Genomic DNA, 115,343 nt, shown 5'->3' with positions numbered 1-115,343 from the left:
CCACCGGGTCCGCCGACGTCCCCGCCGAACTGCTCACCGCCCCGCTGCCCCCGCTGGACCCGCCGCCGTCCTACGACGCGGAGGTGCTGCAGGCCTGGTTCGCCTCCCTCGACCCCGTCCGCCGGGCGGTGCGCGCCCCCTCGACCTGGCGGGCCTACGCCGTCGACCTGGCCCACTTCGGCCAGTGGTGCGCGGTCGAGCAGCGGGAACCGCTGCCCGCCGAGCCGCAGACCGTCGGGGACTACCTCCGGGCCCACGTCGAGTCGCTGTCCATCGCCACCCTGCAGCGGCGGCTGGCCGCGATCGCCGTGGGGCACGCCCTCATCGGCGTCCCCTCCCCCACCGACGGCGAGCACGTCTCCCTGGTGTGGCGGGGCCTGCGCCGCGTCCACGCACCGGACCGGCCGCGCCGCCGCGTCGACGCCCTGGAGACGCGCGGGCTGGCCGACCTCGTCGCCCCGCTCGTCGACTCCGCCATGGACCACCGGGACCGGGCCCTGCTCGTCCTGGGGTTCGCCGGCGCCCTGCGCCGCTCCGAGCTCAGCGCCCTCGACGTCGGTGACGTCGTCGACGGGACCGAACGGCTGCTCGTCACGGTCCGCGCCGCCGGCGCCCGCGACGAGCGGGTGGTCGAGCTCCCCTGGGGCCACCGGGCGCAGACCTGCCCGGTGCGCTCCTGGCGCACCTGGGTCCGGGTCGCCCGCCTCACCGACGGGCCCGCGTTCCTGCGGATGACCAAGGGCGGCAAGTCGTTGCGCCTCGAGCGCCTGGGCGACCGGGGGGTCGCCGAGGTCGTCAAGCGGCGCGCCCTCGACGCCGGCCTGGACCCCAGCCTGTTCTCCGGGCACAGCCTGCGCGCCGGGTTCGTCACGTCCGCGACCCGCGCGGGCGTCCCCGGTGTCTCGATCGCGCGCCAGACCGGGCACCGTTCGGCGGCGGCGCTGGCCGCCTGTGTGCGCGAGGACCGCCCCTTCCCCGGGAACCCGGCCGCGCACGTCGGCCTGTGAGGGTCAGCCGGGCGGCCGCCCGCCCCGGCTCCCCGGCTCGCCCCCGACGGCCGCGACCCGCTCGGCGGGACTGCCCTGCCGCTCCAGCGCGGCCCGCAGCCGCCGGGCACCACCGGGGGCGGCGGACGCGACGGCCGGCGCGACGGCGCCGGTGAGCCGCTGCAGCGTCCGGGCGGTCGCCTCCAGCACGGCCAGGACGTCCGGCCGGGTCAGCGCGGGCAGCGACCCGGCCGGGCCGTCCAGGGCCAGGCAGCCCGTGACGGCCGAGCGCGACCCGGAGTCGTCCACGAGGGGGACGGCCACCACGACGGGGTACTTGCCGCGGACCCGGGCGATCTCGGCCTCGCTGAGCCCCTGCGGGTCCCCGGCGCCCTCCGCGGCGGCGACGTCGCGGGCGACGACGGCGCCGGAGGCGACGCACTCGCCGATGACGCCCTTGCCCGGGGCCCACGCGACGCCGGAGGCACCGGGGCGGCGCCGCGCCCGGACGCGGTGCACCCGCTCCAGCGTCGCGGCCCGCCACCGGGGACGGCGGACCCGGTAGGCGGCCAGGGCCAGGTCGCGCGGGTCGAGCCCGGAGGCGTCCGCGAGCGCCCACAGGGCACCGGAGAGGACGTCCTCGTGCAGCTCGCGGAGCGCGGCGGTGCGCCGGCCCCGGACCTCGGCGACCGCCCGCAGCACGGCGGGCACGATCGCGAGCAGGGCCGTGGCGAGGATGAGGACGGCGACCACGGTGCTGGAGGTGTCCCACAGCTCGGCCCGTTCCAGGGCGAGGCCGGCCCCGACGAGCGCGGCGAGGACGACGAGGGCGACGTCGAGCACGAGGCGGGGCGGCACCCGGTCGGTGGTCACGGCAGCCACCGTAGGGGCCCGCTGCGACACCTCCGCTGACCCCTCCGCTGACCCCTCCGCCGACCCCTCCGCCGGCACGTCCGCCCGCGGCGGTGGGCCCCGACGGACCAGCGCCGGTTTCCCGGATGCTCCGACCGTCAACTAGCCTGCACCCGCTCACGCCACCGACGAAAGACGATCAGCAGCCCGTGCACCCGCCCCTGCCGTCCACGTCCCGCCGACGCACCACCGCTCGTTCCCGCACCTCCTCGACCGTGGGGCTGGCCGCTCTGCTGCTCGTCCTCGCGGCGCCGCAGGCGGTCGCGACGACCGCTCCGGCCCCGGTCCCGGTCCCGGCCACCGGGGCGGCTCCCGGCTCGCGCGAGGCGCTGACGGACCTGGCGGCGCGGGCCGCCGCCGCGCTGGAGACCTACCAGCAGGCGCTGCAGGCCCAGCAGGGCGCCGAGGCCGCCGCCGCGGCGGCGCAGGCCGACCTGGCGGCGGCGCAGGCCGCCGTGGAGGCCAGCCGCGACGAGCTCGGCACGTGGGCGGCCCAGGCGTACCGCGGGACCGGTGGGGTGCGGGACCTGTCGAGCGTGGCGGTGCTGCTGGACCCGCGCGCGGCGGGGGACGTCAGCTGGACGCTGGCCGCGGTCGACCGCGTCGGCGGCGGGTACGGCCGGGCGGTGGAGACCGCCGACCGGGCCCGCGCCGTGCAGGCCGAGGCCGCCGCGACGGCGGAGCAGGCGGTGGCCGCCGCCCGCGCCAGCGCCGGCGCGGCCCTGGCGGCCAAGGCCGCCGCCGACGGCCTCGTGCAGGAGCAGCTGGTGGCGTACTCGGCCCAGCAGCGGACCGCGGCGGGGCTGGACCCGCTGGCGCCGGACGCGGCCGTCGTGGACCGGGCCCGGGCGTTCCTGTCCAGCACGGCCACCTGCGCCGGCGGGGTCCTGACCGGGTTCGCCAACGGCGAGCTGCCCGTGGACGCGTTGTGCCCCCTGTACGGCGCGCCCGGCATGGTGCTGCGCGGCGACGCCGCGCACGCCTTCGAGGCGCTGTCCCAGGCGTTCCAGGCCGAGTTCGGCACGCCGCTGGCCGTCACCGACGCCTACCGCTCGCTGGCCGAGCAGGTCGACGTCAAGGCCCGCAAGCCCGGGCTGGCCGCCGTGCCCGGCACCTCCCGGCACGGCCTGGGGCTCGCCGTGGACCTCGGCGGCGGGGTCCAGGACGCCGGGTCCGTGCAGCACCAGTGGATGGACCGCAACGCGGCCCTGTTCGGGTTCATCAACCCGGCGTGGGCGCAGGGGAACCCCGGTCCGTTCGAGCCGTGGCACTGGGAGTTCGTCGCCGCCTGAGCCGCCTGGGCCGCGCCTGCCGGCCGCCCGGCCCGGGTCGCCCCGGGCCGGTCCGCCGCCGCGGGTGGTCGCGCTCAGTCCACCGCCCAGGCGTCCCAGCGGTGCTGCGTCCACCGCGCCGCGCGGAGCTCGTCGCGGACCCGGTCGACGTTGCGGCCGATCTCCCGCGGCAGCCGGTCGCCGAACCGGGCGAAGTAGGCCTGGAGCTCGTCGAGCTCAGCCGACCAGGCCGCCGGGTCGACGGCGAACAGCTCCGCGAGGTCGGCCGCGGGCACGTCCAGGCCGTCCAGGTCCAGGCTCCCCGGCGCGGGGACCAGGCCCACCGGGGTGTGCTCGGCGGGGACGGCCCCCTCCAGGCGGCGGCAGATCCACTCCACGACCCGGGAGTTCTCCCCGAAACCGGGCCACAGGAAGCGGCCGTCGTCACCGCGGCGGAACCAGTTCACGCCGAACACCTGCGGCAGGTGCTCCACGCGGTCGGCCATCGAGAGCCAGTGCCCGAAGTAGTCGGCCATGTTGTACCCCGAGAACGGCAGCATCGCGAAGGGGTCGTGGCGCAGCGCGCCGACGGTGCCCTCGGCGGCCGCGGTCTGCTCGCTGGAGATGGAGGCGCCGAGGAAGACCCCGGCCGACCAGTCGACGGCCTGCGTCACCAGGGGCACGTTCGAGCGGCGGCGGCCCCCGAACAGGATCGCGTCGATCGCCACGCCCTCGGGGGCCTCGAACTCGTCGGCCAGCGAGGGGCAGCGGGTGGCCGCGACGGTGAACCGGGCGTTGGGGTGCGCGGCCGTGCGGCCGGTCTGGGCGCCGATCTGCGGCGTCCAGTCCTCGCCGCGCCAGTCCACCAGGTGCTCGGGGGTCTCGTCGGTCATGCCCTCCCACCACACGTCGCCGTCGTCGGTGAGGGCGACGTTCGTGAAGATGACGTCCCGGGACAGCATCTCCATGGCGGTCGGGTTCGTCGACCAGCCCGTGCCGGGCGCGACCCCGAAGAACCCCGCCTCGGGGTTGATGGCCCGCAGCCGGCCGTCGGGGCCGGGCCGCATCCACGCGATGTCGTCGCCGATCGTCTCGACCCGCCAGCCCGGGACGGTGGGCCGCAGCATGGCGAGGTTCGTCTTCCCGCACGCCGAGGGGAACGCCGCCGCGAGGTGGAACACCCGCTCCTGCGGGGAGGTGACCTTCAGCACGAGCATGTGCTCGGCCAGCCAGCCCTCGTCGCGGGCCATGGCCGAGGCGATGCGCAGCGCGAAGCACTTCTTGCCCAGCAGGGCGTTGCCGCCGTAGCCGGACCCGAAGGACCAGATCTCCCGGGTCTCGGGGAAGTGCGCGATGTACTTCAGGTCGTTGCAGGGCCACGGCACGTCGGCGCGCGCGCGGCCGATGGCGTCGACGAGCGGGAAGCCCACGCTGTGGACGGCCGGGACCCACGGCAGGCCCTCGTCGATGGCGGCCAGCGCCTGGGCGCCCATCCGGGTCATGATCCGCATGGAGACCACCGCGTACGGGGAGTCGGTGACCTGGACCCCCAGCTGGGAGATCGGCCCGCCGACCGGGCCCATGGAGAACGGCACCACGTACATGGTCCGGCCGCGCATGCAGCCGGCGAACACCCCGTCGAGCTCCTCGCGCAGGGCGCCCGGTTCGCGCCAGTTGTTCGTCGGGCCGGCGTCCTCGCGGCGGTGCGAGGCGATGAAGGTCCGCGACTCGACCCGCGCGACGTCGGTCGGCGCCGACCGGGCCAGGAAGGACCCGGGGCGCAGTTCGGGGTTCAGCGGGATCAGGGTCCCCGCGGCGACCATCTGCGCCGTCAGCCGGTCGTGCTCGGCCTGCGACCCGTCGCACCACACGACCTCGTCCGGCTGGGTCAGCCGCGCGATGTCGCGCACCCAGGCCAGCAGGGCGGGGTCCCCCGTCGGGGCGCTCACCTCCAGGCCGGGCGCCCGCAGGCTGCCCGGGGTCTGCCCCGGACCGGTGACGGGGCGCTGCGTCGTCGTGGTGGCGTCGAGCTGGATGGTCATGGAGTTCCTCCCCGGTGAGTCGGATCCTCACCATCCGCCACCGGGGAAGGGCTCGTGGAGCCCCTGGGGCCGGGAAGATCCGTGATTCTTCACGGGGGTGGAACTCGGGCGGGCTGGCGCCCGGTCCGGGGGACGGCTGCCCCGGCGGACGGGGCGCGCGGACCGGCGCCCCCTCCGCCGTGCGGCCCCCCGGGAGTCCTCGTACGGTCGCGTCATGGCACACGACCTGTACACCGCCAGCGTCTCGGCCACCGCGGGCGCGGTCCGGTCCGACGACGGCGCCCTCGCGCTCGACGTCCGGGAGGCGACCTCCTCCCAGGACGGGTCGGCCACCAACCCCGAGCAGCTCATGGCCGCCGCCCTCGGCAGCTGCCTGCTGGAATCGCTGAAGATCGCCACGAGCACCACCGGCGGCAACGGCGACGACGTGCAGGTGCAGACGCAGGTGACCCTGTCCGAGGCCGAGGGGGCCGGGTACTCGGCCCGCTACGAGCTGTCCGTCACCCTGCCCGACGCCGGGACCGACCCCGAGGCGGTGCTGCAGCAGGCGCTGTCGCTGTGCCCGTTCACCAAGACGATCAACGCCGACAGCCTCGACGTGCACCTCGCCTGAGCGGCCGGCCGCCGTGGCGTCGCTCCCGCCCACGCCGGCGGAGGTGCTGCGCTCGGCGGCCGCCGTCGCCGCGGAGGACGAGGAGCGCGCCGGGGTGGCGATGTTCCTCGGGCTGCACCCGCCGCCCTCCCCCGCCGGTCCCGCGGACCCCGTCCACCCCGCCCACCCCGTCGACGCCGAGCTCGGCCACCGGCTGGGGGTCGTGTGGGACGTCCTGGCCGCGCACGACCCCGACGTCACCGTCCAGGACGCCCTCGCGGTGCTGGCCGACCTGGAGTTCCGCGCCGGTCCTCCCCGGCCGTCCGCGCCCCGCCCCCCGGACCGGCTGGCCGCCTGGCGCCCGGCCGGGTGGCGCACCCCGCCGCGGGCGCAGCGGGACGCCGAGGTCGCCCGGGTCCGCGACGCGCTCGTCGGCGGTCGCCTGCTGCGCGTCGTGAACTTCCACGACACCCCGCTCTCGCGCCGGGAGGAGTTCCGCGCGCAGCTGCACGGCTACGCCGCCCGCTTCGACCCCGTCACCGCCGCCGACGTGCTGGGGTTCTTCGCCACCGGCCGCTGGAGCACGCCGCGGCCGGGGATCGTCCCGGCGTTCTTCGACGGCTTCGCCAGCGCCGTCCACTGCGCCGCACCGCTGCTGGCCGAGACCGGCCTGGTCGGCTGGTTCTACCCGCCGACGGAGTTCCTGGACGTCGCCCCGGCCGAGCAGCGGGCCTTCGCGCGGGCCCACGACTACGGCGTGCTGGAGCACCCCGAGGGCCGGCTGGCGATGACGTGGGACGACCTGGCGGACCTGGCCCGGGCGCACGAGGTCTGCGGCCACACCGCCACCCACGCGGCCGCACCGGACGTGCGCACCGACGACGACGTGACCCGGCAGGTGCGCGAACCGGTGCGGCGGCTCACCGAGGTCTGCGGCCGGGTGCCCGCGGCGTGGGCGTGGCTGGGCGGTTCCCCGTTCGACCCCGCCTCCCCCGGCGACCGGGCCGTGGTGGCGGAGGGGATCGCGCTGCTCACGTCCAACGCGGTCCTGGAACGGCTCCCGGTCCCCTGAGGCGCCCGCGAGACGCCCCCGAGGCGCCCGTGGGGCCGCTCCCCCGCCGGGCACCCGCCCTCACAGGACCAGGTACCCGACGAAGGCCAGAGCGAAGCCGACGAGGCCGATGAGGGTCTCCATCACCGTCCACGTGCGCAGCGTCGTCGGCACGTCCATCCCCAGGAACCGGCCGACGAGCCAGAACCCGGAGTCGTTGACGTGGCTGAGCGCGGTCGCCCCGGCGGCGATGGCGATGACGATGAACGCCGGGTCCAGGCTGGACAGGCCCGCGGTCGCCTCCACGGTGGGCGCCATCAGCCCCGCGGTGGTGGTCAGCGCCACCGTCGCCGAGCCCTGCGCCACCCGCAGGCCCAGGGAGATGATGAACGCGGCCACGATGACGGGCAGGCCCGTGGCGGCCAGGGTGTCGGCCAGGGCGTCGCCGATGCCGCTGGCGCGCAGCACCCCGCCGAACATGCCCCCGGCGCCGGTGATGAGGATGACGGAGCAGACCGGCCCCAGGGAGCCGTTGGCCAGGTCCTCGACCTTCCCGCGCGAGAGGCGGCCGCGGCCCAGGACGACCATGGTGACCAGCACGGCGACGAGCAGCGCGATGGGCGTCTGCCCCAGCAGGCGCAGCGCCTGCACCCAGGTCGCGTCGCCGTCGACGGCACCGGCGGTGGCCAGCGTGTTCAGGCCGGTGTTCAGGAAGATCAGGACCAGCGGGAGCAGCAGCACGGCCAGCACCGTCGCGAACCGCGGCGGGGGGCCGGGCTGCTCGACCACCGAGACGGGGGCGTCCTGGGTGTCGACGCGGCGGCCGTCACCGGTGCCGCCGGAGGGTTCCCCGCCGGGACCGGAGGGGCCGCCCGTCCCGAAGCCGTTCCCGGCCGCGCGCCCGGCCCACTCCGACGGCAGCGGGACGTCGCTGCGGCGCCCGGCCCACACCCCGAAGAGGTAGCTGGCGGTGAACCAGGTGGGCAGCGCGAGCACGACGCCGACCAGGACGAGGACGCCGATGTCGGCGCCGAGGAGTTCCCCGGCCGCGACCGGCCCGGGGTGCGGCGGCACGAAGGCGTGCATCACCGCGAACGCCCCCGCGGACGGCAGGGCGTAGACCAGGACCGGGCCGCCGAACCGCCGGGCCACCGCGAAGAGGATCGGCAGGAAGACGACGAACCCGGCGTCGAAGAAGATGGGGAACCCGAAGATCAGGGACGCGATCCCCAGGGCCAGCGGGGCGCGCGCGGCCCCGAAGCGGGCCACGAGGGTGTCGGCGAGGACCTGCGCCCCACCGGTCACCTCCAGCAGGCGGCCGATGATGACGCCGAAGCCGACGAGCAGGGCGACGCTGGCCAGCGTGCTGCCGAACCCGGCGGTGAGGACGTCGACGATGCCGAGCAGGTCACCCGTGGGTGCGGTGGTCACCACGGCGGTCAGGGCGCTGATGAGGACCAGCGCGACGAAGGCGTGCAGCTTGACCCGCACGATGAGGAAGAGCAGCAGCGCGACGGCGGCGGCGGCGATGAGCAGCAGCGTGCCCGTGCCGTAGGCGGGGGTGACGGTCTCCATCGTTCCTCCAGAAACGGCGTTGTTCCGTGCGTCGAGGCTAGCCCACCGGGCGATCCCCGCCCGGGCAGCGCGCCGCGACCCGCGGGCACCGCCGCCGGCCGCGGCGGGCCCGGCTCACTTCAGGCCGCTGCGGGCGATCCCGGCGACGAACTGCCGCTGGGCGAGTCCGAACAGCACCAGCACCGGCAGCACCGAGACCAGCGCGCCGGCCATGAGGGCCGGGTAGTCCGTCGTGTACTGGCCCTGCAGGAACGACAACCCCACCGGCAGCGTGTACAGCGCCGGGTCGCGCAGGGCCACCAGCGGCCAGGCGAACTCGTTCCAGCGGTAGGTGAAGGTCATGACCACCAGCACCGCGACCAGCGGCCGGGCCAGCGGCAGCACGACCGACCACAGCGTCCGCAGCTGACCGGCGCCGTCGAGCTGGGCCGCCTCCAGCAGCTCGTCGGGCAGCGACAGGAAGTACTGCCGGGCCAGGAACACCCCGAACGCCTCGGCCGAGCGCGGCACGATGACCGCCCAGTACGAGTTGATCCAGCCCAGGTCGTTGACGAGGTCGAACTGCGGCACCAGCAGCGTCTGGACGGGGATCATCAGCGTGGCGATGACGAGGAAGAACACCACCGCCCGGCCCGGGAACCGGTGCTTGGCCAGGACGTACCCGGCGGTCACGTCCACGACGACGGTGAGGACGACGGCCACCACCGCGATGGCGAAGGAGTTCTGCACCCACTGCAGCACGGGGAAGTCCGTCAGCGCCCGCCGGAAGCCGCCGAGGTCGACGGAGGTGGGCAGCAGCGAGACGCGGCCGGCGACCAGGTCGGACCGCGACGACAGCGCGGTGACGACCATCCAGTACAGCGGGAACACCCACACCACGGCCAGGACGAGCACCACGAGGAACCGGGACCAGCGGGTGCGGTGGGGGCGCCGGCGCGTGCGGGTCGCGCGCGGCGGCTGCCCCGTGGCGGCACCCGCGCGGGTGGTGGTGGTCACGACTCCTCCTCGGACCGGCGCTGCAGGCGCCACCAGAACACGGTCGCCACCAGGATCACCAGGAACACCACGACCCCGATGGCCGACCCGTACCCCTGGCGGCGGGCCTGGAACCCCTGGGTGTAGGCGTAGGTGACGAGGATGTCGGTCGCCCCCGCGGGACCACCGCCGGTCATGACGCGGATGACGTCGAAGACCTGGAACACCTCGATGACCATCAGGACGGTCACGAAGAACGTCGTGGGCCGCAGCAGCGGCCAGCTGACGAACCGCACCCGCTGCCACCGGGAGGCGCCGTCCAGTTCCGCGGCCTCCAGGAGGTCGCCGTCGATGCCCTGCAGCGCGCTGAGGTACAGCACCACGACCAGGCCGGTGCGGGCCCAGAACAGCACGACGAACACCGACACCGCCGCGGCCGTCCCGCCGGACTGCCAGTCCGGGGCCGGCAGCCCGAACCCGGACAGGGTGCGGTCGACGATCCCGACGTTCTCGTCGAAGATCCAGCGGCCGGCCATGGCGACCACGACGCCGGAGATGACGTACGGGGCCAGGAACAGCGCCCGGAACAGCCCCCGGGCCGGCAGCCGGTCCCGCAGGAGCAGGGCCAGCCCGAAACCGGCCCCGATGCTCGCCGGGACCGACACGACCGCCAGCAGCCCGGTGTTGCCCGCCGCCCGCCAGAAGGAGGGGTCGCGCACCATCCGCGCGTAGTTGTCCAGGCCCACGAAGTCGGCGGTGCCGATGCCGGTGGCGTCGGTCAGCGAGATCCGCACCGCCTGCACGAGCGGCCACAGCACGAACAGCCCGAACAGCCCCAGGGCCGGGGCCAGCAGCGCGTACGACGTCGCCCAGCGGCGGGCCGCGGCGGTCCGCGCCCCGCGCGGAGCCCGGGCGAGGGGGGCGGTCGCGGTCACGGGGTGAGCACGGACCGCACCCCGGCGACGATCTGCGCCAGGGCGGCCGGGTCGTCGTCACCGCTGAGGAAGGCGGCGTCGAGCCGGTCGGCGAGCTGCCCGTTGACGGCGCTGAAGTCGGGGACGACGACCTGCTCCACGAGCTCGGTGCGGATGGCGCGGGCCTGCTCGACGAACAGCGGCATCAGGTCCGGGCGCACGGCGTAGTCGAGGTCCGCGGGGTCGACGTCGGTGCGGGTGGGCAGGACGGTCGCGGCCGCGCAGAAGGCGCCCATCTGCTCGGCGCCGGCGCAGAACTCCAGGAAGTCCAGCGCCGCCTCCTTCCGGGACCCGGCCTCGACCGCGACGAGCGCGTTGCCGCCCAGGTCGGCCGAGGCGTTGACGTCCCGGGGCAGGAACGTGGCCTGGTACTCGAACCCGGCGCCGTCGATCTCCTGCAGCAGGAAGTCCCCGGCGAACACCATGGCCACGGTCTGGTTCACGAACAGGTCGCTGGCCGGCTGCCCGCGCGAGGACGACGCCTGCGGCACCAGGCCGCGGCGGAAGAAGTCGCGGGTGAAGGTCAGGGCCTCCAGCAGCCCGGGGTCGTCCTCGGCGACGTCGTCCAGGCCCGGCGTCAGCAGGCGGCCCCCGGCCTGGTCGACGAAGTTCAGCCACCGGAACGCACCGGCGTTCTGCCAGTTCACGGCGAACGGGTAGGTGTCGGCCCGCGAGGGCCGCACCCGGCCCGCGGCGTCGAGGAACTGCTCCCACGTCCACGCCGCGTCCAGCGTGGCGGGCAGCGCGCCCAGCCCCGCCGAGGCCACCGCGCCCGTGTTGACCAGCACCATCGAGGTGTCGGTGTGGTGCGGGACGCCGAAGGTGCCCTCGTCGTCGGTGACCGCCCCCCAGAACGCCGGCAGGAACGAGCTCTCCAGCGACCCCGGGTCGGGCAGGTTCGCCAGCACCCCCTGGGCGCGGTAGGCCGCGACGTCGGTGTAGCTGACGCGGAACAGGTCCGGCGGGGAGTCGGTCCGCAGGGCGGTGTCGACGGCCGTCAGGACCTCCGAGTACGGCACGACCTGCAGCTCGACCCGCGGGCCGCCCTGGGCGGCGAACGCGTCGGCGAGCGCCCGGAAGGCGGTGAGCTCGGCGTCGCCGGCCCAGGTGATCATGGTGAGGGTGTCGTCGTCGCGGGTGGTGCCGCTGTCGGGGTCGGTGGAGAACCCGCCGCAGGCGCTGAGCGCGAGGGTCCCGGTGAGGGTGCCGGCGCCGGCGGTCAGGAGGGTGCGGCGCGTGGGGTGGGTGGGCATGGGGTCTCCGGTGGTCCGCGCAGGGGCCGGGGCACCTGCTGGGTGGTGCAGCGGGTGGGTCGGGGTCTGGTCACGGTAGCCGGGGTGGTGGGGGGTGGCGCGGCGGGGAACGCGGCGGGGAACGGGGCGCGGGGTGGGGTGCGGTGGTTGCGGGGGTGGCGGACCGGGTACGTGCAGGGCGTGGAGGATCACGTGGACGATCACGAGCGGTCGCGGTACCTGGCGGTGTACCTGAACGACCACCTGGCCGGGGCGACGGCGGGCCGGGCGCGGTTCGCGCGGTCGGCGCGGGCGCACCGCGGGTCGGTGGTGGGTGAGGTGCTGGAGCGCATCGGTGGGGAGGTCGCGCAGGACCGGCGGGTGCTGCTGCGGTGGATGCGGGTGCTGGGGGTGCAGCCGCGGTGGGCGCTGGTGGGCGCGGCGCGGGTGGGTGAGGCGGTGGGGGCGCTGAAGCCGAACGGGCGGCTGGTGCGGTCCTCGCCGTTGCGGACCGTGGTGGAGCTGGAGGCCCTGGTGCTGGGGGTGCAGGGCAAGGCGGCGTTGTGGGGGGCGTTGCTGGAGCTGGGGTCGCGGGGGGCGCCGTTGCCGTTGGCGGAGGTGGAGGCGCTGCTGGTGCGGGCGCAGCGGCAGGCGGTGGAGCTGGAGGAGTTGCGGCGCGAGGCGGTGCGCGACGTCCTCGCGCCGGGGGGTCCCCCGGGCCCGCGGTGAGGCCCGGGGGTTCCCGGGGGGTCAGGGCAGCAGGTTCTTCACGACGCCGGCGGCGATCTGGCGGGGCTTCTGCTGCTCGCCCTGCTGGGAGGTCAGGACGAGCAGGACGCCGGTGAGGGCGGGGATGGTCCACTGCAGGACCTTGAGGCGGCGCTGGGCGGAGGCGGCGCTGTCGTCGGTGCCGCCGGCCGGTTCGGTGGCGCCGGCGGCCGGGGTGGGGGTCTCCTTGCCGAGGCGGGCGCCCTCGGCGCCGGACCAGAAGGTGACGCCGAGGGCGGCGACGGTGAGGGTGGTCTTGACGACGGTGTTGGCGCCGGCGCCCTGCTGGGCGACGACGCGTCCGGAGTTGCGGACGAGGAGGGCGACGTCGCCGACGAGGTGGGCGGCCAGGGCCACGCCCTGGACGGGGGCCCACTTGGCCCAGCCGGCCGCGGCGACGCGGGCGCGGTCGTGGGGGTCGCGGACGGCGGCGGCGGCGCCGTTGAGGCCGACGGCGCCCATGAGGGAGCCGCCGAACCAGGCGGCGAGGCCGATGTCGTGCAGGCTGCGGGTGAGGAGCTGTCGTCCGGCCACGGGTGGGTCTCCTGATCGGTGGGTGCGGGTCGGGTGCCGGTGCGCTGGGGCGCCGGGGCGACCTCGACGGGTGTCGGGCCCACTGTGGCCCGGTGGGGGGCGGGGCGCACGCGGAGAGCCGGGGCCGTGCGGTGGGGCGGGTCAGCGCACCGCTTCGTAGAGCCGCTCGGGGCGCCCGGCTCCGTAGCGCAGCCGCACCCGCGCACCGCCCTGGTCGGCGAAGTGCTCGAGGTAGCGGCGCACCGCGACCCGGGACAGCCCGAGGCGGGCGGCGACCTCGCTGGCCGACACGGCGGCGTCGGCGGTCCGCAGCGCCTCGGCCACGAGCGCGGCGGTCTCCACGCTCAGCCCCTTGGGCAGCGGGCCCGGGCGCGCGCCGGCGGCGGCCGGCGCCTGGACGCCGAGGGCGCGGTCGACGTCGGCCTGGCGCAGCACGCCGGTGGTGAGGGTGCGGCGAGCGCCGCGCACGTGGTGCAGCCGTTCGGTGAGCTGCTCGGCGCCGAAGGGTTTGATGAGGTAGCCGGCGACTCCCCCGCGCAGGGCGGCCCGCACGGTGTCGGCTTCGCGGGCGGCGCTGATGACGACGACGTCGACGTCGGCGCCGCTGGCGCGCAGGCGGCGCAGGACCTCCAGGCCCGAGAGGTCCGGCAGGTACAGGTCGAGCAGCACCACGTCGGGGTGGACCTGCTGGACGAGGTCGAGCGCCTGGGTCCCGGTGGCGGCGGTGCCGACGAGCCGGCAGCCGGGTGCGGCGTGCACGAAGCCGGCGTGGACGGAGGCGACCATGGGGTCGTCGTCGACGACCAGCACGCGCAGGGCGTCCTCAGGCACGGGGGGCCGTCCGGGGTCGGGCGGGGAGGGTGGCGGTGAAGGTGGCGCCGCCCCGGTCCCCGCGCTGCAGCTGCAGCTGCCCGCCGCGGCGGTGGCACACCAGTTGCACGAGGGCCAGGCCCACGCCGTGCCCGCCGGGGGACGGGTCGTGCTTGGTGGTGGTGCCGCGCCGCACCAGCTCGGTCAGCAGGCCGGGGTCGACGCCCGGTCCGTCGTCGCGGACGCGGACCACCGCGCCGCCGGCGCCGTCGTCGCGCACGTCGACCTCGACGGTGCCGCCGCCGGTGCCGGCGGCGGCGTCGACGGCGTTGTCGACGAGGTTGCCCACCACGGTCACCAGGTCGTCGGAGAGGTCGTCGGGGACGGCGGGCAGGTGGGCGCCGGGGGCGAGGACGAGTTCGACGTCGCGCTCGTCGGCGACGCTGGTGCCGGCCAGGAGCAGCGCGGCCAGGGCGGGGTCGTCGACCTGGGCGGCGATCTGCTCGCCGAGTTCGGCGTGGCCGCGGCTGACGCGGTCGATGAAGCCGACGACGTCGTCGTAGCGGCCCAGCTGCACGAGCCCGGAGATGGTGTGCAGGCGGTTGGCGAACTCGTGGGTCTGGGCGCGCAGGGCCTGCGTGGCGGTGCGGCTGAGGCCGAGCTGGTGCTGCAGGGCGGCCAGTTCGGTGCGGTCGCGCATCGTGGTGACGGTGCCGACCGCTTCCCCGCCGGTGGTGCCGCTGCGGTGCAGCACGGTCCGGTTGAGCACCAGCAGCCGTTCGCCGGCGACGACGGGGCGGTCGCTGGGCGCCGGGCCGCCGGTCAGCAGGTCGACGACCTCGGGGGGCAGGGCCAGGGTCCGGACCTGCCGGCCCACCGAGCCGGCGGGCAGGTCGAGCAGGTCGCGGGCGGCGTCGTTGGCGACGGTGACGACCCCGTCGGGGTCCAGGGCGATGACGCCTTCGCGGATGCCGCGCAGGACCGCTTCGCGGTGGGTCGCCAGGGAGGCGATCTCCTGCGGTTCCAGCCCGAGGGTCTGGCTCTTGACGCGCCGGGCCAGCAGCCAGGCGCCCAGGACCCCGACCAGCGCGGACATGCCGAGGTAGGTGCCCAGGTCGGGCAGGGCGGTGCGCAGCTGCGCGCTCCAGGGCACCGCGTCCTGCCCCACGAGCACGGCCCCGACCACGTCCCCGGCTGCCCTGCCGACTGCCCCGCCGGCTGCCCCGCCGGCTGTCCCGCCGTCCTCGTCGGCGAGCACCGGCACCCGCGCCGCGGTGCTGGTGCCCTCGCCGAGGCGGACCTGTCCCAGCCAGGAGGGGTCGTCGGCGGGGCCGCCGGGGGCGGCGGGCAGGGTGGTGCCCTGCAGGCGGGGGTCGGCGGGGGAGGCGACGACGCGGCCGTCGGGGGTGGCCAGCAGCAGGACGGCGACGTCGGAGGTGGTGCGCAGCTGCTCGGCGGTGACGGTCAGCGCGGTGGCGGCGGTGCGTCCCCCGGTGGTGTCGGCGAGCTGGCGGCGGACCAGGGGCAGGGAGGCGACGTACTCGGCGACCTGCCGCACGCGCCGTTCCTGGGCGTCGAGGGAGGCCTGGCGGGTCTGGGTGACGGACACGGCGCCGACGCCGACGAGGACGACGGCGAACAGCAGGACCTGCACGACGAGGATCTGCCCGGCCAGGCTGCTGCGGGGTCGGGGTCTGCGCACCGGTGCACCTCCTCGTGTCGGTCCCGGGGGTCCGTCCGCCCGGGTGGGCAGAACCCTACGGCCGCGCCGGGCGGGGACGGGGCCGTCGGGGGCGGGTCGGGTGGGACCACAAGGACCGCAAGGACCATTGCCACCGCAAGGGTGACGCGGGGGGCGGCCGGGAGCAGCATCCTGGGCGACGGGTGAGCAGCGGCTGCCCGTCCGCGCGGGCTGACCGGCCCGGGCGCAGGCCGTCGACGAGGACGCCATGACCGACACCCGCAGTGACCCCCGTGCCCCGCGCGCTCCCGGTGCCCCCCGCGGCCCCCACGTCCCCGGTGGTGGCGGGGCCGCCCGTCCCGGCCGCCGGGCCCTGCTCGCCGCGCTGGCCGCCGCGCCCGTGCTCGGCGCCGCCGGGTGCGGGGTGACCCGGCGCGCGGCCGCCACCGGCGGCGGCGCCCTGGACCGGCTGCAGCTGCTGGTCCCCAACTCCCCCGGCGGGGGGTACGACACGACGGGCCGTTCGGCGGTGCGGGTGATGGAGGAGGTCGGCGCGGCCGAGGGGGTGGAGGTCACCAACCTCTCCGGCGCCGGCGGCACCGTGGGCCTGGCGCGCTGCGTCAGCGAGAGCGGCAACCCGCAGTTCCTGATGTCGATGGGGCTGGGCGTGGTCGGCGCCTCCTACACCAACGACGTGGACGTGACGCTGGAGCAGACCACCCCGGTGGCCCAGCTCATCGAGGAGGCCGGGGTGGTGCTCGTCCCGGCCGCCTCCCCCTTCGCGACGCTGGCGGACCTGGTGGGGGCCTGGCGCGCCGACGCCGGGGCGCTGGCCGTGGGCGGCGGGTCCTCCCCCGGCGGGCCGGACTTCCTGCTGCCCATGCAGCTGGCCGACGCCGTCGGCGTGGACCCCACCGACGTGAACTACGTGGTGTACGACGGCGGCGGGGACCTGCTGCCGGCGCTGCTGGGCGGGCAGATCGCGTTCGCCACCAGCGGGTACGGCGAACTGCTGGACCAGATCACCACGGGCGCGGTGCGGGCGCTGGCCGTCTCCAGCCGGGAACGGGTCCCGGTCCTGGACGTGCCCACGCTGCGCGAGCAGGACGTGGACCTGACCTTCACCAACTGGCGCGGGCTGGTCGCCCCGCCCGACCTGGACGAGACGGAGGTGGGGCGGCTCGTGGACGCCGTGACCCGCATGCACGACTCCCCGCAGTGGCGGCAGGTGCTCACCGACAACGCCTGGACCGACGCCTTCACCACCGGTGAGGCGTTCGGAGCGTTCCTGGACGAGCAGGCCGGGCGGGTCCGCGACGTCCTGGCCCGGCTGGGGCTGGTGTGAGCGCGCACGCGGCCGACGCCGCGCCCGCGCCGGGGTCGCAGGGGTCGCAGGGGTCGGCCCCGGCGCCGCGGCGGCGGGACCTGTCCCAGCTGGGCGTGTGCGCGCTGCTGCTGGGCCTGGGCGCGGTGGTGCTGGCCGACGCGGCGACGCTGTCGCAGGGGCTGGTCGACGAGGGCGTCATCGGCCCGCGGCCGGTGCCGTACGTCGTGGCCGCCGGTCTGGTGCTGACCGCCGTCGCCCTGGCCGTGGACGTGCTGCGCGGGGGGCGCGGTCAGGCCGAGGAGGGCGAGGACGTCGACGCCTCCGCCGGCACCGACTGGGTGCGCCTGGGTGGGCTGGGGCTGGGTTTCGTCGCCAACGTCCTGCTGCTGGAACGGCTCGGCTGGGTGGTGTGCGCCGCGGTGTTCTTCGGCGTCACCGCCAAGGTCCTCGGCGGGCGCAGCGTGCTGCGCGGGATCGCCGTCGGCGCCGTGCTGTCGCTGACCACCTTCTACTTCTTCTGGGTGGTGCTGGGGATCCAGCTGCCGCCCGGCCTCCTGGACGGGATCCTGTGATGGGCGACCTGGCTCTGCTGCTCGGCGGGTTCGGCGACGCGCTGACCCCGGCCAACCTGGCCTTCGCGGCCGTCGGTGTCGTCCTCGGCACCGCCGTCGGCGTGCTGCCCGGCATCGGCCCGGCGATGACGGTGGCGCTGCTGCTGCCGCTGACGTACGCGCTGGAACCCACCAGCGCCCTCATCATGTTCGCCGGCATCTACTACGGCGGGATGTACGGCGGGTCCACCACCGCGATCCTGCTGAACACCCCCGGGGAGTCGTCCTCGGTGGTGACCGCGCTGGAGGGCAACAAGATGGCGAGGAGGGGACGGGCCGCGCAGGCGCTGTCCACCGCCGCCATCGGGTCCTTCGTGGCCGGCACCATCGGCTCGGTGCTGCTGGTGGCCGCCGCGCCCCTCATGGTGGGTCTGGCGGTGAACCTCAGCGAGGGCGACTACTTCGCGCTGATGGTCCTGGCGCTGCTGGCCGTCACCGCGGTGCTGGGTTCCTCGCGGGTGCGGGGTTTCGCCTCGCTGTTCACCGGGCTGGCCATCGGCCTGGTGGGTCTGGACGCCATCAGCGGTCAGGCGCGGCTGACGTTCGGGGTGCTGCAACTGGTCGACGGCATCGACATCGTCGTCATCGCGGTCGCGATCTTCGCCGTCGGGGAGGCGTTGTGGGTGGCCTCGCGGATGCGCCGCTCCGCGGTGGAGGTCATCCCCGTGGGCCGGCCCTGGATGGGGCGGGCGGACTGGAAGCGGTCGTGGAAACCGTGGCTGCGGGGCACCGCGCTCGGGTTCCCGTTCGGGGCGGTCCCCGCCGGTGGGGCCGAACTGCCGACGTTCCTGTCGTACGTGACCGAGCGCAAGCTGTCCAAGCACCCCGAGGAGTTCGGGCACGGGGCCATCGAGGGTGTCGCCGGGCCCGAGGCCGCCAACAACGCCTCCGCCGCCGGGACCCTGGTCCCGACCCTGGCCCTGGGGATCCCCACCAACGCCACCGCCGCGGTCCTGCTCGCCGCGCTGATCTCCTACGGCTTCCAGCCCGGCCCGCTGCTGTTCGAGCGCGAACCGGACCTGGTGTGGGCGCTCATCGCCAGCCTGTTCGTCGGCAACGCCCTGCTGCTGGTCCTGAACCTGCCGCTGGCGCCGGTGTGGGCCAAGCTCCTGCGGATCCCCCGCCCGTACCTGTACGCCGGGATCCTGTTCTTCGCGACGCTGGGCGCCTACGCCGCCAACCTGCAGACGTTCGACCTGTGGCTGCTGCTGGCCTTCGGGGTGCTGGGGTTCGTCATGCGCCGCTTCGGGCTGCCGGTGCTGCCGCTGATCATCGGGGTGATCATCGGGCCGCTGGCCGAGGAACGGCTGCGCACCGCGCTGACCATCTCCCGGGGCAGCTGGACCGGGCTGGTCGCCGACCCGTTCTCCGTGGCCGTGTACGTCGTGGTCGCCCTGGTCGTGGCGTTCCCGCTGTACCGGCGCCTGCTGCCGGGTCGGTGGGGCGCCCGCCGCACCGCCGACGTCCGGGGGACCCCGCCGGGAACCCCGTCCGGAACCCCGTCCCAGTCCCAGTCCCAGTCCGAGGAGGCCCACCGGTGACCGTCGTCGTCGCCTACGCACCCACCCCCGAGGGCGAGGCCGCCCTGCGCGCCGGGGTCGAGGAGGCCCAGCGCCGCGGGGAGGACCTGTTCGTCCTCAACGCCCCCGCCGGGACCGCGCTCGCCGAACGTACCTACGCCTCCCCGCAGCAGCTGGACCGGGTCCGGGCCGACCTGGCCGGCAGCGCGGTCCGGGCCCGGGTGGAGCAGCGCACCGGGCAGGGCGACACCGCCGAGGTCGTCGTGGAGGCCCTGCACGAGCTGGGCGCCTCCGCCGTCGTCGTCGGCCACCGCCGCCGCACCCCGGTCGGCAAGCTGCTCATGGGCAGCGCCGCGCAGCGCATCATCCTCGACGCGCCGTGCCCGGTGATCACCGTGAAACCCGCGCCGCACGACTGATCCTGGGCGCGCCCCCGCGGACCCCCACGAGCGGATCCCTACGCGCGGCTCCCGGTGGTGGCCGCGGCGTCCACCGGGACCGGCCGCCGGTGGGTGTCCGCGGGCGTGCGCGCGTCGACCGACCGCGGCAGCAGCAGCGTGCCGCCGGTGGCGCGCTCGGCCTCCACGGCCTCCAGGACGGGGCGCCAGCTCGACCAGTCCAGGTGGGTGCCGGGCAGGTGCTCGTTGTAGCCGGTGCGGTAGTAGACGTGCGTCCACGTCGGGGTGGCCAGCGTGCCGACGACCTGCGGCTTGTCGTCGACGAGCACGTCGCCGGTGACGAGCGTCTTGTCGCGCGTGACGACCATCCGCTCGGTCCAGTGCAGGCCCAGGTGCTCCTCGACCCACTCGTACTTCTCCCGCACGCAGTGGCGGTACGCCCGCACGGGAGCGGTGCAGATCCGCACGTCGTGCCCCGCGTCGAGCATCCCCTCCAGCGCCTCGCGAGCGCCGGGCAGGGGTCGCAGGCCGCGGAAGAACCCCTCGCGGGTGCAGATGGCGCGGATGCGCTCGTGCCAGTCCGGGGGGTAGCTGTCCTCGATCCAGTAGGACGTGGCCGCCGAGCGCGGGGCCAGGGGGGCGCCGGGGTGGGTGGCGCTGAAGAGGCGGTCGAAGCCGTCGCCGAAGTCCGCCAGGACCTGGTCCTGGTCCACGAGGACGAGCATGGCCGCGGGCCCTCCTGCCGGTGCGCGGTCTGTGGTCCGTTCACCTCCTCATCGGCACCGGGTCACCGGAGGTGAAGCGCCGGCGACCACCGGGGGGTCGAGCGGTCGGGGCCGCCCGAACGGCGGATCGGGTGAGCGCGGCGGGGTGTCGAACGATAGGGGGAACGGGCAGCCCACCGGGGGCTGTGACCGTCGGCCCCGAAGGACCCACCGTGCCGCACCCCTCGCGACCCCCCGTCGCCCCACCGGCCACCGCCGCGGAGATCAGCGCCCTGGCCCGGACGCTGGTGCGCCGCCCGGAGCTGAGCCACCTGGACGACGAGTCGCTGCTGCTGCGGCTGGCGCGGACCACCGCCGTGGGGCACCTGCTGCGCTCGCGGGTGGTGGCGGCGGCCCCGGACGCGGAGCGGTTGCTGGACGCGATGCTGGTGGACGGGCGGGCCGTGGTGCTCGACGTCTCCGACCCCGGCCCCGCCGAGGGCGTCCTGGCGGTGCGGCGGCCCGCGAGCGCCCGGGACCTGCCGCGGGCGCGGGACATGGCGCGGGCGCTGGCGCCGTTGCTGGCCGGTCGCTGAGAGCGGGCCGGGCCGCGCGGCCCGGGGACGAGGAGGGGCCCTGACCGGTGACGCCGGTCGGGGCCCCTCGTCGTCGTGGTGCCGCCGGCCCCCGGGGGTGGTCAGGAGGGCGGCGCGGCGGGCGGCGCGGGCCGGTCTCAGCCGCGCGCGCCCAGCAGCGCGAGGAGGTCGTCGGCGGCGCGCGGCGGGGAGAACAGGTACCCCTGCGCGGTACGCACGCCCAGGTCCCGCAGCGCCCGGGCCTGCCCGGCGGTCTCGACGCCCTCGGCGACGACCTCGCAGCCCAGCTGCAGACCCAGGTCGATCAGCGAGCCGGTCAGCAGGTCGTCGCGCCCGGACCGGCCCAGGGCGGCGACGAAGCAGCGGTCGATCTTCACCACGTCGGGCTGGAAGCGCTGCAGGTAGGCGTGGCTGGCGTACCCGGTGCCGAAGTCGTCCAGCGCCAGGCGCACCCCCGCCTCCCGGACGCGCGCCAGGGCGGAGTCGACCTGCGCGCCGGTGCCGGCCAGGGAGGTCTCGGTCAGCTCCAGGGTCAGCGCCTGCGCGGGCAGGCCGCTGACGACCAGCGCGTCGGTGACGACGTCGACCACGTCCGGTTCGCTCAGCTGGCGCCCGGACAGGTTCACCGCGACGTGCAGGTCCGCCGCCGCACCGCCGCCGGCGGTCGCGGGCGGGGCGGCGCGCCACAGCGCCACCTGCGTGCACGCCAGCGTCAGCACCTCCCGGCCCAGCGGCACGACCAGCCCGCTGGCCTCGGCCACCGGCAGGAACGCTCCCGGGGCCAGCAGGCCGCGCCGGGGGTGGTCCCAGCGCACCAGCGCCTCCACCCCCCGCCAGTCCCCCGACGCCAGGTCCACCACCGGCTGGTAGTGCACCACCAGCTGCCCGGCGTCGATGCCGGCCCGCAGCTCGTGGCTCTCGGCGAGCACCTGGCGGGGGGCCAGGCCCGCGGCGGCGTCCAGGCGGCGCAGCTCCAGCAGCTCGGCCACGCTGGTGGCCAGCTCGCCCAGGGCCTGCACCCCGGCCGCCGCGAACTGCCGGGCGTGGCGGTCCACGACGCACAACGCCCCCAGCGGCAGCCCGTCGCGCCCGATGATCGGGGCCCCCGCGTACGCGCGGACGTGCTCGGGGCCGGTGACCAGCGCGTTGTCGGCGAACCGCGAGTCGGCGCTCGCGTCCGGCACCACCAGCGCCTGCTCGGTAGCCACCGCCCAGGCGCAGAAGGACGCCTCCCGCGACGTCTGGCGGGTCTGGTACCCGAAGACCGACTCCAGGCCGCTGGCCGAGGCGAACCACTGCCGGTCCTCGTCCAGCAGCGCGACCAGGGCGGCGGGAGCGCCCAGCAGCCGCGCCGCGGCCCCGGTCAGCGCGTCCAGCGCGGCGTCGGGGCCGGTGTCGAGCACCTGGTAGCTGCGCAGGGAGGCCAACCGGTCCCCCTCGCGGGGGTGGTGCGGTGCTGCGGTCACGATCGCCTCCTCCTGGACCCCGGGCACACCCGCTGCGGCCCGCCACGGTGCCGCCGCGGCCGGGAGCAGCGCTCCAGCCCGGCCCGCGACGGCCGGCCGGCACCCCGGGGCGGGGTTCCGGCCACAGCAGGGCATCGGCCCCCGGCGCCGTGACCGCGATCCTCTGAGCGGGTGACGCGGGAGGGTGCCGGCCGAGGGCCCCGAGCGCCCCGGGCACCCCTGGCCCGGCACCTCGTCGGCAGCCCGCCGGCGACTCGCAGCACCGGGGCAGGAGCACCCCCCGGTGGCCGAGTTCATCCCGCCCCGTGCGGTGCGGTGGCGGCGGTGTGCGTCACGGCGGCGCCCGGTGTCCCGCCCCGCTCCCCCGTGCCCGCGGGCGAGCACGGTCACCGCGGGTGGAGCCGGGACCAGCGGGCTAGCGTGACGGCGTGGCCCACGACGTGGACATCGTGCTGTTCGGCGCCTCCGGTTTCGTCGGGCGGCTGACCGCGGCGCACCTGGCCGCGCACGCCCCCGCCGGGACGCGGATCGCCCTGGCCGGTCGTTCGCGCGAGCGGCTGGCGGCCGTGGCCCGCGACCTGGGGCCCGTCGCCGCGGACTGGCCGCTCGTGGCGGCCGACGCCGCCGACACCGCGTCGCTGCGGACGCTCGCGGAGTCGACGCGGGTGGTGGTCTCGACCGTCGGCCCGTACCTGCGGCACGGGCTGCCGCTGGTGCAGGCGTGCGCCCGCGCCGGCACCCACTACGCCGACCTCACCGGTGAGGTCCTGTTCGTGCGCGCCAGCATCGACGCCGCCGACGAGGCGGCGCGCGCGAGCGGCGCGCGGATCGTGCACTCCTGCGGCTTCGACTCGGTGCCCTCGGACCTGGCCGTGCTGCTCGCGCACGAGTGGGCGCAGGCGCACGACGCCGGTCCGCTGGCGAGCGCCACGCTGGAGGTCCTGTCCGCGCGCGGCGGGTTCAGCGGCGGCACGGTCGACTCGCTGCGCCTGCAGCTGGACACCGCGCGCCGCGACCCGGGGGCGCGGCGCCTGGTCGCCGACCCGTACGCCCTGAGCCCGGACCGGGCGGGTGAGCCGGACCTGGGGCGCCAGCGCGACGTGTTCGGCCCGCACCGGCGCGCAGCGACCGGCGACTGGGTGGCGCCCTTCGTCATGGCCCCGTACAACACGCGGGTGGTGCGGCGCAGCAACGCCCTGCTCGACCACGCCTACGGGCCGCGGCTGCGGTACGCGGAGGTCATGGCGTTCTCCGGGCGCACCGCGGCCCTGCGGGCGGGTGCCGTCACCGGGGTGCTGGCCGGGCTCACGGGTCTGCTGGCCGTCCGGCCCCTGCGGCCGCTGCTGGACCGCCTGCTGCCCGCGCCCGGCACGGGCCCGGGTGAGCGCACCCGCCGCACGGGACACTTCCGGCTGCGGCTGGACGCGCGCACGGACTCCGGCCGCCGCGCCGCGGTGACCGTCGCCGCGCAGGGCGACCCCGGGTACGCCGCGACCGCGGTCATGCTCGGGGAGAGCGCCCTGGCGCTCGCCCTCGACGGCGACCGCCTGCCCGCCCGCGCGGGGGTCCTGACCCCGGCCACGGGCCTCGGGGCGCCGCTCGTGGACCGTCTGCGCCGCCGGGGGTTCACCCTCGACGTCGCCGCCTGACGTCCCGGGGGCGCCGACGGCTCACGGGAGGCCGGCGGGTCGGGCCCGCTGGGGGTGGAACGTCTCCCCCCGCGCCAGCATCGCCACGAACTCGGCGATCTTGCGCCGGCGGGTCTCCTCCCGCTTCACCGACCCCAGCCGGTGGATCAGCGCGTACCGGTTCGTCGCGGTCAGCACCTCGAACATCGCCGCCGCCGCCGGGTCGGCCGCGATGGCCTGCGCCAGGTCCGCCGGGACCTGCGCCTGGGCCTGCCCCGCGTACGCCGCCTGCCACCGCCCGTCCGCCTGCGCCGCCTGCACCGCCGCCAGCCCCGCCGGCAGCATCAGCCCGGCCTCCGACAGCCGGGCCACGTTCGCCACGTTGCGCTGCGACCACGTGCTGCGCCGCGTGCGCGGGGTGAAGCGGATCGAGGAGGTCTGCGCGTCGCGGGCGCGGGCCTGCCCGTCGATCCAGCCCACGCACAGCGCCTCGTCCACCGCCTGCTGCCACGTCAGCGACGTGACCGTCCCGCCCTTGCGGGTCAGCACCAGCCACACCCCCGGTGAGGAGGCGTGGTGCTCCCCCAGCCAGGCCCGCAACCGCCCGGCGTCGGCCACCACCAGCTCGTCCAGCTCCACCGCTCCCACCCCCGGGACGCTAGCCCCGACCTCCGACTCACGCGGCTGGTTCCCGCCGCCCTCACCGCGTCCGCGCCCGGCGGTAGCGTGTGGCGACCCGCGCACCGCGCGGTGAGGACGAGGAGCTTTCGTGACCACGATCATGGACGTCGCTGCGGCCGCCGGGGTGTCGACCAGCACCGTCTCCTACGTCCTCAGCGGCAAGCGGACGATCTCGCCGGCCACCCGGGCGCGGGTGCAGCGCGCCATCGAGGACCTGGGGTACCGCCCGCACGCCGGGGCGCGGGCCCTGGCCTCCAACCGGACCGCCGTGGTCGGCCTGGTCGCACCGCTGCACGAGGACGTCGACCTGAACGTGATCATGCAGTTCGTGCGGTCGGTGACGACGACCGCGCGCACCCACGACCTGGACGTCCTGCTGCTGACCAAGGAGGAGGACACCGGTCTGCGCCGGGTCAGCGAGGGGTCGCTGGTGGACGGGCTGCTGGTGCTGGACATCGAGGCCGACGACCCGCGCATCGACGTGCTCACCGCCCTGGACCGGCCCACCGTCCTGATCGGCGTGCCGCGCGACCCGCGCGGTCTGAGCTGCGTCGACTTCGACTTCGCCCGCGCGGCGCGCGACGCGGTGGCGCACCTGAGCGCGCTGGGGCACCGGCGGATCGCGTTCCTGGCCTCCACCCCGCGCGCCCTGGACCGGCACGCCGGGTACGCCGAGCGGGTGCGCGACGGGTTCCTCGACGCGGTCCGGGCCCGGGGCGCGGAGGCGGTGCACCAGCCGTCGGAACCGGGACCGTCGGGGGTGCGGCGCGCCCTGGACGCGGTGCGCTCGCGGCTGCCGGGCGTGAGCGCGCTGGTGGTCCACAACGAGGCGGCCCTGCCGGCGCTGCTGGCGCTGCTGACCGAGGAGGGGCTGTCGGTGCCCGGTGACGTGTCCATCGTCACCATCGCCGCCAGTCCCGGCGACGAGCTGCCGCGGCCGCTGACCTCCCTGACCGTGCCCATCGCCGACATCGGGCGGATCGCGGTGGAGATGCTGGTGGCCCGGATCGGCGGCGAGCGCACCGCGGAGACGCGCCTGCTGGCCGCGCACCTGGAGGACCGCGGCAGCACGGCGGCGCCCCGGGGGTGAACCGGGGGGTGAACCGGGGGGTGAGCCGGCGAGCGCCGCCGCGCGCCGGTCAGCCCCGGGCGGCGGGGTCCCGCTCGTCGGGGCGGGGCCGGGGGGCGCCGATGCGCACCGGTCCGCCCACCGGACCCGCGTCGGGATCGGCGTCGGGGTCGGGCACGACCACCAGGCGCCAGTCGCGGGAGGACCCGGAGACGAGGTCGGCCGTGGTGCGGCCCCCGTGGGTGCGGACCTCGAACACGGCCCACTCCGCGCCGGCGGGGGCCGGGACGCGGACGCGGCGCACGTCACCCTCGGACGGGGCGAACACCCGCAGTTCCACGCCGTCGTTCCAGGCGTACTCCGGTCCGTCCTCGCCCGCCCCGACCGGGACGACGGCCCCCGGGCGCACCAGCAGCGGCACCGCGTCGACCGGCACGTGCCGGCGGACCCAGCGTCCCCCGCGCACCGTCCGGCCCGTGGCGAACTCCGTCCAGCGCCCCTCGGGCAGGTAGTAGACGGCCTCGCCGTCGGCGGAGAACACCGGCGCCACGAGCAGGTCCGGGCCCAGTAGGTACTGCCGGTCGCACACGACGGCCGCCGGGTCGTCGGGGAACTCCAGCACCATCGGGCGCATGATCGGCACGCCGGTGGTGGCGGCCTCCTCCGCCGCGGCGAGCAGGTACGGCACCAGGCGCATCTTCAGGCGGGTGAAGGCGCGCACGACGTCCACGGACTCGGCGTCGATCAGCCACGGCACGCGGTAGGACCCGGAGCCGTGCAGGCGCGAGTGCGAGGACAGCAGCCCGAACGCCGCCCACCGCTTGAAGACCTCCGGGTCCGGGGACCCCTCGAAACCGCCGATGTCGTGGCTCCAGTGCGCGAACCCGGACAGGGCCAGGGACAGGCCGCCGCGCAGGGACTCCGCCATCGCCGGGAACGTGGACTCGCAGTCGCCGCCCCAGTGCACGGGGAACTGCTGCCCGCCCGCGGTGGCGGCGCGGGCGAACACGACGGCCTCCCCCTCCCCGCGGTGGCGGCGCAGCAGCTCGAAGACGGCGGCGTTGTAGAGCTGGGCGTACTGGTTGTGCATGAACTCCGGGTCGGAGCCGTCGTGCCAGACGACGTCGGTGGGGATGCGCTCGCCGAAGTCGGTCTTGAACGCGTCGACGCCCGCGTCGAGCAGCACCTGCAGCTTGGACTGGAACCAGACGGTCGCGGCGGGGCTGGTGAAGTCGACCAGGGCCATGCCCGCCTGCCACATGTCCCACTGCCACACGCTGCCGTCGGGGCGGCGCACCAGGTGCCCCAGCCGCGCCCCCTCGTCGAACAGGTGCGAGCGCTGGGCGATGTAGGGGTTGATCCACAGGCTGGTGCGCAGGCCCCGTCCGCGCAGCCGGGCCAGCATGCCCCCGGGGTCGGGGAAGGTGGCGGGGTCCCAGACGAAGTCGCACCAGTGGTGGGCGCGCATCCAGAAGCAGTCGAAGTGGAACACCGACAGCGGGACGTCCCGCTCGGCCATGCCCTGCACGAAGGACGTGACGGTGGCCTCGTCGTAGTCGGTGGTGAACGAGGTGGACAGCCACAGCCCCAGCGACCACGCCGGGACGCGGGGGGCGCGGCCGGTGAGGGCGGTGTAGCGGCGCAGGACGTCCTTGGGGCCCGGCCCGTGGATCACGTAGTAGGTGAGCCGCTGGCCCTCGACGGAGAACTGGTTGCGCGAGACCGCCTCGGACCCCATCTCGAACGACACCAGGCCGGGGTGGTCGACGAAGACGCCGTAGCCGGCGTCGGTGAGGTAGAAGGGCACGTTCTTGTAGGCCTGCTCGCTGCTGGTGCCGCCGTCGGCGTTCCACACGTCGACGGACTGCCCGTTCTTGACGAAGGCGCCGAACCGCTCCCCCAGGCCGAAGGAGTGCTCCCCGATCGCCTGGTCGAGCTGCTCGTGGACGAACGTGCGTCCCTGGTCGTCGGTGACGACGCCGACGCTGCGCTCACCCGACCCCGTCAGGCGGCGGCCGCCGGCGAGGAAGTCCAGGGCCCAGGGCCCCTCGCGGCGCACCCGCGCCGTCAGGCCCCCGGAGGTGAGGGTGGCCTCCTGCTCGTCGACGACGGTGACGACGTCGGTGGGTTCGTGCGTCAGGGCGAACCGCGGCCCGCGCTCGGTGCCGCCGCGGAAGTGCTCGATCGTCACGCCGATGACGTCGGGGGCCGGGGAGGTGAGGGTGACGGTGATGAGCGCCTGGTTCAGGGTGTCGCCGCGCCCGGCGCCGGGCCGGGTCCGGGCGAACACGCGCAGCGCGTCGCCGAGGTCGTCGACGTCGTCGACGGCGCGCGGGCGCAGGGCCTGCAACCCCGGTCGCAGCATCCAGTACCCGTCGGTGAACTTCACGTGCTCTCCTCCACGAGGACGGCGCCCGCACGGGGCGCCAGGACGGTCGGGCCGGCGAGCGTCTGCCCGCCGACGAGGTCACGGCGGGCGGTGGCGCCCAGGTCGACGCTCACCGGCCCGCCGGTGTGGTTGAGGACGAACAGGGCCGGTCCGCGGCGCACGACCTCCACGCCGGCGGGGACGGCGGGCAGGTCCCCCGCCAGGCCGGCCTCGGCCAGGCAGCGGGCCAGGACCCGGTCCAGGACGTCCGGTGGCAGCAGGGCCGAGCAGTACCAGGCGCTGCCGCCGCCGACGGCGTTGCGGGTGACGACCGGCACCCCGTCGAGGTCGCCGCCGGCGTGCGCGGCCAAGACCCGCGCGCCGTCGCTGCGGACGCGTTCGGCGTAGTCGGCGACGAGGAACTCCCCCAGATCCCCCGTGCACGCCGAGGGCGCCACCAGCGGGGCGTGCTCCTCGCCGGAGGCGGCGAGCAGGTCGCGCAGCCGCACCGGGAACCGGCCGGGTTCCACGGCGCCGTGGCGGTCGACGAACCCGGTGCCGGGGCCGACCAGCAGCGTGCCGCCGGCGTGCACCCACTGCGCCAGGCGCTGCGCGGGCCCTGGTTCGAGCAGGTGCAGGGCGGGCACCACGATGAGCCGGTACGGTTCCAGCGGGTCCTGCGGGCCGATGACGTCGGTGGTGACGCCGCGGGCGAACAACGGTTCGTAGTGGGCCAGCAGCTGGTCCTCGACGCGCAGCCGGTCGGTGGGGCGCGCCGGTCCCTGCGAGGCCCACCAGCTGCTCCAGTCGTGCACGAGGGCGGCGCGGGCCGGCACCCGGGTGCCGGCGACCGCGTCGAGCCGCTGCAGCAGGGAGCCGAGCTCGCGGACCTCCCGGTGCCGGTCGGTGTCGGGCCCGGCGTGGGGCAGCATCGCGGAGTGGAACTGCTCGCTGCCCGCCCGCGAGGCCCGCCACTGGAAGAAGCAGACGGCGTCGGCGCCGCGGGCCACGGCCTGCAGGGAGTCGGTGAGCAACCGCCCCGGGGGTTTGGTCGGGTTGTGCGGGCGCCAGTTCACCGCCCCGGTGGCCTGTTCCATGAGCAGCCACGGGGCCCCGCCCCCCAGCGAGCGCACGAGGTCGTGGGTCAGGGCGGCGAGCACGTGCGAGCGGGGGTCGGCGGGGTCGACGTAGTGGTCGTTGGCGACGACGTCGACCTCGGCGCCGAAGGCGCGCCCGTCCACCACCGGGGAGAAGCCCATGAGGTTGGTGGTGACCGGGGCGTCGGAGTGCTCGCGCAGGACGTCGCGCTCGGCGCGGTAGAGCTCCAGCAGGGTGTCGGAGGAGAACCGGCGGAAGTCCAGCAGGTGGGCGGGGTTGTGCAGGTAGGGCGCGGCCCGGGGCGGGACGACCTCGTCCCAGTCGCCGTAGCGCTGGGACCAGAAGGCGGTGCCCCAGGCGGCGTTGAGGCCGTCGAGGTCGCCGTGCCGGGCGGCCAGCCAGGTCCGGAACCGCACCGCGGTCTGCTCGCACCAGCAGAACTGCCCGAGCTCGTTGCCCACGTGCCACAGCTGCACCGCCGGGTGCCGGCCGTAGCGGCGGGCCAGGTCGCCGGTGATGCTCAGGGCGGCGTCGCGGTACTCCGGGGAGGAGGGGCAGAACTGGTTGCGCGACCCCCAGTGCAGGACGGTGCCGGTGGCGTCCACGGGCAGGGTCTGCGGGTGGCGGTGCCCCAGCCAGGGCGGCGGTGAGGCCGTCGGGGTGGCGAGGTCCACCCCGATGCCGTGGGTGTGCAGGAGGTCCAGGACGGTGTCCAGCCAGCCGAAGTCCCGCTCCCCCGGGCGCGGTTCCAGCGTCGCCCAGCTGAACACCCCGACGGTGACCAGGTCGACCCCGGCGCGGCGCATGAGGTCGACGTCCTCGCGCCACGTCGCCTCGTGCCACTGCTCGGGGTTGTAGTCCCCGCCGAAGCGCAGGGTCGGGGGGCGGGGCACCGCGCGGTCGGTCACTGGTCTCCTCGGGTGGCGCCCCGGGGCGGGGCGAGGTGGGGGGTGAGGTGGGTCAGCCCTTGACGGCGCCGATCATCACCCCGGAGCTGAAGTGCCTCTGCACGAACGGGTACACCAGCAGCACCGGCACGATGGCGATGACGACGACGGCCATCTGCACGGCCAGGCTCGCCACCTGCCCCGAGCCGACGTCGACGGCACCGGGCACGTCCACGCCCTGCAGCACGAAGGACCGCAGGACGACCTGCAGCGGCTGCTTGGTGGAGTCGTTGATGTACAGCGTCGCCTGGAAGAAGGCGTTCCAGTAGCCGACGGCGTAGAACAGCGCGATGACCGCGGTCACGGCCTTGGACATCGGCAGCACGATCCGGGTGAGGATCCGCCAGTCCCCGGCGCCGTCGATGCGCGCGGAGTCGATGAGCGAGGCGTCGATGCCGGTGAAGAACCCCCGCAGGAGCAGGACGTTGAACGCCGACACGGCCGTGGGCAGGATCAGCGACCAGTAGCTGTCGATGAGCCCGAGGCTGCTGACCAGCAGGTAGGTCGGGATCATCCCGGCGCCGAAGAACATGGTGATGAGCAGGGTGAACAGGATGGTGCGGTGCCCGTAGGACCCCGGCCGCGACAGCCCGTAGGCGCCCAGCACCGAGACGACCATGCTCACCGCGGTGCCCACCGTGGTGATGCCGACGCTGACCAGGACGGCGCGGGTGACGACCCCGCCGCCGAGGACCTGGCGGTAGGCGTCCAGCGTGACCTCACCGGGCACGAGGACCAGCCCGCCGGCGCGGGTGATCGTGTCCTGGGTGGACAGGCTGGTCAGCAGGATCGTGTACAGCGGCACCAGCACGGCGGCGCAGATGAGCACCAGGGCCAGGCCCTTGAGGCCCTGGCCGACGGCCGTGGGTTCCTCGTCCCACGGCGGGCGGGTGGAGGTGCGCGCGCGCAGCCTCTCCTGCGGGACCGGTGCGGCCCCGTTGACGTCCTCGGTGACGCTCATCGCTTCGAGTACACCCCCTGCTCGCCGAACACGTGCGCGACCTTGTTGGCGGCCAGCACCAGCAGCAGGCTGACGACGCCCTTGACCAGGCCCGCGGCCGCCGCGTAGCTCCAGTCGCCGTTGCGGACACCGCGGTAGTAGACGAACGTGTCCAGGACCTCCGCCACGCCCTGCCCCACGGCGTCGCGCTGCAGGATGAGCTGCTCGAAGCCGACGGTGAGGGAGTCGCCCAGGCGCAGGATGAGCAGCAGCACGATGACGGGTTTCAGCGCCGGCAGCGTGATGTGCCACATGCGCCGCCACCGGTTCGCGCCGTCCATCGCCGCGGCCTCGTACAGGGCGGGGTCCACCGCGGCCAGGGCCGCCAGGAACACGATGATCCCCCAGCCGGCGTCCTTCCACACGGCCTGGGAGGTGATGAGGAACAGGAACGTGTCGGGGTTGGTGACGATGTCCACCCCGGAGAACCCCGCGGCCTCCAGGACGCGGTTGAGCAGCCCGGCCCCGCCCAGGACCTGCTGGAAGATCGAGACCACCAGCACCCAGGAGAAGAAGTGCGGCAGGTACACGATCGACTGGACGGTGACCCGGACCCGGCTGCTGAGCACGCTGTTCAGCAGCAGCGCCAGCGCGATGGGCACGGGGAAGAAGAACACCAGCTGGAACGCGGTGATGGTGAGCGTGTTGCGCACCGCGGCCCAGAACGAGGGGTCGGAGAACACCCGCTCGAAGTTCGCCCAGCCCACGAAGGGGCTGGCCCGCACGCCGGTGAAGGGCGAGTAGTCCTGCCAGGCCACGACGTTGCCGGCCATCGGGACGTAGGCGAAGACCACCAGCAGCCCCACCATGGGCAGGCACATCAGCAGCAGCGAGCGGTCCCGGCGCAACCGCGCCAGGTGCCCCAGCCGGTTGCGCGGCGTGCGCGCCGGTGGGCGCCCGGGCACCACGCCCACCTGCTCCTCGCGCGTGCGCTGCACGCGGGTGGACGCCACGGTCAGAGCTCCTCGTCGCCGGTGAGGAACTTCTCCCGGTAGGCGCGCAGCTCGTCGCCGCCGGAGTTGCGCCAGTCCTTCACGGCCGCGTCGAGGGCCGAGACGTCCTGACGGCCCCGGATGATGTCCTTGGCGAGGTCCTCGAACGGCTTGCCCAGCGAGCTGTACCGGCTGGGGTCCTGGATCTGCTGGCCGTAGAAGACCGGTTCGGTGACGTGCGGGGCCTGGCGGGCCATCCAGTCGCAGAAGTCGCGCACGTACTGCGGGAACTGGACCTTGGCGTTGACGATGGGCGGGCTGACCAGGAAGCCGTAGGTGGAGGTCACCTCGGTGCCGCCGCGCTCGTTGAGGGCCGGGGCGCCCGACGCGTCGCGCTCGAAGGTGACGCCCTCGACGCCGTAGTTGACGAGCTGGAACTCCTCGGACCCGAACGGGGCGGCGATGAAGTTCGCCAGCGCCAGCATCTCCTCGATCGCGGCGGTGTCGTCGGTCTTCTTGAGGAAGCTGAAGATGCTGACCGGCTGCCCCTTGTAGAGGGTCGGTGCGCCGCCATCGGGGGCGAACCAGTCCATCGGCTGCTGGTCGTAGGCGGGGTTGGAGGGCAGCACGCGGGCCAGCGCCTCGTGCCAGCCGCCGAGACCGTCGGCGGCGATGACGGTCTGCCCGGACTCGAAGCGGTCCTTGGCCTGCTGGGTGTTGCCGGCGACGGCGTCGGGGTGCACGGCCCCGGAGGCGAACAGCTCGCGCATGAACTCGATCGCCTCGCGGTAGTTCTCGTTCTCGAACCGGCTGAGGAGCTTGCCGTCCCGCACCGTCCAGTCCGTGCAGCCGAACATCAGCTGCGCGCCGTCCCAGATGTCCTCGCAGCCCCAGCGGCGGGCGGCGGGGTCGGTGGCGTCCTTGGCGACCTGCAGCAGCTCGTCGGCGCTGGTGGGGGCGGCCAGGCCGAGCCGGCCGAAGACGTCGCGCCGGTAGAACAGCGCGTTGCCGACGAGCTCACCGGGGTAGGGCAGGGCGTGGAGGCGGCCGTTGAAGACGCAGTACTTCCACGCGTCGGTGGGCAGGTTCGCCAGGTTCGGGTACTTCAGCACCTTGTCGCCGGCGAGGTGGTCGGTGAGGTCGGCGAACAGCGCGCTGACGCCCTGCTCGAAGCGCGGGGGGACGTTCCAGGTGGGGATGACGACCCAGTCCGGGACGTTCTTGGGCGAGGCCAGCACCGCCTGCAGCTTGTCGGCGTAGGTGTTGCCGTCGCTGACCTGGAACTCGACGGTGGCGCCGAGGGCCTCGTTGACGGCCTGGTAGTAGGCGTTGTCCTCGATGCCGGGCGGGCTGGTCCACCAGGCCGGGCTCATCGCCGTGTACTCCCCGCCGGACCCGGGGACGCCCTGCACGGACTTCACCAGGGCGGTGGGCACGGTGGTGTACCCGGGGGTCGAGCCGTCGACGCCGGGGATGTCCGGCTCGGCGAGGGTCAGGGCCTTGTAGGTGGGCAGCACCGCGGCCAGGTCGGCCTCCGACAGCGGTCCCTCCTGGCGGGAGGCGGCCTGCTCCTGGGAGGTGCACGCCCCGAGCGCGCCGGGCACGGCCACCAGCGCGGCGCCGGCGGCGACCGAGCCGAGCACCGAGCGCCGGGCTGGTCCGCGGCGCTCGGGGGCGGGCCGGGTCGCGGGTCGGGTGGGCTTCTCCATCGTGTCCACACTCCTTCATGTCGGACGTCGATCGACGCGACGGCGGTGCCGCATCATCGCGCCAGGCGTCGTTGCCGGTCGAAGCGATTCGATGACTCACCGTAGGCAGGTGTCGCCCGGATGGCAAGAACCGGGACCGGAAATCGTCAGACGACTCAGGATCGAGGCATGGAGGGCGCCCTGCGCCGCTCCCGTCGTTCAAGCGCTTCGACGAACGGGGAGCGCCGACGGACCCGCCCGACCCACTCCGGGGACGCCCCACCCACCCCCCGCAGCGCGGGGGCGGTCCGCGGGGGCGGGTGCAGCGCTCGCCGGCCGCGGACCGTCGTCGGTCCGATCGGGTTCGCGCGCGGCACCCCGGGGGTTGTTCAACGATCCACCTGCGCCCGAGTGAGGACGGCTCACCGGTGGGCAGCGAGCAACTGCCGCTCCGCCCGGTCGAGGTAGGCGGCGAGCAACCGCCCGGCACGGCCGCGCTCACCCGCTTCGAGGTGGTCGGCGATGCGTCCGTTGTCCTCCAGGTACGGCTCGTGGAACGGGCGCGGATCGGTCACGACGACGAACGCCAGCCGCAGCTCGGCCAGCAGGTGGCGCATGCTGTCGTCCATGCGGGGGCTGCCCGCGAGCGCGACGACCGCGGAGTGGAAGTGGTTGTTCGCGGTGCCCACGCCCTCCCAGTCGCCGGCCCGCAGCGACGCCCGGCCCTCCTCGACGGCCTCGCGGGCCCGGTGCAGCGCAGAGGGTTCGTGCGGCCCGTCGATGGCGGCGAACTCCAGCACGCGCCGGAACCGGTACACGTCGGCGACGTCCGCGGCGGTCAGCGACCGCACGAAGACGCCGCGGTGCAGCTCGTGGCGCAGCAGGCCCTCGCGGACCAGGAGCCGGAACGCCTCGCGCAGCGTGTTGCGCGAGACCCCCAGGGACGCGCTCGTCGCGTCCTCCGGCAGCCGCGTCCCCGGCACCAGCGCACCGTCGGCGACCAGGTCGCGCAGAGCCTCGGCGACCCGGTCCGCGCCCCCGCCGGCGACCAGGGCGCGCCCGGCGGAGCTCAGCCGTTCCGGCAGTCGCGCGTCGCCGTCCGACGCGGGGGGGTGCATCCGCGAAACGTAGTCGAAACAGCAGGACCATTGCCAGGTCGTTCAACAACTCGCTAGCGTCACGGCCACCTGCTCGTCCCCCCACCTGGTGAGGTCACCGTGGCCCTTCTCCCCCGTCCCTCCCGCACCGGCTGGCGCACCGCCGTCCTGGGCGCCTCGGCCACCGCGCTCGTGGTCGGTGGTGCCGCGGCACCCTCCGCCGCGCAGACCGCCCCCGCCCCGGCGCCCGCGTGCGCCGCGCCGTCCACCGTGCTCACCGTCGAGGAGTCCCGCCTCGGCCAGCCGCTGGTGCCCGGCGGGGAACCCGCCTCCCGGCAGTTCCTGCGCGCCGCCGGCTTCGACGGCCTCGTCGAGGACTTCTCCTCCCGCCTGTGCGCGGCGACCACCTTGGAGGAAGCGCAGGACCTCGTCCGCAGCAGCGGCCAGGGGTTGTGGGACACCGCCGTCGCCCGCGCCCAGGGCCGCCTGCAGAGCGGCACGATCGACCGCTACGACGACCGGCCGCTGTACTGGGCGCGCACCTCGATGAGCGCGGCGCTGCGCTCGCTGGACGCCGCGTACCTGGAGAGCCCGTTGCAGCGCCAGGGCCTGCTGCACCTGCTCGACCGCACCAGCCGCGGGATCTCCTCGGTGACCTGGTCGCCGGAGGAACCCGACGCGACCCGCGTCGTCATCAGCGGGTTCGACACCTACAGCCTCGACGCGAGCCTGCGGAACTCCAACCCCTCCGGGGCCAGCGCCCTGCAGCTGGACGGGCGGACGGTGCAGACCCCGCAGGGTCCGGTCACCGTGGAGGCCGTCGTCCTGCCGGTCAACTACACCGACTTCGACCAGGGCGTCGTCGAGGACGCGTTCGGGCCGGTGCTGGCCACCGGCGAGAACCGCACCGACATGATCATGACGATCAGCCAGACCGGCCGCGGCCGGATGGACGTCGAGCAGTGGGCCGCCAACGCCCGCGGCGGGTCCCCCGACAACAACCGCAACCAGCAGTTCGGCCCGGTCTCCCGGCCCTCGCACTGGCCGCAGCCGTACGACTCCCCGGAGTGGATCGAGACGACGCTGCCGTACGAGGCGATGATCGCCGCCGGGACCGGCCCGTGGCCCGTGCAGCTCAACGACGGCATCTGCGAGTGGCCGGCCGGGACGTGGCCGGAGCCCACGGCCCTGCGGTGCGGGGACGACCCGACGCCCGGCAGCCGGGCCGGGTCGGGCCCGGGGGGCAGTTACCTCTCGAACGAGAGCATGTACCGCTCCAACCGGTTGCGGATCGGCATGCAGGCCTGGGACGTCCCCGGCGGGCACCTGCACGTCTCCGCGCTGGAGTACCCGGGCGACCCGTCGGTGCTCACGGACCCGGCGTTCGAGGCCGACCGGCAGGCCGTCGTCGACCAGACCGTGGCCCTGGTCACCGCCGCCGGCGCCGCGGTCCGCGGTTCGCGCCCCGACGCCACGTCCTGAGCCCCGGGAACCAGCAGCACCGACAGGACCGGGTGACCGGTTCAACCGTCTGACGGTGCTGCGCCGACGTCGTCGACCGGCGCAGCACCGTCACCGCTCCCGTCCGAGCGCAGCGCTCCCTCCCTGCTCGAACTCACCGGCGGCGTGGGCGTCCGCGGTGTCGACGCAGTTCCCGTCGGCGTTCGAGCAGCTCCGGAAGACCTCGCGGAACCTGCGGCGACCAGTCCCAGCGCCCTGCACCGGAGGTCGTCGTCGCCCGGGCCGACGGGCCCACCACCAGGCCCGATCGACCGAGCACGCGGTACGAGGCCGTCTCCGTGGATGCCTGCGGGTGGATGGACCAGTCCGTCTGCCCGACGTCGACCGGAGGCGGTCGTGCCCGTGAGCAGTGGACCTGTCCACGCTCGAGACGCGGGTCGCCGACCGTCCGCCCGGCGGGGATCCACCACCCGCGACCGCGTCCTCGGGGTGATCACCGCCGAGTTCGCGGCCCGCGGTTTCACCCCGTGGAAGTTGCGGGTCGCGAACCTTTGGCGTTCGTACCAGGCGCGCACGTCGCGCACACCTGGAGCGGCGGTCATGCGGGTCTGCAACTGCCAGTTCGTGAGGCGCCAGCCCTCGCCGCCGCCGATGTTGAACACCTGCCCCCACACCTGCTCAGGGACGTCGGACTCGCACAGGTTCACCAGCAGTCGGGCGGCGTCCTCGACCGAGACCCACTCCATGACCCCCGCGAAGGGTGAGTGGGTCGTGATCGCGTCGCGGATGCCGAGGATGCCGGGATGGAAGATGCCGGTCTGGCGCAGCCACGTCCAGCGCGGCAGGCCGGAGTCGACGAGGACCTTCTCGGCGATGATCTTGCTTTGCCCGTACTCGTCGTAGTGCGAGACCGCCAGCGGATCACCGACCCGGCCCCACTGCACCGGCGGGTTGCGGTCACCGGTCCGAGCGACAGAGCCGATGCCGACCACGCTCACCGCCGAAGGGTCGGGCAGGGCCCGTACGGCGTCAACGATGTGGCGGATGCTGCCCACGTTGACCCGGTGCGTCAGCTCGGGGCGGTCATCGGCGAAGGGTGAGACCACCGCACCGACGTGCAGGACGATGTCGCAGGCCGCCACGCACCGCTGTACCAGCGCGGCGTCGAGCCAGTTCGGCCAGGACGTGGCGACCCCAGTTGCCGGAGGCGCCGGTGAGGAAGACGGTGCGCCGGGGCGCGCTCACGCCGGCGTCCGGCTCAAGGCCATGAGCTGCTCCAGCGCTTCGGGCGGGAAGATGTCCCCGGTGAAGGCCAGGAACTGCTGCATCGGCATGGACTCGACCATCTTCAGCTGCTCGGGGTTGTCCTGCGCCTGCTGGGCTTGTTCAGGGGTCATGGCAGAAGCCATGCCCTGCTGCAAGGCCGGGCCGACCAGCGGGTGGGTGAACCACTCTCCCACGCTGGATGCCAGAGTCAGTTCGCGTACGAGTCGATCGCCTTCTAGGTTGATGGACTGCGCGGCGACGACGGTGTCGGCGTCGGTGCCCACCTGCACGGTGTACTCCCCCGCCGGCACCACCCACTGGTGCAGTTCGACGTCCCAGTACGCGAACGCACGCCGGTCCAGCTCCAGAGTGAGCACCTCGGACTCTCCAGGCTGCAGCTCAACCTTGGCGAAAGCGCGCAGCTCCCGCACCGCGCGGCGCACCGGGCCGGCGGTGGTGGCCACGTAGACCTGCACGACGTGCTTGCCGGCGCGCTCACCGGTGTTGGTGACGCTGACCGTCACCTGCGCGGTGTCTTCGCCGGTGACCTCGACCCCGAGGCCGTCGGTGCGGAAGGTGGTGTAGGACAACCCGTACCCGAAGGGGTAACGGACCGGCACCTGGGCGGAGGTGTGGTAGCGGTAGCCGACCATGACGCCCTCGCCGTAGCGCACGTGCCCCTGCTCACCGGGGAAGTTCAGGTAGCTGGCCGTGTCCTGCAGGCGCAACGGGATGCTTTCGGCGAGGTGCCCGGAAGGGTTGACCACCCCGAGCAGGACATCGGCGATCGCCCCGCCCCCGGCCTGACCCAGCAGAGTCGCATCGACGATCCCTTCGACCCGGTCGTGCCACCCTTCCAAGGTCACCACGCCGCCGTGGGAGAGCACCACCACAGTGCGCGCGGCAGTGGCCGCGACCGCCTGCACGACGGCCATCTGGTCGGCGGGCAGGTGCAGGCTCTCGCGGTCGAAGCCTTCGGACTCCTCGCGATCGGTCAAGCCGACGAAGACGACGGCGAGGTCGACACCGGCGGCCAACTGCACCGCCTCGTCCAGCAAGGCGATGCTGTTGGTCCTGGGATCAGACGAGTACCCGCCAGCGTGCTCGAGGCTCAGCCCGTGTTCGCCCGCCACGGCGGCGAGAGCCTCCAGGGGGTGCTCCACGCGAGTGGGAGTGATGTGCGAGCTCCCGCCACCCTGGTACCGCAGCGCCGCGGCCAGCTCCCCGATCACGGCGATCCGCTGTCCACGACGCAACGGCAGCACGTCGTGCTCGTTGCGCAGCAGGGTGATGCAGTCCGCGGCCAGCCGACGCGCTTCGACGTGGTGGGCCTCGACGTCGATGTCCCCGCTGGGGGCCTGGAACCGCTGCGCGGTCAAGGTCAGCACCCGGCGCACCGCGGTGTCCACCTGCTCCAGGCTCAGACGTCCCTCACGCACCGCGGCGACGACCTGCGCGTCGGTGCCTCCCCCGCTGCCGGGCATCTCGAGGTCCATCCCCGCCGCGACGCCCGCGACGCGGTCGCTGACCGCGCCCCAGTCCGAGACCACCGCGCCGGTGAACCCCCACTGCTCACGCAGCAGCTCCGTCAACAGCCACGGGTTGTGCGAGGCGTAGGTGCCGTTGACCTTGTTGTACGAGCACATCACCGTCGCCGGAGCCGCTTCGGTGACGACCCGCTCGAAGGCGGGCAGGTAGATCTCACGCAGGGTGCGCTCATCGACCTCGGCGGAGACGCGCATCCGCTCGGTCTCCTGGTTGTTGGCCGCGAAGTGCTTCACCGACGCCCCCGGCCCCTGCTCCTGCAGGGCGCTGACGTGCGAGGCGCCCAGGACGCCGGACAGCAACGGGTCCTCGGAGTAGTACTCGAAGTTGCGTCCGCACAGCGGCGAACGCTTGATGTTCACACCCGGCCCCAGCACAACATGCACCCCCAGAGCCCGTGCTTCACGCCCGACCGCGGCACCCACCGCCGCCGCGATGGCGGGATCCCAGCTCGCACCGACGGCCACCGCCGGAGGGAAGCAGGTGGAGGGCAACGCCTCGTTGATGCCGAGGTGGTCGGCTGCTCCGGCCTGCCGGCGCACCCCGTGCGGGCCATCGGTCAAGACGAGCGACGGCACCCCCACCTGCGCCAACGCCTTCGTGCTCCAGAAGTCCCCACCCGAGAGCAACGACGCCTTGTCCTCCAAGCTCAGCGAAGCGAGGAGCGCATCGAGGTCATCGATGCGCGATGCGGGCCTCGCCTCGCCGGAGCCGGGGCCAGGGCTGGCACTGCTGTCGTGGGTGGCGCTGCGGGTGCCGTCGACGGTGGTCATGCCACGTCCTCTCATGGTGGTGCGTCGGTGAAGCTGCGTCGTACCGGGCGATCCGCGCCTCGTGCGCTGCTGAGCGAGCCGGTGAGGATGGTGGGGATCGCGGGCGTGGCCGCCGAAGGCGGCGAGCGTGGGGAGGACCGCTGAGGGTGGCTCTGCGAACGCGATGGGTCAGTAGTGCGTTCCGCCGTCGATGCGTACCTCGGTGCCGGTGATGAAGGCGCCGTCGTCGCTAGCGAGCATGGCGACCACCGAGGCGACCTTGTCCGGGCCGGCCATGCCCTCACCGATCGCCGGGGCCAGCTTGATGAACAGGCTCATGTCCGCATCGGCCGGCAGGCCCGGACCGCGGCCGGTGGTCATGTCGCTCTGGATGGATCCTGGGGCCACGGCCACCGCTCGCATGCCCTTCTTGGAGTACTCCGAGGCGATGGCGTGGGTGAAGGACTGGATGCCGCCCTTGGTCGCGGCGTAAGCGGCCATGTACGGGTGGGCGAAGCTGGCGGAGGTGGAAGAGAAGTTGATCACCACCCCGCGCCCGCACTCGATCAACGCCGGCAACGCCGCCCGCGTCACGAGGAACGTGCCGGTGAGGTTCACGGCGATCAGCCGGTTCCACAGGTCTAGGGTCATCTCGTGGGTGTGCGCCGAGCGCAGGATGCCGGCGGCGTTGACCAGGACGTCGAGGCCGCCCAGACCCCGCACTGCCTCCCCCACGCCGTGCTGCACCTGCGTCTCGTCGCTGATGTCGAGCACCACGGTGCGCAGGCGCTGCTCCTGCCCGGCGTGGGCGGACTGCTCAGCTGTCTGCTTCAGCCCGTCCTCGGCGACGTCGAGCCCGACGACCGTGCCGCCCTCCTGCAGGATGCGGTGAACGCACGCGCGGCCGATGCCTGAGCCGGCGCCCGTGATGATCACCTTGCGTCCTTCGAACCTGTCCACCATCACTCCTCTGCTCGGGGGTTGTCGCTCATCGAGAGGTGCCCTCGCCGTCCGCTGCGGCTTCGGGCCCGCACCGCAGGGTGCCGTCAGCCGGCGGTGGCGGTCGCGGCTTCGGCTGTCGGTGTCGCCACGCGCTCGCCGCTGTCCGCGACGAGGTCGTCTTCGGGAGCGGCGGTTCCTAGGGCGGCGACCAGGTCCGCGCGAAGCTGGGGGGAGCCGCCGGGGATGAAACCGAGGATCGCTTCCAACGACACCCCCGCCGCCTCGGGGGAGGAGCCGTCGATGGGAATGCCCGGCAGGTGCTTCTCGAACACCGCGCTGATGGCCGGCCAGGCGGCCGGGTCGGCGGCGAGCACCCCTAGCGGGGTGTCCATGGAGTACTCGGGACGTTCACCGTGCCCAGCCGGCAAGGCGTACTCCCAGACGTGCTCACCGGGCCCGGCCTCCTCGATCGCTGCGTCGGGGTGAAGCGGCAGGTGCACCGTGCCGCTGGTGCCTCCGGGCAGCAGCGCGGACAAGCGGACGCGCCCGTCCCGCACGGACCAGGTGACCTCGAAGCGGCCGTGGACGCTGACGTAGCCCACGCGCGCACTGGTCAAGCTGCCGCCCGGCTGCGGGGCGATGCGCACCCGGCGGTAGCCCGGCTCGAGGGCTTCCAGCCCGCCGACGACGCGGTGCAGCCAGTCAGCGACCGCGCCGAGGGCGTAGTGGTTCAGCGACGTCATGCCCGAGGGGTTGAGGCTGCCGTCGGGGCGGATGGCGTCCCAACGCTCCCAGATGGTGGTGGCGCCCATGGTGACCGGGTACAGGAAGGAGGGGCAGCTGGTCTGCTGCAGCATCAGGTACGCCTGTTCCAGGTGCCCGGTGCGCGAGAGAGCGTCGGTGACCAGCGGCGTGCCGGCGAAGCCGGTGGAGATCGTGTATCCCGCCTTGGCCACCAACGCCGCCAGGCGATCCCCGGCATGGCGCTGCTGTGCCGGTTCCAGCAGGTCGAAGCAGATGGCCAGGGAGTAGGCGGTCACGGTATCGCCCAGCACCAACCCGGACGGGGTGACGTACTCGGTGCGGAAGGCGTCGCGCACCCGGGTGGCCAGCGCCTCGTAGCGTGCCGCGTCGACCTGCTCTCCCAGGATGCGTGCGGTGGCGGCCATGCGGGCGGTCACGGCCGCGAAGTAGGCCGCAGCGACCAGGTGGCGGTCGGTCTTGCCGCCGGCGGGGTTGTCCACCGGCGCGTCCGGGTCCAGCCAGTCGCCGAATTGGAAGCCACTGCTCCACAGCCCGTTCTCGTCCAGGAGGGACTCGACCTGGTCGACGAAGGCGGTCATCGAGGGGTAGGCGCGGCGCAGGACGTCGTCCTGGCCGTACTGCTGGTGCAGCACCCACGGCAGGCTGACCGCGACGTCGCTCCACAGCGCCGTCGGGGAGGAGGGGTGGGACTGCACGTCGGGAACCACCCAGGGCACGAAGCCCTTGGCGATCTGCTCGGCGGCCAGATCGCCCAGCCAGGAGCCCAGCACCCCGCGCACGTCAAACAGGAAAGCGGCGGTCGGGGCGAAGGCGTTGATGTCGCCGGTCCAGCCCATCCGCTCATCGCGCTGGGGGCAGTCGGTGGGAACCCCGACGAAGTTGCCGCGCATCGACCACACCACGTTGCGGTGCAGCTGGTTGATCAGCTCATCGGAGCACTCGAACCAGCCGGTACGGGTCATGTCGCTGTGCACGACCACTGCGGTCAGGTCGCCGTCCTGCAGCTGCCCGGGCCAGCCGTCGACCTCCACGTAGCGAAAGCCGTGGAAGGTGAAGCGCGGTTCCCACACCACTGGGACCTCAGTCGCTCCAGTCGCCGGGTGTGCGGGGGTGTAGCGGTCGATGGACTGGGCCGAGCGCAGCGTGGTCGGGTCGATCTCCCCGTCGCGCACGAGCTCGGCGTGGCGCAGGGTGATCGTCTGGTGGGCGGCGGCGGGCACGCGCAGGCGCACCCAGCCGGTGAGGATCTGCCCGAAGTCCAGGACCGTCTTGCCGCTGGGGCTGGTGCGCACGCTCACCGGCGCCAGCTCCTGGGTACGCCGAATCGGTTCGGCGGTCGGTGACATCGGCGGCAACGCTGGCGGCGACGTCAGCGGCGAGGTGGCCGAACCGTCGTCTGCCTCAGTGGGGTCGATGAGCGCGTCGAGGTTCCAGTCGAAGGCAGCCGGCTGAGTCCAGGTGGAGTCGTCGAAGCCGGGACGATCCCAGCCGACCGGTTCCAGTCGGGCGTCGAACTCCTCACCGTCGTAGAGGCTGTTGGCGCGTACCCCGCCGGTGCTCAGGCGCCAGGTGCCGTCGGCGGCCGAAGCCACAACCTCACTGCGGTCGTCGTAGTGCAGCTCCAGCTGGGCGAACAGCGCCGGTCGGTCGCTGTAGTGCTGGCTGCGGTTCTCCCAACCAATGCGTCCCACAGCCCATCCCTGCCCCAGCACCGCGCCCAGCGCGTTCGTCCCGGGCTGCAGCAGTGCTGTGACGTCGTGCGCGGCCACCCGCAGTCGGTGCTGGTAGGAGGTCCATCCCGGGACCAACACCTCATCACCCAGCGAGGTGCCGTTGACGTGGGCATCCACCAGACCGATCGCGCTGACCTTCAGCACCGCCTGCCGCAGGTCGCGGTCGACGGAGAACTCCCGTCGCAGGTAGGGGGCCGGGTCGGTCTCGCCTGCCGCGTCGGCGGAGCTGATGAAACGGGCCTGCCAGGTGTGGGACACGTCGGGATCCTTGGATTCGGGGGAGTTGGAGGGGACTGTCGTCTGGGTTCTCAGCGCACGGATTTGATGCGCAGTACGACCGCGCCGCCGGCGAGGGTGAAAGCAGCCGCGACCACGTACAGCAGCGGGTAGTTCTTCTCCCCACCCGAGACGCCGATCCCGAGGAAGATCGGGGCGATCAGGGGGGCGACGGCCTGAGCGATGGAGACCGCCAGGCCGATGATGCCCATGTAACGGGCCGCGTCGGTACCGCGCTCGGGCAGCACGTCCAACAGCAGGGCTTGGTCGACGGCGGCGAACATGCCGATGCCTACTGCCCCCATCAGCGAGCCGAACATGAGCAGCGGCAGCGAAGCGGAGAAGGCCATGACGAGCGCACCGGCGGCGAAGATCGCGCCGGAGCTCAAGACGAAGATCCGCCGGCGACGCAGGCGGTCGGAGAGGAACCCACCGCCGATGGCACCGATGGTGGTGGCCACGATGCCCCCCAGGGAGAGCAGAGCGATGGTGCCGGCAACCTCCGTGACACTCACGCCGAGCTTGGCGGCGAAGAAGAAGGCGGTGAACGTCGTGTTCAGGGTCAGACCGAAGTAGAAGAGGAAACGCCCCAGCCAGTTCCAGGCGTAGTCGGGGTGGCGGCGGGGACTGAAGGTGTACTTGCTCAACACCGCGCCGAACGCAAGGCGCTCGGGGAAGACCGCACCGCGACTATCGGGTTCGTGGACGAAGCAGATGAACAGCGCCAGCAGCAGCAGCCCCAGCCCACCGGGCACCAGGAAGAGCAGCAGGTTGTCGGTGGCGAACGCGCTGGCGACGCTGACCCCGAGCACGGGAGCGACTTGGGTGGCGAAGCCGACGAGGCCGGCGACCTTGCCGCGCTGGTGCTCGGGCAGGCGGTCGGCCTGGGAGGTCTGCAGCGCGGCCAGCGCCTGGCCCCACGTCAGCTGCGCCAGGACCCAACCCAGTCCGAGCAGCAGGACGGAAGGGGCGGTGGCCATGACGGTCAGGGCACCGATACCGAGCAGACCACCGACGATCATGAAGGGGCGGCGGCGGCCGAGGCGGGTGCGGGTGCGGTCGCTGAGCACGCCCAGCAGGGGGTTGGTCAGCACCACGGCGGCGGCACCGGCGCCGGTGATGTAGCCCAGGTACTCCTCGCGGCCCGGGGCCAGGGTGCTCAGGCGGATGGACAGCGAGATCGCCAAAGGGGTGATGAAGGCGACGAAGACGCCGAACTGGGCCAGCACCATCAGCCAGATGTAGCGCGAGCTGACCGGCTCCTGCGGGGAGGCGCCTGCTGCAGTGGCCAAGGGGGTCTCGTCGACGGATCCGGGCAGGGGGAAGGCGGGCACGGTGCTGTTGGGCGGCTGATCGCCGGCGTGCAGGCTCATGAGGGACTCCGTCGTCGATGGTGAGCTCGTACGATCACCAGCCCGCACTAAAGCGGGTTAGCAGCGGCACCGTAAGCCCTGCCCACTAACACGCGCAAGCACCTCGACCGCATCGAGGCGGGCCCGGTCGGAGACGCTGTTACGGTGAAAGCAGCCCGCAGCACGCAAGGTCGCCGCGCAGGATGCTGGAAGGACTTCGAGGTGAGCAGCACCGCAGCCAACTCCACGACCAGCCGCGCGATCAGCCCTGCCCCCCTCCCACGTCGGCGGGCCACGGCGGTCGACATCGCCCGCGCCGCCGGGGTTTCGCGCGCCACGGTCAGCTTCGTGCTCAACGACACTCCTGGGCAGACCATCTCCGAACCCACCCGGCGTCGGGTGCTGGAGGCTGCTGAGCAGCTGGGCTACCGTCCGCACCGCGCAGCCCAGGCACTGGGACGCGGGCGGAGCAAGGTGGTGCTGATGGCGTTGCCCGACTGGCCGGTGGAGCACTCCATGCGCCAGAACATGGAAGAAGCCGCGTCCGTGCTCGATGAAGCCGGCTACTCCCTGGCCACCTGCACCCTGCACGCCGCCGGTCACGCCCAGCCCCTGTGGGAGCTGCTGGACCCCGACGTGGTGCTAGGCATCGCGCCCTTCACCGAGCAGGACGTCGCCTCCATGCGACGCAGCGGGGTGGCCCAGATCGTGCCCGACCCGGCCGAAGCGGCCAACTGGATCACGTCCCCCGCCGTGACCATCGGCCCGCGCTTGCAGGTGGATCACCTGCACGCTGCCGGTCACCGGCAGTTGGGGTTCGCAGCCCCCCTCGACCCACGCCTTCAACTGCTGGCCGAAGCCCGACTCCTGGCGGTGCGTGAACGCGCCACCGAGCTGGGCCTGCCGGAGATCGACGTCCGCGTCGCAGGCCTGCACGACCATTCCGCTGAAGCCGCGGTGCGCGCGTGGAAAGCCCACGGCGTCAGCGCCGTGGCCGCCTACAACGACGAGCTCGCCGCAGCCGTCGCGGGCGCTGCCCTGCGCCACGGGCTCAGCGTACCCGGGGAGCTGGCCATCATCGGGCACGATGACAGTCCCTTGGCGCAACTGTTCGTCCCCTCGCTCTCCAGCGTGCGTCTGGACAACGCCGGACTGGGCCGGTACCTGGCCGAACTGGCACTGCACGCCGCCGACGGACGACCCCTGGCTATGGAGCCACCGGACGCAGGGGCATGCGTCGTGGCCCGCGAATCCACTCAGGCCACCTCCGGCTGAGAGGCACACCGCTCTGTTGTAGGGGCATCGTGAGGGCTGTGCTCTCACGGCTTGATGCGCTCGCGAGACGGGTTCGGCAAGAGGCAGGTTTCCACGAGCGCGGAGTGCGGCACGTTGGTGCACTGGGCCGGCTCTGGCACCATCGGTGAACTGGACCTGGGCTGCGGATCGCCTCGATTGATCGTCAGCGGCGTTGCTGGTGGAGGTCACCGGCTGGCCGGCCGTCGGGTCAGCGCCTCGTGGGATCCGGGAACCACCGGCTCAGGATTCTGCGGCGTGGCAGGCGGCGATCGAGGCGTACACCAGTCCCTGCCCGATGGTGGCGCCCGCTCCGGGGTAAGACCGGCCGAAGACGTTGGCGGCGGCGTTGCCGATCGCGTAGAACCCCTCGATGGGTGAGCCGTCGGCGCGCAGAACCCGGCCGAGTTCGTCTGCGCGCACTCCCCCGCAGGTCCCCAGGTCGCTGAGCACCACCCGCACCGCGTGCAGGTGCCCTTCAAGCAGCGGGCGCATCGTCGGGTTGGGGGTGACGGTCGGGTCGCCGTAGTAGCGGTCGTACGCGCCCGCTCCACGACCGAAGTCGTCATCGATGCCGGCAGCAGCCAGCTGACCGAAGCGCTGGAAGGTCTCAGCGAAGGCCCGCTCAGGAAGTCCTGCCGCGCGGGCCAGCGCCTGCGGGGTACGCGCCCGGTGCGCGATGCCCTGGTCGTACCACGCTCTCGGCAGCGGCTGGAAGGGCATCAGTGAGCCCGCGAGGACGTAGCTGTTGCGGTAGCGCCGATCGAAGACGAGCCACATCTCGCTCACCGGTTCACCGTCGCGCTCACGCTGCAGGATCCGCTGTCCGAAGCTCATGTAGTCACACGCCTCGTTGACGAAGCGGCGTCCGGATTGGTCGACCATGAACGAGCCAGGCAGCGACCGCTCGGCGAGCAGCACCTGGGGCGCGGCGCCCCGCAACGGCGCCACCGCCGGGAACCACCACGCCTGGTCCATCAGCGCTGTGTCGGCGCCGACGTCGTGGGCGAGGCGTAGCCCGTCACCGGTGTTGCCTTCGGCCCCCAGGCTCCACCCTGGCTGCAGCAGCGACGACTGGTGCTGGTGCCGCAGCGCCGTGTCGTGGTCGAATCCGCCGCTGGACAGGACCACACCAGCGCGTGCGCGTACCTGCACCCGGCGACCGTCCTGCTCGAGCAGGGCGCCCACCACGCGCTGGCCTGGCCTGCCTTCGGATGCGACGGACTCGGTGGGGTCAGTGAGCAGGTGAAGCGCCGTGGTGCGAGTCCACACCGGGATGCGGGCTCGCAGGACTCCGGCGTACAAGCCCGCAGCCAGCGCCTGCCCACCGGCCAGGTACTCCCGCCCCAGCGCCATGCCACCCACGCCCTGGGCCACGCGGGCCAGGAGGCGCGGAACCGCCTTGTCCGGGCGCCGGGTCGCCAGGTTCAGCCAGCGGTAGTCCGCCCCGGTCACCGGCACCGGGAGCGGGAGCTCCATCACCCCACCCCGCAACCGGGCGCGCTCAGAACCGAGCACGGATGCGTCGAACGGACGGCTTTCACAACTGCGGCCGGCGGCGCTGCCTCCGGGGTGCTCCGCGTGGTAGTCGGAGTACCCGCGCGCCCAGCAGAAGCGCAGTGGCGTGGTGCGCTCCAGAAGCCGAACGGTGTCCGGACCGTGGCGCAGGAAGGCCCGCCACCGCGGCTCGGGCGCACCGTCAGCGACGACCGAACGCAGGTACTGCTCGGCGCGCTCCAGGGTGTCGGCGGCACCGGCACGCTCGAGCACGGGGTTGGCTGGGATCCAGAACGCCCCACCCGAACGGGCTGTGGAGCCTCCCACCCAGGCGGTCTTCTCCACCACCAACACCCGCAGCCCACGGTCGTGGGCGGCAAGTGCAGCCGCCAAACCGACACCGGACCCGATGACGAGCAGGTCGACGTCGGTGTCGTGGGCTGGGATCGGCTCCAGTTCGGATGTCACAGCCATGAGGTCCTCCGCGGTGTTGACTGCTGTCAGGGTGCGCTCGACGTCGAGTGCATGCCCGAAGTGGCAGATTCTGACAGTGACGGTAGTGTCTGGTCCTGTGGAGATCAACATCCCCGCCGCACCGGATCGCCCAGCGGGTTCACCCCGCGCTGATCTGGCCCGCATGACGTTGAGCCGCGCAGCGATGAGCATCTTCGTGGACGACGGCGACGCGTCGGCGACGGTGGAGCGGATCTGCGCGGTGGCCGGAGTCTCGCCACGAACCTTCCACCGGCATTTCCCGGTCAAGGAGGACGTCGTCCTGCCGGTCCTGCGGGCAGGCACTACGGCGGCAGCGATGGCCGTACGCCACGCTGGTGTCGGGCGCGACCTGATCGACACCCTCGCCGATGCTCTTCTGGTGGAGGTGCACGGCGGCGCACTGGAGGAGCGCGAACGGGCGTTCTTGACGATCATGGCCACCACCCCGCAGTACCGCACGCGGTGGCTGAGCATGGACGCCGAACTGCTGGCCGCGGTTGCCGACCTGCTGCAGCACCACTTGCCCCCTACCCCTGACCCGCTGGTTACCCGGCTGGCGCCGGAGCTGGTTGTCACCGCCACGCGCGCTGCACTGGATCACTGGGTCACCGCTCAGCCGTGCGAGAGCGTGGGAACCTTGCTGCGCCGCGGTCTGCGCGTGGCCCTCAACGGCGTTCTGCACCTCGACGATCACTTTGACGATCACGTCGACGGCACAACTGGTCTTCAGTGATCCGCCGCGCCTGTGCCGGGTTCCGGTGGCGGAGCACTGTGCCGCGGCCCTCACGACCGATGACGACGACCCGAACCGGCTGACCGCACCGCCGGAAGCTCGGAAGGACGACGATGACGAACACGACCGGTTGTCCCTACACCGCTCCCGTGGAAGACCTTCCACGAGAGCGGTGCCCCTTCGACCCCGATCCGCGTTTCGAGCAGCTGCGCGATGAACGGCCAGTGACCCGCGTGAGCACGCCCTCAGGTTTGGACGTGTGGCTGGTCAGCCGTTACGAGGACGCCCGGGCGGTGCTGGCCGACGGCGACAGCTTCAGCAACGGCGACTCCAGCTCCTCGCACCTGATCGGTGACCCCGCCGGACTGGGCGGGCCGGCGCAGTCGGGGGTGCTGCTGCGCCTGGACGGTGAGGCCCACTCCTCCCTGCGACTGCGGCTGGCGCGGGAGTTCACGCCCAAGGCCATCGCCCGTCTCGAACCGTTCGTGCAGCGGCTGGTCGATGAGCACCTGCAGCGACTGCGAGCCACGCAAGGGCCGGTGGACCTGTACCGGGCGTTCGCCCTGCCGATTCCGTCGCTGGTCATCAGCGAGATGCTGGGTGTGCCTGAAGCCGAGCGGGAGAGCTTCTCCGGGATCACTGCCCGCCTCATCGACTTCAGCGTTCCCGCTGAGGAGCGCGACGCGGCCGCAGGAGAGTTGTTCGCCTTCCTGGGCCGGCTCGTGCAGTCCAAGTTCGATGCCCCCGGCGACGACTTGCTGGGCCGCTTGATCACCGACCCCCGCAACCACCCGGTCGACTTCGAAGAACTGGTGGGACTGTCGATCCTGTTGCTGACCGCTGGTCACGACACGACCGCGAACATGATCACTCTCGGTACGTTGCGGCTGCTGCAGGAACCGGAGCTCGCCGCCCGAGTGCGCGATGAGGACGCAGTACTGGGCACCGGAATCGACGAACTGGTGCGCTACCTGACCATCGTGCACCTGGGTGTCCTGCGCCGGGCGGTGCGGAACGTCGAGGTCGGCGGAGAGCTGGTGCACGCTGGCGAGTACGTGGCCGTCGCCTTGGAGTCGGCCAACCGCGACCCGCGTTCCATCGAAGATCCCGACCGCCTGGATCTGGACCGCCGCTCCGCGCACGTCGGGTTCGGCTACGGAGTGCACCAGTGCCTGGGCCAGCACCTGGCACGGCTCGAACTGCGCCTGACCTTGCCTGCGCTGCTGCGGGGTTTGCCCGGACTGCGGACGGTGCAGTCGTTGGAGAACATCCCCTACAAGAACGAGATGGTGGTGTACGGCGTGAAGGAACTGCTCGTCACGTGGGACCGCGACGGAGCCGCGACGGCGACCACGACCGGGACCACGGTGGGCGCGCAGGACAGCACACCGTCCGACCTGGATCTCGAAGCCGAACGCCAGGTCGTGGAGGGAACCCGCTGATGCGCGTACACGTCGAAACGCAGTACTGTGTCGCGGCCGGGGTGTGCGTCCTGGCTGCGCCCGACGTCTTCGACCAGGACGATGACGAAGGCCTGGTCGTCGTCCTCGACGAAGCACCAGCGGAGGGCCAGCGTGCTGCAGTGGAAGAAGCCGCTGCCCGGTGCCCCGCACGAGTGATCCGGGTCGTGAACGAGGCGTGAGCACGCCCGCTCACCGAGCCCCTCAGGATGGCACGACCACGGCAGCCGCCAGCCACCGTGAGGGCGGCCGGGACGGGGATGGTCCACGCGAGAACGGCCGCAGCGACGGCAGGCACGGTGGGGACCTGCGGTCAGTCGACAGCTCAGCGTGCAGCGAGGCCACCCAGAGCCGCGTCGTCGTGGTGGGGGCATCAGCGGCGGGTCTGTCGACGGTGGAGGCGCTGCGACAGCAGGGTCACCGCGGGCCGGTGACGCTGGTGGGTGCCGAGCCGTGGGCTCCCTACGACCGTCCGCCGCTGTCCAAGCACCTGCTGACCCTGGTAGCGACGGCACAGGGTGCTCGACACCCCGGTACAGATGCGGACAGCCCCTCAGCCCGCACGAAGTCGTTGGACGGGGCCTGGAAGCAGGTCCGTCTTCGCAGCGGAGAGGAGTTGACCGAGCTGGGTGTGCAGGTCCGCCTGGGCTCTCCGGCGGTCGGGCTGGAGGTTGCCGCCCGTCGCGTGCACCTCGCCGACGGTGAGCACCTCGACGCCGACCACGTGGTGATCGCCACAGGGGTGGCGGCGTGTGGGCTGCCGGGGACGCCGCAGCGGCCGGGAACACCGCCGCTGCGGGGCGTGCACCGCTTGCGGACCCTCGAGGACGCCGTGGAGTTGGGGGCGCAATTGCGCCAGGGGGCGCGCCTGGTGGTCGTTGGCGGCGGACTGGTGGGCAGTGAGGCCGCCGCGGTCGCGGCGACGCTGGGGATGCAGGTCCATCTCGTGCACCGGGGTGAGCAGCTACTGGGTCATGGTCTGGGTGCGTCAGTGACCGACTTCGTGCGCCGCCTGCACCTCGAGCACGGTGTTGACGTGCGTCTTCGGACTGCGGTCGCCAACATCGAGGCGCACGCCGGAGGTGTGCGGGCGGTGGTTTTGAGTGATGGGACACGCCTGCCGGCCGACGCGGTGCTCATGGCGGTGGGTTCTCGCCCGGTGGTCGACTGGCTCAGCGGCAGCGGTCTCGACCTGAGTGACGGGGTCAGCTGCGATGCGACGCTGAGCGCCGCTGAGGGCGTCTACGCCGCAGGAGACGTGTGCCGATGGCCGCACCCGCGCACCGGTCGCCCGGCCCGCGTTGAACACCGCGCCAACGCCACCGAACAGGGCATCCATGTCGCAGGACGCATCCTGGGGTTGCACGCCGATCCCTTCGCGGCGCTGCCCTACTACTGGAGTGAGCAGTACGCGGCCTCCTTGCAGGTGCACGGTTGGCCCCAGGGACACGACGAAGCCGAGGTGGTGCACGGCTCCCCCGAAGAGAGGCGCTTCGTGGTGGCCTACCGTCAAGGCCCGCGCCTGACGGCAGTGCTCGCGGTGCGCAGCGTGAAGGCGGCCCGCCCATGGCGGGCCGCCTTGGCCGACGGAGCTTCGTGGCACCAGGCCTACGGCGAACTCGCTGCCTGACCCCTCCCCTGCCTCGTGTGGCGCATCAGTCCTGGTGCCTGACCTGCCAGGGCGAACTGGATGGCCAGAGCCGACGCCTGATGGGCGCACCGAAGAGGAAGGACCGACGAGCAGGGGTGACGAACAGGGGTGACGAACAGGGGTGACGAACAGGGGTGACGAACAGGGGTGACGAACAGGGGTGACGAGCCAGAGCTCGCCACCCCTCCTCGGTGGGTCACGATCGGGAGCGTTCCCCCGTACCGGCGTTCTCACCGGCACGCGGCCGCATCAGAGTGCTTCCTCCCGCTGCCTGGCCGCCGCTACTGGCGTCCACAGCCGTTCGCGCACGTCCTGTGGCGTTCTCCAGAGCCAGCCCTTCGGTGTCCAGGTGCGGTAGGACGCGCTCCAGCCAGCGCGGCATCCACCACGCCGCACGCCCCAGCAGGGCCAGAGCGGCCGGGACGAGGACCATCCGGACGACGAAGGCGTCGGCGACCACCCCCACCGCCAGACCGAGGGCGATGGACGCCACCAGGGAGGAGTGGCTGAGGGCGAAACCCCCGAAGACGGCGGCCATGATGGACGCCGCAGCGACCACGACCGGGGCCGAGCGCGTGAAACCGTCGATGACGGCTCGGCGCGGGGACGCACCGCGCACGTGCGCCTCGTGCATGCGGGAGACGAGGAACACCTGGTAGTCCATCGCCAGCCCGAACAGGATGCCGGTGAGGATGATGGGCAGCAGGCTCAGCAGCGGGTTGCCCTGCGGGGCAGGGATGACGGCGTCCAGCCAGCCCCACTGGAACACCGCGACCGCCGCGCCGATCCCGGCGCCCAGGGAGAGCAGGAACCCCAACGTGGCGATGACCGGAACCAGGATCGAACGGAACATCACGATGAGCAGGACCAGGGCCAGACCGACGACGACGACCAGGTAGAGCGACAGTGCATCGCGCAGCTGCCCATCCGAATCCAGCCCCAGCGCGGTGGCCCCGGTGACCGACAACTGCACCCCGGGCACGTCGGTGGCGTGCTCGCGCAGGCTCACGATGAGGTCACGGGTGCGTTCGTCCAGCGGGCCGGTGGTGGCGACCACCTGCAGCAGGGCCGCGGCGCCGTCGGCACTGGGAAGCGCCGGCGTCACCGAGGCAACCCCGTCGACGCTGGCGATGAGTTCCTGCACCTGCGGCAGCGCCGGGACGAGGGTCGCCGCATCGCCTTCGGCCAGCACCACCAGCGGGTCCTGAGAACCGGCGCCGAACTCCTCGGCGATCAGGTCGTAGGCGGCGCGCTGGGTGCTGTCCGGGTCCTCCCCGCCGGGGTTGTTCAAGGTGGTGCTCAGCGACAGCACCGGCACCGCAGCCACCAGCAGCACCGCGGTCGCGGACAGGGCCGAGACGACCGGGCGGCGGGTGACCAGCAGCACCCAGCGCTGCAGGAACCCCGGCGTGGGGGCACGGTGCGCGGCTGCGTGCGAGTCGTCGTGCGTCGGCTCGTCCTGCTCGGCCGGGCGCAGGCCGGCCTGGTGACGGCGGCGATCACGTCGGCTCAGCGCGCGGTGGCCCGTGGCGGCCAGCAGGCCCGGCAGGAAGGTGAGGGTCATCAGCACCGCGACCAGGACGGCGAAGGCGGCGGCCAACCCCATCTCGGTGATGAAGGAGATCCCCACCAGGCTCAACCCGGCCAGAGCGATGATCACCGTGGCGGCGGCGAAGACGACCGAGGAACCGGCGGTGCCGGTGGCGCGCCCGACGGCGTCGAGGACCTCGCGCCCGGCCAGCAGTTCCGAGCGGAAGCGGGCGATGACGAACAGGCAGTAGTCGATGCCGACCGCCAGCCCGAGCATGACGGCCAGGATGGGGGTGGTGCTGCCGATGGGGTGGACCACCGAGGCGGCCAGCACCCCGAGGATCCCGACGCCGACGCCGAGCAGCGCACCGGCCATGTTGGCCCCGGCCGCGACCAGGGAGCCGAAGGTGAGCACGAGGACACCGAAGGCCAGCAGCGCGCCGACGATCTCGGTGGGGCCCAGGATCTGCGGGATCGGGTTGGCCAGGGTTCCCCCGACCTCGGCGTCGAACTCGTTCGCGCGCAGGGTGTCCGCCACGTCGACGACGCTCCGGTGCACCCGGTCGGCCTCGTCCTCGGAGACCGCCTCCACCGTCACGGTGGCCACGACGGTGCTCCCGTCACCGGACACGGAGGGGTTCGCCGGGTCCAGCGGGTCGCTGACCGACGTCACGCGCGGGAGGTCCCGGAGCTGCTGCAACGCCGTCTGCAGCTCCTGGGCGTTGGCCGGGTCGCTGATCGCGCCCGACTCGGCACGGGCCACCAGCTGCAGGGAGGGGTCGCCCGGCCCGCTGGGGAAGTCCTCCTGCACCGTGGACAGCGCCCGGCTGGACTCCGTGCCCGGGACGTCGAAGGAGCCGTCGCTGAAGCGCATGCCGGTCAGCGCGGTGACGACCAGGACGCCCAGGGCCAGCAGCCAGCCGACGAGGAAGGCGGTGCGGTGCCGGGCGCTGAAGGTGCCCAGCCGGTAGAGCAGACGAGCCACGAGGAACCTCTCCGAGGGCGCAGCACCGGACCGGCGAGGTGGCCGGGTGGTCGGTGAGCGCGGGAACTCTGACTCCACCACGTTCGCCGTCGGGGCGGGGTCGTGTCGTCGTCCGACCGGAGCGCGCCGGTCCTCGCCGGGGAGTACTCCCACGGGAGTACGCGGGACGCCGGTGGGCGCACCGGGACGGGGTGGGACGGTGCGCCGCTCAGCGCGGCGGGTCGGCGATCCCGACGCGGTAGGCGATGGCGACCAGCTGGGCACGGTCCCGCACCCGCAGCTTGGTCATGGCCCGCGAGACGTGCGTCTTGACCGTCAGGGGGGAGATGAAGAGGTCCTGACCGATGCGGGTGTTGTCCCAGCCGCGGGCGACGGCGGCGACGACGTCGCGCTCGCGGGCGGTGAGCAGCTCCGCCCGGGCGCGCAGCTGAGCGACCTCCGCCGCCCCCTCGCCCTCCCCTGCTGGGGTCTGGGCGCGGTCGTCGGCGGGGGCGGGGGTGGGCGCGGGGGTGGGCAGGCCCGCGACGACGGCCCGCAGGGCGCGCTGGGACAGGGCGATGTCGCCGGAGGCCACGCTCGTGATGGCCTGCAGGATGTCGTCGGGGTCGCTGGCCTTGCTGAGGAAGCCGTCGGCGCCGGCGGCCATGGCCTGCACGACCTCGGCGTCGCCGTCGAAGGTCGTCAGCACCACGACCCGGACGGCGGCGAAACGTTCCTGGGCCCGCAGGCGGCGCAGGACCTCCACGCCGCCGAGCACCGGCATCCGCAGGTCCAGCAGGACGACGTCGGGCTCGAGCCCCTCCACGAGCTCCAGCGCCTGCTGGCCGTCGGCGGTCTCCCCCACCACCTGCACCTGCGCGGAACCGGCGAGGATGCCGCTGATCCCCGACCGCGCCAGCGGCTGGTCGTCGACGACCAGGACCCGCAGCGCGGCTGCCCGCCCGGTCACGGCCGCACCGCCGAGGCACCGCGCAGCGGCAGTACCGCCTGCACCTCGAAGGTGCGGCCGGACGGACCGGCGATCAGCGTCCCCCCGAGCACGGAGGCCCGCTCGCGCATCCCCATCAGGCCGAACCCTCCGCTGATCACCTCGGTGGGCTGCGCACCGGTCCGGCCGGGCGGTGGGACGAACGCATTGCTGACCTGCAGCACCACGTCGTCCCCGACGGTGCTGAGCTCCACGCTGACCGGCCCGGTGCCGTGGCGGCGGGCGTTGGTGACCGCCTCCTGGGCGATGCGGACCAGGGCCACGGCGGTGGAGGCGGGCAGGGCGGAGACGTCTAGGTCAGGCGCCACGGTCACCGCTCCCCCCTCCACGCTCGTCTGGGCCAGCAGCGAAGCCAGGGCCGGGGCCGGGGCAGCGGCCGCAGGGTCCTGGTCGCGCAGGACGCCGAGGATCTGCTGCAGCTCCACGAGGGACTCCCGGCTCGCGGTGCGGATGGCGACCAACGCGGCGGCGGCGTCCTGCGGGCGCTGAGCCAGGGCCCGTTCGGCGGCACCGGCCTGCAGGGAGATGCCGGAGATGGTGTGCGCGACGGAGTCGTGCAGGTCCCGGGCGATGCGCAACCGCTCGGCGGTCAGGTGCTGCTCGATCTCACCGTCACGCACGGCCAGGGCGGCGGCGGCCCTGTCCACCAGCGCCTGCACCGTCTCGTGCTGGGCCCGCAAGGCCGTGGCCGCGCCCGCCACGGCGGCGGTCCACAGCAGCACGGCCAGCGCGGTGGGGTCGATCGGGGGGATGCGGTAGGCGCCGACGGTGACGACGTACAGGCCCGCGGCGAGCACGGCGGCCACCGTCAGCGACCACCGCCGCCGGCAGCGCAGGGGAACGGCGAACAGCGCGACCTGGGCGGTGACCCACAGCCCCACGGGGGAAGCCGGGTGCCACCACGGCACGGTGACCGACGCCAGCACCAGGAGCAGCACCGCGCCACGCGGCGCGCGGCGACGGGCGGCGGCGACGACAGCACCACCGCAGGTGGCGGCCACCTCCAGCACGTCCGCACGCTCGACGAGGAAACGGGCGACGACGACGACGAGTGCGGCGATCAGGACCACGTCCAGGCTGCGCTCCCACACCCGCGCGGTGGGCCACAGCTCGCCTCGGGGCAGCCGTTCCAGCTCGCCGGCGACGGACCGCGTCTGCCGCGGTCGGTCGGAGGTCTCAGCCTGCTGACGCACCTTCGAGAGGGTAGTCGCGCTGACCGGCGGCTCGAGTTCCCACCTCGGACAGGTCTACGGACGGGCAGGGCTCGATGCGGTCCACGACTCGGTCGGTGACCGCGCCGCGGTGGGGACCCCCGACGGTGCGACCTGCGCAATGCGACGACGACACCGTCGGAACCACCGAGGACGTCCTGCGGAGTCGGATCGACGCCTGGATCCGTGGGACCTGCCGTCGTCGTGTCGACTCGGCACCCGGCCCTTCGGCCGAGGCTCGACCTCCTTCCTCCGGACACCGACCTGAGGTGGTGACGTCGCCCGGAGAGGGATCTCCATGATGCCCGGACCCCACCCGCCGGAGTTCCGTCAGCGCGTCGTGGAACTGTCGCGGCTGCGTGAGCAGCCTCTGGGCAGGATCGCCGCTGACCTCGGGACCCCCGTGAGTCCTGCCCGCGCCGCCGGGTCCGCCCGCCCGACGGCAGCAGTGGTGCTCGCCCCGGTGGACGCAGGTGCAGGCGGTGGACATCGACGTCCTCGAACGCGCCAGCGCCCACTCCACCCGCGAGTCGCTGCCAACTCCGAGGATCCCCCCGCCGGTCCGTGACCTCGCCGATGACGCGCTGCCCGTCGCGGTGACCTGCCGGGTGCTGGGGGTGTCCCGTTCGAGCCACTGCGCGTGGCGTGACCTCCCCGCGTCAGAACACTCCGCAGCCGATGCCGCGCTGACGCAGACCATCACGGAAGGGCATGCCTCCTCACGAGCCACCTGCGGTGCTCCTCGGGTTCACGCCGAACTGCCCTCGGGGCGAGGCGCCGCTCGTGGACGTGAGCGGGTCGCCCGGCCGGTGCGCGCTGCCGGCTTGGTCGGGGTCTGCCGTCGCCGTGAGCGGCCCGGATCCGAGCCGCTGCCGGCTCCCCGAGAAGACCTGGTGCGGCATCGCTCCCTCGCCGATGAGCCAGACCGCCTGTGGGTCTCGGACATCACCGGGCAGCCGCCAGCGAAGGTGCGGTGCACTGCGCCGCAGTGGTGGACGTCGTCAGCCGCACGGTCGTGGGCTGGTCCGCCGCCGATCGTCCGCCGCGAGCAGGTGGCCCCCTCCACGCCGAACTCGTCGTCCACGCCCTCGACACGGCTCGCTGGCGGTGTCGTCCGCAGCCGGGAACCATCGTCCGCGCCGCCCCCTCATCCCGGTTCACCTCGTGGAGACCCGGAGATCGGCTGCGGGTCGCTGGGTCAGATGAGCCGGGTCGCCCCAGCGTCGACGACGGGTTGAGGGAAAGTTCTGGGTCCACGGCGCAGCGCGAACGAGCTGGACCGCCGCACCTGGTCCACGAGAGCCGAGCTGGAGTCGGCGATGTTCGATGGTGGCACCTCCCACGAAGCGGGGGAGGGATCGAGGCGTTCTGCCAACCCCGTCGACGTCACTCCGGCATCGGCTACCTCAGCCCCGTCGAACACGAAGTCCTTCACACCGCGGCGATCGCTGCGGCATGATCAGGTCATCCACCTGTCCGGGAAACCGGGTCGAGCTCCCCCACCGCTGCCTGATCCTGGACATCGCCCGGCTGGACGGACGCTGCGGTCGTGGCGGACCGAAGTGCTGGCCTGCTTCGACGACTACCGCACCCGCATCCTGCTCGCCGCTGACGACACCCGCCCCTGGGTGAGCCCGTGGCGCGGACCACGGCGAGCTACCCACCCATGGGTCCGAAGAGCCTGGTTCTTCCAGGCAGCTCGCTGGAGCTGGACGTGGAGGGGGCCGGGGTGTTCGGGAACCGCACCTGGCAGGTCGAGTTCACTGGATCGACGCGCTTGCGCTCGTCGTGTGGTCTGACGGGCAGCAGTGCCCACGCAGGTTCCTGCCCGACTGCGCTGTCGCACCCGCCGCTGACCGGTCGAGCGTCGCCCCGGCTGGTGAGCTCACTGGTCGGCCGAGTCGTCCGCCGGCTGCGCCGGGGTCCAGCGCGCTCCCGGCGGCAGTGCCGAACCCTCTCGCGCTGCGGCGTGCACGGCGCGGGCGAAGCGGGCCGCCGGGCGCGACAGGGGGCGGCTGCGGTGGTGCACCACGCAGATCGAGCGCTCGACGACCGGGTCGTGCAGCGGGACGGCCACCAGCCCGGCGAAGGCCACCATCGGCAGCACCAGCGCCGGTGCGGCGCTCACGCCCAGACCCGCGGCGGCCAGCCCCGCCACCGCGCCGACGTTGCGCGCCCGGGTCAGCGGACCCAGCCGCACCCCCGCGGAGGCCAGCGCGCGCTCCACGTGCTCACTGATGCTGCTGGTGTCGCCGAAGGCGATGAAGTCCTCCCCGGCCAGGTCCGCCCAGGTGGCGTGCGCGCGCCCGGCCAGGCGGTGGTCCGGACGCACGAGGGCGCAGAAGGCGTCCACGGCGATCTCGCGCACCACCAGCTCCTGCTCGGCGCGCCCGTGGGGGTCGTCGCGCGCGCCGGGGGCGACCGTCACGGCGAGGTCGGCCGTGCCGGCGTGCAGCCGCGTGAGGATCTCCGCGGACATGCTGTCCTCCACGTGCAGGCGGATGCTGGGCGCCTGGGCGCGGAAGGCGCGCGCCACGGGTGGCAGCAGCACCGCCGCCAGCGAGGGCAGCGTGGCCAGCGAGACGCTGCCGCGGTTGCCGGCGAGGTACCCGGCGAAGTGCTGCAGGCCCCCGTCGACGTCGTCGAGCAGGCGCCGGGCCAGGGCGGTGAACTCCTCGCCCTCCGGCGTCAGCAGCACCGCTCGCCCTGTGCGCTCGAACAAGGGCACTCCCAGGCGGGCCTCGACCTCTGAGACGGTGCGGCTCAGGCTGCTCTGCGCGACGTGCTGGTGCGCGGCGGCGGAGGTGAACCCGCCGTGCTCGGCGACGGCCAGCACCGCCCGCATCTGACGCAGGGACACCTCCGGCGTCGTCCTCGGCGCCGTCCTCGGCGTCGTCCTCGGTGTCGCTCCCGCGTCCACGTCGTCCTCCCCGTCGCCGACCGGTTCCCCCGCGGGCCGGTGCACCCGGCCGGCGGCCACCGTAGCGTTGCACTCAGCGCATGGGTGGATGAGGAACCGGTGTTGGACGTGCATGGCCGGAGGACGGGAAGGTGGGGCCGGCGCACGCCGACGTGCGCGCTGGGTCCGTGCCGGAGGTCGATGATGCTCGCCGCAACAGGTTTCCTCGCCGTCGCCGTCTTCCTGGCCGCTGTGCTCTCGCGGCGCGTGTCGGTGCTGCTGGCCCTGACGATCGTGCCCGTCGTCGCGGCGGTCGTGGCCGGTCAGGGCACCCGGCTCTCCGAGCTGATCACCGGCGGGCTGGAGACGGTCGCGCCGGTGGCCATCATGATCACCTTCGCGGTCCTGTACTTCTGCCTGATGATCGACTCGGGCCTGTTCGACCCGCTCGTGCGCCGCGTGGTGCGCTTCGCCGGCGGCGACCCGGTGCGCATCTGCGTGGGCACCGCCGTGCTCACCGTGCTCGTCGCCCTCGACGGTGACGGCACCTCCACGTTCCTGATCACCGTGACGGCCATGCTGCCGGTCTTCCGCCGCCTGGGGATGCGCCCGGTGGTCCTGGCCGGGATCGTCGGCCTGGGTGCGGGCGTGATGAACATGGTCCCCTGGGGCGGGCCCACGGCCCGGGCCATGGCCGCCCTGGACCTGACCTCCGGGCAGGTGTTCACCCCGCTGCTGCCGGCGATGGCCGCCGGGATCGCCTGGGTGCTGCTGGCCTCCTGGCTGATCGGCCGCTCCGAACGCCGCCGCCTGGGTGGCGTGCAGCTCCCGGGCGTCGCGGGTGGCGCCGCGTCCACGGGAGCCCGGAGCCCCGGGGACACCGGTGGGACCGGTGGCGCGGGTGGGCAGGGGCTGAACCCCGGGGGCACCGCAGTGGGCACCGGGCCCGTGGCAGGCCGGGTGCAGACGGTGCCGGTCAGCGCGCCGGTGGTGGCGGGGCGCGCACAGCGCTGGCGCCTGGTCGCCAACACCGTGCTCACCCTGGTCCTGGTCGTGGTGCTGCTGCTGCAGCTGGCCGAGCTGCCGGTGGTGTTCATCAGCGCGTTCGTGCTGGCGCTGCTGGTCAACCGCCCTCGCTGGAGCCAGCAGCAGGAGCTGCTGCAGCAGCACGGGCACAACGTCGTGATGGTCACCACCATGATCTTCGCGGCGGGGGTGTTCACCGGCGTGCTCGGCGGCACCGGGATGATCGAGGCCATGGCGCGCGCGCTCGTCGGCGTGGTGCCCGGCAGCGCCGGTGGCCTGCTGCCGGTCCTCGTGGCGGTGACCAGCATGCCGCTGAGCCTGGTGTTCACCCCCGACGCCTACTACTTCGGGGTGCTGCCGGTCCTGGCCGAGACCAGCGCCGCGCTGGGCGGGGACCCCGCGGAGATCGCGCGGGCGGCGGTGCTGGGGCAGATGACCACCGGGTTCCCGCTGAGCCCGCTGACCGCCGCCACGTTCGTCCTGATCGGGTTGACCGGCGTCGACCTCGGCGCGCACCAGCGGTTCCTGTTCCGCTGGGCGTTGGGCACCACGCTGGTGATGACCGCGGTGGCCCTGCTGACCGGGGCGCTGAGCTGGTGACGGGCGCAGCGGGAGCGGCCGCGGCACACGGGGTTCACCACGGGGACGTGGAACACGGGGAGGGTGTCCGGTGAGGGTGCGGATCGGCAGCGGGGCGGGGTTCTCCGGGGACAGGGTGGAACCGGCCGTGGACCTGGCCGAGCGCGCAGGGCTCGACGACCTGGTCCTGGAGTGCCTGGCCGAACGCACCACTGCGCTGGGCCAGCAACGACGTCTGGCCGATCCGGCCACCGGTTACGACCCGCGCTTGAGCGCCCGGCTGGGCGCCCTGCTCCCTGCCGCGCTGCGCGCCGGGGTGCGCATCGTCACCAACATGGGTGCGGCGAACCCCGCCGCCGCCGGGGTGCTGGTGCGCGACCTGCTCGACCGGGCAGGCTCCAGCGCACCGGTGGCCGTGGTCACCGGTGACGACGTGCTCACCGCCATCGACCTGGACGCCCCGGCGAGCGAGGACGGGGTGCCGTTGCGCGCGCACGGCGAGGTGGTCTCGGCCAACGCCTACCTGGGCGCCGACGCCGTGCTGCCCGCCCTGGAGCACGACCCGGCCGTCGTCATCACCGGTCGTGTGGCCGACCCGGCCCTGTTCCTGGCCCCGCTGGCGCACCGATTCGGCTGGGACCTGCACGACCGCAGCAGCACCGGCCTGGACGTCGTCGCCGCCGGCACGTTGGTGGGGCACCTGCTGGAGTGCGCCGGGCAGCTGACCGGTGGGTACTTCGCCGACCCCGGCTCCACGGACGTGCCGCGCCTGGCCGAACTGGGTTTCCCCTTCGCCGACGTCGGCCGCGACGGCAGCGCCGAGTACGCCAAGCTGCCCGGCACCGGTGGGCGCCTGGACCGGCACACCGTGCGCGAGCAACTGCTGTACGAGGTGACCGACCCCACCGGGTACCTCACCCCCGACGTCGTGCTGGACCTGCGCGGGGTGCGGGTGCGGCACGTGGGCGCCGACCGCGTGCGGGTGGACGGCGCGCGCGGCCGGCCCCGCCCGGACCGCTTGAAGGTCACCGTCGGGTACCGCGCCGGGCACCGCACCGAGGCGGAGATCTCCTACGCCGGCCCCAACGCCCTGGCCCGGGCCCGGCTCGCCGCCGACGTCCTGGCCCGGCGAGTGCGCGCCCTGCCGCTGCGCCCGCGCATCGAGGTCCTGGGTCTGGCCGACGCCGCCGGCGACGCCGAGTGCCGGGTGCGCGTCGCCGCCCGCCACGCCCACCCGGACCTGCTGGACGCACTGGCGTGGGAGGTGGAGTCGCTGTACACCAACGGCCCCGCCGGTGGGGGCGGTGTGCGCGTGCACACCGCCGAGCTGATCGGGGCGGTGTCCACCACGGTGCCGCGCGCCGCCGTGCGCCCCGCCGTCACCGTCCTGGGGGCCACCCGTGCGCTTGCATGACCTGGCCCACTGCCGCGCCGGCGACAAGGGCACCGTGGCCACCCTGTCCGTGGTGCCCCACGACGACGAGCACTACTCCCTGCTCGTGGAGAAGCTCACGGCGCAACGGGTGCGCGAGCACCTCGCCCCCTGGGTCGCCGGTGAGGTCACGCGCTACGAACTGCCGCTCGTCAGCTGCCTGCAGTTCGTGTGCACCGACGTCGGCGACGGCGGGGTCACCACCTCCCTGGCGCTGGACACGCACGGCAAGTCCCTCAGTTCCCGCCTGCTGGCCTGCCGGCTGGACGACTGAGGACGCCACCGACCCGACCGATCACGAGGAGGACCCGTGCAACACGACGACGTGGACACCGGACCGGCGCCCCGGGCGGCCCGGCCCGGACGACGGCCCCGCACCCTCGCGCTGGTGGTCGCGGCCACCGTCCTGGCCGGCACGGTCACCGGTGCCGCGCCGGTGGCGGCCGAGCAGCCCACCGCACCCGACCTGGACCCGGCGGTCACCGGCGACCCGTTCTTCTCCTACGACCGGCCCGCCGAGCACGGCGTCGCTGTCGAGGAAGCCGTGCGCGTCCCGCTGCGCGACGGGGCCTTCGTGGTCTGCGACGTCTCCCGGCCCGCCGGCGCCGACGGCTCCCCCGCACCGGGGCGCTTCCCCGGCATCGTCAACGACTACACCGCCTACGGTCGCGCCAGCGGGCCGGACTGGCTGGTCACCCGCGGCTACGTCGTGCTCAACTGCGACCCCAGGGGCTCGGGGGACTCACCGGGCTCGCTGGACCCCTTCAGCGCGCAGGAGCAGCGCGACAACGCCGACGTCGTCGACTGGCTGGGAACGCGGGAGTACTCCACCGGCGAGGTGGGGCAGTTCGGCACCAGCTACGGCGCCCACATCGCGCTGCTGACCGCCACGCAGCAGCCCGAGCACCTGACGACCGTCGTGCCCGTCAACGGCATCTCCGACTGGTACGAGAACACCGTCTACCACGGCGGCGTGGAGACCCCCCGCATCAACGCCTGGCAGGCGTCCACCGCACCGGAGACGCTGGTGACCTACCGCCAGCACCCCCTGTACGACGACTACTGGCGCGAGCGGAGCGTGAAGGCGGACTGGGACCGCCTGGACGTGCCCGTGCTGCAGGTCAACGGCTGGTACGACCGCTACCGCGACGGCATGGTCGAGAACCTGGTGGCGCGCCCGCAGAACGTGTGGATGGTCTCCGGTCCCTGGGAGCACGCGCGGACCGACGGGCTGTCCACCGGCGCCTACCTGGCCTGGTTCGACCACTGGCTCAAGGACCTGCCCGGCGCCCCGCTGCCCGCCGCCCGCATCACCTCCTACGAGGGCCCCCGCCCCGGAGCCGGCACCGGCTGGACGCAGTTCGCGACCTGGCCCGCGCCGGGGGTGCGCAGCCAGCAGGTGCGCTTCACCCGCGACGGGCGCCTGGCCACCGCCGGCGGGCGCCCGGGGACGTCGACGTACCCGGTGAACCCCTCGGACGGGCAGAACCCGGACGAGGCGGCCGCGGACGCCACGCGCCTGACGTGGACCACCGACCCGTTGGAGGAGGACCTGGTGCTGGCCGGGTCGGTGCACGTCGCCCTGCAGGCGGCGTTCTCCGCCTCCGACGGCAACATCGCGGTGCGTCTGCACGACGTGGCTCCCGACGGGACGGTGACACGCGTCTCCGCCGGGTGGCTGAAGGCCAGCCACCGTCAGGGCCACACCGCGGAGGTACCCGTGGAGCCCGGGCGCACCTACGAGCTGGGCGTGGACGTGTGGCCGACCCACTACCGCTTCCCCGCCGGGCACTCCCTGCGCCTGGCCGTCACCAGCGGCGACTGGCCCGACATGGGCGCCGACGCCCCCGCCGGCACGGTGTCGGTGCGCGTGGGTGCCGGGGGCTCGACCGCTGCCCTGCCCCTGCTGGACACCCCGGCCGGCTGAGGCACCGGGACCCTCCCCACTCGTCGCCCGTGCCCCTCCGCGCGGCGCCACCCCGCACGAGTGCCGCCTCCGGCACCGCCACCGCGAGCCCGCGCCACCTCGAGACCAGCGTCGGACGCACCCCACCTGCGGGCGCCCCTCGCCCTGCGGGTCACCGCGACGGGCACGCAGGCGGAGTCCACGTGAGAGGCGTACCCCTGAGTCCTGCGATCCAGGCCCTGACCTGTCGCGAGGACGCCGAACGGGGGGGCGGATGGCAGCTACCCCTCCGAGGACCGTCCGAGCGGGTCGGCGGGGACCTGCGCCCAGGTGCGACCGGTGATCAGAACGTGGACGACACCAGCCGGGACGGCCCGGCCGTCGCGAGCCGGGCGCCCGGGGTGGCGGTGCCGCCGTGGTGGGTGAGGCCGCGCGGCGGCTGCCGCACCCCGTGGGAGTGTCAGCTCCCGCAACAGCCCGGGGTCCCGTCCTCGGCCGTGCGCTCCAGGCCGCGGTGGCCCCAGCGTGCCCGCACGTCACCGTGAGAGGGGTCGTCGGTCGCCCGTGCTCGGTCCTCGGTTCGCCCACTGCGGCGTCCGGCTACTTCAAGCCGGAGCTGGCCAGACCGTCGATGACCCGTCGTTGCAGGACCACGAACAGCACCAGCACGGGCGCCATCGCCATCAGGCTGGCGGCCATGACGACGGGGTAATCGGTCGTGCGGTCGCTGATCAGGGTCGCCAGGCCCGCCGACAGGGGCATGCGTTCGCTGTAGGTGGACACGACCAGCGGCCACAGCAGTTCGTTCCAGGACCACAGCGTCGACGTGATGGCCAGGACGCTGATCGTCGGCCGACTCAGCGGGAGCATGACCCGCCAGAAGACCTGCCAGGGGTTCGCCCCGTCGAGACGGGCCGCCTCCTCCAGCTCGTCGGGCAGCCCGAGGAACGCCGTGCGCATCAGGAAGGTGCCGAAGGCGCTGAACAACCCGGGCAGCACCAGGCCACCGAGGCTGTCGAGCAGGCCGAGGTCGGTGATGATCTGGTACTGCGAGAGCAGGTAGACCTGCGAGGGCACCATGAGGATGGACAGCACTGCGGCGAGCAGCAGGTTCCGTCCGCGGAAGCGCATGCGGGCGAAGGCGTACCCGGCGAGGGTGCAGAAGAGGATCTGCGCCAGGACCCGCACGACCGTGATGACGACCGAGGTCCGGAACTGCTGGAGGAAGGGCAGCCGCTCGAACACCGTCGCGTAGTTCCCCCACTGCAGGGATTCCGGCCAGAACGTCGGGGTGACGCTCTGCACCTCGGCGTTGGTGGACAGCGACATGACGATCTGCCACAGGAACGGGAAGGCCATCGCGAGAGCCCCCAGGCCCAGCACGAGGTGGGCCACCGCGTGGGACCCGTGACGACGACGCTGGGCTCGCGCACGGGTCCGGCGTTCCCCCGCCGGGCTGCGCGGGGGACGCGTCAACTGTTCAACCACCATGGACCCACCGCTTCTGGAGCCGGAACTGCGCGAGGGTGGCCAGGGCCACCAGGACGAGGATCACCATGGCGGTCGCGGCCGCGAGACCCTTCTCGTTGTCGACGAAGCCGGCGCGGTAGAAGTAGTAGACCAGCGACATGCTGCGCGGCAGCGCCGGGTTGGTCGTGCCCAGGATGGCGTAGAGCAGGTCGAAGAGCTGGAACCCGGCGATGACGGTGACGACGGCGAGGAAGGAGATGCTGGGGGTCAGCAGCGGGACCGTGACCGAGCGGAACTGCCGCCACCGGCTGGCCCCGTCCAGTTCCGCCGCCTCGTACAACTCCGGCGGAACGTTCTTCAGTCCCGCGGACAGGACGATGAGGGAGAAACCCAGCGAGGACCACAGCCCGACGACGGCGACGGCGACGATCGCCGCGCCCGGGGTGCTGATCCAGTACGGCCCGTCGATGCCGACGAGACCGAGGACGTGGTTGAGGATGCCGAAGTCACCGTTGAAGATGATGCGCCAGACCATGGCCACCGCGGTCGGCATGGCGACGTAGGGCAGGAAGTACAGCACCCGGTAGAGCGAGGCGAACCGCAGGCCGGGGAGGTTGAGCAGGCTCGCCAGGTACACCGCGATCGGGATGTTCAGCAGGACGATCGCGGTGTAGAGCAGGGTGTTCCCCAGGGACCGGTACAGCGTCGGGTCGGTCAGCAGTTCGCGGTAGTTGTCCACGCCGGAGAACGTCGCGCCGCCGAAGACGCCGAACGTGGTCAGGGAGTACCACGCCGTCTGGGCGATGGGCCACAGGTAGAACACCGCGATGCCCAGCGTCAGCGGAGCGACGAAGAGCCACGGCCACCACCCGTCCCGCCGGATCCGCCGGGACGGGCGGGAGGCCAGCGCCTCACTCATCGGCGAGGACCTCGTCCATCTTCGCGGCCAGTTCGGTCGCCACCTCGCCGACGGGGCGTGCCCCGGAGAACGCGTCGGGCAGGAGCTCGGTCTCCAGCGCGTTCCACGCCGCGGTGTTGGCGCTGACCGGCAGCGGCTTGGAGTAGTCCACCGCGTCGAGGAACAGCTGCAGGTCGGCCCCGGGCATGGAGGCGGCGAAGGCGTCCTGGGTCCCGGTGAAGGCGGGGATGACCGCACCGGCCGCGCCCAGCTGACGCTGGGCCTCCTCGCCGGCGAGGTACACCTGCAGGGCCTGGGCGGCTTGCTGGTTCTTCGACGACGCGGCGACGACGTTGGCGACCCCGTGGATGACGGTGACCTGCTGCACGCCCATGGGCAGGGGCAGGACCTGCACACCGGTCGCGAGGTCGGTGTCGGTGAGCGCGGAGCGGAACCAGCTGCCTCCCCAGTACATCGCGAGCTTCCCGGAGGTGAACCACTGGTCCGCGGTGGTGTCGGTGAGCTGCTGGATGCTGGGGGAACCGCCGCGGGCGATGAGGTCGGTCCAGAACGTCAGCCCCTCCTGGCTCTCCGTGCTCGCGTAGCCGGACTCACCCCCCTCGACGACCTCCCCGCCGGCCTCGAAGATGGTGTTGTAGTACGTCGTCTGCCCGTCCATGCCGCCGGCCGCGCCGAAGATGCCGTCGGCGGCCAGCGCCTGGGAGATGCGGACGGCGGTGTCCTGGAACTCGGCCCAGGTCCACTCAGCGGTGGGGAGCTCGACACCGGCGCGCTGGAAGAGCGCGGTGTTGCACCAGACGCCGATGGTGTCGAAGTCCTTGGGCACCCCGTAGCGCACGTCGTCGAAGGTGTAGAGGTCGACGAGAGCCTCCGGGTAGTTCGCGGGGTCGATGTCGCCCGCGTCGACGGCGCCGGTGATGGGGGCGATCTGCTCGTTGGTGGCGTAGAGCTGGAAGTTCGGGCCGTTCATCCAGAACACGTCCGGCAGGGTGCCGCTGCTGGCCTGGGTCTGCAGCTTCGTCCAGTACTCCGAGTACGGGGTGACGTTGAGGGCCACCTCGACGTTGGGGTACTTCTGGTTGAAGGCGTCGATGTTCGCCTGCAGGCCCGCGACCTGGTTCTTGTCCCAGAGCCCGTAGGTGATCTTCGCGCTCAGGTCGGTCGCGGGAGCCGAGTACTCGGCGCTGCCCGGGGCCTCCTGGCCATCACCGCCGCAGGCGGCCGCCGTGAACAGGGCACCGAGACCGGTCGCCGCGCCGGCCAGGGTGGTGCGTCGGGTGGGGCTGAAGGTGGGGGTGCTCATCGGGGAACCCTTTCGGTAGCGAGCCGGGAGAAGTGCTGGACGACGTGGGGAGGCAGATCGGGAACGGTGCGGGGCACGGATCCCGATCGCAGCGAGTCCGTGGCCAGGGCGCCGACGGCCACCGCTTCGCGGGCCGCGACCGGGGAGACGAGGGTTGACGCGCCGTCGGCCACGTGGGCGAGGAATTCGATCATGGTGGCGACGTCGGCGTCCTCGTGCCCGCTCACGACACCGTCGACGGGGTACTCACGGTCGCCCGTGGCGGCGTACTCGTGGCGGCGGTTCCACACCTTCACGGCCCCACCGGCGGTGTCGCCGAAGTTCTCCAGCCGTCCCTCGGTGCCGATGACGGTGTAGTTGCGCCAGTAGTCGGGGGTGAAGTGGCACTGCTGGTAGCTGGCCTGCACGCCGTTGTCGAGGGTCATCAGCAGCATCGACACGTCCTCGACGTCGACGACGGGGTTCAAGCCGGTCTGAGCGGCCGGGGGCCAGTTGTCCATGGAGAACCAGTCCGGCATGCTCTCACCGCTGCGGTCGCGGCGGTCGCTGACGGCGCCGTACACCACGAGGTCGCCCATCCCGACGACGCGGCGCGCGTAGCCGCCGGCGAGGTGGTGGATGACGTCGATGTCGTGGCTGCCCTTCTGCAGCAGCAGCGAGCCCGTCCGGCGGCGGTCGGCGTGCCAGTCCTTGAAGTAGTAGTCCCCCCCGTGCCCGACGAAGTGGCGGACCCAGATCGACTTGACCTCGCCGATCTCCCCGCGCTCGATGATCCCGCGCATGGTCCGGACGACGGCGGCGTGGCGGAAGTTGTGCCCGACGTAGAGGGGGGTGCCGGTCTCGGCCGCGGTGAGCAGGACGCGGTCGGCGTCGGGCAGGGTCGTGGCCAGGGGCTTCTCGAGGTAGACCGCGATCCCGGCGCGCAGGAGGTCGACGGCGATGTCGGCGTGGGTGTGGTCCGGGGTGGTGACGATGGCGGCATCCACCCCGCCGGCGGCGATCAGCGCGCGGTGACCGGGGTGGACCGTGGCGCCGGGGAAGACGTCAGCGGCGTGCGCCCGCCCCTCGGGAGCGGTGTCGGCGACCGCGCTCACGCGGGCACCCGGGCGTGCGGTCGGGACGTGCAGCCCGATGACCGAACGGGCCCCGGTCCCGATCACCGCGACGCGGAGGTCCGACGTGATCATCGATTCTCGCCGTTGAGCGAACTTGTCACTTGTGGCTGCCAAAAAAGCATGAAGTGACAGTAGCTGCCTCGTCAGGGTTCGCCTAGGGGTTGCCGCCGACGAAACACGCTCGCAACAACGGAAGCCGCCACGGCGGGGTGTGGCGGGGGACGGTCGGTCGGGTCAGGCGACGACGACGTCGACACCGGCAGCGGCGAGCTCCGCGGCGAGTTCCGGGGCGGGGGCGACGTCGGTCACCAGGACGTCGATGCGTTCCAGGGGGCAGATCCGGGCGAAGGTCGTGCGCCCGAGCTTCGTCGCGTCGGTGGCCACGACGACCCGACCGGCCACCGCGGCGATCTGCCGGCTCGCCTCGGCTTCCCCTTCGTGCACCGTCGTCGCCCCGAAGCGGGCGGTGAGACCGTCGACCCCGAGGACGGCGAGGTCGAGACTGAAGTCGCGCAGGGACGATCCGACGAGAGGGCCGACGAGTTCGTAGGACTGGCTGCGCGGCACTCCACCGGTCACGACGATCTTCACGTGTTCGCGCACCGACAGCTCGTAGGCGATGTTCAGAGCGTTCGTCACGATGGTGACACCCGCTGCGGCACCCGTGGATCCGAGCCGTTCGCTGGATCCCAGCGTACGGGCGACCTCCGTCGTCGTCGTCCCGCCGTTGAGGCCCACCGAGTCGCCGGGCGCCACGAGGTCGGCCACGGCGCGGGCGATGGCCTGCTTGGCGTCGGCCTGGCGGACGATCTTGTACTGCAGCGGCAGTTCGTAGCCCGTGCCGAGCACCGCCGCGCCGCCGTGGGTGCGGGTCACCAGGCGCTGCTCGGCGAGCAGGTTCAGGTCCCGGCGCGCGGTGGCGGTGGAGACGCCCAGGACCTGGGAGACCTCGGCGATGGCGACGTTGCCGCGCTCGATGACGAGCTCGAGCACCTGGTTGAGGCGTTGCTGGGCGGTCACGTCCGGGCCTCCTTCGCTGGGGGACCAGCATCGCACGCCGGGCATTGACGTCGCTGCTCAATCCTGCTCAGATTGAGGATGTATCACTCAAGAACGGTCAGGCACTCGCGCACTCAGCGCGGTAGCGGGCCGCCAGCGGGAAGAGACCGATGCCCTCCACGTTCGTCGACGCCGAGATCGCCTCCCAGCCGGACGTCTGGCGGCGCGCCGCCGCCCTGGCCACCACTGCCGCCGACTCCCTCCCCCGCCCCGGCGAACGCGTCGCCGTCGTCGGCTGCGGCACCAGCTGGTTCATCGCCATGAGCTACGCCGTCCTGCGCGAGCAGGCCGGCCAGGGCCTCACCGACGCCTTCGCCGGTTCCGAGTTCCCTCCCGGCCGCGACTACGACCGCGTCGTCGCCATCTCCCGCTCCGGCACCACCACCGAGGTCATCGACCTGCTCGCCGCCCTCCGGACCCCCGCCACGCTGGTGACCGCGGTCGTCGACAGCCCCGCGGCCCAGGTCGCCACCGCCGTCGTCGGCCTGCCCTTCGCCGAGGAGGAGTCGGTCGTCCAGACCCGCTTCGCCACCACCGCCCTGACCCTGCTGCGCGCCGGGCTCGCCCTCACCGACCCCGCCCTGCTCGACGTCGACGCGCTGGTCGCCGACGGCGTCGCCGCGCTGGACGTCGACCTCGGCGACCTGCTCTCCGCTGAGCAGTGCACCTTCCTCGGCCGCGGCTGGACCGTGGGCCTGGCCCACGAGGCGGCGCTGAAGACCCGCGAAGCGGCGCAGTTCTGGGCCGAGGCCTACCCCGCGATGGACTACCGCCACGGCCCCATCGCCATCGCCGAACCGGGCCGCCTGGTGTGGTCCTTCGGAGTCGCGCCCGCCGGTCTCGACGACGACGTCGCCGCCACCGGCGCCCGTTCCGTGCAGCACGACCTCGACCCGCAAGCCGCCCTCGTCGTCGCCCAGCGCTTCGCCGTGGCGATGGCCACCCGCCGCGGGCTCGACCCCGACCGTCCCCGGTCGCTGACCCGCTCGGTCATCCTCGCGTGAGTTCCGCGGTCCTCTCCCCCGGAGGGGGCTTCGGGATCGACGTCGGCGGCACGACCATCAAGGGTCTGCGCCTGGCCGGTGACGGCACGGTGCTGCACGAGCACCGCACCTCCACCCCCGTCCCCGACCCCACGGGAACCGGAGTGGTCGCCGCCGTCGCCGACGTCGCCGCCCGCCTGGGCCACCAGGCGGGGCAGCCGCTGGGAGTCGCCCTGCCCGGCATCGTCGACGAGGCCCGCGGCACGGCGGTCCACGCGGTCAACCTCGCCTGGCGCGACCTGCCGATGGGCCCGCTGCTGCGCGGAGCGCTCGGCCCCGCCGTGGTGCTGAGCCACGACGTGCGCGCCGGCGCCGTGGCCGAAGCCAGGACCGGCGCGGCGCGCGACGCCGCGGGAGTCGTGGCGTTCGTCGCCATCGGCACCGGCATCTCCGCCGCCGTCCTCATCGACGGCGCTCCCCTCCTCGCCGGCGGCTGGGCCGGTGAGATCGGCCAACTCGTCCTCGCCGACGGCCCCTTCCAGGGTCTGCGCGTCGAGGAGGTCGCCTCCGCCTCCGCCACCGCCCGGCGAGCCGGACGCGCCGGAGCCCGTGAGACGGCCGCCGCCGCGGCCGCCGGTGACGCAGCCGCCCAGCGGGTGTGGCGGGAGACCGTCGACGTGCTCGCCCAGGCCCTCGCCGGCCTCGTCGCCACCGCGGCGCCGAGCACCCTCGTGCTCGGCGGTGGGCTGGCCCTGTCCGGCGACCTGCTGCTGGTCCCGCTGCGCCAGGCCCTGGCGGCCCGCGTCCCCGGTCTGCGCCGACCGCGCCTCGTCCCCGCCCTGCACGGCGACACCGCGGCCGCCCGGGGCGCTGCGATGCTCGCCGCGGACCACGTCGCGGCCGGTACCTCGTGAGCTGCCTGGTCGCCGCGCGCCGCCTGGTGTGCGGTGACGGGTTCGACGGACCCGGGTGGCTGCACGTCGACGGCCCGCGCGTTCTCGAGCGTGGCCGCGGGGAGGCCCCCCGCCCCGCGGACCTCGTCCTCGACACGGTGATCCCCGGCTGCCTCGATCCCCACGTGCATGGAGCGGTCGGAGTGGACTTCGCGACGCCGGGCACGGACCCCGGACCCGCCCTGCAGCACCACCACCGCGCGGGGAGCACCACGCTGCTGGCCTCCCTGGCCACGGCCCCGCTGAACGACACCCTGCGGCGCCTGGCCGAACTCGCACCGGTGGTCGCCGCGGGCGACCTGGCGGGCCTCCACCTCGAAGGACCCTGGCTGGCACCCGCGCAGCGCGGAGCCCACCACCCCGCGCTGCTCCGCCACCCGCGCCGCCGCGATGCCGAAGCGCTGCTCAGCGCCGGTTCCGGAACCGTGCGGATGGTGACGCTGGCCCCGGAACTTCCCGGAGCCCCCGACGTGGTCGCCCACCTCGTCGACGCCGGCGTGGTCGTGGCGATCGGTCACACCGGCGCCGACACCGACACCGTGCGGCGGTGCCTGGACGCCGGCGCCCGGGTCGCCACCCACCTCTTCAACGGCATGCCGCCGCTGCACCACCGCCGTCCCGGACCCGTGGGGGTCGCTCTCGACGACCAGCGGGTCAGCGTGGAACTCATCGCCGACGGCCACCACCTGCACGACACCGTCCTCGACCTCGCGCTGGGCAGCACCCGCGGCCGGGCCTGCCTCGTCTCCGACGCCATGGCCGCCACCGGCCTCGGCGACGGCGACCACGTGCTCGCCGGGTCCGCCGTCCGGGTCCGCGACGGCGTCGCCGAACTGGCCGACGGCTCCTCACTGGCCGGGAGCACCACACCGCTGGCTCTCGCCGCGCTCCGCCTGCTGCGCCGGGGAACCCCGGTGCCCGACGTCGTGAGCCTCACCAGCACCGTCGCGGCGCGCACGCTCGGACTGCCCGTCCCCCACCTGCAGGCCGGGGAACCCGCCGACCTCGTGGAGTTCCGCCTCTCCGGGGGCGCCGGGGAGGCGACGCTCGGCCGCACCGCCCGGAGGGGTTCATGGCTCGGGTGACGGTGGTGACGCCCGACCCCGCCGTCGACACCACCTACCAGGTGCCGCGGCAGCGGATGGGGGCAAAGGCCTCAACGTCGCCCGGGTCCTGCGCACGCTCGGGACCGACGTCGTCGCCGTGCACCCCCTGGGCGGGGCTGCGGGACGCTGGATCACCCAGGTGCTGGCCGCGGAGGGCATCCCCGCCCACATCGTCGAGATCGCCGAGGAGACCCGCAGCACCGTCATACTCGTCGACGACGAGCACCCCACCGTGCTCGCTGAAGCCGGACCGCACCTCTCCCGCCAGGCGTGGGCGCAGCTGCACGAGCGGGTGGCGCAGAGCTGCGAGGACGGCGGCGTCCTCGTCGTCTCGGGATCACCGCCCCCCCGGCGCCACCCCCGCGCACGTCACCGAGCTCATCGGCGCGGGTCGACACGCGGGGGCCCGCGGGGCGGGGCACCGCTGCCCGTGGTGCTGCGCTGAGCGAGCCTGCTCGGCGGGAGAGGTCGAGCCGAACGACCTCGCCGCCCTCGACGCACGCCTCCCCGGCCTTCCCGCAGCCCCGCGTCTCTCCTCGTCCCCGCACGCGGCGACGACACCCACCCCGCCCGACCCCTTCCCCGGCTGAGAACGGAGCCCCCGTGTCGACCCTCCTCGACTCCCCCGTCGTCGCTGCCCTGGAGCACGCCCGCAGCGGACGCAGCGGCATCGGCGCCTTCAACGTCGTCCTGCTCGAGCACGCGGAGGCCATCGTCGACGGCGCCGAGCGGGCCGGCGTCCCGGTCGTCCTGCAGATCAGCCAGAACTGCATCGCCTACCACGGCGCGCTGGAACCGCTGACGGCTGCGACTCTCGCCCTCGCCCGGCGGTCCCCGGTGCCGGCGATCGTCCACCTCGACCACGCCGACGACGTCGACCTCGTCCACCGGGCGGTGGCCCTCGGGGTGGACAGCGTCATGTTCGACGGTTCCCACCTGCCCTACGAGGACAACGTCCGCGTCACCCGCGACGTCGTCCAGCACTGCCACGCGCACGGCGTCCCCGTCGAAGCGGAGCTCGGGGAGGTCGGCGGCAAGGACGGTGTGCACGCTCCCGGAGCGCGCACCGACCCCGCCCAGGCCGCGTCGTTCGTGACGGCCACCGGGGTCGACAGCCTGGCCGTGGCTGTCGGCAGCTCGCACGCCATGACCGAGCGGGTCGCCACCCTCGACCTGGAGCTGGTGGCCGCGCTCGCGGCGGTGGTCCCCGTCCCCCTCGTCCTGCACGGCTCCTCGGGCGTCGACGACGACCAGTTGTCGGCGGCCGTGCGGGCGGGCATGACCAAGGTGAACATCTCGAACCACCTCAACGGCCTGTTCACCCGGGTCGTGCGCGAGGTGCTCGACGCCGACCCCGCGCTCGTCGATCCCCGCGAGTACGTCGCACCCGCCCGTGCGGTGGTGGCCCGGGAGGTGCAGCGGCTGCTGCGCCTGCTGGACGAGGCGTGAACGGCGCGGACACCGACCCCGGCGCCGACCCCGACCCCGAGGTCCTGCGGGAGGCGCCGAGGGCCGACCGACCTCCGGCCGCCCCGGCCCTGGGGGTCGAGCGGTTCGCCCGGTCCCTCGACCTCCTGCGCCCGGGAGTGTTCGCGCGGTTCGCCGCACCGGGGCGCGTTCCTGTCCGCGGCGGTCGACGCCTCCCCGGACCGGGCCGTGGTCCCGTTCGGCGGGGAACCGCGTCCGTGCACGTCGCAGTTGCTCGATCCCCCGCTGCGCGCGGTGCTGGGCCCGAGCAGCGGCACCGTCCCCTCCGCCGCCAGGTTCGCGGCGGATCCGAGAGGAGGCAGGCGGGGAACGACGGACGGGTCGGGGAGGGAGGACGCGGACCAGGCGGTGGCGAGGTCCGTCGTCCGCCGCACCGCGAGCCGAACACCGCGGGCGACGCCGGCTGAGGCCCTGGTTCCCTCGCCGCAGCCCCGATCGACCCGTCCGCCGCGCGACGCAGGGACACCAGCCGCGGTGACCACGCCCGCCAGGTGGCGGGTCGGCCGGGGCCTGCGGTGGGGAGCGCGACGAGGGGTGGGGGGTGCGTGAGCGGCTCACCTCCTGCGCGCGACAACCACTCGGCTGATCGGGTCGCCCTGCGGTGGTGACTGCTTCCCCCGACGTTCCCCCGACCGGACCGCACCCCGCGTCCGGCGGGCGATCTGCCCACCTGCTCGCGATCCTGTCCCTGTCGGACGAGCACGGCGTCGTTCGCCTGCAGCAACCGGTCCGTGGGCTGAGCGTTTCCGAGGCCACCGTCCATCGCGATCTGGTCGACCCGAGGAGCAGGGGATGCCGACGCCCGCCCACGGCGGTGCCCGGAGGTCGGCTCCGGCGGCGGAACTCCCGATGCGCCTGCGCACTGGTCGGTCGCGCCACGTCGAGCAGCTCATCGCCCGTCGGGCGGCGACGTTCCTGCCCCAGGGGCTCCTGCGCCACCGCCCTCGGCGGGGGAACGACGGCCGCCGGCGTCGCACGCGAGTTGCCGTGACGCGGCGCTCTGACGATCACCACGAACTCGCGGACCACAGCCGCTGAGCTGCTCCTACGACCGAACCCTCGCGCCTTGATGACGGGCGGGACAGTGCGGCCGCACTCCCTCGAACTGGTCGGCTCGTCGGCCGGGAGTGCCTTCGCCTCCGTCAACGTGGACGTGACCATCCCGGGGGCAGACGACGTCAGCGCCGGGGTGGAGCCACAACGCGTGAAGGGAGGGGGCCCGCATCAACGCGGTCATGACCCATCGCTCTCAGCGGGCCGCCGTGGTGACCGGTTCTCCGAAGACCCGCCGCAGCACGTGAGCCAGAGCCACCGGGGTCAGTGACACCGGAGACCTCGCGACCGACGGCAGGCCTCCCGCGAGGAACTGCAACGGGTCCGCGCGCTGGGCACACGAGTGCACGTGGTGGGAACTCGTGGACCAGCGCACCTCCAGTGAGCAGAACGCCGTGTGCACTCACCAGCACGCGGTTCGCGCCGAACCCTGCGCGCCGACCCGCACACTGCCGACCACCAGGCCAAGTGGGCGCCGAATCCCCCCGTTCGCAACCGCTGTCGCCGGGCGAGGCTGCACCAGCGGACCCGTCATGCCGAGGCGTCAGCTTCCGGGTGGGACAGCCGGCGCTCCCGTGCCCGGCGCGGTCTCTGAGTCGCTGTCCACTCATCCGCAGTGAGCGTTTTCGCCCCACACCTGTGATCCACGGCACACCTGAACCAATACTCTCCGGCATGGCCGACACCCCTCCCACCATCGACCGCCCCCTGCGAGGTCCTCGCCTGCGCACTGCCACCGCCGTGACGCTCGGTCTCCTCCTCGTCCCCTCCGCCAGCGCCACGGCCGGCACGGGGACGGGTCCCGGGCACAGGCACTCGAACACCGTCACCTACCAGCCGAGCGACGAGACCATCGCCAACCCGCAGCGAGGTTTCTACCGCCACACCGAGACCCACTACCGCGCCGACGGTTCGGGGTACACGCCCCTGGATGCCGCGACGTTGCGCAGCTACCGGGACGACGGGGTCACCCAGATCCTGCGCGTCTTCTACCTGGAGAAGTTCGCCGCCACGCCGACGCTCGATCCGCGATGGTTGTCGAAGGTGGAGGCCGACCTGGCGAGCGCTCGTGAGGCCGGCGTCTCCGTCATCGTCCGCTTCGCCTACGCCCAGGGTGACGCCTGGCCCTACTCACCCCCTTACGGCGACGCGACGCTCGACGTCGTCCTCTCCCACATCGAGCAGCTCGGGCCGCTGCTGCGCGCGAACGCCGACGTCATCGCCACTGTCCAGTCAGGCTTCGTGGGCTTGTGGGGGGAGGGGTACTACACCGACCACTTCGCCGCTGACCCGGCCAACCCTGGTGTCGTCACGGAGGAGGACTGGGCGAAGAGGGCTGCCGTTGTGCAGGCTCTCCTGGATGAGCTGCCCGACGACCGGACTCTGCAAGTGCGCACGATGTACATGAAGCAGACTGTTCTGGGCGTCCCCACCGGTGAGGAGGGGGCACTGACCCCTGGTCAGGCCTACGACGGAACGGACCTGGCGCGCGTGGGACACCACAACGACTGCTTCCTCGCCAGCCCGGACGATTTCGGCACCTTCCTGTCCAGCCCGCTCGCGCTGGACGAGGACTACCTCGCAGCGGATACCCGGTACGTCCCCATGGGGGGTGAGACCTGCACCGTGAACCCCCCGAAGTCGGAGTGGGGAAGCGCCTCGACGCTGATGGCTCGCTACCACTTCAGCTACCTCAACCGGGACTACAACCAGGACGTCCTGAACTCGTGGGGTCAGGCCGGCATCGAGGAGACCGCCAAGCGGCTCGGCTACCGGTTCGTGCTCGAAGACAGCACCGTCACCGCGGGGCTTCCCCGCGAGCGCAGCTCAGCCACCGTCGAAGTCGAGGTCCGCAACGAGGGATGGGCCGCCCCGTACAACGAGCGCCCCGCACGTCTAGTCCTGCGGAACGACAAGGGCGCCTGGGCGGTCCCGTTCACGGGCGGCGAGGGCTCGACCTCACCCGCTGATGCCCGGGACTGGGCCCCCGGCACCACCACGGTCATCACCGCCGAACCCTGCGGTGTGCCCAAGGGGAAGTACGACGCCTACCTGGAGCTCCCCTCGCCGGACGCCTCCGTCCAGAGCGATCCCGACTTCTCGATCCGCACGGCGAACACAGGCACCTGGATGGCTGAGACCGGCTGGAACGACCTGGGTCAGAGCGTGACCGTGCGAGCTGCGCGCCCAACCCGCCAGGGATGCGGTGAACTGGGAGCCGTCCGGCTGGGCCACGCCGCCGAGCGCACAGCGCCAGCGGCGATCACCACCGCATCGAGCGGCTCGTGAGCTCGTGCCAGGAGCAGCAGCGAGAGGAACGCCTCCATCACGGCTTTGTCGGCGCACGTGCCCACCCGGCCCACCGCCCATGGTGCCTGAACTGTGCGGAGCTCGCGGACGTAGCGGTTCGAGCGGACTCGGCTGCCCGTGTCCGAGTGCACCCTCACCTCCGGGTGTCCTGACCACTGAGGCTGGTGACCCGCGAGGCGGGCGGTAGCCCGCCGAGGGCGGTGTGGTGCCGGTGGTGGTTGTCGATGTGCAGCCAGGTCGGCGAGGCGCGGCGACGAGCGGCTTCGGAGGAGTGAGGCCGGACGTAGGCCCACTCCGTCGCCGGAGTCCGGTGGAGGCGTTCGACCTTGCCGTCGGTCTGCGGCCGGTGGGGCCGGGTGCGCTGGTGGGCGGTGCCGGTCGCGGCCAGCGCGGCGGCGAAGTCGCCGGAGCGGTGGTTGGAGCCGTTGTCGCTCAGGCAGCGCGCGATGCTGGTGCCGCGATGACGTCCCCTGCAGTGGTGTAGCTCCTCGCGCGTGAAGCGCTGCGGATCCGGACTCTGCCGTGACCGCGGTGGCCGTGTCGAGCGTGGTGGTCGTGTCGTCGTCCGCGCGCAGCGCGGGCGCCGGCCAGACGGTCGGTGCCGACGGGATCGGCAACGCTGATCGACGCTTGAGAGGTAGCGCCGTTCCCCGCTCCGCCACTCATCGTGGGCCTCGATCAGGGCGTACGTCGACAGCCGCAGCAGCACCTGAGCGTTGGGGAGGATGCCCACGACGTGGGTACGACGCTCGACCTCCCGGTTCAGGCGTTCACGCGGGTTGTTCGACATCGAGCGAGTCGGCCACGACGGGGAACTTGCTGCGCAGGTTGTCGGCGACGACGCGGACCTGCTCGCCGACAGCGGCGGCCGAGGGCTGGGCGAAGATGGCCCCGACCATCGCCGCGACCGCATCGGACTGCTCCTTGGCGACCTCCACCAGCACGTTGCGCATGAGGTGGACGCGGCATCCTTGCCAGCTCGCGCCCGCCGTGGACTGCTCGATCGCCGACACCAGACCGCGATGCTGGTCGGGGATCACCAACTGGACCCCGTGCAGGCCGCGGTCACGCAGGGACGTCGGGTACTGCTTCCAGAAGTCCAGCGTCTCCGCATCACCCACGGTGCAGCCCGGTACTTCCCGATGACCGTCCGCGGTGACACTGGTGGCGATCACCACAACCTGGGACGCGACCCGGCCGCGGACACGGACCTTGCAGCACGTCGCGTCCAAGACCACGTACGGGGTGGCCTGGCCGTCCAAGGCACGGGTCCGGAATGCCTCGACCTCGGCGTCCGAGTCGGCGCAGATCCGCGACACCTCGCTCTTGGAGACCCCGGAGTCGACGCCCAGAGCTTCGACGAGGTCGTCGACCTCGAGAGTCGAGACACCGTGGACGTATGCCTCCGTGACGACGGCGTGCAGGGCCCGGTCGATGCGCCGGCGCGGGTGCAGCCGCGTCGGGGAGAACGACCCGGTGCGGGTCTTGCGGATCTCGATGTCGAGGTCGCCGCCAGCGGCGATCCGAAGGCGTCGACAGCCAGGTGCAGCGTGGACATCAGCCCTCCGCGGGCGCGTCCGAGGCATTCTCCCTCGACGGCCCGGTCTCCGAAGTCCTGCAGGTTCCACACGATGGCGTTGAGGGCCTGGCTGATCCCGCCAGCGCCCGACTCGTTGCACCACCGGTGGCAGCAGCGGCTCCCTCTGCGCCCACGCCTGTCAGTAGCCTCACCACGGCCTCCTCCACCCACTGGATCCTGATCACGCAGCTGCGAGATCCGCGGGACACGCCCTAGTCGGTCGACCTGTGCGCCGCCGTCCCCGACCAGAGGGGCGGGCCCGCTTCGATCTGCACCACGTGCGCTCCTCCACCGCTCCCGGGCCCTTCCAGGACGCTGTCGTCCGACGCCGTGGGACGACAGCGTCCTCGTTCTGCTGCGGGAGGGTCTTCCCCGGCAAGGAAGTTCATTTCCCCGAAACAGGATCCTTATCGCTATTGACTCCGATAACTGAAATTCTGATGTTCTTGCTCGAGAACCGCACCTCACAGCACCGTGTCGTCCTGAGGGCCGGACCCTGCGTCTCCTCCGCGACGGGCGTGCACGAGGTGCGCACCGGCACCTTCCGACCACTCCGCCCGCCATCAGCTCCACGGCGGGGAAGGGCTGGTCGCTCGGCGGGGCCCGGGGCCCACCGCAGGTGCGCGCGAACCCCGGCGTCCCCGGGCGACCGCGGGACGTGGACGCCGTCTCGAACCCGGCCGTCCCCACGGACGTGGGCAGACGGGGTCGAACGACGAAAAAGGCCCCGACCTGCACGAATGCCGGTCAGAGCCTGTCTCGTCGCTGTCTCAACGAGTGTCCGAGGGGGGACTTGAACCCCCACCCACTATACGTGGACTAGCACCTCAAGCTAGCGCGTCTGCCTATTCCGCCACCCGGACGAGTGGTGCCCGCTCGGGTGTTTCTCCCCGTGCGAACGAGGAAAACCCTAGCACGGCAGGCAGGTCGTCCTCGCCACTGCTCCGCCCGGGGGACCGGTCGTCCGGTGGGCCGGGCGGGGTGCCGATGCGGACCGGGTGAGCCGCGCCGTGACCGACCCGCACCCCGCCGCCGACCCCTGCGCCCGGGCGCGGGCCCTGGTCGACGGGGTCGAGCGGGTCGTGCGGGGCCGGCGGGGTGCGGTGGAGCTGCTCGTGACGGCGGTGCTGGCGCGCGGGCACGTCCTGGTCGAGGACGTGCCCGGCAGCGGGAAGACGACGCTGGCGACGGCGTTCGCGGCGTCGCTGGGCGCGGAGTGCGGGCGGGTGCAGGCCACGGCCGACCTGCTGCCGGCGGACGTGACGGGGTCCGGGGTGTGGGACCCGGCGACGGGCGGGTTCCGGTTCGTGCCGGGGCCGGTCTTCGCCCCGGTCGTGCTGGTCGACGAGCTGAACCGGACCTCCCCGCGCACGCAGTCGGCGTTCCTGGAGGCCATGGAGGAACGGGTCGTCACCGTCGACGGGGTGCGCCACCGGCTCCCGGACCCGTTCGTGCTGGTCGCCACGCAGAACCCCGTCGAGCAGCACGGCACGTACCCGCTGCCGGAGGGTCAGCTGGACCGGTTCGCGGTCCGGGTGGTGCTCGGGCCGCTGGACGAGGACGTCGAGCGGCAGGTGGTGCGCGAGCAGCTGGGCGGGAACCGCCCCGAGCACCTGTCCCCCGTCCTGGACCTGGCCGGCCTGCTGGACCTGCAGCGGGCGACCGCGGCGGTGCACGTGGCCGACGCCGTCCTCGACCTCGCCGTGCGGCTGTGCCGGGCCACCCGCACCGACCCGCGGGTCCAGCTGGGGGCGGGGACGCGGGCGGCGGTGACGCTGGTCCGCTGCGCGCAGGGCCGTGCGCTGCTCGCCGGCCGCGACCACGTCGTGCCCGAGGACGTGCAGGCGCTGGTGGTGCCCGTGCTGGCGCACCGGCTCGTGCCCGGCGACGGGCACACCCTCCTCGCCGAGGACGGCACGGCCGCCCGCACGCTCACGCAGGAGCGGCTGGCCGCCGGTCTCGCGGGCTCGGTGCCGGTGGACCTGCGGCGGTGAGCGCGGCCCCCGGCCCCGCGCACGACCCCGCGCCCGAGCGCCTCCTGGACCAGCACCCCGCCCGGCCGCGGGTGCGGGTGCGGCCCATCGCGCTGGCCACGGCCGGTCCGGCGCTGCTCGTGCTGTCCCTCGGCGTCGGCAACCGGTGGCTGGCGCTGGTGGCGTGCCTGCTGCTGGCGGTGACGGCGCTGTCGGTGCTGACCGCGCCGCCGGTGACGGCGCTGGCGGTGTCGGTGCGGGTCCCGCCGCGGGCGCGGGCCGGTCAGGACGTCGAGCACGTCGTGCGGGTGCGCAACACCTCCTCCCGCCCCTGCCCGGCCGTCGTGCTGCACCTGGGCGGTGACGGCTTCGCGCCGGCGCACGCCGGGGTGCCGGACCTGGCCGCCGGGCAGGCCGTGGAGCTGCGGCTGCCGCGGGCGGCGCGCTCGCGCGGGGTCAGCGCCGGCCCGGTCGTCCTGGTCGAGGCCGCCGACGTGCTCGGCGTGCACCTGCAGCGCCGGTGGGCGGCGGCGCCGGCCGTGGTGGCCGTGCACCCCGCGCCGACGACGGTGCCGGCGCTGCCGGTCCCGGCGCCGCGCGCGGGCGCCGACGACCTGGCCGCGCTCCGGCCCTTCCGCACCGGGGACCGGGCCTCGGCCGTGCACCGGCGGACCAGCGCCCGCCGCGGCGGTGGGCCCGGTGGCCCGGCGCTGGTCGTCGTCGAGCGCGAAGCGGCCCCCGAGGGGCTGCTCGTGGTGGTGCTGCCGACGTCCCCGGCGGGTTTCGAGGACGTCCTGGGGCAGGTGGCGGCGCTGCTGGAGGCCGAGCGACGCGCCGGCCGGCGCGTCGCGGTCCTCGACGGTGCCGCGCCGTCGCCGCGGGCGGCCGAGGGGGCCGCCGCGCTGGACGTGCTCGCCGCCGCCCAGCCCTCCCCCACCCCGCCGGCCGTCGCGTCGGCGCTGGACCGCGCGCGGCGGGCAGCGGGCCCCCACGGCCGCGTCGTCGTGGCCGGCGCCGACGGCTGGCGGTCGGCGTGAACGGCCCCCGGTCCAGCCCCGGCACCGTCCCCGGGGACGTCCCCGACCTGCTGGCCTCCCACGTCCCGCCCGCGGCGGCGCTGCGCTGCGCGGGCGTCGCGCTCGTCGCGGCGGTCCTGGGCCTGGTCGTCGCCGGGGGCGTCCCGGCCGCGGCGGTGCTGACCACGGCGGCGGCGGTCGTCGTGGCCTCGCTGCTGCGCGGGCACCGCGTCGGCGCCCAGCTCGCCGGGGTCGGCGGCGCCCTCGCGAGCGCCGCGTGGCTGCCCCCGGTGGTGGCCGACGGGGGTGCGGCGGCGGTGTGGCCGGTGGTGGCGTGCGCGGTGGGGGTGCGGCAGTTCGCGACCGTGCGGACGGTGCGGGAGCTGCGGCTGGTGCTGGCGCTGGCGGTGCTCGTGTCGGTGGCGGCGGCGGGGTCCCCGGTGGAGCGTTCCGGCGCGCTGGCCGGTCCGCTGGTGCTGGTGTGGGGGTCGGTGCTGGCGGCGACGGCCTGCTCGGTGCCGCACCGGCCGGTGCGGGCGGTGGTGGTGCGGCGGGCGGCGCGGGCGGCGGCCGCGGCGACGGTCGCGGGGCTGGTGCTGTTCCTGCTGGTGCCGGTGCCCTCCGGCGGTGGGTGGGCCGGGTCCCCGGGGGCGGGGTCGCAGGGGTCGCAGGGGTCGGTGGCCCGGTCGGCGCAGGCGTACGCGGGCGGGACGCTGGACCTGTCGGCGCGCGGGGAGCTGCCGGGGACGCGGCTGCTGTCGGTGCCGGCGGGCTCGCCGTCGCTGTGGCGGGCGGGGGTGCTGGACGTGTACGACGGGCGGTCGTGGTCGTCGTCGGGCAACCCGGTGGCGTGGACGGTCGGCGCCTCCGGGGCCGGCGGCACCGAGTACTCCGCGGTGCCGGAGGACGGGGCGTCGGAGACCGGGCGGGTGGACGACGTCGTGGTGCTGGGGCGGTACCCGGCGGTGGTCAGCGCCGGGTCGCCGGTGGCGCTGACGTCGCCGGACCGCGTGCTGGACAGCGGGTCCGGGCTGGTGGTGGCCGGCGCGGGCGCGCCGTACCGGGTCGCGTCGCGGGTGGTGACCTCCCTCGACGACCCGCTGGACGGACCTCCCGACGGCGCCCTCGACGGCGCGCCGGGGGGCGCGGGCGCGCCGGTGGAGGCGGGGCGGTGGCTGGCGCTGCCGGCGTCGGTGCCGACGCGGGTGCGGGACCTGGGGCGGGAGCTGACCGCGGGCCGGGACGCGGTGTCGGCGGCGCGGGCGGTCTCGGCGCACCTGCGGTCGGTGGCGCGGTACTCCCTGGACGCGCCGGTGCCGGGCGCCGGGGTGGACGCGGTGGACGCGTTCCTGTTCACCGACCGGGTCGGGTTCTGCGAACAGTTCGCGAGCGCGCAGGTGGTGCTGCTGCGGGCCGCGGGGTACCCGGCGCGGCTGGTCACCGGCTTCTCCGGCGGGCAGGTCGAGGGGTCGCGGCGGGTGCTGCGGTCCGCGGACGCGCACGCGTGGGTGGAGGTGTGGGTGCCGGGGACGGGGTGGGTGTCCTCGGACCCGACGGCGGGGGCGCCGCTGGTGGCGGCCGGCGGCGGGGGTGCGTGGTCGTGGCTGCGGGAGCGGGTGGCGCAGCTGCTGGCGGACCCGGCGGCGCGGGTGGTGGCGGCCGCCGCCCTGGCCGGGACGGCCGGGGCGGTGTGGTGGCTGCTGCGGCGGGCCGGGCGCCGGTCGCGGCACGGGGCGGTCCCGCCGGCCGTCGCGGTGGCGGCCCGGTCCGGGGTGCGCCGCGGCGACCCGGCGGTGCGGGCGCTGCTGCTGGCGTGGGAGGGGTTCGAGACGGCCTGCCCCGGGCCGTGGCGGCGGGGCCCGGCGGAGGGGCTGGAGGACTGGTGGCGGCGGGTGGCGGCCCCCGGTCGCGGACCGGACCTCACACCGGGGGCCGCCGGGGCGTTGGTGGAGGTGTGGGACGGGGTGTCGGACGAGGTGGGCCGGGCGGTCGCGGTGGTGCAGCGGGCGTGCTTCGCGCGGGTGGCGCCGTCGCGGGCGGAACTGGCGGGGGCCCGCGAGGCGTTGGAGCGTGCGTCGTCCGCCGTGCTGGCGGCGCGGGCCGCGGCGGGTCGCGGCGGGGGCACGGGTGGTCGGGGGTGACCTCGGCGAGCGCCGCGGGCAGCGGCGGTTAACCTGAGTTCCCGCCGCGCGGGTGGCCCTGCCGCTCGCTGGTGGACGGTGGATCCGGCACGGTGAGCCACCGCCGCGCGGCCGACGACCAGATCGGGGAAGCCCTTGTTCGACCCTTCCAGCTCCGAGACCGCCTCCGCGCACCGCGTGGGTTCGCCGTTCCAGGGGAATTCGACGTTCGCGCCGGCGAACGCGGCGTTGCTGTCGATCTCGCACGTCGAGGCGCCGGTGGTGGTGCCGTCGTCGCACTTCGACGACGTGCTGGCCCCCACCCTGGAGCGTCTGCGCCTGCGGCCCGGGCTGCTGCAGAAGGTCGCCGGCGTGCAGGAGCGCCGCTGGTGGGCGCCGGGTCAGCGGGCCTCGGACGTGGCCGCCGAGTGCGGCGCGAAGGCGCTGTCGGAGGCCGGGGTGGACGCCTCGGAGGTCGGGATGGTCATCTCCACGACCGTGACGCGCCCGCACCTGGAGCCGGCGGTCGCCACGAGCGTGCACCACGGGATGGACCTGCCGACGTCGGCGCTGAACTTCGACATCGCGAACGCCTGCCTGGCGTGGGTGAACGGCGTGCAGGTGGCCTCGGCGATGATCGACGCGGGGATGATCCGGTACGCGGTGGTGCTGGGCGCCGAGGACGTGCGCTCGATGCACGAGGGCACGGTGTCCCGTCTGCTGCGCGAGGGCATCACCCGCAAGGACTTCCTCAACGAGTTCGCGACGATGACGCTGGGCTGCGGGGCGGCCGCGGCGGTCATCGGGCGGGCCGACGAGCACCCCGAGGGCCACCGCATCGTCGGTGGGGTCTCGCGGGCGGGCACCGCGCACCACGAGCTGTGCATCGGGGACATGAACCACATGCGGACCGACGCGAAGCTCATGCTGACCGAGGGCATCGAGATCGTCGTGGACGCCTTCGAGGCCGGGGACGCGCTGTGGGGGTGGCGGGACGCGAAGAAGTTCGTCATCCACCAGATCTCGAAGGTGCACACCGAGACGCTGGTGGAGCGGATCGGGGTGGAGCCGGCGAAGGTGCCGATGACGTTCCCGACGTGGGGGAACGTGGGCCCGATCTCGTTGCCGATGACGCTGGCGGCGTCGGCGCCGGAGTTCTCCGCCGGTGACAAGGTCATCGCGATGGGCGTGGGGTCGGGCCTGAACACGGCGATGCTCGAGATCGCCTGGTGAGCACGCTCGAACTGCCCGCGGTGATCCCGCCGGCGGGGCTGCCGGGCTGGGACGCCCTCTGGTCGCGGCTGGTGCAGGCGCCGGACCACTCCGGGACGACCCGGACCTGGCACGTGCTGGACACCGCCCCCGACGCGTCCGGGGGCGACGTCGTGGGGACCCTGCTGTGCGTGCACGGCAACCCGACGTGGTCGTACCTGTGGCGCGGGCTGGCCGCGGCCGCCTCGGCGGTGCACCTGGGCTGGCGCGTGGTGGCGGTCGACCAGCTGGAGATGGGCTTCTCCGAGCGCACGGGCACGACGCGGCGGCTGGCGGAGCGGATCGAGGACCTGGCCGGTCTGGTCGGGGCGCTGGAGCTGAGCGGCCCGGTGGTGGCGGTCGGTCACGACTGGGGCGGGATCGTCGCCTCGGGCTGGGCGGCGGCGGAGCTGGGCCGGCGCGGGGGCCGCCACGGCGGCGGGTCCCGGGTCGAGCTGGCGGGCCTGGTCGTGGCGAACACCGCGGCGAGCTGGCCGGCCGAGGCGGGCGCGCCGGGGGTGCTGAAGGCGGTCCTGGCGCCGGGGGTCCGGTCGCTGGCGACGCGGCGGTCGGAGGCGTTCCTGCGCACGACGCTGGCGCTGCCGCGGCCGGCGCTGAGCCCGGCGGTGAAGGCCGCCTACCGCAGCCCGTACGGCACCGCCGCCGAGCGCGCGGGGATCGACGCGTTCGTGGCGGACGTTCCCGTGGGGCCGGACCACCCGAGCCGGCCGGCGCTGGAGGACGTGAGCGCGGGCGTGGCGCGGCTGGCGGCGGCGCGGGTGCCGACGCTGGTGACGTGGGGCCCGCGGGACCCGGTCTTCACGCAGTGGTTCCTGCGGGACTGGCGCGAGCGCGTCCCGCACGCCGACGTGCACCGGTTCGCCACCGCCTCGCACTTGACCCCGGAGGACCCGGCGTTCGCGCGGGTCGTGCTGCGCTGGCTGGACCAGCGGGTGCTGACCCCCGGTGCGGACTCCGGGCCGGGGACCCCGCAGGAGGCTCCGCAGGACGCTCCGGCCGGGCAGGAGCCGCGGTTGTGGGCGGCGCTGGAGGAGCGCTCGGGCGAGGCGTCGGTCGCGGGCTCGCCCGCGGTGGTGGAGATGCGCCCCGACGGCACCTCCCGGGCGGTGTCGTGGGAGCTGCTGGGGCGGCGCACGCGGGAGCTGGCGGCCGGTTTCGCCGCGCGCGGTGTGCGGCCGGGGCAGCGGGTCTCGCTGCTGGTGCCGCCGGGGGCGGACCTGACGGCGTCGCTGTACGCGCTGCTGCGCATCGGCGCGGTCGCGGTCGTCGCCGACGCCGGGCTGGGCGTACGGGGCCTGTCGCGGGCGGTGACCGGCGCCGGGGTGGACTGGGTCGTGGGCGTCCCGAAGGCTCTGCTGGCCGCGCGGGCGCTGCGCTGGCCCGGGCAGCGGATCGCGGTGGCCGAGCTGCCGCAGGTCGCGCAGGCCGGCGCGCACCGGCTGGCGGCCGGGTTCACGCTGCCCGCCGAGCCGGCGGCGCAGGCGCAGGCCGCGGTGCTGTTCACCTCCGGGTCCACCGGCCCGGCCAAGGGCGTCGTCTACACCCACGCGCAGCTGTCGCAGCTGGCGCGGGCCATGGGTGCGGTCATCCGCATCGGGCCGGGTCAGCCGCTGGTGTCGGCGTTCGCGCCGTTCGCGCTGTTCGGGCCCGCGCTGGGCGCCACCTGCGTCGTCCCGGCCATGGACGTGACGCGGCCGGCGACGCTGACGGCGGCCGCACTGGCCGACGCCGTCGCCGCCGCGGGGGCCACCTCGGCGTTCCTGTCCCCCGCCGCCGTCGTGAACGTCCTGGCCACCGCCGGTGCCCTCGACGACGCGCAGCGGCAGGCGCTGGGGCGGGTCTCGACGCTGCTGTCGGCCGGTGCGCCGGTCCCGACGGCGCTGCTGCAGCGGGTGCGCGAGCTCATGCCGCTGGCGGACCCGCGCACGCCCTACGGGGCGACCGAGGTGCTGCCGGCCACCGACGTGGGCCTGTCGGACATCCTCGAGGCCGGTGCGGGCGAGGGCATCTGCGTGGGCCGCCCGATCGAGGGCGTCACGGTGGCGGTCGCCCCGCTGGACGCCGACGGCGCCGCCGGGACCGACCTGGTCACCACCCCCGGCGTCGTGGGCGAGGTCGTCGTGGGCGGCGAGCACGTCAAGGACCACTACGACCAGCTGTGGGCCACCCACGCCGCCAGCGTCGACGTGCGGCCCTCCCCGACCCTGCTGGGGGCCGTGCGGCCCGGGCGCTGGCACCGCACCGGCGACGTGGGTCACCTGGACGAGCGGGGCCGGGTGTGGGTCGAGGGCCGGCTCGCGCACGTCGTGGTCACCGCCGACGAGGTCGTGACCCCGGTGGGCGTGGAGCAGCGCGCCGAGCAGGTGCCCGGCATCGCCCGGGCCGCGTTCGTGGGGATCGGGCCGCGCGCCGCGCGCCAGCTCGTCGTGGTCGCCGAGGCCACCGCGCCGGTGCGGCGGACCACGGTGGCCGACCCGGTGCTGTCGCAGGCGGTGCGGGAGGCCACCGGCCGCAACCTCGCCGCGGTGCTGCTGGTGCCGGCGCTGCCCACGGACGTGCGGCACAACTCCAAGATCGACCGGGCCCGGGTCACGGCGTGGGCCGAGCGGGTCCTGGCGGGCGAGCGGGCGGGGAGGCTGGCGTGAAGGTCCTGGTGACCGGGGCGAGCGGGATGCTCGGCCGGGAGACGGCCCGCGCGTTCGCCGCGCGCGGGGACGGCGTGCGGGTGCTGCAGCGCCGTCCGGCGGGCCTGGAGGGTTTCGAGGAGGTCCTGGGCTCGGTGACCGACCCCGACGCGTGCGCGCGGGCGGTCGCCGGGGTCGACGCCGTCGTGCACCTGGCGGCGAAGGTGTCGGTGACCGGCCCGCACCCGGAGTACGTCGCCACGAACGTCGACGGCACCGCGAACCTGCTGGAGGCGGCCCGCGCGGCCGGGGTGGGCCGGTTCGTCATGGTCTCCTCCCCCTCGGTGGCGCACGCCGGGTCCGCGCTCGTGGGCGTGGGCACCACCCCGGCCGACCCGGCCGCCGCACACGGGTCGTACGCGCGGACGAAGGCGCAGGCCGAGCTGCTGGCGCTGGCCGCCGACGCGCCCGGGTTCGCCGTCGTCGCGGTCCGCCCGCACATCGTGCTCGGCCCCGGGGACACCCAGCTGGTGCAGCGCATCGCCGAGCGCGCCGCGGCGGGCCGGTTGCCGCTGCTGGACGACGGCACCGCGCTCATCGACACCACCTACGTCGACAACGCCGTGGACGCGCTCGTCGCGGCCCTGGACCGCGCGCCGGACGACGGCGTGCACGGGGAGGCGTTCGTCGTCACCAACGGCGAACCGCGCACGGTGGCGGAGGTGTTCGGGCGGATCTGCGCCGCCGCGGGGGTGCCGGCGCCGACGCGGCGGGTCCCGGCGTCGGCCGCGAAGGTCGCCGGGAGCCTCGTGGAGCGGGTGTGGACGCGGTTCGCGCTGCCCGACGAGCCGCCCATGACGCGGTTCCTGGCCGAGCAGCTGTCGACGGCGCACTGGTTCGACATCTCCCGCACCCGGCAGCGGCTGCGCTGGGAACCGCGGGTCCCGCTGGACGAGGGCTTCGACCGCCTCGCCGCCGGGTTCGACCCCCGTTAGGGTCGGTCGGGTGATCAACGGGCCCGCTCTGACCCGCTCCCAGCGCCGGGCGCGTCGCGTGCAGGAAGCGCGGCGCGACCTGGAGGACCTGCGCGGGGACCTCACCCCGCGCCCCGGTGAGCACGGCCTGCACCGGGCCGCGCGCATCGAGGACGCCGTCAAGGGGCTGGCGGGCGCGCGGCTGCGGCGCCGCGGCTACCACGCGCGGGCGCTGGCCTACCCCGGCTACGGCGGCCCCGGCTGGGTGCGCGTCTTCGGGCGGGTGCTGCTGGGGCGCGAGGACACCCCCGGCGAGGGCCAGCGCGAGGACCTCCGCAAGGTCCGGGGGTGGCGCAACTTCCTCACCGTCCCCGTCGCCGACGCCGTCGTGACGGTCCGCATCGGCGGGCACGAGCGGGTGGTGCGCACCAACCGCGAGGGCTACCTGGACGAGCGGGTCGAGATCGACCTGCCGCCGGGCGTGCACGAGGTCGTCCTGACCGTGGGCCCGGAGTCCGGCGGCGCGGACGCGCTGCCGCCGGACGTGGAGCTCGTCGAGGACGACACCGAGGGCGGCGCGGAGACGCTGCCGCCGGCGGCGCTGCCGCACAGCGGGACCGCCCGCGTCGTGGTGGTCGGGCCCGAGCCGGTCACCGGGTTGCTGTCCGACATCGACGACACGGTGGTCGTGACCCGCCTGCCGCGCCCGCTGGTCGCGGCGTGGAACTCCTTCGTCCTGGACGAGCGGGCCCGGGTGCCGGTCAACGGGATGGCCGAGCTGTACCGGCAGGTCGTCGCGGAGAACCCCGGTGCGCCCGTGCTGTACCTGTCCACCGGCGCGTGGAACGTCGCCCCCACCCTGGCACGGTTCCTGGACCGCTCCGGGTACCCGCCGGGCCCGCTGCTGCTGACCGACTGGGGACCGACGAACACCGGCTGGTTCCGCGACGGCAGCGCCCACAAGCGCGAGACGCTGGCCCGGCTGGCGCGCGAGCTGCCGCAGGTCACGTGGCTGCTGGTCGGCGACGACGGCCAGCACGACCCGACGCTGTACGCCGAGTTCCTCTCCGCCGCCCCCGAGCGGGTCGCCGGGGTGGGGATCCGGCGGCTGACCCCGGCCGAGCAGCTGCTGGCGGGCGGTCGGCCGCTGGCCTCCGACGCCACCCCCGAGCACTCCCCCGTGCCCTGGGTCACCGGCGACAACGGCTACGAGATCCTGCACCACTGGTACCGGGCGGGCGTGCTGCGCAGCCCCTGACCTGCAGCGACACGGGCGGCACCCAGAACGACGCAGGCCGGTCCCCCCGTCGGGGGGACCGGCCTGCGTGGTGCGGCGTGGGTCAGAGCTGGGTGCGGCGCGGGTTCGCGACGGTGGTCAGCTCGATCTCACGCACGTCGACGACGATGTTCTCGGTGGTGTTCTCGTCCATGTCGGACCTCCTGTGGGTTCGGACGGTGCGTGTACTTCGAACCGCAGACGACGCTGTCCTCACCGATCGGTGGCGGGTCGCGTTCAGGTTAACGACACCCGCTCGTGACCGAATCCCCGGCGACCCCTTCCGGGTGAGTGACCTTGGTCACGTCCGGGTGAGTCCGTCACGCGGGGTGGAGGCCCTCAGGCCACCCGCCAGCACGACCGCCCGGCGGCCTTGGCCCGGTACATCGCGTGGTCGGCGTCGCGCATCAGCTCCGCGGCGCTCACCGTCCCGGTGGTGCGGGCCGCCCCGACGCTGGCGGTGACGGTGACGGTGCGCTGCCCCAGGTCGACGGGGATGGTGATCCGCTCGCAGACCCGGTCGGCGATGGCGGCCAGCGCCTGCGCGTCGGCGACGTCCTCGCAGACCAGGACGAACTCGTCGCCGCCGAGGCGGGCGGCCGTGTCCCCGGCGCGCAGCAGGCCGCGCAGCCGGTCGGCGACGTCGCGCAGCAGGTCGTCGCCGGCGGCGTGCCCGAGGCTGTCGTTGACGTCCTTGAAGTGGTCGAGGTCGACGAACAGGACGGCGCAGCCGCCGCCGAGGCGCTGGGTGCGGGCCAGCGCGGTCCGCAGCCGGTCCTCGACCTTGGCCCGGTTGGGCAGACCGGTCAGCGGGTCGTGCAGGGCGGCGTGCTCGAGCTGCTCGGCCTCGCGCTTGCGGGCGGTGATGTCCTCCACGAAGGCCAGGAAGGCCGGTTCGCCGGTGCTGGAGGACGTCAGCGACAGCGTGACCTGGGCCCACGCCGCCCGGCCGTCGGGCAGCTCGTAGCGGTGCTCGCGGTGCACGACCTCGGCGGTCCCGGCCAGCAGCGCCTCCTGCTGGGCGGCCAGCGGGGCGGCTCCCTCGCGCGGGCCGGCCGGGTCCGGGCCGTCGGGGTCGAGCAGCTCGGCGGCGGGCGCGCCGACGAGCTCGGCGGCGTCGCGGCCCAGGAAGGTGCACAGGGCCTCGTTGACCTCGCTGATCCAGCCCTCGAGGCTGAACAGCAGCATCCCGACCGGGCCGCGGGCGAACACCTCGTGGAAGCGGCGCTCGGACCCGGCGAGGGCGTCCATGGTGGTGATGGTCTCGGTGAGGTCCTGGGCGATGCCGACGACCTGCTCGGCGCGGCCGTGCCGGTCGCGGTCGGTGACGGTGGAGCGGGTGTGGACCCAGCGCTCGGCGGCGCCGGTCACGACGCGGTAGGTGCACTCGACGATCTCGCCGGGGGCGGCCTCGCGCAGGGACCGCACGGCGCGCTCGACGCCGGGGCGGTCGTCGGGGTGGACGACGTCCAGCCCGACGGCGTCGTGCGCCGAGGGCAGGCCCAGCAGTGACGCGCCCCCGGTGTTGGTCCACTCCACGCGGCCGCGGCCGAGGTGGATGCGGTAGATCGTGTCCGGGGAGGCGTCGACCACGGCGGCCAGCTGCGCCAGGCGGGTGCGCAGCGCGGCGAGCTCGGCGGCCTCGGCGCGCTCGGCGCCGACGTCGCGCAGGTGCAGGAGCGCGCCGCCGCCGGGGACGGCGCTGGCCCGCACCCGCAGGGTGCGGGGGGTGCCGTCGGCCCGGACGGTCTCGACGTCCAGGTCGAGGTCGCCGGCGGCGTCCCCGGCGGCGAGGGAGCGCAGCGCGTCCGCGGCGGGCAGGTCGGTGGCCCCGGGGCCCAGGAGGCGGGTGAAGCCGGGGCCGGCGTGCACGAGGGCGCCGTCGGCGTCGAGCAGCGCGATCGCCTCGGCTGTCTCGACGGCTGCGCCGGGCCGGTCGGTGGCCCGGGGGCGGGGGGCAGTCCCGGACGGTCGCGCGGACGGCAGCGCCGTCATGGTCCACCTCCACGTCACCCTCGGGTCACCCTCGGCCCGGGGCGTGCGAGCGGCACGCCCCACCGGTGGTCTCGGTCGGGTCGGGACCGACCTTGAGGGGTGGGGCCGCGTGGAGTGGGGGCTACTGGGCGCCGGCGCGCCGGACGATGCCCTGGAGGGCGGAGATGGCCTCCTCGGAGGCGGTGGCGGCGGCGATGTTGGCCTCGCGGACCGCCTCGTACACCTCCTGCCGGTGGACCTGCACGTCCCGGGGGGCGTCGATGCCGACCCGGACCACGTCCCCGCGAACTTCCAGGACGCGCACCACGACCTCGTCGCCGATGACGACGGATTCCCCGGCCTTGCGGGTCAGGACCAGCATGCGACCAGTGTAGGTGACGAACCGTGTTCGGCCATGTCCTTGCTGTTACGGATCCGGGCGTGGCGGGTCCGGACGCGCCACCGCCCGCCCCCGCCGGAGCGGGGACGGGCGGGGTGCGGGACGAGTGCGCGGGACGGGTGCGCGGGTGGGTCAGCGGTCGCTGCGGCGGCGGCCCAGGAGCTCGTCGGCCTCGGCCGGCTCGGGCACGGCCTGCTCGGCCTGCGCCTGGTAGCCGCGCACGATCGAGCGCACGACCTGGGCGGCGACGGAGGTGACGACCAGCGACAGGACCAGGTGCAGCAGGGCCGTGTCGACCTCGCCGGTGCCGCGGACCACGCCCAGGATGGCGGGGGCGGCCAGCAGCAGGCTGACGGCCAGCACGATCGCGGTCATCGGTCTCCTCCTCGGCGGTGCTTGATCTGGGTCTGCATGACGTAGCGGCGCAGCCGGTCGGCGGCGGCCACCGGCTCGGCGAAGGCGAGGACCACCTCGACCCGCCCGGGGTCGAGGGAGTCCAGCGACCGGACGACCTGCCCGACCTGGTCCACCGGGTCGCCCTCGAGGTCGAAGGAGATCCGCGCGAGCCGGCCCAGCCGCAGCCAGGTGCCGACCGGGACCGAGACCGCCGACCCGCCCTCGGACAGGTCGATCAGGCGCCCGTCGACGACGGGTTCGTCCTGCCCGTCCTCCGGGTCCGGCTCGGCCCGCAGGGGGTCGCCGGCCACCGGGGAGACCAGGGCGGTCCCGGCGGCCGGGACCCGGGCGAAGCGGCGGCGCTGCTCGACGACGACGTCGCCGCTGGGGGCCAGGTCCCACGCGGGGACCCGGTGGCGGACGATCTCGGCCAGCAGGAAGTCCTGGCGGCTCTGCCCGCGCTGCCCGGCCCAGCAGACCGAGACGGCCAGGCCGGGGGCCACGACGTGCAGGTCACCGCGGAAGCTGGGGGCGGCGACCACCAGGCTGGTGTCGGTGCTGTCCTCGACCCGGGTGGGGATGCGGATGGTCTCCCCGCCGAGGGAGTCGGGCAGGTGCACCTCGACCCACACGCGGTCGTTCAGTCCGGGCCACTGCCCGGGAGCGGAGCGCGCCAGCTGCGCTCCCGAGGCGGCACGTCGGGCCATGGGAGTCGGTCTCCGGGATCGGGTCGGGAGGGCGGGGCTGCCGGGACGCGGGAGCGTCGGGGTCAGCGCAGGCCCTGGTCGCCGGCGGCGTCCAGGAGCAGACCGGCCCACGCGCCGGAGGTGGCGGGGCGGCCGTCGAGGAACCCGACGGGGACGTCGAGGGACAGGACGTCCAGCGGGTCCGGGCTCTCGGCGGCGCGGTGCACGGCCAGGCGGCGGGCGGGCAGGCCGACCCCGTCCAGGGCGCGCAGGAGGCTGGCGACGGCGTGGCTGCGGCGGGTGGCGTCGACGCAGACCACGACGGACGCGGCGCCGATCTCGGCGGCCATCCGGGCGGCGCGCTCGGCGTCGGCCCCGGTCGGGCGGGCCGGGATCGCCACGGTCAGCGGCGCGCTCCAGCGGCGGGCCTGGTCCTGGCGGGCGGGCAGCTCGTCGGCGGTCACGGTGTTCTGGACGTCGGCGCGGCCCAGGACGAGGGGGGCCTCGGAGCCGACCTCGTCGGCGACCAGCAGGGCGGCCGCGACCACCGCGTCGGCCTCGCCGATGACGACGACGAGCTCACCGGCGCCGACGCGCAGCGGGGCGGGGACGTCGATGTCGCGGGCCACGCGCAGCACGTCGCCGGTGTCCTGCGGCTCGCGGTACGCCATCCGGGACGACCCCGAGCGGTCGCTGTAAGTGGTCACCGGTTCACGGTAAGTCAGATCCATGGTCATCGCCTCGTTCTCGTCCCCGTTGCGGTTCACTGCTCGGTCACTGGTCCGCTCGTCCTGGCGCGCGGCGGCCTGGTAGCTGCGGGCCGGGCGCTCGTCCTGGCGCTCGTAACCCTGCTCGAACGGCTGGTCGTACGGCTGCTCGAAGGACTGCTCGAGCTGGTCGTAGTCGTGCGCCCACTCACCCCGGCGCTCGGCCGGGCGCTCGGTGCGCTCGACGTCGAAGCGGTCGCCGAACTGGTCGCCGAACTGGTCGGCGAACTGCTCCTCGACGGCGGCGGGACGGCGCAGCTCCGGGCGCCGGGCCGGGCCGCGACCCTCCCGGGCGGTCGCGCCGTTGGCTGCACCGAACTGATCGGACACGCGTTCCTCCGGAGTGCGAGCGGGTCGGGCGTCGGGGTGTCCCGGACGGGGACGAACGGAACGCACCGGCGTGGTCACGGAGCGTACATCAGCCGTCACTGCCGTCGCAGGGGTCCGCGTGGCGCCCGAGCGCATCGCGGCCAGCGTCCGGGCGAAGGTGTCGCTCTCGGTCGAGATCGGGCGGTGCGGGCGCGGCGACGGCGCGGCGGCCACCTCCGGGCGGGACGGCTCACGACGGGGCGCCTCGCGGCGCGGCGCCTCCTGGCGGGCCGGCTCCGGCTGCGGGCGGACGCCCTGGCCGGCGGCGAACATCGCGCCGAGGCGGTCGGTGCCCTCGGCGGCGTCGGCCGCGGCCAGCACCTCGCCGAGGGACCGCGCCGGGGCGGCGGCACCGCGCGGGGCCTGCCCGACGCGCTCGGCCTGGCGGCGGCGCACGTCCGCACGGGCCTGCTGGCGGCGCTCCTCCTGGGCGCGGGCGGCGTCGCGACGGGCCCGCTCCTCGCGCTCGGCGTGCTGGCGCTCCATCTGCTGCTGCATCCGCTCCTCTTCCAGGGCTCGTTCGGCGGCGGCTCGTTCGGCGTTCTCGCGCTCGGCCCGGGCGCGCTCGGCCTCGACGGCCGCACGCTCGGCGGCCGCACGCTCGGCGGCGACCCGCTGGGCCTCGGCCCGCTCGGCCTCGGCGCGCTCGGCCCGGGCCTGCTCGAACGCGGCGCGCTCGGCGGCGACCCGCTCGGCCTGCAGGCGCTCGGCCTCGGCGCGCTCGGCGGCCTCGGCGGCCTCGGCCCGCTCCAGCTCGGCGCGAGCCTGCTCCAGCAGGGCCGCCTCGAACGCCTCGGCCGCGCCGTCCTCCACCTGGGGGACGGTCCCGGCCTCGACGGTCGACGCAGCGTGCTGGTCGTCACCCGTTTGCGCGATCACGACCGGGTTCTCGGCATCCGCGGCCGCGACCTTGAGCGCGTCCTCGAAGCGGTCCGCCGGCGCGGCGTCGCCCTGCTGGGCGCGCAGCACCTCCAGCAGCCCCGCACGGGCGGACTCGAAGTCCTCCCCCGCGGCCCGGGCCCCGTCGGCGTCGACCGGCGCGGGCGCGCCGGCGGGACGGGCGTCCTGCGCCTCGACGTGGGCCTCGGCCTGCGCCGCGGACGTCTCGGCCGCGTCGGCGGCGGCCAGCAGCGCCTCGAAGTCGAGGGCCTCGCGCTCCTCCTCCCCCGCCTCGGCGGGACCCTCGGGGAGGTCCCCGGAGGCGGTGGAGCGGGCGGCGGACGGGGCGGGTGCGGTCAACGAGTCTCCTCCGGTGCCGTCCATCTCGACGGTCACCTCGTAGCGTTCCTTGCTGAAGAAGCCGGCGACGCCTCCGGAACGGATGCGCTCGGCGCGGACGACGCGGGCCGCGGGCCCGTGCTGCTGGCGGACCTCGTCGAGGAGCTCCTGCAGGTCAGTGCCTTCAAGAAGCAAGTGCATGGACACCGCTCACCGATCCAACCGTCTCGATCCGGGGGTGGTTGCTCACGTCGTCGTAGGACAGGACGTGCAGGCGGCCCACGGCCACCTTGAGCAGGCGGCGCAGCGGGGCGCGCAGGGGGGGCGCGCACACGAGGACCGCACTGATGCCCTGCGCTTCGGCACGATCGAGGCAGGAACTTGAGCCGGTCACCAGGTGCTCGGCGGTCAGGGCGTCCAGCGCGAGGCTGGCGCCGTGCTCGCCCGGGCGCAGGGACTCGGCCAGCTGCTGCTCCAGCAGCGGGTCCAGGGTGATGACGTGCAGCGTCCCGTCCTGCTCGTGGACGGCCGCCACGGCCGGCCCCAGGGCCCGGCGGGAGGCCTCCACGAGGCCGTCGAGGTCGCTGCCGGCCTTGGCGCGCAGCGAGAGCGCCTCGAAGATGCGGGCGAGGTCGCGGATCGGGACGGCCTCGTCGAGCATCGCCTGCAGGACGCGCTGGACCTCGCCGAGGGTGAGCACCGCGGGGGTGAGCTCGTCGACGACGGCCGGGTGGGTGCGCTTGAGGGCCTCGACCAGCGAGCGCACGTCCTCGCGGGACAGCAGGCGCGGGGCGTGGGTGCGCACGAGCTCGCCGAGGTGGGTGATGAGGACGCTGGCGCGGTCGACGACGGTGGCGCCGGTGAGCTGGGCCTGGTGGCGCAGCTCGGCGGGGATCCACTTGCCGGCCAGGCCGAACACGGGCTCCACGGTGGAGCGGCCGGGCAGGCCGTCGAGGTTGTCGCCCAGGGCCAGGACCTGCCCGGGCGGGGCCATGCCGCGGGCGACCTCGACGCCGGAGATGCGCACCGCGTAGGTGGACATCGGCAGGTCCAGGGAGTCGCGGGTGCGGACCGGAGGCACGACCAGGCCCAGCTCGAGGGCGATCTTGCGGCGCAGCGCGCGGACGCGCTCGAGCAGGTCCCCGCCGCCGGAGGTGTCGACCAGGTCGACCAGGTCGGGGGCCAGGACCACCTCGAGGGGGTCGACCCGCATCTCCTCGAGCAGGTTCTCGGCCGCCTCGGTCGGGTTGACCGGTGCGGGAGCCAGCTCGGCCAGCGCCGCGTCGCGGGCGACCTTCTTGTCGCGCTGGGCGATGCGGGTGGAGGCGAAGATCGCCGCGCCCCCGATGACCAGGAACGGCAGCTTGGGCATGCTCGGGATGAGGGCCAGGACGATGAGCGCGGCCCCGGCGATCTGGAAGGCGACCTTCTGCGAGGACAGCTGCTTGATGGCCTCCGAGCCCATGTCCCCGGTGGAGGTGGAGCGGGTGACGATGAGGCCGGTCGCGACCGACAGCATCAGCGCCGGCACCTGGGTGACCAGGCCGTCGCCGATGCTCAGCAGGGCGTACTTGTTGATCGACTCCGCCGGGCCGAGCCCGTGCTGGACCATCCCGATGGCGAACCCGCCGATGAGGTTGATCAGCATGATGATGATGCCGGCGATGGCGTCGCCCTTGACGAACTTCGAGCCACCGTCCATGGCGCCGTAGAAGTCCGCCTCGGCGCTGACGTCGGCGCGGCGCTGGCGGGCGGTGGCCTCGTCGATCAGACCAGCGTTCAGGTCCGCGTCGATGGCCATCTGCTTGCCGGGCATGGCGTCGAGGGTGAAACGGGCACCGACCTCGGCGACGCGCTCGGCACCCTTGGTGATGACGACGAACTGGATGACGACCAGGATCAGGAAGACCACCAGGCCGATGACCAGCGAGCCGGAGATCACGAAGTGCCCGAAGGCCTCGATGACCTTCCCGGCGAAGCCGTCGGACAGGACCAGGCGCGTCGAGGCCACGTTCAGGCCCAGCCGGAACAGGGTGAGCACCAGGATCAGCGAGGGGAAGACCGAGAAGTCCAGGACCCGCTTGACGAACATCGTCATCAGCAGCGCGATCAGCGACAGCGTGATGTTGAGGGCGATGAGGAAGTCCAGCACGGCCGCCGGCAGGGGCACGACGAGCAGCAGCACGATGCCGACGACCCCCGCGGGGATCACCAGCTGCGAGAGGTTCGGAAGTCTCACTGCACCGCCTGTCGATCTCGGGCACCCGATCGGGTGTCACTCGTCCAGCGGCCCGTCCGTGGCCCTGCTGCAGCCGTCCTGGCCACCCCCTCCTTCGGCACCGGCGGCGGCGGGCTTGAGCCACCCGTTCGGGCGAGCCCGTCCGGGCGGGCCCGCGCGGCGTCCCCCGCGACGGCCCGCACGAGGGGTCCCGGACGCGCACGACCCCGCCCCGCGGGTGCGGGACGGGGTCGGCGGGGTGGGGCGGGCGGGGCCGGGGGCGCTCACCAGCTCCCGGCGGACTGCGCCGAGGCGGCCAGGGCCTTCTCGATGGCACCGGCGAGCGCGGAGACGACGAAGGGCTTGGTGAGGTAGATCGCGCCGAGCTCCTCCCCGGCGGCGATGTCCTCGGGCCGCACGCGGGCGGACAGGAAGATCGCGGGCAGGCCGGCGTGCTCGGGCTGGGCGCGCAGGGTCCGCAGGACCTCCAGGCCGGTCATGCCGGGCATGGCGACGTCGAGGACGACGACCTCGGGGGCGCCGCGCTCGGCGATGACGGTGAGCGCCTCGGGGCCGTCGGCGGCGGCCACGACGCGGTGGCCCAGACCGCGCAGGCGCAGTTCGACGAGCTGACGGATGTCCGGGTCGTCCTCGACGACGAGCACTCTGGCCATGGCGGGTCCTCCTGGACCTGGTGGGGGCGGGTGGGTGGTGCGGGTGGTGTGCGGGTGGGAGGGCGGGTGGGGCCTCAGGGGCCGGGCGGGGGGGGGCCCGCCCCGGCGGCGGTCAGGGCGGGTGCGGCGTGGGCCAGGGTGAGCACGGCGGTGGTCCCCCGGTCCAGCTCGGACTCCAGGGTGACGCCGCCGCCGTGCAGGCGCAGCAGGTCCCGGGCGATGGTCAGGCCCAGGCCGGTGCCGGGGACCTGCAGGAGCGCGGCGTTGGAGCCGCGGGCGAAGCGGTCGAAGACGGCCGCGGTCTCCCCGGCGGGGATGCCCATGCCGTTGTCCTGCACGACGATCCGCACGGCCTGCCGGTCGTGCTCGACGCGCAGGCGCACCAGGGAGCCGGCCGGGGAGAACTTCACGGCGTTCTCGACGACGGCCAGCAGGGCCCGGTGCAGGTGCTCGGGGTCGCCGCTGACGCGCAGCCCGGCGAGCGCGTCGTCGGGGGTGGTGCAGCGCACGGCGCCGTGGGCCCCGGCGCGGCTGGCCAGGGTGGGCAGGGCGGCCAGGACGGAGGTGACGAGGTCGGCGACGGTGCTGGTGCCGCCGGGGCCGCGGGCGGGGCCGGACTCGACGCGCGAGAGCAGCAGCAGGTCCTCGATGAGGGCCCGCAGCCGGTCGGTGTTGCGCTCGACGATGCCCAGGACGGCGGCGACGTCGTCCCCGACGTCGCCGACGGCGCCGTCGCGCAGCAGTTCGAGGTAGCCGGAGATGGACGTCAGGGGGGTGCGCAGCTCGTGCGAGACGGTGGCCAGCAGGTCCGACTTGACGGTCTCGACCTCGCGCAGCTCGCCGAGGAGGCGTTCCTGGGCGCGGTAGAGGGCGGCCAGGGCCAGGGCGCGGGCCAGGTCGACGGCCACGGAGCGGGCCAGGTCGACCTCCTGCTCGCTCCAGCGGCGCGGGCCGCGGTCGTCGAGGACGGTCAGGAGCCCGTGGGGGGACTCCCCGGCCCCGATGGGCACCAGCAGCAGCGCCCGGGCGCCGGCGGCGGTCAGGAGCCGCTCGGGGGCGCCGCCGTCGGCCCCGGCACGGGTGTCGGTGACCACGTGCACGTCGCCGGTGCGGTGCAGGTCGGTGAGCCAGTCGCGGTGCTCGTCCAGCCCCGCGTCCGGCCCAGCGTCCGGCCCCGCGCCGGGCCCCGCGTCCGGCGCGGCGCCCCGCTCCCCCGTCGGCGCCCCCGGGCCACCGGCGTCGACGTCCAGCAGCTGGACCCGGACCCCGGTGACGTCGAGCTCCTCGCGCAGGCGGGTGACCGCGACGTCGATCGCGTCGCGGGCCACGAGCTGGTCGCGGACCTGGCGCCCGATGTCCCCGGCGAGCCGGTGCAGGCGGGCCGAGCGCTCGGCGGCCTCGAGCAGGCGGGCGTTCTCGCGGGCCAGGTCGTTGACGGCCAGGGCGACGGTGCGGACCTCGGTGGGGCCGCGGGTGGGGTCGGCATGCGCGCCGCGCTGGCCGCGGCCGAGGGCGTCGAGGACGTCGACCAGCGAGCGCAGCGGGTCGACCAGGGCCCGGCGGGTGCGCGAGCCGGTGCCCACCCCGACCGCGAGCGCCGCGGCGAGGGTGAGGACGGTGACGGTCAGGGCGCCGTAGCGGACCCAGGTCTCGGCGGTGGTGGCGTCGTCGCGCTGGTGGCGCACGAGGACGTCGAGGCGGGCGCCGGCCTCGCCGACGGCGGCGAAGGCGGCGGCCTGCGCGGCGGCGCCGGCGGTGTCGGCGGCGCCGCGGTCGGGGTCGGTGGTGGCGACCCAGGTGTCGATGAGCCGGTCCTGCTCGGCGGACAGGCTGCGCTGCAGCGGGTCGGTGAGGAGCTGCTGGACCCGGGCGCGCTGGGCGGGCAGGGCGTCCAGGGCGCGGCGGTAGGCGTCCAGGGGTTGCGGGCGGCCGGTGTCGTGGTGGTCGCGGACGGCGGCGTCGGCGGTCAGCAGGGTCAGGTGCAGGGTGGCGTTGGCGGTCTCGAGGCCGCGCAGCTGGGTCTCGCGGGCGCGGGAGGCGCCGGTGGCGAGCAGCCCGCCGGCGCCGCTGACGCCGACCAGGAGCAGGAGGGCGACGAGGAGGCCGAGGGCGCGGGTGAGGCGGGTGGCGACGGGGGTGCCGCCGGCGTCGGCGCGGGGGGTCCCGCTCACGCCCGGTGCACCCGGTGCCCCACCTCGTCGGCCCACCCGCTGAGCATCGGCCGCGGCGGCGCCCACCTTGACCGCCCGCGACCCCCGCGGCCGGCCCCGCTCACGCGGGGACGGTGTGCGCTTCACCGAAGGCCGTCAGCGAGCCCCGGCTGCGCAGGCTCATGACGAAGGCGAGCACCTTGGCGACGGTGGCGAAGAACTCCGGCGGGATCTCCTGGCCGACCTTGACGCTCTTGTACATGGCGCGGGCCAGCTCGATGTCCTTGACCAGCGGGACGTCGTTCTCCTTGGCCTTCTCGCGGATCTTGGTGGCGATCGCCCCGGCGCCCTTGGCGACGACCTTGGGGGCGCCGGTGCCCGGCTCGTAGCGCAGGGCGACGGCGATGTGGGTGGGGTTGACCAGGACGACGTCGGCGCTGGCGACGTCGGCCATCATCCGGTTGCGGGACATGGCCATCTGCTTGGAGCGGATGGCGCCCTTGAGCAGCGGGTCGCCCTCGGCGTTCTTGTGCTCCATCTTGATGTCCTGCTTGCTCATCCGCAGCTTCTTCATGATGCGGCGCCGGCTCATGGCGTAGTCGGCCGCGGCGATGATCAGCCCGAGCAGGATCGTGACGGCGAGCATCTTCACGACGGCCCCGCCGGTCAGCTCCAGGACGGAGGCGGTGGGCATGGTGCCCTGGCCGATGAGGTGCGGGGTGAGGTTCTTCGCGACCACCCACACGGCGCCGCCGATGACGAGGGTCTTCAGCAGCGACTTGACGGTCTCCCAGACCGCCTGGGGTCCCCAGTGCTGCTTGAAGCCGTTGACGGGGTTGAGGTTGGAGAACTTGGGCTTGAGCTTCTTGGGGGCCGGCCGCAGGGTGCCCTGGACGGCGCCGGCGACGACGACGGCCAGCACGGTGGCGACGGTCAGCGGGCCCAGCACGCCGGGGACGCCCCGGAAGGTGCTGGTCAGGACGGCGAGGGCCTGCGCGGGGTCGGGGTGGGTGGCGACCTCGGCGATGCGGCCCATGGTGCGCCGCAGCAGGACCTGCCCGGACTCGATGGTGTGCGGGATGGTGATGGCCCCCGCGCCGGTGGACAGCCAGGCCCCGACGTCGCGGGAGAACGGGATGTTCCCCTCGTCGCGCGCTTCCTTGAGCTTCTTCGGGGTGGGTGCTTCGGTCTTCTCGCCGCTCACCCGTCACCACCCCCGTCCGCCGCGGCCCCGGGGCCGTCCCCGGGGCTGAGGACCCGCACGACGGTCTCGCGGGCGGTGTCGGCCAGGTCGTCCACGACGCCGGGCAGCATGGAGAAGGTGAACCCGGCCAGGGTGAGGGTGATGAGGATCTTCAGCGGGAAGCCCATGGCGAAGACGTTCAGCGCCGGGGCGACGCGCGAGAGCAGGCCGAGGCCGATGTCGGTGATGAACAGGACCGCGACCAGCGGGGCCGCGATCTGCAGGGCCGAGACGACGAGCTGGGTGACGCCCTCGCTGAAGACCCGCGCGACGGTGCCGGTGTCGAGGCCGGCGTCCAACGGCAGCACCTCGTAGGAGCGCAGGAAGCCCTGCAGGATCAGCAGGTGCCCGCCGGAGACGACGAGCAGCGCGGTGCTGGTCCAGGAGTAGAGCTTGCCGAAGATCGCCGTCTGGGACTGCATCAGCGGGTCGTAGGCGCTGGCGAGCTGGAAGCCGCCGAAGAGGTCGATCATGTCGCCGGCGGCCTGGACGGCGGCGAACAGCACCGCCACCAGGGCGCCCATGACGACGCCGATGAGGGCCTGCTGGACGGCGGCGGTGATGATCGCGCCCGGTTCGACCGCGGGCGCGGACTCGCGCAGGCGGCCGGCGACGGGCAGGGCGATCGCGACGGACAGCATCGCCTTGACGCGGCCGTTGACGGCCCGGTTGGCGAAGGGCGGGGCGACCAGGAGGAACGCGGCGGCGCGGATGCCGGCGAGCAGCAGCGCCACCAGCAGGTCGAGCGGGACGGCGGGCAGGCCTTGCACCCCGATCAGCCGCCGTGGGTGAGCAGCGAGGGGATCTGGCCGTAGAGCGCGGTGGTGTAGCCGGTGAGCTCGTGCAGCATCCACTTGCCGCACACCACGATCGCGATGCCGACGGCGACGGCCTTGGGGACGAAGGAGATCGTCTGCTCCTGCAGCTGCGTCACGCTCTGGAACAGCGAGATGCCGAAGCCGACCGCCAGGGCGGTCAGGAGCATGGGGGCGCACAGCTTGGCGGCGAGGACGAGAGCGGTCATCCCGATGTGGATGACGGTCACGTCGGTCATCAGCTTCGCCTCTTCCGGTCGCGGGGTCCTTGCCCTGGTTGTCTCGGCCGATCGGGTGAATCCCTTGAGCCCGAGCGGGTGAGCGGGGCTCGGCGGGCTCGGGTGCGGGCCGGGGACGACGAAGGGACCGGTGTCGACGACACCGGTCCCTCGGTCGTGCGGGCGGTCGTGCGGGTGGGCGGGCGGCTGGCGCTCACCGCGGCGCGGTCACCCCGTGTAGCTGGCCACCAGCGACTTCACGATCAGGCCCCAGCCGTCGACCATCACGAACAGCAGCAGCTTGAAGGGCAGCGACACCGTCACCGGGGGCAGCATCATCATCCCCAGGCTCATCAGCGCCGCGGAGACGACGATGTCGATCACCAGGAACGGGATGAAGATCACGAAGCCGATGATGAAGGCGCTGCGCAGCTCCGAGAGCGCGAAGGCCGGCACCAGCGTCGTCAGCGGCGTCTCCTCGCGGGTGGCGGGCAGGTCGCGCTTGGCGGCCTTGGTCATCAGCGCCAGCTCCTCGGGGCGCGTCTGCTTGAGCATGAACTCCTTCAGCGGCTTCGAGCCGTCCTCGAAGGAGACCGTCGCGGTCTTCTCGCCCTTGAGGTAGGGCTGGACCGCGACGTCGTTGATCTGGCTGAACGTGGGCGCCATGACGAACATCGTCAGGAACAGCGCCAGGCCGGCCAGGACCTGGTTGGGCGGGGTCCCCATCAGGCCCAGGGCGTTGCGGGTCAGGCCCAGCACGATGAGGATCTTGGTGAACGCCGTCGTGAGCAGCAGCAGCGCGGGGGCCACCGACAGGATCGTCAGCGCGATGATGATGGTGATCGACTGGCTGGGCTTGCCGTCGACGCCGTTGATGTCGACCGAGACCGACCCGGTCCCGGCCGGCGCGGCGGGCGCCTGCGGGGCCGCGGGGGCCTGGACCCCCACCGGGAACCCGGCCTGCACGGCCCCGAAGGAGGTCGTGACGGCGGCGGGGGCGGCGGCGGTGACGGCGGCGGGGACGGCTGCGGGGGCGGTCGCCTGGGCGCTCAGCGCGCCCCCGACGACCAGACCACCGGAGACCACCAGCGCTGCGGCCAGGGTCCGCGCACGGCGGGCGGCTCGGGACTTCATCACCTGCGGGTCGTCCTCTCACGAAGAACGTCGACTGCCTTGGACCAGGTGGCCGGGGAGAGCGCCGAGCCGCCCACACCGGTGGCGGTGTGGCGGGCGGGGGTCCTCACGGCGATCGTCTCGCCGGCCTTGCGCAGGTAGCGCTCCCCCACCTGGGGTTGCGCCGCAACGGCTTCCGTGCCGGTCGCGCTGTCCGCCGAGTCCGTGGCGGTGATGCCGACCTCTTCGGCAGGTTCGGCGGATTCCTTGAACAGGGCCGCCACCTCGGTCTCCCCGAGGAGGTTGACCCCGGCGTCGGAGACCCCGACGACCAGGGCCTTGTCGCCGACCTTGACCAGCGCGACGGCGGCTTTGGCACCCAGGCTCTGCTTGGCCAGGACGGCGAAGTCAGCCCCGCCGGCCACGGCGCCCTGACGGCGGCGCAGCCAGCGGGAGATCAGGTACAGCAGCCCGAGCACCGCCACCAGGGAGATGCTCGTCCGCGCGATCGCGGCGACAGCGTCCATCAGGCGCCGGCCTCCGGGGTGACGATCTCGGTGATGCGGATGGCGTAGTCCTCGTCCACGACGACGACCTCGCCGCGGGCGATGAGCTGGCCGTTGACCAGGACGTCGGCGGGCGAGCCGGCCGCGCGGTCCAGCTCGACGACCGAGCCGGGCGTCAGGGCCAGCAGGTCCTGCACCGTCATGGAGGTGCGGCCCAGCTCGACGGTGACGTCCATCTGGACGTCGCGCAGCAGGTCCATCGTGCGGCGCGGGCCGCCGGAGGCGGCGGGCGCGGCCGAGGCGGTGGCGACCGGGGCGGGCGCCTCGGCCTGCGCGGTGAGGGTCAGGCCGATGAGGGCCAGGGTCTCCCCCGCGGCGCCGACGACGGCGACCGCGCCGCCGTCGAGCTGGCTCAGCGCCTGCGCCGGGTCGCCCTCGACGCCCGCCTCGAGCACGCACTGGCCCAGGGCGTGCACGACCGTCTCCAGCGCCGGGCGCAGCGCGTCGACCGGGTCGAGGGCGCCCTCGGGGCTCATGAGCAGCGTGTTGAGCGTCTCCTCGCCGACCACGACGGTGACGCGGCCGTTGGAGGCGCCGGCGAAGTTCGCCGAGACCGCGGTGCCCTCGTCGCCGAGGTCGGGGGCCTGCGGGACCGGCACGATGTCGGTGATGGCGCCCGGCCCCGACAGCGGCAGGACGGCGAGGGCGGCCTGGGCGGCGTCGCGGAGGACGGCGGACAGGTCGGTGCTGGTCATGGTGCTCATCGGGCGTTCTCCTCGACGGTCGGGACGATCAGGCAGGCGAGCTTGGCTCCGCGGCTACCGGCCACGGCGGAGGCGACGTGGGCGTCGGAGGACACCACCTCCAGGGGTTCGTCGGCGCGGTGCGGGAGGCGCAGCACGTCACCGGGGATGAGCGCGAGGATCTCGTCGGGGCGCATCTGGGCGGCCTTCATCCGCACCGAGACCTCCACCGGGATGTGCTCCAGGTGGTCGTCGAGGCGGTCGCGCATGAGGCGGCGCACGCGCAGCTCCTCGGGGCTGGCGACCCGCAGCTCGGCGGCGGTCAGGGCGGCGGACAGCGGGTCCAGCGGCATCGCGAGCGTGGCGGTGCCGGTCAGGCCCTCCAGCTGCAGGTGGAAGGACGAGACGATCATCACGTCGGTGGCCGCGGCGGCCTGCGCGAACGCCGGGTTCTGGTCGATGGCCGTCAGCTTCGGCTTCAGGTCCGTCACCGACAGCAGCGAGGAGGCCAGCTCGGTGAGGGTGCGCTCGACCATCCCGCGGGCCAGGACGGCCTCGATGTCGGTGAGCTGGCGCGCCGGCTGCTCGTTGACGCCGCTCCCGCCGAGCATCCGCTCGATGCAGGAGAGCACGAAGGCGATGTCCAGGTGCAGGACCGCGGCGCCGACCAGCGGCTCGGGGTCGAACACGGCCATCACGGTCGGCATCGGCAGCGACGCGGCGTACTCGTCGTAGCTGTACTGCTGGATGCCGTCCAGCTCGACCTGCACGGTGGTGCGCAGCGTCGAGGACAGCAGGGTCGCCCACTGCCGGCAGAAGCCCTCGTAGGTGATCTCCAGCACGCGGGCGTGCTGACGCGACAGCTTGGTCGGCCGTCGGAAGTCGTACGGGACGGGGACACCGCGTCGCCGGGAGCGACGGGTGCCGGTCCGCTCTGCGGTGCTGGGGGTCTCGGCTGCCACGTGCCACCTATCGGCACGAAGGGCCGTCACCCTTTAGCGCGAGCCCGAACGGGTGGTGCGCGGCCCGGGGGCTCAAGTCCGGCGGGGCCCGGTCGCGCCGGTCGGGGCGCGCCGGCGGGCGGTCAGTAGTAGACGGCGATGGGCCCGCGGGGGCCGGGCAGGCAGGTGACGGGGGTGTCGAAGACGCGGCTGAGGACCTCCCCGGTGAGGATCTGCTCCGGGGGGCCGAACTCCACGACCCGCCCGTCCTTCACCGCGCAGATCCGGTCGGCGTAGTGGCCGGCGAAGTTGATGTCGTGCAGGACGACGACGACGGTGCGCCCGAGCTCGTCGGCGGCGCGGCGCAGGTGCTGCATCATCTGCACCGAGTGCTTCACGTCGAGGTTGTTCAGCGGCTCGTCCAGCAGCACGTACTCGGTCTCCTGGCACAGGACCATGGCGACGTGGGCCCGCTGCCGCTGCCCGCCGGAGAGCTGGTCGAGGTAGCGGTCCTGCAGGCCGGTGAGGTCGAGGAAGTCGACCGCGCGGGACACGGCCTCCTCGTCGGCGGTGGTCAGCCGGCCCCGCGAGTGCGGGAAGCGGCCGAAGGCGACGAGCTGGCGGACCGTCAGGCGCGTCACGAAGTGGTTCTCCTGGCGCAGGATCGAGACGATCCGGGCCAGGTCGCGGGAGGGGGTGCGGGCCACGTCGTAGCCGGCGACCTCGACGGTGCCGGCGTCGGCGCCCAGCAGCCGGCCCACCACCGTCAGCAGCGTCGACTTCCCGGCGCCGTTGGGGCCGACGAGGGCGGTGACGCCGCCGGCGGGGATCTGCAGGTCGACCGGCCCGATCGACACCTCCTGGCCGTAGGTCTTGCGGACGCCCTTGAGCTCGATCACAACCGGCCCTTCCGGAGCAGGACGACGAGGAACACGGTGCCGCCGACGGCCTCGATGAGGATCGAGACGGCGCCCTCGGCGTAGAACACGTTCTTCAGGACGAAGTAGGCCCCGGCCAGCACCGCGAACCCGGCGGCGACGGCCATCGGGAACAGGTGGCGGTGGTCGTGGGTGGGAGCGACCTGGTAGGCGATGGAGGCCACCAGGAACCCCAGGAACGTCATGGGCCCGACCAGGGCCGTCGAGGCGGCCATCAGCACCGAGACCAGCAGCAGGACGCCCAGGAGCTCGCGGCGGTGGTCGGCGCCCAGCCCGACGGCGACGTCGCGGCCCAGGGCCAGGACGTTCAGCCGCGCCGACAGCAGGAACAGGCCCAGCGCGGCGGCCGCGCACAGCGGTACCACGATCGGCAGGTAGGAGGCGTCGGCGTTGGAGACCGACCCGAACAGCCGGGCGGTGAGGACGTCGAACTCGCTGGGGGTCAGCAGCCGCTGCATGAACGTCGCGACCGAGCGCAGCCCGCCGCCCAGGACGATGCCGACCAGCAGCACGACGTGCAGGTTCGCGCGGCGGCCGCCGAGCAGCCACCCGTACAGCAGCATCGAGAACCCGACCATGACCACGACCTGCAGGGCGAACTGCGGGACGCCCTGCAGCGCGATCACCCCGACGGCGCCGAGGAAGTACACCGCGGCGGTCTGGACCGCGACGTACAGCGCCTCGAAACCCATGATGGAGGGGGTGATGACGCGGTTGCCCGTGACGGTCTGGAACGCGACCGTGGCGGTGGCCTGGCACACGACGACGACGGCGATGACGAGGAGGCTGGTGGCCCGCAGCCGGACGATGCGCCAGAACCCGTCGCTGCCGGGCGGCAGCGGGTTGCCCCAGGTGAGGATGCCCGCGGCCGCCACGAGGCCGACCGCGACCAGGGCGGCCAGGACGACCCGGTACTGGCGGGCGGCGCGGGCGTCGGCGAACGCGCCCGTCCGCCGCGCCGGGCCGGTGGTGCCGGTGGCTCCGGTGGCTCCGGTGGTTCTGAGCAGGTCAGCCATGCCGGCGGCTCCGCAGCAGCAGGGCGGTGAACACGACCGCGCCGAGCACCCCGAGGATCAGCGAGGCGGGCACCTCGAACGGGCGGATCACGGTGCGGCCCAGCAGGTCGCAGACCGTCACGGTGGCGATCCCCAGCAGGCACACCCAGGGCAGGTTCGTGCGCAGGTCGTCGCCGCGGACCATCGAGACGACGTTCGGGACGATGAGCCCGAGGAACGGCAGGTTCCCCACGACGACGGTGACGACCCCGGTCGTGATGGCGATCATCGCTGTGCCCAGCAGCACGACCCGCTCGTGGTCGAGCCCGACGTTGGTCGCGACGTCGCGGCCCAGGCCGGCGACGGTGAACCGGTCGGCGACGACGAACACGGCGACGGCGACGGCGGCCACGACCCACAGCACCTCGTACTGCCCGCGCAGGACGGAGGTGAAGCTGCCCGCGAACCACACCCCCAGGCTCTGCAGGGTGTCGGTGGCCAGCGCGAGGTACGTCGTGACCGCCCCGACGACCGCGCCGAGCATGATGCCGACGACGGGCACGACGAGGGAGGACGACAGCGACACCCGGCGCAGGAGCAGGAAGAACACCATCGTCCCGGCGAACGCGGCCAGGACGGCGCCGGCCATCCGGGTCACCAGGCCGGCCTGGGGGGCGAGGACCGTGACGGCCAGCAGCCCCAGGCCCGCCCACTCCGTCGTCCCGGTCGTCGTGGGTTCGACGAACCGGTTCTGCGTCAGCAGCTGCATCACCAGGCCCGACATCGCCATCGCCGCCCCGGCCAGGACCAGGGCGATCGTCCGCGGGACGCGGGTGATGGCGAACATCTCCCGGCCGGCGTCGCCGTCGAGGACGTCGAAGACGCCGGTGAACAGCGACACCACCAGCAGGGCGCCGACCGCGAGGACACCGACCAGCAGCTTCGGGTCCAGCAGCGGGCGGCTCGGCGCCCGGGCCGGTCCCGGGGTCACCACCACGGGGGTCAGGCCTGCTCGAGCCGGTCGGCCAGGGTGTCGAAGAACTCGGTGTAGGTCTGGATGCCCTCGTTGGTGTAGGTGTCGGCGGGCAGGTGCAGGACGTTCCCGTCCTGCACCGCGCGGACGCCCCGCAGCGCCTGGGAACCCTCGATGACCTGCGCGGCCGGGGTGTACCCGGCCTCCTGCGCGGACACGGCGGCGTCGCGGTCCATGACGATGATCAGGCCGGGGTTCGAGGCGGCGATGGCCTCCACGGAGATGTCGTCGCCCTGGTGGTCGTCGGAACCCTCGGGCACCTGCAGCGCGGGGGTCAGCCCGAGGACGTCGAACATCGGGCCGATGGTGCGGCCGTGGGAGGGGGCGACGTAGCCGATCTCGCCGCCGGAGACGATGAGGCCCATGACGGTGGTGCCGGGGTCGTAGGCGGCCTTCACGCGGGCGATGGAGGCGTCGAGGGCGTCGTTGAGCGCCTCCGCCTCGGCCTGGTGGCCGAACAGCTCCCCCATCACCGTGGTGCCGCGCTTGAGCTCGGCGTCCAGCGGCTGGCCGTCGCGGGGGTCGACCTCGACGATCGTGGCGTCGGGCGCCAGTTCCGCCAGGTCCTCGCGGTACTGGGCGAACCGGCCGCCGTTGACGATGAGGTCGGGGTCGGCGGCCACGACGGCCTCCAGGTCCGGTTCGCGGTGGTTGCCCAGGTCGACGATCGAGGGGTCCTGCGTGTACGAGATCGTCTCCGGCATCAGCGCGACGGCCGCGGCGCTGAGCTCGACGCCCCAGGAGTCGAGGGTCTCGAAGGTGCTGTTGTCGGTGGCCACGACCGAGGTCGCGGGCAGCTCGACGGTCTGGGTCCCGTGGTTGTCCTGCACGGTCACCGACGTCGGCGCGGCCGCCGCGGCGGTCTCCTCGGTCGCGGGGGTGCCGGAGCAGGCGCTGAGGGTCAGGGCGGCCAGGGCGCCGGCGGAGACGAGGCGGGGCAGACGGGAAGAGCGCACGGGTGTCCCTCGGGGTGACGACGGGGTGGGCGACGCGACGCGTAGCCGGGAGACCGGCCGGGTCAGCGAAGCCAAACCTAACCGACACCTGCGGTACGACCGGCGCGACGGCGCGTGACCTTCGTCACCTCGTGAGGTGAGGCTACCCGAACCCCTCCCCCACCTCCGGTCACGCGCGGGCGCGGTGCTCCTCGACGATGGCGACGATCTCGGCGGCGGCGCGCTCCAGCTCGGCGATCTCCCCCGGGCCGAACTCGTGGGGTTCGACCCCCAGCACGCAGTGGGCGCCCACGACCTGCCCCTCGCGGGTGCGCAGCGGGACGCCGGCGTAGGAACGCACCCCGCCCTCGGTCACGACCGGGTTGTCGCGGTGGTGGTCCTCGGCGTCGGCGTCGGGAACCACGTACGGGGAACCCTCGACGACGGTGGTCGTGCAGAACGACCACTCCGCGGGCACGCCGCCGACCTCGGCGACCCAGCCGACCAGCCCGTGGCTGCCGGCGAAGACGGTGGAGGCGTCCAGGACGAGGCTGACCAGGCTCAGGGGGAACCCCAGCCGCTCGGCGGTGCGGGCCGCCACCTCGTCGAGGCGGCGCTTCAGCTCCGGCTGGCTGCCCTCCCAGGCGGCGACCGCCTCCAGCCGCGCCCGGTCGGTCAGCACGCTGGCCTCGTCCATCTCTGCTCCTCGTCCTCGTGGTGGGGGCCACCGGCCGGGGCGCCCACCCCTGGGACATCGGCCCGCGGTGAGGGGTCCTGCACCCCCGGGGCCCACCACCACCCGATCGCGCGGGCCCACCGGGTGAGTCGTGCACGCAGCGCTCCCTCCGGGCACGGTGCGGGGCCGGTCCACGGGCGGGGGCCGCCCGTTCGCGCCACCCCTCCGGCCCCCTGCACGGGGTGCCCCGCGACGCCGATGTACTTGAGCATGCGAGGAGAACAGCCGGCACGCAGTGCACCGGTCCGGCGGTCACCGGCGACGCTGGAGGAGCCGACCGCGGTGCAGTGGCTGCGGCGGCTGGCCGAGGTGTCCAGCCCGGAGCAGGCGCTGCAGGTCTGGAACGGCGCCGCCCTGGCCACGGGCTGCCTGGGCATGGACCTGGAGCCGCGGCAGCTGCAGGTCCTCGGCCAGTGGCTCGTGGAGCACTGCGACGACCAGCCGATCCGGATGGCCGTGCGCAGCTGCCTCGTGCGCCTGCACGTCCAGCAGGCGATGCGCAACACCGCGTCCCTCGCCTGAGCCGCGCGCGACCCCGTTCCCGGCGTCGACCTCAGCGCCGGTCCGGGGGTCGCGGGCGCACGGCGACGATCGCGACGTCGTCCTCGGCGCGCTCGGGCAGCAGGCGGGCCAGGACGCCGTCGCACAGGTCGTCCAGGCTCTCCCCGGCCAGGTCGAGGACGACCTCGCGCAGCCGCCGCACGCCGTCGTCGTAGTCCTGCTCCCGCCGTTCGACGAGGCCGTCGGTGTGCAGCAGCACCGTCGCCCCGGGCCCGAGGGTGGTCTCCTCGTCGACGCGCGGGGTGCGGGGGTCGAGGCCCAGCAGCAGGTCGTGGCCGCGTCCGGTCAAGGCGGTCACGGTGCCGTCGGGGGCCAGCAGCAGCGGCGCCGGGTGCCCGGCGCTGGACCAGCGGAACCGGACCACCCCGCGCTCGCGGTCCTGCGGGCCCTGCTCCACGCGCGCCACCAGCGCGGTGGCGGTCGTGTCCAGCGCCAGGCCCTGCATCGCCGCGTCCAGCCCGGTCAGCACCGCCGCCGGCCCCTGGCCGCTGTGGTGGGCGATGCCCCGCAGCAGGGAGCGGACCTGGCTCATCGCCGCCGCGGCGGTGATGTCGTGGCCCACGACGTCGCCGATGACCAGGACGGTGGCCCCGTCGGGCTGCGGGAACGCGTCGTACCAGTCCCCGCCGACCTGCGCGGCGTGCGCGGCGGGGCGGTAGCGCACCACGACCTGCAGGTCGTCCGGGGCGACGGGCGCGCTGAGCAGGCTGCGCTGCAGGCCCTCGGCCACGTGCTGCTGCTGGCCGTACAGGCGGGCGTTGTCCAGCGCCAGCCCGGCCCGGTCGGCGACCTCCCGCACGGTCAGCAGGTCCTCGGGCGCCGGTGGCGGCGTGCCGGGACTGCGGAAGAGGGTGACGAGCCCGACCGTGCGCCCGCGGGCGCGCATCGGCAGCATGTGCGCGGCCTGCGGCGCCAGCTGCTGCAGCAGCCCCCGGGCCGGTTCGGCGAGCATCGCGCCCAGCCGCTCGGTGGCGTCGGAGGCCACCAGCACGGGCCGGTCCTCGCGCAGGGCGCGGTGCAGGGGGGCCCGCGGGCTCAGGCAGGGCAGGCGCACCCGGCGGTAGCGCTCCAGCACGGGGCGGGCGGCCTGCTCCGCGTGCCAGGAGCCGATGTCGCGCAGGTTCCCCTGCTCGTCGAGCAGGGTGACGATGCACCAGTCCCCCAGCGCCGGCACCAGGTGCTGCGCCAGGCGCGCGACGGCCTCCTCGGTGTCGAAGGTCGCGGCCAGGTCGGCGCTGACCCGGGCCAGCAGCGCCAGCCGCGCCGCGGCCCGCTCGGCGGTCCGCTGGGCCTGCTCGGCCGTGCGCAGGGCCTCCCGCGCCGCCGCCCGGTCGGCCTCGGCCTGCGCCTGCGCGGCACGGCGGGCGGTGACGTCCAGGAAGTACACCGCCAGCCCGTCCGGGTCGCGCCAGGCGCGCACCTCGTACCAGCGGTCCAGCGGTGCGGGGTAGTACGCCTCGAAGTCGACCTGCTCGCCGGTGCTCATGGCCCGGCGGTACTGCAGCTCGAACGTGCTGCCGACGGCGTCGGGGAACAGCTCCCACACGACCTGGCCGAGCATCTGCTCGCGCGGGCGCTGCAGCACCCGCTCGGCCTCGGCGTTGACGTGGGTGAAGCGCCAGTCGCGGTCCAGGGAGAAGAACGCCGAGGACATCGACTCCAGCACCCGCGCCACGCGCACGTCGTCGTCGTGCTCGCGGGTGGTGTCGTAGACCGCGCCCAGCAGGTGCGCGGGGCGCCCGTCGGCGCCGGGCAGCACCCGTCCGCGCGCCTTCACCCACCGCGTGCGCCCCACCGGGTCCGGCGCGGGCAGGACCACGCGGTACTCCGCCTCGAAGGCGTCGCCGCCGGCGACCGCCCCGCCCAGCGACCGGCGCACCCGGTCCAGGTCGTCGGGGTGGACCCGCCGCTCGAAGGCGCCCATCGTGCCGTCGAACTCCTCGGCGGTGCAGCCGAACAGCCGCAGCACCTGCTCGTCCCACTCCAGGACGTCGGCGCGCAGGTCCCAGTCGAAGCTGCCCACCCCACCGGCGGCCACGGCCAGCTGCCAGCGCAGCCGGTCGTTCTCGTGCTCCAGCGACAGCGCCGACAGCTCCAGCTCCGCCGCGGCGGCGACCGCCAGCTCCGACAGCACCTCCACGTCGCCGTCGCGCCAGCGCCGCGGAGCGGGGTCGAAGACGCACAGCGCGCCGACCACGTGCCCGTGGTGACCGACCAGCGGCACCCCCAGGTACGCGCCCACCACCCCGGAGGTCACCGGCGGCAGGGCGGCCACCCGCTCGTCGGCGGCGGCGTCCGGCACGACCAGGGGGGCACCGCTGCCCGCCGTCACCGCGCACGGGGAGTCCGCCAGCGGAACGCTGGTCCCCACCAGTGCCGGGTCCTGACCGGCGACGGCGGCGACGGTCTGCACCCCGGTCACCAGCGAGACCTGCGACGCCGGCGCCGACAGCAGTCGCGCGGCCAACCCGGCCAGCCGCTGCAGCGCCGGACCGGGCGGGGCCTGCACCAACCGCTCGGCGGCCCGCACCCCCTCGGCGGTGAGCCGGTGCGCTCCGGCGACCCGCACGGCCCCGGGGACCTCGCCGTCACCGGGGTCGCCCGCGCTCGCACGAGGTGCTGCTGCCGCCATCGCCGACCCCACCCCCACCCGGTGCCGCCACGTCTCGACGAGCAGCGCCCCGCTGGACGGCTGCGGTGAACAGCCTCCCCGACCGGCGCCCGGACCGCCGCCCGGGGCCCGTCCGCACCGGCGCACGCCGTGCGTCCCGGCGCCGGGCCACCGGCCCGGAACGCCGGACGGCCGGCACC

General features: G+C 74.3%; 91 protein-coding genes, 1 tRNA gene and 3 pseudogenes (1 of these 95 running past the window's edge). 38 read left to right on the top strand and 57 right to left on the bottom strand.

The genetic code is table 11. The annotated features are described in order from the left end of the window. Positions 1-1,007, top strand: partial view of a tyrosine-type recombinase/integrase gene (locus tag ACRYM6_RS07065; protein ID WP_432542102.1) — the 3' portion only. 7 nt of this gene lie to the left of the window's left edge; the window shows 1,007 of its 1,014 coding nt (coding positions 8-1,014); its start codon lies off the left edge, out of view; the stop codon is at positions 1,005-1,007. 3 nt (positions 1,008-1,010) lie between these two features. Here ACRYM6_RS07065 and ACRYM6_RS07060 read toward each other — a convergent pair whose 3' ends face one another. Next, positions 1,011-1,859, bottom strand: coding sequence for a hypothetical protein (locus ACRYM6_RS07060; protein ID WP_432542101.1), 849 nt, complete (start codon positions 1,857-1,859; stop codon positions 1,011-1,013). A gap of 254 nt (positions 1,860-2,113) precedes the next feature. Here ACRYM6_RS07060 and ACRYM6_RS07055 point away from each other — a divergent pair, with 254 nt between their 5' ends. Then, positions 2,114-3,190 (top strand): M15 family metallopeptidase, encoded by a 1,077-nt coding sequence (locus ACRYM6_RS07055; RefSeq protein WP_432542100.1) that lies wholly within the window; start codon positions 2,114-2,116, stop codon positions 3,188-3,190. A gap of 74 nt (positions 3,191-3,264) precedes the next feature. On the opposite strand, the gene ACRYM6_RS07050 is transcribed toward ACRYM6_RS07055, so the two are convergent. Continuing rightward, the gene (locus ACRYM6_RS07050) at positions 3,265-5,211 is read right to left on the bottom strand and encodes a phosphoenolpyruvate carboxykinase (GTP) (RefSeq protein ID WP_432542099.1); all 1,947 of its coding nucleotides are present in this window, start codon (positions 5,209-5,211) and stop codon (positions 3,265-3,267) included. Positions 5,212-5,425: 214 nt separating this feature from the next. Between ACRYM6_RS07050 and ACRYM6_RS07045 the strand changes: the two genes are divergently transcribed. After that, positions 5,426-5,824 (top strand): OsmC family protein, encoded by a 399-nt coding sequence (locus tag ACRYM6_RS07045; protein ID WP_432542097.1) that lies wholly within the window; start codon positions 5,426-5,428, stop codon positions 5,822-5,824. A 13-nt stretch (positions 5,825-5,837) separates the two neighbouring features. Beyond that, a complete protein-coding gene (locus ACRYM6_RS07040) occupies positions 5,838-6,875 on the top strand; it encodes a polysaccharide deacetylase family protein (protein WP_432542095.1) in 1,038 nt (345 codons plus the stop codon). 60 nt (positions 6,876-6,935) lie between these two features. Here the strand turns inward: ACRYM6_RS07040 and ACRYM6_RS07035 are convergent, their stop codons facing one another. From ACRYM6_RS07035 to ACRYM6_RS07020, 4 genes are all read right to left on the bottom strand, one after another. Continuing rightward, positions 6,936-8,429: a GntP family permease gene (locus ACRYM6_RS07035; protein WP_432542093.1), complete on the bottom strand. Its 1,494-nt coding sequence runs from the start codon at positions 8,427-8,429 to the stop codon at positions 6,936-6,938. Positions 8,430-8,543: 114 nt separating this feature from the next. Next, complete coding sequence (locus ACRYM6_RS07030; RefSeq protein ID WP_432542091.1) at positions 8,544-9,425, bottom strand: carbohydrate ABC transporter permease; 882 nt, start codon at positions 9,423-9,425, stop codon at positions 8,544-8,546. Continuing rightward, positions 9,422-10,339, bottom strand: coding sequence for a carbohydrate ABC transporter permease (locus ACRYM6_RS07025; protein ID WP_432542089.1), 918 nt, complete (start codon positions 10,337-10,339; stop codon positions 9,422-9,424). Before ACRYM6_RS07025 ends, ACRYM6_RS07030 begins: the two co-directional genes overlap by 4 nt. Beyond that, entirely contained in the window at positions 10,336-11,631 is a 1,296-nt protein-coding gene (locus ACRYM6_RS07020) for an ABC transporter substrate-binding protein (protein WP_432542087.1), read from the bottom strand. The genes ACRYM6_RS07025 and ACRYM6_RS07020 overlap by 4 nt, the downstream gene beginning before the upstream one ends. Positions 11,632-11,823: 192 nt before the next feature. Between ACRYM6_RS07020 and ACRYM6_RS07015 the strand changes: the two genes are divergently transcribed. Then, positions 11,824-12,339, top strand: a complete 516-nt coding sequence (locus tag ACRYM6_RS07015; RefSeq protein WP_432542085.1) for a hypothetical protein — start codon at positions 11,824-11,826, stop codon at positions 12,337-12,339. A 21-nt stretch (positions 12,340-12,360) separates the two neighbouring features. Here ACRYM6_RS07015 and ACRYM6_RS07010 read toward each other — a convergent pair whose 3' ends face one another. From ACRYM6_RS07010 to ACRYM6_RS07000, 3 genes are all read right to left on the bottom strand, one after another. Next, positions 12,361-12,912, bottom strand: coding sequence for a hypothetical protein (locus tag ACRYM6_RS07010; protein WP_432542083.1), 552 nt, complete (start codon positions 12,910-12,912; stop codon positions 12,361-12,363). Between the two features lie 141 nt (positions 12,913-13,053). Continuing rightward, on the bottom strand, positions 13,054-13,743 hold the full coding sequence (locus tag ACRYM6_RS07005) for a response regulator (protein ID WP_432542081.1): 690 nt from the start codon (positions 13,741-13,743) through the stop codon (positions 13,054-13,056). After that, a complete protein-coding gene (locus tag ACRYM6_RS07000) occupies positions 13,736-15,424 on the bottom strand; it encodes a sensor histidine kinase (protein WP_432542079.1) in 1,689 nt (562 codons plus the stop codon). The genes ACRYM6_RS07005 and ACRYM6_RS07000 overlap by 8 nt, the downstream gene beginning before the upstream one ends. A gap of 247 nt (positions 15,425-15,671) precedes the next feature. Here ACRYM6_RS07000 and ACRYM6_RS06995 point away from each other — a divergent pair, with 247 nt between their 5' ends. The 4 genes from ACRYM6_RS06995 to ACRYM6_RS06980 are packed head-to-tail and all read left to right on the top strand — an operon-like array spanning position 15,672 to position 19,280. Then, complete coding sequence (locus ACRYM6_RS06995; RefSeq protein WP_432542077.1) at positions 15,672-16,748, top strand: Bug family tripartite tricarboxylate transporter substrate binding protein; 1,077 nt, start codon at positions 15,672-15,674, stop codon at positions 16,746-16,748. Beyond that, a complete protein-coding gene (locus ACRYM6_RS06990; protein ID WP_432542075.1) occupies positions 16,745-17,302 on the top strand; it encodes a tripartite tricarboxylate transporter TctB family protein in 558 nt (185 codons plus the stop codon). Before ACRYM6_RS06995 ends, ACRYM6_RS06990 begins: the two co-directional genes overlap by 4 nt. Continuing rightward, positions 17,302-18,882, top strand: a complete 1,581-nt coding sequence (locus tag ACRYM6_RS06985) for a tripartite tricarboxylate transporter permease (protein WP_432542073.1) — start codon at positions 17,302-17,304, stop codon at positions 18,880-18,882. The genes ACRYM6_RS06990 and ACRYM6_RS06985 overlap by 1 nt, the downstream gene beginning before the upstream one ends. Next, positions 18,879-19,280, top strand: a complete 402-nt coding sequence (locus ACRYM6_RS06980) for a universal stress protein (protein ID WP_432542071.1) — start codon at positions 18,879-18,881, stop codon at positions 19,278-19,280. Before ACRYM6_RS06985 ends, ACRYM6_RS06980 begins: the two co-directional genes overlap by 4 nt. Positions 19,281-19,318: 38 nt before the next feature. Here the strand turns inward: ACRYM6_RS06980 and ACRYM6_RS06975 are convergent, their stop codons facing one another. Next, positions 19,319-19,984: a 5' nucleotidase, NT5C type gene (locus tag ACRYM6_RS06975; protein ID WP_432542069.1), complete on the bottom strand. Its 666-nt coding sequence runs from the start codon at positions 19,982-19,984 to the stop codon at positions 19,319-19,321. 212 nt (positions 19,985-20,196) lie between these two features. Here ACRYM6_RS06975 and ACRYM6_RS06970 point away from each other — a divergent pair, with 212 nt between their 5' ends. Further along, complete coding sequence (locus ACRYM6_RS06970) at positions 20,197-20,559, top strand: hypothetical protein (RefSeq protein WP_432542067.1); 363 nt, start codon at positions 20,197-20,199, stop codon at positions 20,557-20,559. A 137-nt stretch (positions 20,560-20,696) separates the two neighbouring features. Here ACRYM6_RS06970 and ACRYM6_RS06965 read toward each other — a convergent pair whose 3' ends face one another. Further along, on the bottom strand, positions 20,697-22,025 hold the full coding sequence (locus tag ACRYM6_RS06965; RefSeq protein WP_432542065.1) for a sensor domain-containing phosphodiesterase: 1,329 nt from the start codon (positions 22,023-22,025) through the stop codon (positions 20,697-20,699). 428 nt (positions 22,026-22,453) lie between these two features. On the opposite strand from ACRYM6_RS06965, the gene ACRYM6_RS06960 reads away from it, so the two are divergent. Beyond that, positions 22,454-23,674: a saccharopine dehydrogenase family protein gene (locus ACRYM6_RS06960; RefSeq protein ID WP_432542063.1), complete on the top strand. Its 1,221-nt coding sequence runs from the start codon at positions 22,454-22,456 to the stop codon at positions 23,672-23,674. Between the two features lie 21 nt (positions 23,675-23,695). Here ACRYM6_RS06960 and ACRYM6_RS06955 read toward each other — a convergent pair whose 3' ends face one another. After that, a complete protein-coding gene (locus ACRYM6_RS06955; protein ID WP_432542061.1) occupies positions 23,696-24,301 on the bottom strand; it encodes a YdeI/OmpD-associated family protein in 606 nt (201 codons plus the stop codon). A 121-nt stretch (positions 24,302-24,422) separates the two neighbouring features. Between ACRYM6_RS06955 and ACRYM6_RS06950 the strand changes: the two genes are divergently transcribed. After that, complete coding sequence (locus ACRYM6_RS06950; RefSeq protein WP_432542059.1) at positions 24,423-25,424, top strand: LacI family DNA-binding transcriptional regulator; 1,002 nt, start codon at positions 24,423-24,425, stop codon at positions 25,422-25,424. A 49-nt stretch (positions 25,425-25,473) separates the two neighbouring features. Here the strand turns inward: ACRYM6_RS06950 and yicI are convergent, their stop codons facing one another. The 6 genes from yicI to ACRYM6_RS06920 form a co-directional block, all read right to left on the bottom strand. Continuing rightward, on the bottom strand, positions 25,474-27,792 hold the full coding sequence (yicI, locus tag ACRYM6_RS06945; RefSeq protein WP_432542057.1) for an alpha-xylosidase: 2,319 nt from the start codon (positions 27,790-27,792) through the stop codon (positions 25,474-25,476). Beyond that, positions 27,789-29,777, bottom strand: coding sequence for a beta-galactosidase (locus tag ACRYM6_RS06940; protein WP_432542055.1), 1,989 nt, complete (start codon positions 29,775-29,777; stop codon positions 27,789-27,791). Before ACRYM6_RS06940 ends, yicI begins: the two co-directional genes overlap by 4 nt. Before the next feature lie 52 nt (positions 29,778-29,829). Continuing rightward, the gene (locus ACRYM6_RS06935; RefSeq protein ID WP_432542053.1) at positions 29,830-30,777 is read right to left on the bottom strand and encodes a carbohydrate ABC transporter permease; all 948 of its coding nucleotides are present in this window, start codon (positions 30,775-30,777) and stop codon (positions 29,830-29,832) included. Next, positions 30,774-31,769: an ABC transporter permease gene (locus tag ACRYM6_RS06930; protein WP_432542051.1), complete on the bottom strand. Its 996-nt coding sequence runs from the start codon at positions 31,767-31,769 to the stop codon at positions 30,774-30,776. The genes ACRYM6_RS06935 and ACRYM6_RS06930 overlap by 4 nt, the downstream gene beginning before the upstream one ends. A 2-nt stretch (positions 31,770-31,771) precedes the next feature. Then, a complete protein-coding gene (locus tag ACRYM6_RS06925; RefSeq protein ID WP_432542049.1) occupies positions 31,772-33,457 on the bottom strand; it encodes an extracellular solute-binding protein in 1,686 nt (561 codons plus the stop codon). 401 nt (positions 33,458-33,858) lie between these two features. Next, complete coding sequence (locus ACRYM6_RS06920; RefSeq protein ID WP_432542047.1) at positions 33,859-34,554, bottom strand: GntR family transcriptional regulator; 696 nt, start codon at positions 34,552-34,554, stop codon at positions 33,859-33,861. A gap of 99 nt (positions 34,555-34,653) precedes the next feature. On the opposite strand from ACRYM6_RS06920, the gene ACRYM6_RS06915 reads away from it, so the two are divergent. Continuing rightward, a complete protein-coding gene (locus ACRYM6_RS06915; protein ID WP_432542045.1) occupies positions 34,654-36,015 on the top strand; it encodes a hypothetical protein in 1,362 nt (453 codons plus the stop codon). A 41-nt stretch (positions 36,016-36,056) separates the two neighbouring features. Here the strand turns inward: ACRYM6_RS06915 and ACRYM6_RS06910 are convergent, their stop codons facing one another. The 5 genes from ACRYM6_RS06910 to ACRYM6_RS06890 all read right to left on the bottom strand — a co-directional run bounded on the left by ACRYM6_RS06910 (position 36,057) and on the right by ACRYM6_RS06890 (position 44,646). Further along, positions 36,057-37,136, bottom strand: coding sequence for an NAD-dependent epimerase/dehydratase family protein (locus tag ACRYM6_RS06910; protein ID WP_432542043.1), 1,080 nt, complete (start codon positions 37,134-37,136; stop codon positions 36,057-36,059). 99 nt (positions 37,137-37,235) lie between these two features. After that, the gene (locus ACRYM6_RS06905; RefSeq protein ID WP_432542041.1) at positions 37,236-39,578 is read right to left on the bottom strand and encodes a glycoside hydrolase family 3 C-terminal domain-containing protein; all 2,343 of its coding nucleotides are present in this window, start codon (positions 39,576-39,578) and stop codon (positions 37,236-37,238) included. A gap of 168 nt (positions 39,579-39,746) precedes the next feature. Further along, positions 39,747-40,520 (bottom strand): SDR family NAD(P)-dependent oxidoreductase, encoded by a 774-nt coding sequence (locus ACRYM6_RS06900; RefSeq protein ID WP_432542039.1) that lies wholly within the window; start codon positions 40,518-40,520, stop codon positions 39,747-39,749. An 83-nt stretch (positions 40,521-40,603) separates the two neighbouring features. Beyond that, a complete protein-coding gene (locus ACRYM6_RS06895; protein WP_432542037.1) occupies positions 40,604-43,255 on the bottom strand; it encodes an alpha-L-rhamnosidase in 2,652 nt (883 codons plus the stop codon). Between the two features lie 50 nt (positions 43,256-43,305). Further along, positions 43,306-44,646: an MFS transporter gene (locus ACRYM6_RS06890; protein ID WP_432542035.1), complete on the bottom strand. Its 1,341-nt coding sequence runs from the start codon at positions 44,644-44,646 to the stop codon at positions 43,306-43,308. A 201-nt stretch (positions 44,647-44,847) separates the two neighbouring features. Between ACRYM6_RS06890 and ACRYM6_RS06885 the strand changes: the two genes are divergently transcribed. Then, positions 44,848-45,900 (top strand): LacI family DNA-binding transcriptional regulator, encoded by a 1,053-nt coding sequence (locus tag ACRYM6_RS06885; protein ID WP_432542033.1) that lies wholly within the window; start codon positions 44,848-44,850, stop codon positions 45,898-45,900. 261 nt (positions 45,901-46,161) lie between these two features. Here ACRYM6_RS06885 and ACRYM6_RS06880 read toward each other — a convergent pair whose 3' ends face one another. Beyond that, complete coding sequence (locus ACRYM6_RS06880) at positions 46,162-47,889, bottom strand: 3-ketosteroid-delta-1-dehydrogenase (protein WP_432542139.1); 1,728 nt, start codon at positions 47,887-47,889, stop codon at positions 46,162-46,164. A 97-nt stretch (positions 47,890-47,986) separates the two neighbouring features. Here ACRYM6_RS06880 and ACRYM6_RS06875 point away from each other — a divergent pair, with 97 nt between their 5' ends. The 4 genes from ACRYM6_RS06875 (at position 47,987) to ACRYM6_RS06860 (ending at position 51,733) form a co-directional block, all read left to right on the top strand. After that, positions 47,987-48,643, top strand: a complete 657-nt coding sequence (locus ACRYM6_RS06875; RefSeq protein WP_432542031.1) for a TetR/AcrR family transcriptional regulator — start codon at positions 47,987-47,989, stop codon at positions 48,641-48,643. Between the two features lie 113 nt (positions 48,644-48,756). Next, positions 48,757-50,085, top strand: a complete 1,329-nt coding sequence (locus ACRYM6_RS06870) for a cytochrome P450 (protein ID WP_432542029.1) — start codon at positions 48,757-48,759, stop codon at positions 50,083-50,085. Further along, positions 50,085-50,285 carry a ferredoxin gene (locus tag ACRYM6_RS06865; RefSeq protein ID WP_432542028.1) on the top strand — a complete coding sequence of 67 codons (201 nt, stop codon included), beginning with the start codon at positions 50,085-50,087 and terminating at the stop codon, positions 50,283-50,285. Before ACRYM6_RS06870 ends, ACRYM6_RS06865 begins: the two co-directional genes overlap by 1 nt. Continuing rightward, a complete protein-coding gene (locus tag ACRYM6_RS06860; RefSeq protein ID WP_432542026.1) occupies positions 50,246-51,733 on the top strand; it encodes an NAD(P)/FAD-dependent oxidoreductase in 1,488 nt (495 codons plus the stop codon). Before ACRYM6_RS06865 ends, ACRYM6_RS06860 begins: the two co-directional genes overlap by 40 nt. A 217-nt stretch (positions 51,734-51,950) precedes the next feature. Here the strand turns inward: ACRYM6_RS06860 and ACRYM6_RS06855 are convergent, their stop codons facing one another. The 3 genes from ACRYM6_RS06855 to ACRYM6_RS06845 form a co-directional block, all read right to left on the bottom strand. Further along, positions 51,951-54,269, bottom strand: coding sequence for an MMPL family transporter (locus tag ACRYM6_RS06855; protein ID WP_432542024.1), 2,319 nt, complete (start codon positions 54,267-54,269; stop codon positions 51,951-51,953). A gap of 208 nt (positions 54,270-54,477) precedes the next feature. Further along, the gene (locus ACRYM6_RS06850; protein WP_432542023.1) at positions 54,478-55,218 is read right to left on the bottom strand and encodes a response regulator; all 741 of its coding nucleotides are present in this window, start codon (positions 55,216-55,218) and stop codon (positions 54,478-54,480) included. After that, entirely contained in the window at positions 55,215-56,450 is a 1,236-nt protein-coding gene (locus tag ACRYM6_RS06845; RefSeq protein ID WP_432542021.1) for a sensor histidine kinase, read from the bottom strand. The genes ACRYM6_RS06850 and ACRYM6_RS06845 overlap by 4 nt, the downstream gene beginning before the upstream one ends. 491 nt (positions 56,451-56,941) lie before the next feature. On the opposite strand from ACRYM6_RS06845, the gene ACRYM6_RS06840 reads away from it, so the two are divergent. Then, positions 56,942-57,706: an IS3 family transposase gene (locus tag ACRYM6_RS06840; RefSeq protein WP_432542019.1), complete on the top strand. Its 765-nt coding sequence runs from the start codon at positions 56,942-56,944 to the stop codon at positions 57,704-57,706. A gap of 647 nt (positions 57,707-58,353) precedes the next feature. Here the strand turns inward: ACRYM6_RS06840 and ACRYM6_RS06835 are convergent. Then, positions 58,354-59,328 carry a LysR family transcriptional regulator gene (locus tag ACRYM6_RS06835; protein WP_432542017.1) on the bottom strand — a complete coding sequence of 325 codons (975 nt, stop codon included), beginning with the start codon at positions 59,326-59,328 and terminating at the stop codon, positions 58,354-58,356. Positions 59,329-59,571: 243 nt separating this feature from the next. Between ACRYM6_RS06835 and ACRYM6_RS06830 the strand changes: the two genes are divergently transcribed. The 4 genes from ACRYM6_RS06830 to ACRYM6_RS06815 all read left to right on the top strand — a co-directional run bounded on the left by ACRYM6_RS06830 (position 59,572) and on the right by ACRYM6_RS06815 (position 64,331). After that, positions 59,572-60,993: a CitMHS family transporter gene (locus ACRYM6_RS06830; RefSeq protein ID WP_432542015.1), complete on the top strand. Its 1,422-nt coding sequence runs from the start codon at positions 59,572-59,574 to the stop codon at positions 60,991-60,993. Between the two features lie 70 nt (positions 60,994-61,063). Then, positions 61,064-62,386, top strand: coding sequence for an acyclic terpene utilization AtuA family protein (locus ACRYM6_RS06825; protein WP_432542014.1), 1,323 nt, complete (start codon positions 61,064-61,066; stop codon positions 62,384-62,386). Further along, positions 62,373-62,678, top strand: coding sequence for an AtuA-related protein (locus ACRYM6_RS06820; protein WP_432542013.1), 306 nt, complete (start codon positions 62,373-62,375; stop codon positions 62,676-62,678). The genes ACRYM6_RS06825 and ACRYM6_RS06820 overlap by 14 nt, the downstream gene beginning before the upstream one ends. Positions 62,679-62,714: 36 nt before the next feature. After that, positions 62,715-64,331 (top strand): CocE/NonD family hydrolase, encoded by a 1,617-nt coding sequence (locus ACRYM6_RS06815; protein ID WP_432542012.1) that lies wholly within the window; start codon positions 62,715-62,717, stop codon positions 64,329-64,331. A 579-nt stretch (positions 64,332-64,910) separates the two neighbouring features. Here ACRYM6_RS06815 and ACRYM6_RS06810 read toward each other — a convergent pair. The 5 genes from ACRYM6_RS06810 to ACRYM6_RS06790 all read right to left on the bottom strand — a co-directional run bounded on the left by ACRYM6_RS06810 (position 64,911) and on the right by ACRYM6_RS06790 (position 70,137). After that, on the bottom strand, positions 64,911-65,801 hold the full coding sequence (locus ACRYM6_RS06810) for a carbohydrate ABC transporter permease (RefSeq protein WP_432542011.1): 891 nt from the start codon (positions 65,799-65,801) through the stop codon (positions 64,911-64,913). Beyond that, a complete protein-coding gene (locus ACRYM6_RS06805; RefSeq protein WP_432542010.1) occupies positions 65,791-66,699 on the bottom strand; it encodes a carbohydrate ABC transporter permease in 909 nt (302 codons plus the stop codon). The genes ACRYM6_RS06810 and ACRYM6_RS06805 overlap by 11 nt, the downstream gene beginning before the upstream one ends. Then, positions 66,692-68,002: an ABC transporter substrate-binding protein gene (locus ACRYM6_RS06800; protein WP_432542009.1), complete on the bottom strand. Its 1,311-nt coding sequence runs from the start codon at positions 68,000-68,002 to the stop codon at positions 66,692-66,694. Before ACRYM6_RS06800 ends, ACRYM6_RS06805 begins: the two co-directional genes overlap by 8 nt. Then, positions 67,999-69,189, bottom strand: coding sequence for a Gfo/Idh/MocA family protein (locus ACRYM6_RS06795; RefSeq protein WP_432542008.1), 1,191 nt, complete (start codon positions 69,187-69,189; stop codon positions 67,999-68,001). Before ACRYM6_RS06795 ends, ACRYM6_RS06800 begins: the two co-directional genes overlap by 4 nt. Positions 69,190-69,351: 162 nt before the next feature. Continuing rightward, positions 69,352-70,137, bottom strand: a complete 786-nt coding sequence (locus ACRYM6_RS06790; protein WP_432542007.1) for a DeoR/GlpR family DNA-binding transcription regulator — start codon at positions 70,135-70,137, stop codon at positions 69,352-69,354. Positions 70,138-70,286: 149 nt separating this feature from the next. Between ACRYM6_RS06790 and ACRYM6_RS06785 the strand changes: the two genes are divergently transcribed. The 7 genes and pseudogenes from ACRYM6_RS06785 to ACRYM6_RS06755 all read left to right on the top strand — a co-directional run bounded on the left by ACRYM6_RS06785 (position 70,287) and on the right by ACRYM6_RS06755 (position 78,048). Next, the gene (locus ACRYM6_RS06785) at positions 70,287-71,180 is read left to right on the top strand and encodes an SIS domain-containing protein (protein ID WP_432542006.1); all 894 of its coding nucleotides are present in this window, start codon (positions 70,287-70,289) and stop codon (positions 71,178-71,180) included. Beyond that, positions 71,177-72,073, top strand: coding sequence for an ROK family protein (locus tag ACRYM6_RS06780; RefSeq protein WP_432542005.1), 897 nt, complete (start codon positions 71,177-71,179; stop codon positions 72,071-72,073). Before ACRYM6_RS06785 ends, ACRYM6_RS06780 begins: the two co-directional genes overlap by 4 nt. Next, complete coding sequence (locus tag ACRYM6_RS06775; RefSeq protein ID WP_432542004.1) at positions 72,070-73,197, top strand: N-acetylglucosamine-6-phosphate deacetylase; 1,128 nt, start codon at positions 72,070-72,072, stop codon at positions 73,195-73,197. Before ACRYM6_RS06780 ends, ACRYM6_RS06775 begins: the two co-directional genes overlap by 4 nt. Positions 73,198-73,267: 70 nt before the next feature. After that, positions 73,268-73,663 (top strand): annotated as a pseudogene (locus ACRYM6_RS06770) (PfkB family carbohydrate kinase); the annotation flags it as partial. 158 nt (positions 73,664-73,821) lie between these two features. After that, complete coding sequence (locus ACRYM6_RS06765) at positions 73,822-74,667, top strand: class II fructose-bisphosphate aldolase (protein ID WP_432542003.1); 846 nt, start codon at positions 73,822-73,824, stop codon at positions 74,665-74,667. Between the two features lie 1,039 nt (positions 74,668-75,706). Next, the gene (locus ACRYM6_RS06760) at positions 75,707-76,030 is read left to right on the top strand and encodes a sugar phosphate isomerase family (RefSeq protein WP_432542138.1); all 324 of its coding nucleotides are present in this window, start codon (positions 75,707-75,709) and stop codon (positions 76,028-76,030) included. Between the two features lie 404 nt (positions 76,031-76,434). Further along, on the top strand, positions 76,435-78,048 hold the full coding sequence (locus ACRYM6_RS06755; RefSeq protein ID WP_432542001.1) for a DUF4832 domain-containing protein: 1,614 nt from the start codon (positions 76,435-76,437) through the stop codon (positions 78,046-78,048). A gap of 154 nt (positions 78,049-78,202) precedes the next feature. Here the strand turns inward: ACRYM6_RS06755 and ACRYM6_RS06750 are convergent. From ACRYM6_RS06750 to ACRYM6_RS06740, 3 genes and pseudogenes are all read right to left on the bottom strand, one after another. After that, positions 78,203-78,526, bottom strand: a pseudogene (locus ACRYM6_RS06750) (integrase core domain-containing protein); the annotation flags it as partial. 70 nt (positions 78,527-78,596) lie between these two features. Beyond that, positions 78,597-79,601: pseudogene (locus tag ACRYM6_RS06745) on the bottom strand (IS256 family transposase); the annotation flags it as partial. A gap of 825 nt (positions 79,602-80,426) precedes the next feature. Continuing rightward, positions 80,427-80,511: transfer RNA gene (locus ACRYM6_RS06740), tRNA-Leu, on the bottom strand. A gap of 135 nt (positions 80,512-80,646) precedes the next feature. Between ACRYM6_RS06740 and ACRYM6_RS06735 the strand changes: the two genes are divergently transcribed. From ACRYM6_RS06735 to ACRYM6_RS06705, 7 genes are all read left to right on the top strand, one after another. After that, on the top strand, positions 80,647-81,642 hold the full coding sequence (locus ACRYM6_RS06735; RefSeq protein WP_432542000.1) for an AAA family ATPase: 996 nt from the start codon (positions 80,647-80,649) through the stop codon (positions 81,640-81,642). Further along, positions 81,639-82,658 carry a DUF58 domain-containing protein gene (locus ACRYM6_RS06730; RefSeq protein WP_432541999.1) on the top strand — a complete coding sequence of 340 codons (1,020 nt, stop codon included), beginning with the start codon at positions 81,639-81,641 and terminating at the stop codon, positions 82,656-82,658. The genes ACRYM6_RS06735 and ACRYM6_RS06730 overlap by 4 nt, the downstream gene beginning before the upstream one ends. After that, the gene (locus ACRYM6_RS06725; protein ID WP_432541997.1) at positions 82,655-84,778 is read left to right on the top strand and encodes a transglutaminase-like domain-containing protein; all 2,124 of its coding nucleotides are present in this window, start codon (positions 82,655-82,657) and stop codon (positions 84,776-84,778) included. The genes ACRYM6_RS06730 and ACRYM6_RS06725 overlap by 4 nt, the downstream gene beginning before the upstream one ends. 135 nt (positions 84,779-84,913) lie before the next feature. Continuing rightward, on the top strand, positions 84,914-85,990 hold the full coding sequence (locus tag ACRYM6_RS06720; RefSeq protein WP_432541996.1) for a 3-oxoacyl-ACP synthase III: 1,077 nt from the start codon (positions 84,914-84,916) through the stop codon (positions 85,988-85,990). Next, positions 85,987-88,674: an alpha/beta fold hydrolase gene (locus tag ACRYM6_RS06715; RefSeq protein WP_432541995.1), complete on the top strand. Its 2,688-nt coding sequence runs from the start codon at positions 85,987-85,989 to the stop codon at positions 88,672-88,674. Before ACRYM6_RS06720 ends, ACRYM6_RS06715 begins: the two co-directional genes overlap by 4 nt. Next, positions 88,671-89,648, top strand: a complete 978-nt coding sequence (locus ACRYM6_RS06710) for an NAD-dependent epimerase/dehydratase family protein (RefSeq protein WP_432541994.1) — start codon at positions 88,671-88,673, stop codon at positions 89,646-89,648. The genes ACRYM6_RS06715 and ACRYM6_RS06710 overlap by 4 nt, the downstream gene beginning before the upstream one ends. A gap of 88 nt (positions 89,649-89,736) precedes the next feature. After that, positions 89,737-90,885 carry an App1 family protein gene (locus ACRYM6_RS06705; protein WP_432542137.1) on the top strand — a complete coding sequence of 383 codons (1,149 nt, stop codon included), beginning with the start codon at positions 89,737-89,739 and terminating at the stop codon, positions 90,883-90,885. A 357-nt stretch (positions 90,886-91,242) separates the two neighbouring features. On the opposite strand, the gene ACRYM6_RS06700 is transcribed toward ACRYM6_RS06705, so the two are convergent. From ACRYM6_RS06700 to ACRYM6_RS06605, 20 genes are all read right to left on the bottom strand, one after another. Then, positions 91,243-92,898, bottom strand: coding sequence for a diguanylate cyclase domain-containing protein (locus ACRYM6_RS06700; protein WP_432541993.1), 1,656 nt, complete (start codon positions 92,896-92,898; stop codon positions 91,243-91,245). 121 nt (positions 92,899-93,019) lie between these two features. Then, positions 93,020-93,259, bottom strand: a complete 240-nt coding sequence (gene csrA / locus ACRYM6_RS06695) for a carbon storage regulator CsrA (protein ID WP_432541992.1) — start codon at positions 93,257-93,259, stop codon at positions 93,020-93,022. A 150-nt stretch (positions 93,260-93,409) separates the two neighbouring features. Beyond that, a complete protein-coding gene (locus ACRYM6_RS06690; RefSeq protein ID WP_432541991.1) occupies positions 93,410-93,652 on the bottom strand; it encodes a hypothetical protein in 243 nt (80 codons plus the stop codon). Continuing rightward, positions 93,649-94,380, bottom strand: coding sequence for a PilZ domain-containing protein (locus tag ACRYM6_RS06685; protein WP_432541990.1), 732 nt, complete (start codon positions 94,378-94,380; stop codon positions 93,649-93,651). Before ACRYM6_RS06685 ends, ACRYM6_RS06690 begins: the two co-directional genes overlap by 4 nt. A gap of 62 nt (positions 94,381-94,442) precedes the next feature. Further along, positions 94,443-96,920: a hypothetical protein gene (locus tag ACRYM6_RS06680; RefSeq protein WP_432541989.1), complete on the bottom strand. Its 2,478-nt coding sequence runs from the start codon at positions 96,918-96,920 to the stop codon at positions 94,443-94,445. Then, the gene (flhA, locus tag ACRYM6_RS06675; RefSeq protein WP_432541988.1) at positions 96,898-98,952 is read right to left on the bottom strand and encodes a flagellar biosynthesis protein FlhA; all 2,055 of its coding nucleotides are present in this window, start codon (positions 98,950-98,952) and stop codon (positions 96,898-96,900) included. Before flhA ends, ACRYM6_RS06680 begins: the two co-directional genes overlap by 23 nt. A gap of 263 nt (positions 98,953-99,215) precedes the next feature. Beyond that, entirely contained in the window at positions 99,216-99,605 is a 390-nt protein-coding gene (locus ACRYM6_RS06670; protein WP_432541987.1) for a response regulator, read from the bottom strand. Positions 99,606-99,679: 74 nt separating this feature from the next. After that, complete coding sequence (locus tag ACRYM6_RS06665; protein WP_432541985.1) at positions 99,680-101,776, bottom strand: ATP-binding protein; 2,097 nt, start codon at positions 101,774-101,776, stop codon at positions 99,680-99,682. A gap of 100 nt (positions 101,777-101,876) precedes the next feature. Continuing rightward, on the bottom strand, positions 101,877-102,959 hold the full coding sequence (locus tag ACRYM6_RS06660) for an EscU/YscU/HrcU family type III secretion system export apparatus switch protein (RefSeq protein WP_432541983.1): 1,083 nt from the start codon (positions 102,957-102,959) through the stop codon (positions 101,877-101,879). Next, positions 102,956-103,768 (bottom strand): flagellar biosynthetic protein FliR, encoded by an 813-nt coding sequence (locus ACRYM6_RS06655; protein ID WP_432541982.1) that lies wholly within the window; start codon positions 103,766-103,768, stop codon positions 102,956-102,958. The genes ACRYM6_RS06660 and ACRYM6_RS06655 overlap by 4 nt, the downstream gene beginning before the upstream one ends. Before the next feature lie 5 nt (positions 103,769-103,773). Beyond that, complete coding sequence (locus tag ACRYM6_RS06650) at positions 103,774-104,052, bottom strand: flagellar biosynthetic protein FliQ (protein ID WP_432541980.1); 279 nt, start codon at positions 104,050-104,052, stop codon at positions 103,774-103,776. A 207-nt stretch (positions 104,053-104,259) separates the two neighbouring features. Then, on the bottom strand, positions 104,260-105,165 hold the full coding sequence (fliP, locus tag ACRYM6_RS06645; protein ID WP_432542135.1) for a flagellar type III secretion system pore protein FliP: 906 nt from the start codon (positions 105,163-105,165) through the stop codon (positions 104,260-104,262). After that, a complete protein-coding gene (locus ACRYM6_RS06640; RefSeq protein WP_432541979.1) occupies positions 105,165-105,671 on the bottom strand; it encodes a FliO/MopB family protein in 507 nt (168 codons plus the stop codon). Before ACRYM6_RS06640 ends, fliP begins: the two co-directional genes overlap by 1 nt. Beyond that, positions 105,671-106,414 carry a flagellar motor switch protein FliN gene (gene fliN / locus ACRYM6_RS06635; protein ID WP_432541978.1) on the bottom strand — a complete coding sequence of 248 codons (744 nt, stop codon included), beginning with the start codon at positions 106,412-106,414 and terminating at the stop codon, positions 105,671-105,673. Before fliN ends, ACRYM6_RS06640 begins: the two co-directional genes overlap by 1 nt. Next, positions 106,411-107,355, bottom strand: a complete 945-nt coding sequence (locus ACRYM6_RS06630) for a flagellar motor switch protein FliM (RefSeq protein WP_432541977.1) — start codon at positions 107,353-107,355, stop codon at positions 106,411-106,413. The genes fliN and ACRYM6_RS06630 overlap by 4 nt, the downstream gene beginning before the upstream one ends. A 122-nt stretch (positions 107,356-107,477) precedes the next feature. Further along, positions 107,478-108,233, bottom strand: a complete 756-nt coding sequence (locus tag ACRYM6_RS06625) for an iron ABC transporter ATP-binding protein (RefSeq protein WP_432541976.1) — start codon at positions 108,231-108,233, stop codon at positions 107,478-107,480. Then, positions 108,230-109,288, bottom strand: a complete 1,059-nt coding sequence (locus ACRYM6_RS06620) for an iron chelate uptake ABC transporter family permease subunit (RefSeq protein ID WP_432541975.1) — start codon at positions 109,286-109,288, stop codon at positions 108,230-108,232. Before ACRYM6_RS06620 ends, ACRYM6_RS06625 begins: the two co-directional genes overlap by 4 nt. Next, positions 109,281-110,258 (bottom strand): ABC transporter permease, encoded by a 978-nt coding sequence (locus ACRYM6_RS06615; RefSeq protein ID WP_432541974.1) that lies wholly within the window; start codon positions 110,256-110,258, stop codon positions 109,281-109,283. Before ACRYM6_RS06615 ends, ACRYM6_RS06620 begins: the two co-directional genes overlap by 8 nt. Positions 110,259-110,269: 11 nt before the next feature. Beyond that, entirely contained in the window at positions 110,270-111,256 is a 987-nt protein-coding gene (locus ACRYM6_RS06610; protein ID WP_432541972.1) for a siderophore ABC transporter substrate-binding protein, read from the bottom strand. Between the two features lie 169 nt (positions 111,257-111,425). Further along, entirely contained in the window at positions 111,426-111,932 is a 507-nt protein-coding gene (locus tag ACRYM6_RS06605) for a GAF domain-containing protein (protein ID WP_432541970.1), read from the bottom strand. Between the two features lie 321 nt (positions 111,933-112,253). Between ACRYM6_RS06605 and ACRYM6_RS06600 the strand changes: the two genes are divergently transcribed. Beyond that, positions 112,254-112,493, top strand: a complete 240-nt coding sequence (locus tag ACRYM6_RS06600; protein WP_432541969.1) for a hypothetical protein — start codon at positions 112,254-112,256, stop codon at positions 112,491-112,493. A gap of 31 nt (positions 112,494-112,524) precedes the next feature. Here ACRYM6_RS06600 and ACRYM6_RS06595 read toward each other — a convergent pair whose 3' ends face one another. Further along, entirely contained in the window at positions 112,525-115,101 is a 2,577-nt protein-coding gene (locus ACRYM6_RS06595; RefSeq protein WP_432541968.1) for a SpoIIE family protein phosphatase, read from the bottom strand. Positions 115,102-115,343: the final 242 nt, after the last annotated feature.

It is taken from the genome of Kineococcus rugosus (assembly GCF_050871975.1).
GTDB lineage: Bacteria > Actinomycetota > Actinomycetes > Actinomycetales > Kineococcaceae > Kineococcus.
Note: the sequence above shows the minus strand (reverse complement) of the source record. Positions and strands in the feature narration are given on the sequence as shown.

Bases quoted from the DNA above. Each gene is read 5' to 3' on its own strand.
- ACRYM6_RS07020 (WP_432542087.1), bottom strand. From the start codon at position 11,631: ATGCCCACCCACCCCACGCGCCGCACCCTCCTGACCGCCGGCGCCGGC.
- ACRYM6_RS06925 (WP_432542049.1), bottom strand. From the start codon at position 33,457: ATGGAGAAGCCCACCCGACCCGCGACCCGGCCCGCCCCCGAGCGCCGC.
- ACRYM6_RS06865 (WP_432542028.1), top strand. From the start codon at position 50,085: ATGCGCGTACACGTCGAAACGCAGTACTGTGTCGCGGCCGGGGTGTGC.
- ACRYM6_RS06685 (WP_432541990.1), bottom strand. From the start codon at position 94,380: ATGGCCCGACGTGCCGCCTCGGGAGCGCAGCTGGCGCGCTCCGCTCCC.
- ACRYM6_RS06810 (WP_432542011.1), bottom strand. From the start codon at position 65,801: ATGGTGGTTGAACAGTTGACGCGTCCCCCGCGCAGCCCGGCGGGGGAA.
- ACRYM6_RS06700 (WP_432541993.1), bottom strand. From the start codon at position 92,898: ATGACGGCGCTGCCGTCCGCGCGACCGTCCGGGACTGCCCCCCGCCCC.
- ACRYM6_RS06975 (WP_432542069.1), bottom strand. From the start codon at position 19,984: ATGCTCGTCCTCGTGGACCAGGACCAGGTCCTGGCGGACTTCGGCGAC.
- ACRYM6_RS06650 (WP_432541980.1), bottom strand. From the start codon at position 104,052: ATGACCGACGTGACCGTCATCCACATCGGGATGACCGCTCTCGTCCTC.
- ACRYM6_RS06890 (WP_432542035.1), bottom strand. From the start codon at position 44,646: ATGAGCCTGCACGCCGGCGATCAGCCGCCCAACAGCACCGTGCCCGCC.
- ACRYM6_RS06640 (WP_432541979.1), bottom strand. From the start codon at position 105,671: ATGGACGCTGTCGCCGCGATCGCGCGGACGAGCATCTCCCTGGTGGCG.
- ACRYM6_RS06900 (WP_432542039.1), bottom strand. From the start codon at position 40,520: ATGGTGGACAGGTTCGAAGGACGCAAGGTGATCATCACGGGCGCCGGC.
- ACRYM6_RS06800 (WP_432542009.1), bottom strand. From the start codon at position 68,002: ATGAGCACCCCCACCTTCAGCCCCACCCGACGCACCACCCTGGCCGGC.
- ACRYM6_RS06920 (WP_432542047.1), bottom strand. From the start codon at position 34,554: ATGCACCCCCCCGCGTCGGACGGCGACGCGCGACTGCCGGAACGGCTG.
- ACRYM6_RS06830 (WP_432542015.1), top strand. From the start codon at position 59,572: ATGCTCGCCGCAACAGGTTTCCTCGCCGTCGCCGTCTTCCTGGCCGCT.
- ACRYM6_RS07035 (WP_432542093.1), bottom strand. From the start codon at position 8,429: ATGGAGACCGTCACCCCCGCCTACGGCACGGGCACGCTGCTGCTCATC.
- ACRYM6_RS06795 (WP_432542008.1), bottom strand. From the start codon at position 69,189: ATGATCACGTCGGACCTCCGCGTCGCGGTGATCGGGACCGGGGCCCGT.
- ACRYM6_RS06620 (WP_432541975.1), bottom strand. From the start codon at position 109,288: ATGGCTGACCTGCTCAGAACCACCGGAGCCACCGGAGCCACCGGCACC.
- ACRYM6_RS06805 (WP_432542010.1), bottom strand. From the start codon at position 66,699: ATGAGTGAGGCGCTGGCCTCCCGCCCGTCCCGGCGGATCCGGCGGGAC.
- ACRYM6_RS06985 (WP_432542073.1), top strand. From the start codon at position 17,302: ATGGGCGACCTGGCTCTGCTGCTCGGCGGGTTCGGCGACGCGCTGACC.
- ACRYM6_RS06785 (WP_432542006.1), top strand. From the start codon at position 70,287: ATGCCCTCCACGTTCGTCGACGCCGAGATCGCCTCCCAGCCGGACGTC.
- ACRYM6_RS06880 (WP_432542139.1), bottom strand. From the start codon at position 47,889: ATGGCTGTGACATCCGAACTGGAGCCGATCCCAGCCCACGACACCGAC.
- ACRYM6_RS07045 (WP_432542097.1), top strand. From the start codon at position 5,426: ATGGCACACGACCTGTACACCGCCAGCGTCTCGGCCACCGCGGGCGCG.
- ACRYM6_RS06755 (WP_432542001.1), top strand. From the start codon at position 76,435: ATGGCCGACACCCCTCCCACCATCGACCGCCCCCTGCGAGGTCCTCGC.
- ACRYM6_RS06995 (WP_432542077.1), top strand. From the start codon at position 15,672: ATGACCGACACCCGCAGTGACCCCCGTGCCCCGCGCGCTCCCGGTGCC.
- ACRYM6_RS06670 (WP_432541987.1), bottom strand. From the start codon at position 99,605: ATGGCCAGAGTGCTCGTCGTCGAGGACGACCCGGACATCCGTCAGCTC.
- csrA (WP_432541992.1), bottom strand. From the start codon at position 93,259: ATGCTGGTCCTGACCCGCAAGGCCGGGGAATCCGTCGTCATCGGCGAC.
- ACRYM6_RS06870 (WP_432542029.1), top strand. From the start codon at position 48,757: ATGACGAACACGACCGGTTGTCCCTACACCGCTCCCGTGGAAGACCTT.
- fliN (WP_432541978.1), bottom strand. From the start codon at position 106,414: ATGAGCACCATGACCAGCACCGACCTGTCCGCCGTCCTCCGCGACGCC.
- fliP (WP_432542135.1), bottom strand. From the start codon at position 105,165: ATGAAGTCCCGAGCCGCCCGCCGTGCGCGGACCCTGGCCGCAGCGCTG.
- ACRYM6_RS06935 (WP_432542053.1), bottom strand. From the start codon at position 30,777: ATGAGCGTCACCGAGGACGTCAACGGGGCCGCACCGGTCCCGCAGGAG.
- ACRYM6_RS06690 (WP_432541991.1), bottom strand. From the start codon at position 93,652: ATGACCGCGATCGTGCTGGCCGTCAGCCTGCTGCTGGCCGCCCCCGCC.
- ACRYM6_RS06605 (WP_432541970.1), bottom strand. From the start codon at position 111,932: ATGGACGAGGCCAGCGTGCTGACCGACCGGGCGCGGCTGGAGGCGGTC.
- ACRYM6_RS07050 (WP_432542099.1), bottom strand. From the start codon at position 5,211: ATGACCATCCAGCTCGACGCCACCACGACGACGCAGCGCCCCGTCACC.
- ACRYM6_RS06905 (WP_432542041.1), bottom strand. From the start codon at position 39,578: ATGACCACCGTCGACGGCACCCGCAGCGCCACCCACGACAGCAGTGCC.